109 protein-coding genes, 1 tRNA gene and 1 other RNA gene (2 of these 111 running past the window's edge) are annotated in these 113,847 nt (G+C 65.8%); 69 read left to right on the forward strand and 42 right to left on the reverse strand.

What is annotated here, in order from left to right; genetic code table 11:
* Both A6A04_RS22515 and A6A04_RS21965 read right to left on the reverse strand, forming a co-directional pair.
* On the reverse strand, positions 1-5,395 hold the start of the coding sequence (locus tag A6A04_RS22515) for a LamG-like jellyroll fold domain-containing protein (protein WP_068495258.1). 31,952 nt of this gene lie to the left of the window's left edge; the window shows 5,395 of its 37,347 coding nt (coding positions 1-5,395); the start codon lies at positions 5,393-5,395; the stop codon falls past the left edge of the window.
* A gap of 468 nt (positions 5,396-5,863) precedes the next feature.
* A complete protein-coding gene (locus A6A04_RS21965; protein WP_082915028.1) occupies positions 5,864-8,308 on the reverse strand; it encodes a PAS domain S-box protein in 2,445 nt (814 codons plus the stop codon).
* A gap of 165 nt (positions 8,309-8,473) precedes the next feature.
* On the opposite strand from A6A04_RS21965, the gene A6A04_RS17595 reads away from it, so the two are divergent.
* Positions 8,474-9,652 (forward strand): efflux RND transporter periplasmic adaptor subunit, encoded by a 1,179-nt coding sequence (locus tag A6A04_RS17595; protein ID WP_068495260.1) that lies wholly within the window; start codon positions 8,474-8,476, stop codon positions 9,650-9,652.
* Positions 9,653-9,664: 12 nt separating this feature from the next.
* Complete coding sequence (locus A6A04_RS17600) at positions 9,665-12,844, forward strand: efflux RND transporter permease subunit (protein WP_068495262.1); 3,180 nt, start codon at positions 9,665-9,667, stop codon at positions 12,842-12,844.
* 264 nt (positions 12,845-13,108) lie between these two features.
* Here the strand turns inward: A6A04_RS17600 and sugE are convergent, their stop codons facing one another.
* The 6 genes from sugE to efp form a co-directional block, all read right to left on the reverse strand.
* Positions 13,109-13,432 (reverse strand): quaternary ammonium compound efflux SMR transporter SugE, encoded by a 324-nt coding sequence (gene sugE / locus A6A04_RS17605; protein ID WP_068495263.1) that lies wholly within the window; start codon positions 13,430-13,432, stop codon positions 13,109-13,111.
* 12 nt (positions 13,433-13,444) lie between these two features.
* A complete protein-coding gene (locus A6A04_RS17610) occupies positions 13,445-14,488 on the reverse strand; it encodes a peptidoglycan -binding protein (protein WP_068495265.1) in 1,044 nt (347 codons plus the stop codon).
* A gap of 7 nt (positions 14,489-14,495) precedes the next feature.
* Positions 14,496-15,638, reverse strand: a complete 1,143-nt coding sequence (locus A6A04_RS17615) for a flagellar motor protein MotA (RefSeq protein WP_068495266.1) — start codon at positions 15,636-15,638, stop codon at positions 14,496-14,498.
* A 69-nt stretch (positions 15,639-15,707) separates the two neighbouring features.
* Positions 15,708-16,871 carry an OmpA family protein gene (locus A6A04_RS17620; RefSeq protein ID WP_245651274.1) on the reverse strand — a complete coding sequence of 388 codons (1,164 nt, stop codon included), beginning with the start codon at positions 16,869-16,871 and terminating at the stop codon, positions 15,708-15,710.
* Between the two features lie 116 nt (positions 16,872-16,987).
* A complete protein-coding gene (locus A6A04_RS17625; RefSeq protein ID WP_068495274.1) occupies positions 16,988-17,785 on the reverse strand; it encodes an inositol monophosphatase family protein in 798 nt (265 codons plus the stop codon).
* Positions 17,786-17,816: 31 nt separating this feature from the next.
* Positions 17,817-18,383 carry an elongation factor P gene (efp, locus tag A6A04_RS17630; protein ID WP_068495276.1) on the reverse strand — a complete coding sequence of 189 codons (567 nt, stop codon included), beginning with the start codon at positions 18,381-18,383 and terminating at the stop codon, positions 17,817-17,819.
* A 202-nt stretch (positions 18,384-18,585) separates the two neighbouring features.
* On the opposite strand from efp, the gene A6A04_RS17635 reads away from it, so the two are divergent.
* The gene (locus tag A6A04_RS17635) at positions 18,586-21,492 is read left to right on the forward strand and encodes a PAS domain-containing protein (RefSeq protein ID WP_068495277.1); all 2,907 of its coding nucleotides are present in this window, start codon (positions 18,586-18,588) and stop codon (positions 21,490-21,492) included.
* On the opposite strand, the gene A6A04_RS17640 is transcribed toward A6A04_RS17635, so the two are convergent.
* A complete protein-coding gene (locus A6A04_RS17640; protein ID WP_068495279.1) occupies positions 21,480-22,532 on the reverse strand; it encodes a lysine-2,3-aminomutase-like protein in 1,053 nt (350 codons plus the stop codon). The two genes, A6A04_RS17635 and A6A04_RS17640, sit on opposite strands and share 13 nt — an antisense overlap.
* 122 nt (positions 22,533-22,654) lie before the next feature.
* Between A6A04_RS17640 and A6A04_RS17645 the strand changes: the two genes are divergently transcribed.
* From A6A04_RS17645 to A6A04_RS17675, 7 genes are all read left to right on the forward strand, one after another.
* Positions 22,655-22,894, forward strand: coding sequence for a hypothetical protein (locus A6A04_RS17645; protein WP_068495281.1), 240 nt, complete (start codon positions 22,655-22,657; stop codon positions 22,892-22,894).
* A gap of 8 nt (positions 22,895-22,902) precedes the next feature.
* Entirely contained in the window at positions 22,903-24,132 is a 1,230-nt protein-coding gene (locus A6A04_RS17650; protein ID WP_068495283.1) for an anion transporter, read from the forward strand.
* Between the two features lie 4 nt (positions 24,133-24,136).
* Positions 24,137-24,562: a DUF420 domain-containing protein gene (locus tag A6A04_RS17655; protein ID WP_245651275.1), complete on the forward strand. Its 426-nt coding sequence runs from the start codon at positions 24,137-24,139 to the stop codon at positions 24,560-24,562.
* Positions 24,563-24,598: 36 nt separating this feature from the next.
* Positions 24,599-25,450 (forward strand): heme o synthase, encoded by an 852-nt coding sequence (cyoE, locus tag A6A04_RS17660; protein ID WP_082915030.1) that lies wholly within the window; start codon positions 24,599-24,601, stop codon positions 25,448-25,450.
* 72 nt (positions 25,451-25,522) lie between these two features.
* Complete coding sequence (locus tag A6A04_RS17665) at positions 25,523-27,199, forward strand: sensor domain-containing phosphodiesterase (protein ID WP_245651276.1); 1,677 nt, start codon at positions 25,523-25,525, stop codon at positions 27,197-27,199.
* A gap of 40 nt (positions 27,200-27,239) precedes the next feature.
* Positions 27,240-28,157: a 4-hydroxybenzoate octaprenyltransferase gene (gene ubiA, locus A6A04_RS17670; RefSeq protein WP_068495288.1), complete on the forward strand. Its 918-nt coding sequence runs from the start codon at positions 27,240-27,242 to the stop codon at positions 28,155-28,157.
* Positions 28,154-28,819: a class I SAM-dependent methyltransferase gene (locus A6A04_RS17675; RefSeq protein WP_068495289.1), complete on the forward strand. Its 666-nt coding sequence runs from the start codon at positions 28,154-28,156 to the stop codon at positions 28,817-28,819. The genes ubiA and A6A04_RS17675 overlap by 4 nt, the downstream gene beginning before the upstream one ends.
* A 5-nt stretch (positions 28,820-28,824) precedes the next feature.
* Here A6A04_RS17675 and pyk read toward each other — a convergent pair whose 3' ends face one another.
* From pyk to A6A04_RS17695, 4 genes are read right to left on the reverse strand one after another with little or no spacing between them, the layout of a single operon-like run.
* Positions 28,825-30,243 carry a pyruvate kinase gene (gene pyk / locus A6A04_RS17680; RefSeq protein ID WP_068495292.1) on the reverse strand — a complete coding sequence of 473 codons (1,419 nt, stop codon included), beginning with the start codon at positions 30,241-30,243 and terminating at the stop codon, positions 28,825-28,827.
* 1 nt (position 30,244) lies between these two features.
* The gene (sat, locus tag A6A04_RS17685; RefSeq protein ID WP_068495294.1) at positions 30,245-31,318 is read right to left on the reverse strand and encodes a sulfate adenylyltransferase; all 1,074 of its coding nucleotides are present in this window, start codon (positions 31,316-31,318) and stop codon (positions 30,245-30,247) included.
* Between the two features lies 1 nt (position 31,319).
* The gene (locus A6A04_RS17690) at positions 31,320-31,835 is read right to left on the reverse strand and encodes an adenylyl-sulfate kinase (RefSeq protein ID WP_068495296.1); all 516 of its coding nucleotides are present in this window, start codon (positions 31,833-31,835) and stop codon (positions 31,320-31,322) included.
* Positions 31,829-33,115 carry a CDP-glycerol glycerophosphotransferase family protein gene (locus A6A04_RS17695; protein ID WP_082915031.1) on the reverse strand — a complete coding sequence of 429 codons (1,287 nt, stop codon included), beginning with the start codon at positions 33,113-33,115 and terminating at the stop codon, positions 31,829-31,831. The genes A6A04_RS17690 and A6A04_RS17695 overlap by 7 nt, the downstream gene beginning before the upstream one ends.
* Before the next feature lie 141 nt (positions 33,116-33,256).
* Between A6A04_RS17695 and arfB the strand changes: the two genes are divergently transcribed.
* Entirely contained in the window at positions 33,257-33,682 is a 426-nt protein-coding gene (arfB, locus tag A6A04_RS17700) for an alternative ribosome rescue aminoacyl-tRNA hydrolase ArfB (protein ID WP_068495300.1), read from the forward strand.
* Here the strand turns inward: arfB and A6A04_RS17705 are convergent.
* A complete protein-coding gene (locus tag A6A04_RS17705) occupies positions 33,679-33,942 on the reverse strand; it encodes a hypothetical protein (RefSeq protein ID WP_068495302.1) in 264 nt (87 codons plus the stop codon). The genes arfB and A6A04_RS17705 overlap by 4 nt on opposite strands.
* 44 nt (positions 33,943-33,986) lie before the next feature.
* Positions 33,987-35,423 (reverse strand): cryptochrome/photolyase family protein, encoded by a 1,437-nt coding sequence (locus A6A04_RS17710; protein WP_082915032.1) that lies wholly within the window; start codon positions 35,421-35,423, stop codon positions 33,987-33,989.
* A gap of 144 nt (positions 35,424-35,567) precedes the next feature.
* Between A6A04_RS17710 and A6A04_RS17715 the strand changes: the two genes are divergently transcribed.
* On the forward strand, positions 35,568-35,954 hold the full coding sequence (locus tag A6A04_RS17715; protein ID WP_156612678.1) for a hemerythrin domain-containing protein: 387 nt from the start codon (positions 35,568-35,570) through the stop codon (positions 35,952-35,954).
* On the opposite strand, the gene A6A04_RS17720 is transcribed toward A6A04_RS17715, so the two are convergent.
* Positions 35,951-36,364: a response regulator gene (locus A6A04_RS17720; RefSeq protein ID WP_068495308.1), complete on the reverse strand. Its 414-nt coding sequence runs from the start codon at positions 36,362-36,364 to the stop codon at positions 35,951-35,953. The genes A6A04_RS17715 and A6A04_RS17720 overlap by 4 nt on opposite strands.
* 206 nt (positions 36,365-36,570) lie before the next feature.
* Between A6A04_RS17720 and nadA the strand changes: the two genes are divergently transcribed.
* From nadA to A6A04_RS17745, 5 genes are read left to right on the forward strand one after another with little or no spacing between them, the layout of a single operon-like run.
* Complete coding sequence (nadA, locus tag A6A04_RS17725; RefSeq protein WP_216636130.1) at positions 36,571-37,593, forward strand: quinolinate synthase NadA; 1,023 nt, start codon at positions 36,571-36,573, stop codon at positions 37,591-37,593.
* The gene (gene nadC, locus A6A04_RS17730) at positions 37,583-38,437 is read left to right on the forward strand and encodes a carboxylating nicotinate-nucleotide diphosphorylase (protein WP_068495310.1); all 855 of its coding nucleotides are present in this window, start codon (positions 37,583-37,585) and stop codon (positions 38,435-38,437) included. Before nadA ends, nadC begins: the two co-directional genes overlap by 11 nt.
* 1 nt (position 38,438) lies before the next feature.
* The gene (gene nadB / locus A6A04_RS17735) at positions 38,439-40,058 is read left to right on the forward strand and encodes an L-aspartate oxidase (protein WP_068495312.1); all 1,620 of its coding nucleotides are present in this window, start codon (positions 38,439-38,441) and stop codon (positions 40,056-40,058) included.
* A 9-nt stretch (positions 40,059-40,067) separates the two neighbouring features.
* Positions 40,068-40,454, forward strand: coding sequence for a cyclic nucleotide-binding domain-containing protein (locus A6A04_RS17740; protein WP_068495314.1), 387 nt, complete (start codon positions 40,068-40,070; stop codon positions 40,452-40,454).
* Positions 40,455-40,456: 2 nt separating this feature from the next.
* The gene (locus A6A04_RS17745; RefSeq protein WP_082915033.1) at positions 40,457-40,885 is read left to right on the forward strand and encodes a hypothetical protein; all 429 of its coding nucleotides are present in this window, start codon (positions 40,457-40,459) and stop codon (positions 40,883-40,885) included.
* Between the two features lie 182 nt (positions 40,886-41,067).
* Here the strand turns inward: A6A04_RS17745 and A6A04_RS17750 are convergent, their stop codons facing one another.
* Positions 41,068-41,514, reverse strand: a complete 447-nt coding sequence (locus A6A04_RS17750; protein WP_068495317.1) for a bacteriohemerythrin — start codon at positions 41,512-41,514, stop codon at positions 41,068-41,070.
* A gap of 4 nt (positions 41,515-41,518) precedes the next feature.
* Positions 41,519-42,457, reverse strand: coding sequence for a histone deacetylase family protein (locus A6A04_RS17755; RefSeq protein ID WP_068495319.1), 939 nt, complete (start codon positions 42,455-42,457; stop codon positions 41,519-41,521).
* A gap of 280 nt (positions 42,458-42,737) precedes the next feature.
* On the opposite strand from A6A04_RS17755, the gene glgC reads away from it, so the two are divergent.
* Positions 42,738-44,024, forward strand: coding sequence for a glucose-1-phosphate adenylyltransferase (glgC, locus tag A6A04_RS17760; RefSeq protein WP_068495321.1), 1,287 nt, complete (start codon positions 42,738-42,740; stop codon positions 44,022-44,024).
* Positions 44,025-44,035: 11 nt separating this feature from the next.
* Here glgC and mltG read toward each other — a convergent pair whose 3' ends face one another.
* The 5 genes from mltG to fabD form a co-directional block, all read right to left on the reverse strand.
* Positions 44,036-45,019 carry an endolytic transglycosylase MltG gene (gene mltG, locus A6A04_RS17765; RefSeq protein ID WP_068495323.1) on the reverse strand — a complete coding sequence of 328 codons (984 nt, stop codon included), beginning with the start codon at positions 45,017-45,019 and terminating at the stop codon, positions 44,036-44,038.
* Between the two features lie 195 nt (positions 45,020-45,214).
* The gene (gene fabF / locus A6A04_RS17770; protein WP_068495325.1) at positions 45,215-46,471 is read right to left on the reverse strand and encodes a beta-ketoacyl-ACP synthase II; all 1,257 of its coding nucleotides are present in this window, start codon (positions 46,469-46,471) and stop codon (positions 45,215-45,217) included.
* Positions 46,472-46,549: 78 nt separating this feature from the next.
* On the reverse strand, positions 46,550-46,783 hold the full coding sequence (locus A6A04_RS17775; protein WP_068495327.1) for an acyl carrier protein: 234 nt from the start codon (positions 46,781-46,783) through the stop codon (positions 46,550-46,552).
* Between the two features lie 161 nt (positions 46,784-46,944).
* The gene (gene fabG, locus A6A04_RS17780; protein WP_068495329.1) at positions 46,945-47,682 is read right to left on the reverse strand and encodes a 3-oxoacyl-[acyl-carrier-protein] reductase; all 738 of its coding nucleotides are present in this window, start codon (positions 47,680-47,682) and stop codon (positions 46,945-46,947) included.
* Positions 47,683-47,789: 107 nt separating this feature from the next.
* Positions 47,790-48,737: an ACP S-malonyltransferase gene (gene fabD / locus A6A04_RS17785; RefSeq protein WP_068495331.1), complete on the reverse strand. Its 948-nt coding sequence runs from the start codon at positions 48,735-48,737 to the stop codon at positions 47,790-47,792.
* A gap of 235 nt (positions 48,738-48,972) precedes the next feature.
* On the opposite strand from fabD, the gene rpsF reads away from it, so the two are divergent.
* The 18 genes from rpsF to A6A04_RS17875 all read left to right on the forward strand — a co-directional run bounded on the left by rpsF (position 48,973) and on the right by A6A04_RS17875 (position 64,963).
* Positions 48,973-49,413 carry a 30S ribosomal protein S6 gene (rpsF, locus tag A6A04_RS17790; protein WP_068495332.1) on the forward strand — a complete coding sequence of 147 codons (441 nt, stop codon included), beginning with the start codon at positions 48,973-48,975 and terminating at the stop codon, positions 49,411-49,413.
* Positions 49,413-49,685 carry a 30S ribosomal protein S18 gene (gene rpsR, locus A6A04_RS17795; protein ID WP_068495334.1) on the forward strand — a complete coding sequence of 91 codons (273 nt, stop codon included), beginning with the start codon at positions 49,413-49,415 and terminating at the stop codon, positions 49,683-49,685. The genes rpsF and rpsR overlap by 1 nt, the downstream gene beginning before the upstream one ends.
* Before the next feature lie 22 nt (positions 49,686-49,707).
* Positions 49,708-50,661, forward strand: a complete 954-nt coding sequence (locus tag A6A04_RS17800) for a DUF2232 domain-containing protein (protein ID WP_245651277.1) — start codon at positions 49,708-49,710, stop codon at positions 50,659-50,661.
* A 1-nt stretch (position 50,662) separates the two neighbouring features.
* Positions 50,663-51,226 carry a 50S ribosomal protein L9 gene (rplI, locus tag A6A04_RS17805; protein WP_068495336.1) on the forward strand — a complete coding sequence of 188 codons (564 nt, stop codon included), beginning with the start codon at positions 50,663-50,665 and terminating at the stop codon, positions 51,224-51,226.
* Positions 51,227-51,507: 281 nt separating this feature from the next.
* Positions 51,508-53,025: a replicative DNA helicase gene (locus tag A6A04_RS17810; protein ID WP_068495338.1), complete on the forward strand. Its 1,518-nt coding sequence runs from the start codon at positions 51,508-51,510 to the stop codon at positions 53,023-53,025.
* 133 nt (positions 53,026-53,158) lie between these two features.
* Positions 53,159-53,452, forward strand: coding sequence for a GIY-YIG nuclease family protein (locus tag A6A04_RS17815; RefSeq protein ID WP_245651278.1), 294 nt, complete (start codon positions 53,159-53,161; stop codon positions 53,450-53,452).
* A 51-nt stretch (positions 53,453-53,503) separates the two neighbouring features.
* Positions 53,504-54,625 (forward strand): alanine racemase, encoded by a 1,122-nt coding sequence (gene alr, locus A6A04_RS17820; protein WP_068495342.1) that lies wholly within the window; start codon positions 53,504-53,506, stop codon positions 54,623-54,625.
* A complete protein-coding gene (locus A6A04_RS17825) occupies positions 54,622-55,398 on the forward strand; it encodes an MlaE family ABC transporter permease (RefSeq protein WP_068495344.1) in 777 nt (258 codons plus the stop codon). The genes alr and A6A04_RS17825 overlap by 4 nt, the downstream gene beginning before the upstream one ends.
* Before the next feature lie 8 nt (positions 55,399-55,406).
* On the forward strand, positions 55,407-56,180 hold the full coding sequence (locus A6A04_RS17830; RefSeq protein WP_068495345.1) for an ABC transporter ATP-binding protein: 774 nt from the start codon (positions 55,407-55,409) through the stop codon (positions 56,178-56,180).
* A 62-nt stretch (positions 56,181-56,242) separates the two neighbouring features.
* Positions 56,243-56,869: a hypothetical protein gene (locus A6A04_RS17835; protein WP_156612679.1), complete on the forward strand. Its 627-nt coding sequence runs from the start codon at positions 56,243-56,245 to the stop codon at positions 56,867-56,869.
* 29 nt (positions 56,870-56,898) lie between these two features.
* Positions 56,899-58,278 (forward strand): DNA repair protein RadA, encoded by a 1,380-nt coding sequence (radA, locus tag A6A04_RS17840; RefSeq protein WP_068495347.1) that lies wholly within the window; start codon positions 56,899-56,901, stop codon positions 58,276-58,278.
* Between the two features lie 12 nt (positions 58,279-58,290).
* Positions 58,291-58,995 (forward strand): CvpA family protein, encoded by a 705-nt coding sequence (locus A6A04_RS17845; RefSeq protein ID WP_068495352.1) that lies wholly within the window; start codon positions 58,291-58,293, stop codon positions 58,993-58,995.
* Between the two features lie 12 nt (positions 58,996-59,007).
* Positions 59,008-60,468: an amidophosphoribosyltransferase gene (purF, locus tag A6A04_RS17850; RefSeq protein ID WP_068495353.1), complete on the forward strand. Its 1,461-nt coding sequence runs from the start codon at positions 59,008-59,010 to the stop codon at positions 60,466-60,468.
* The gene (locus A6A04_RS17855) at positions 60,468-61,187 is read left to right on the forward strand and encodes an SDR family NAD(P)-dependent oxidoreductase (RefSeq protein WP_068495354.1); all 720 of its coding nucleotides are present in this window, start codon (positions 60,468-60,470) and stop codon (positions 61,185-61,187) included. Before purF ends, A6A04_RS17855 begins: the two co-directional genes overlap by 1 nt.
* Positions 61,188-61,383: 196 nt before the next feature.
* Positions 61,384-62,649: a hypothetical protein gene (locus A6A04_RS17860; protein ID WP_245651279.1), complete on the forward strand. Its 1,266-nt coding sequence runs from the start codon at positions 61,384-61,386 to the stop codon at positions 62,647-62,649.
* Positions 62,650-62,656: 7 nt separating this feature from the next.
* Complete coding sequence (locus tag A6A04_RS17865) at positions 62,657-63,118, forward strand: VOC family protein (RefSeq protein ID WP_068495358.1); 462 nt, start codon at positions 62,657-62,659, stop codon at positions 63,116-63,118.
* 13 nt (positions 63,119-63,131) lie between these two features.
* Positions 63,132-63,662, forward strand: coding sequence for an O-acetyl-ADP-ribose deacetylase (locus A6A04_RS17870; protein ID WP_068495360.1), 531 nt, complete (start codon positions 63,132-63,134; stop codon positions 63,660-63,662).
* A complete protein-coding gene (locus A6A04_RS17875; RefSeq protein WP_082915034.1) occupies positions 63,659-64,963 on the forward strand; it encodes a hemolysin family protein in 1,305 nt (434 codons plus the stop codon). The genes A6A04_RS17870 and A6A04_RS17875 overlap by 4 nt, the downstream gene beginning before the upstream one ends.
* Positions 64,964-64,966: 3 nt before the next feature.
* On the opposite strand, the gene A6A04_RS17880 is transcribed toward A6A04_RS17875, so the two are convergent.
* The 6 genes from A6A04_RS17880 to A6A04_RS17905 form a co-directional block, all read right to left on the reverse strand.
* Complete coding sequence (locus tag A6A04_RS17880) at positions 64,967-65,584, reverse strand: MlaC/ttg2D family ABC transporter substrate-binding protein (RefSeq protein WP_068495362.1); 618 nt, start codon at positions 65,582-65,584, stop codon at positions 64,967-64,969.
* Complete coding sequence (locus tag A6A04_RS17885) at positions 65,584-66,417, reverse strand: TIGR00282 family metallophosphoesterase (protein WP_068495367.1); 834 nt, start codon at positions 66,415-66,417, stop codon at positions 65,584-65,586. Before A6A04_RS17885 ends, A6A04_RS17880 begins: the two co-directional genes overlap by 1 nt.
* On the reverse strand, positions 66,414-66,998 hold the full coding sequence (locus A6A04_RS17890; RefSeq protein ID WP_068495368.1) for a 5-formyltetrahydrofolate cyclo-ligase: 585 nt from the start codon (positions 66,996-66,998) through the stop codon (positions 66,414-66,416). The genes A6A04_RS17885 and A6A04_RS17890 overlap by 4 nt, the downstream gene beginning before the upstream one ends.
* Positions 66,999-67,010: 12 nt before the next feature.
* Positions 67,011-67,167, reverse strand: a non-coding RNA gene (gene ssrS, locus A6A04_RS17895) — 6S RNA.
* Between the two features lie 16 nt (positions 67,168-67,183).
* The gene (locus A6A04_RS17900) at positions 67,184-67,510 is read right to left on the reverse strand and encodes a cell division protein ZapA (protein WP_068495373.1); all 327 of its coding nucleotides are present in this window, start codon (positions 67,508-67,510) and stop codon (positions 67,184-67,186) included.
* Between the two features lie 3 nt (positions 67,511-67,513).
* Positions 67,514-67,750: a hypothetical protein gene (locus tag A6A04_RS17905; RefSeq protein WP_245651280.1), complete on the reverse strand. Its 237-nt coding sequence runs from the start codon at positions 67,748-67,750 to the stop codon at positions 67,514-67,516.
* A gap of 179 nt (positions 67,751-67,929) precedes the next feature.
* Here A6A04_RS17905 and A6A04_RS17910 point away from each other — a divergent pair, with 179 nt between their 5' ends.
* Positions 67,930-68,418 (forward strand): DUF3124 domain-containing protein, encoded by a 489-nt coding sequence (locus A6A04_RS17910; RefSeq protein WP_068495374.1) that lies wholly within the window; start codon positions 67,930-67,932, stop codon positions 68,416-68,418.
* Positions 68,415-68,771 carry a hypothetical protein gene (locus tag A6A04_RS17915; RefSeq protein WP_082915035.1) on the forward strand — a complete coding sequence of 119 codons (357 nt, stop codon included), beginning with the start codon at positions 68,415-68,417 and terminating at the stop codon, positions 68,769-68,771. Before A6A04_RS17910 ends, A6A04_RS17915 begins: the two co-directional genes overlap by 4 nt.
* Before the next feature lie 26 nt (positions 68,772-68,797).
* Here A6A04_RS17915 and A6A04_RS17920 read toward each other — a convergent pair whose 3' ends face one another.
* Entirely contained in the window at positions 68,798-69,109 is a 312-nt protein-coding gene (locus A6A04_RS17920) for a hypothetical protein (RefSeq protein ID WP_068495375.1), read from the reverse strand.
* Between the two features lie 155 nt (positions 69,110-69,264).
* On the opposite strand from A6A04_RS17920, the gene thiE reads away from it, so the two are divergent.
* The 3 genes from thiE to A6A04_RS17935 all read left to right on the forward strand — a co-directional run bounded on the left by thiE (position 69,265) and on the right by A6A04_RS17935 (position 70,644).
* Positions 69,265-69,927 carry a thiamine phosphate synthase gene (gene thiE / locus A6A04_RS17925; RefSeq protein WP_245651281.1) on the forward strand — a complete coding sequence of 221 codons (663 nt, stop codon included), beginning with the start codon at positions 69,265-69,267 and terminating at the stop codon, positions 69,925-69,927.
* Position 69,928: 1 nt separating this feature from the next.
* Entirely contained in the window at positions 69,929-70,510 is a 582-nt protein-coding gene (locus tag A6A04_RS17930) for an LOG family protein (protein ID WP_068495378.1), read from the forward strand.
* A gap of 59 nt (positions 70,511-70,569) precedes the next feature.
* Positions 70,570-70,644: transfer RNA gene (locus A6A04_RS17935), tRNA-Val, on the forward strand.
* Positions 70,645-70,779: 135 nt separating this feature from the next.
* Here A6A04_RS17935 and A6A04_RS17940 read toward each other — a convergent pair.
* Positions 70,780-71,592, reverse strand: a complete 813-nt coding sequence (locus A6A04_RS17940) for a hypothetical protein (RefSeq protein WP_068495379.1) — start codon at positions 71,590-71,592, stop codon at positions 70,780-70,782.
* A 76-nt stretch (positions 71,593-71,668) separates the two neighbouring features.
* Entirely contained in the window at positions 71,669-72,823 is a 1,155-nt protein-coding gene (locus A6A04_RS17945) for an OmpA family protein (protein WP_245651282.1), read from the reverse strand.
* A gap of 468 nt (positions 72,824-73,291) precedes the next feature.
* On the opposite strand from A6A04_RS17945, the gene urtA (A6A04_RS17950) reads away from it, so the two are divergent.
* Together urtA (A6A04_RS17950) and A6A04_RS17955 are read left to right on the forward strand one after the other, a co-directional pair.
* Complete coding sequence (urtA, locus tag A6A04_RS17950; RefSeq protein WP_082915037.1) at positions 73,292-74,584, forward strand: urea ABC transporter substrate-binding protein; 1,293 nt, start codon at positions 73,292-73,294, stop codon at positions 74,582-74,584.
* Positions 74,581-77,313: a hybrid sensor histidine kinase/response regulator gene (locus tag A6A04_RS17955; protein ID WP_156612680.1), complete on the forward strand. Its 2,733-nt coding sequence runs from the start codon at positions 74,581-74,583 to the stop codon at positions 77,311-77,313. The genes urtA (A6A04_RS17950) and A6A04_RS17955 overlap by 4 nt, the downstream gene beginning before the upstream one ends.
* Here A6A04_RS17955 and A6A04_RS17960 read toward each other — a convergent pair.
* Positions 77,297-77,995 carry a response regulator transcription factor gene (locus tag A6A04_RS17960; protein ID WP_068495382.1) on the reverse strand — a complete coding sequence of 233 codons (699 nt, stop codon included), beginning with the start codon at positions 77,993-77,995 and terminating at the stop codon, positions 77,297-77,299. The genes A6A04_RS17955 and A6A04_RS17960 overlap by 17 nt on opposite strands.
* Before the next feature lie 462 nt (positions 77,996-78,457).
* On the opposite strand from A6A04_RS17960, the gene urtA (A6A04_RS17965) reads away from it, so the two are divergent.
* The 14 genes from urtA (A6A04_RS17965) (at position 78,458) to A6A04_RS18030 (ending at position 92,039) form a co-directional block, all read left to right on the forward strand.
* The gene (gene urtA, locus A6A04_RS17965) at positions 78,458-79,738 is read left to right on the forward strand and encodes an urea ABC transporter substrate-binding protein (RefSeq protein WP_068495384.1); all 1,281 of its coding nucleotides are present in this window, start codon (positions 78,458-78,460) and stop codon (positions 79,736-79,738) included.
* Positions 79,739-79,925: 187 nt separating this feature from the next.
* The gene (gene urtB, locus A6A04_RS17970; protein ID WP_068495386.1) at positions 79,926-81,503 is read left to right on the forward strand and encodes an urea ABC transporter permease subunit UrtB; all 1,578 of its coding nucleotides are present in this window, start codon (positions 79,926-79,928) and stop codon (positions 81,501-81,503) included.
* Positions 81,500-82,621, forward strand: a complete 1,122-nt coding sequence (gene urtC, locus A6A04_RS17975) for an urea ABC transporter permease subunit UrtC (RefSeq protein ID WP_082915038.1) — start codon at positions 81,500-81,502, stop codon at positions 82,619-82,621. Before urtB ends, urtC begins: the two co-directional genes overlap by 4 nt.
* Complete coding sequence (urtD, locus tag A6A04_RS17980; RefSeq protein WP_068495388.1) at positions 82,614-83,417, forward strand: urea ABC transporter ATP-binding protein UrtD; 804 nt, start codon at positions 82,614-82,616, stop codon at positions 83,415-83,417. Before urtC ends, urtD begins: the two co-directional genes overlap by 8 nt.
* A 4-nt stretch (positions 83,418-83,421) precedes the next feature.
* Positions 83,422-84,132, forward strand: coding sequence for an urea ABC transporter ATP-binding subunit UrtE (gene urtE / locus A6A04_RS17985; protein ID WP_068495390.1), 711 nt, complete (start codon positions 83,422-83,424; stop codon positions 84,130-84,132).
* A gap of 16 nt (positions 84,133-84,148) precedes the next feature.
* Entirely contained in the window at positions 84,149-84,946 is a 798-nt protein-coding gene (locus A6A04_RS17990) for an urease accessory protein UreD (RefSeq protein WP_082915039.1), read from the forward strand.
* A gap of 3 nt (positions 84,947-84,949) precedes the next feature.
* Positions 84,950-85,252: an urease subunit gamma gene (locus tag A6A04_RS17995; RefSeq protein ID WP_068495394.1), complete on the forward strand. Its 303-nt coding sequence runs from the start codon at positions 84,950-84,952 to the stop codon at positions 85,250-85,252.
* 13 nt (positions 85,253-85,265) lie between these two features.
* Positions 85,266-85,580, forward strand: coding sequence for an urease subunit beta (locus tag A6A04_RS18000; protein ID WP_068495396.1), 315 nt, complete (start codon positions 85,266-85,268; stop codon positions 85,578-85,580).
* A gap of 14 nt (positions 85,581-85,594) precedes the next feature.
* The gene (locus A6A04_RS18005) at positions 85,595-85,999 is read left to right on the forward strand and encodes a GxxExxY protein (protein ID WP_068495398.1); all 405 of its coding nucleotides are present in this window, start codon (positions 85,595-85,597) and stop codon (positions 85,997-85,999) included.
* Positions 86,000-86,052: 53 nt separating this feature from the next.
* Complete coding sequence (gene ureC, locus A6A04_RS18010; RefSeq protein ID WP_068495400.1) at positions 86,053-87,759, forward strand: urease subunit alpha; 1,707 nt, start codon at positions 86,053-86,055, stop codon at positions 87,757-87,759.
* A 140-nt stretch (positions 87,760-87,899) separates the two neighbouring features.
* Complete coding sequence (locus A6A04_RS18015) at positions 87,900-88,373, forward strand: urease accessory protein UreE (protein ID WP_068495402.1); 474 nt, start codon at positions 87,900-87,902, stop codon at positions 88,371-88,373.
* The gene (locus A6A04_RS18020; RefSeq protein WP_068495403.1) at positions 88,370-89,044 is read left to right on the forward strand and encodes an urease accessory protein UreF; all 675 of its coding nucleotides are present in this window, start codon (positions 88,370-88,372) and stop codon (positions 89,042-89,044) included. Before A6A04_RS18015 ends, A6A04_RS18020 begins: the two co-directional genes overlap by 4 nt.
* Positions 89,041-89,649, forward strand: a complete 609-nt coding sequence (gene ureG, locus A6A04_RS18025; RefSeq protein ID WP_068495405.1) for an urease accessory protein UreG — start codon at positions 89,041-89,043, stop codon at positions 89,647-89,649. Before A6A04_RS18020 ends, ureG begins: the two co-directional genes overlap by 4 nt.
* Before the next feature lie 131 nt (positions 89,650-89,780).
* A complete protein-coding gene (locus A6A04_RS18030; protein ID WP_082915040.1) occupies positions 89,781-92,039 on the forward strand; it encodes a sensor histidine kinase in 2,259 nt (752 codons plus the stop codon).
* Here A6A04_RS18030 and A6A04_RS18035 read toward each other — a convergent pair.
* From A6A04_RS18035 to modA, 3 genes are all read right to left on the reverse strand, one after another.
* Positions 92,022-92,510 (reverse strand): GNAT family N-acetyltransferase, encoded by a 489-nt coding sequence (locus A6A04_RS18035; RefSeq protein ID WP_172822813.1) that lies wholly within the window; start codon positions 92,508-92,510, stop codon positions 92,022-92,024. The two genes, A6A04_RS18030 and A6A04_RS18035, sit on opposite strands and share 18 nt — an antisense overlap.
* A complete protein-coding gene (locus tag A6A04_RS18040) occupies positions 92,507-93,088 on the reverse strand; it encodes a nitrogen fixation protein NifQ (protein ID WP_068495411.1) in 582 nt (193 codons plus the stop codon). The genes A6A04_RS18035 and A6A04_RS18040 overlap by 4 nt, the downstream gene beginning before the upstream one ends.
* 108 nt (positions 93,089-93,196) lie before the next feature.
* On the reverse strand, positions 93,197-93,964 hold the full coding sequence (modA, locus tag A6A04_RS18045; protein WP_068495413.1) for a molybdate ABC transporter substrate-binding protein: 768 nt from the start codon (positions 93,962-93,964) through the stop codon (positions 93,197-93,199).
* Between the two features lie 358 nt (positions 93,965-94,322).
* On the opposite strand from modA, the gene A6A04_RS18050 reads away from it, so the two are divergent.
* Complete coding sequence (locus A6A04_RS18050) at positions 94,323-94,526, forward strand: TOBE domain-containing protein (protein WP_068495415.1); 204 nt, start codon at positions 94,323-94,325, stop codon at positions 94,524-94,526.
* 86 nt (positions 94,527-94,612) lie between these two features.
* Here A6A04_RS18050 and A6A04_RS18055 read toward each other — a convergent pair whose 3' ends face one another.
* From A6A04_RS18055 to A6A04_RS18070, 4 genes are all read right to left on the reverse strand, one after another.
* The gene (locus tag A6A04_RS18055; RefSeq protein ID WP_068495416.1) at positions 94,613-96,145 is read right to left on the reverse strand and encodes a SpoVR family protein; all 1,533 of its coding nucleotides are present in this window, start codon (positions 96,143-96,145) and stop codon (positions 94,613-94,615) included.
* Entirely contained in the window at positions 96,142-97,458 is a 1,317-nt protein-coding gene (locus A6A04_RS18060; protein ID WP_068495418.1) for a YeaH/YhbH family protein, read from the reverse strand. Before A6A04_RS18060 ends, A6A04_RS18055 begins: the two co-directional genes overlap by 4 nt.
* Positions 97,459-97,624: 166 nt before the next feature.
* Positions 97,625-99,571, reverse strand: a complete 1,947-nt coding sequence (locus A6A04_RS18065; protein ID WP_068495421.1) for a PrkA family serine protein kinase — start codon at positions 99,569-99,571, stop codon at positions 97,625-97,627.
* 548 nt (positions 99,572-100,119) lie between these two features.
* Positions 100,120-100,827, reverse strand: coding sequence for an SDR family oxidoreductase (locus A6A04_RS18070; protein WP_068495422.1), 708 nt, complete (start codon positions 100,825-100,827; stop codon positions 100,120-100,122).
* Between the two features lie 152 nt (positions 100,828-100,979).
* Here A6A04_RS18070 and A6A04_RS21970 point away from each other — a divergent pair, with 152 nt between their 5' ends.
* From A6A04_RS21970 to A6A04_RS18100, 6 genes are all read left to right on the forward strand, one after another.
* Positions 100,980-101,960: a GNAT family N-acetyltransferase gene (locus tag A6A04_RS21970; RefSeq protein ID WP_082915042.1), complete on the forward strand. Its 981-nt coding sequence runs from the start codon at positions 100,980-100,982 to the stop codon at positions 101,958-101,960.
* 194 nt (positions 101,961-102,154) lie between these two features.
* On the forward strand, positions 102,155-102,418 hold the full coding sequence (locus A6A04_RS18080) for a hypothetical protein (RefSeq protein ID WP_068495424.1): 264 nt from the start codon (positions 102,155-102,157) through the stop codon (positions 102,416-102,418).
* Positions 102,419-102,536: 118 nt separating this feature from the next.
* Positions 102,537-103,451, forward strand: coding sequence for a LysR family transcriptional regulator (locus A6A04_RS18085; protein WP_068495426.1), 915 nt, complete (start codon positions 102,537-102,539; stop codon positions 103,449-103,451).
* A 174-nt stretch (positions 103,452-103,625) separates the two neighbouring features.
* Positions 103,626-105,482: a thiamine pyrophosphate-dependent enzyme gene (locus tag A6A04_RS18090; RefSeq protein ID WP_068495428.1), complete on the forward strand. Its 1,857-nt coding sequence runs from the start codon at positions 103,626-103,628 to the stop codon at positions 105,480-105,482.
* A 109-nt stretch (positions 105,483-105,591) separates the two neighbouring features.
* Positions 105,592-106,224, forward strand: coding sequence for an indolepyruvate oxidoreductase subunit beta (locus A6A04_RS18095; RefSeq protein WP_068495430.1), 633 nt, complete (start codon positions 105,592-105,594; stop codon positions 106,222-106,224).
* A gap of 82 nt (positions 106,225-106,306) precedes the next feature.
* Positions 106,307-106,717, forward strand: coding sequence for a response regulator (locus tag A6A04_RS18100; protein ID WP_068495432.1), 411 nt, complete (start codon positions 106,307-106,309; stop codon positions 106,715-106,717).
* Here A6A04_RS18100 and A6A04_RS18105 read toward each other — a convergent pair whose 3' ends face one another.
* Both A6A04_RS18105 and def read right to left on the reverse strand, forming a co-directional pair.
* Positions 106,718-107,350, reverse strand: coding sequence for a COQ9 family protein (locus A6A04_RS18105; RefSeq protein ID WP_068495434.1), 633 nt, complete (start codon positions 107,348-107,350; stop codon positions 106,718-106,720).
* A gap of 2 nt (positions 107,351-107,352) precedes the next feature.
* Positions 107,353-107,892, reverse strand: coding sequence for a peptide deformylase (gene def / locus A6A04_RS18110; protein WP_068495436.1), 540 nt, complete (start codon positions 107,890-107,892; stop codon positions 107,353-107,355).
* Between the two features lie 113 nt (positions 107,893-108,005).
* Here def and rpsU point away from each other — a divergent pair, with 113 nt between their 5' ends.
* The 5 genes from rpsU to A6A04_RS18135 all read left to right on the forward strand — a co-directional run.
* On the forward strand, positions 108,006-108,209 hold the full coding sequence (gene rpsU, locus A6A04_RS18115; protein WP_002726599.1) for a 30S ribosomal protein S21: 204 nt from the start codon (positions 108,006-108,008) through the stop codon (positions 108,207-108,209).
* A 279-nt stretch (positions 108,210-108,488) separates the two neighbouring features.
* A complete protein-coding gene (locus A6A04_RS18120; RefSeq protein ID WP_082915043.1) occupies positions 108,489-111,005 on the forward strand; it encodes a bacteriohemerythrin in 2,517 nt (838 codons plus the stop codon).
* A gap of 344 nt (positions 111,006-111,349) precedes the next feature.
* Positions 111,350-111,529 (forward strand): hypothetical protein, encoded by a 180-nt coding sequence (locus A6A04_RS18125; protein WP_068495440.1) that lies wholly within the window; start codon positions 111,350-111,352, stop codon positions 111,527-111,529.
* 265 nt (positions 111,530-111,794) lie between these two features.
* Positions 111,795-112,313 carry an arsenate reductase/protein-tyrosine-phosphatase family protein gene (locus A6A04_RS18130; protein ID WP_068495441.1) on the forward strand — a complete coding sequence of 173 codons (519 nt, stop codon included), beginning with the start codon at positions 111,795-111,797 and terminating at the stop codon, positions 112,311-112,313.
* A 129-nt stretch (positions 112,314-112,442) separates the two neighbouring features.
* On the forward strand, positions 112,443-113,847 hold the 5' portion of the coding sequence (locus tag A6A04_RS18135; RefSeq protein WP_068495443.1) for a GGDEF domain-containing protein. It continues 356 nt past the right edge of the window; only the first 1,405 of its 1,761 coding nucleotides appear in the window; its start codon is at positions 112,443-112,445; its stop codon lies off the right edge, out of view.

The raw sequence follows: 113,847 nt of genomic DNA on the forward strand, positions 1-113,847 counted from the left end.
ACCAGGCATCCTTGGCCTGGGGAATGGCGTCGGCGAGATTGGCGATGCTGGTGCTCGCCCAGGCCAAAGCCTTGGTGGCCTTCACCAGAGCCGCCTCCGCCGCCGTGACCGCGGCGGCGGCATTGTCGTAATCGGATTCGGCCAGATCGGTCGCGGTGGAAGCCTCGGTCACCTTGGCGGCGACGGTGACGCTATTGCCCAGGGCGGCGGCGGCATCGGCGGCGGCGGTGGCGGCGGTGGCGGCATGGGTCGCGGCATCCGTCGCCTCGTGCGCGGCTCCGACGGTTCCGTCATTCAGGGCGGCGTCGATGGCGGCCAGGGCCTCGGCCAGCAAGGTGGCGGCCTGCTTCTCGGCGGTGGCCTCGCCCAGGACTTCCAGGGTCTCGGCGGCGGCCTGATTGGCGGAAGCCGAAGCCAGATTGGACTGGGCGGCGGTATAGGCGGCGGCGGCGGCATCGGCATCGGCCTGCAGCGACGCGGCCCGCGCCACGGCGGAGGCATAGGCGGAATCGGCCTGGTCCGAGGCGGTCTTGGCATTGTCGTAGGCGTTGTAGGCCCCTTCATAGCCGTCGTGCCAGGCAGCCTTCACCACGTCGGCGGAATCGGCCGGGGTGGCGTTCCATTTGGTGGTGATCGCCGCTCGGATCGCCGCCTCGGTGGAGGAAACGGTCAGCGAGCTTCCCCCCACATAGGCATTGGCGGCGGCGATCAGGTCGGCGGTGGAGGAAGAGGCGGGTGTCTGCCCCACTGATTCCAGGAACTTGGACAGAGCGGTGTGCAGCGAGTCCTGCTGGCTGACCAGGGTAGCATTGGCGGCGGCCTTGGCCACGGCCGGGGCATTGGTGTCGGCCTGGGCCTCGGCGGCCGCCGTGGCGGCGGAGTCATTGGCCGCCTTGGCACTGGTCCAGGCATCGCTGGCGGTGGTATAGGCGGTTTGCGAGGCGATGCGGTCGGAGATCAGGGTGCCCGCCCGCCAGGCATCGGCCGACCCGGCCAGGTTGGAGGCGGTGGTCGCCAGGGCGGCGGCATTGGCGCTGGCGGTCTTGGCGACTTTCAATGCCGTCGAGGCGGCGGCGATATCGGCGGCGGCGGACTGATAGCCCTGCCCCACGGCGGCGGCGGCGTCGAAATCCACCTGGGCGGCGGTGGCATAGGTCTTGGCCAAAGTGGCGTCGGTGGCGACCTTATCCAGATTGCCCGCCCAGAAATCCAGATAGGTCTGGATTTCAGCGGTCACCGCATCGGTCACGGTGACGCTGGTCTGCGCCGCGCCATCGACCCAATAGGTCTTGTTGGCGATGTCCAATCCGTTCTTGCTGGCTCCGGTTCCCGTCACGGACAGCTTGGCACTGTTGCCCGCCTGGACCAGGGCGTCATCGGCATAGGAATCGGCCTGGGTATGGGCCTGGGTTTCCGCCTGCTGGCGGGCCGCCTCCTGGGCGTCGATAGTGGCCTGGGCGGCGGCGGCGGCCTCGCTGGCGGCGGCCTCGGCGGCCTCCTTGGCGGCGGCGGCGCTGACCAGCACGTCATGCTTGACCGAAGCGGCGGTCGCCACCTGCTGCGCCTGATCCGACCAGGTAGCGGCCTGCTCCGCCGATTTCCGCAGCGAAGCCACATGGGCCTCCAACTGCCCGACCTTGTCGGAAATCGCCTTGGACTGGGTGGTCACCCCATCGCCAAGACTGGTGGCGTTATCGGCGGCGGCCTTGATGGCGGCCAACTGCACCAGGGCATCGGCCAGCTTGGCATCGGCGGCGTCCTTGGCCGTCAGGGCGGCGGCGGCGGCGGTGGCCACCGGCGTCGCCGCATTGCTGGCCAGACTCATATTGGTCAGGGCCGTCTTGGCCGTGGTCAACTGGGTCTGGGCGGCGGTCGCCGCCGTGGCGGCATCGATGACATCCTGGGCGGCGGCGGCCAGGGCGGCATTGGCGGCGGTGGTGGCGACCGCAACGGCCGCCGTGGCAGCGGCATCGGCGGCGGTACTGGCGGCGGTGGCCTGAAGCTTGGCCATATAGGCGGCCGAGAACGCATCCAGCGGCGTTCCCGCCAGGGTGGCGTTGAGGTCGCCGCTGGTCTGCACCCCGGCGGCATTGAACACCACCGTGCCGGTGTTGGTCTTCAGATGCTGGGGATCGCCCGCCTTGGCCATGGCCAGGGCCGGATTGGCCGCCGCGTTGGCATCGGCCAGGAATCCATCGGCCAAAGCCGACAGGGCAGTGGCGGCGGCGGCGGCGGTCTGGGCCGCCTGGAACTGGGCATAGGTGGTGGCGTCGCCCGCGCCTCCCCCGTACAGGGTATTGGCATTGGTGGCGGCGGCCAGGGCGGTGGCGGCGCTCTGCTCGGACGACGCCGCCTGGGCGGCGGCGGCGGCGGCCTGCTGCTTGGCATTGGCCTGGGCGACCGCATTGGCCGAGGCATTGGCGGCGTCCACCACATTCTGCGGCGCCGGATCGGTCAGGATCACCAGGTCGCGGGCGGCAGAGACCGAGGCCAGGGCCTTCTGGGCGGCGGCGGCGGATTTCTGCGCCGCCTCCAGCCCCGCATCCATGGCGCTGGTATAGACGTTCCAGGTCTGGGCCTCGTCGATGGCGGCCTGGGCGGCCAGCACCTGGGCGGTCGCCGTCTGATAGGCGGTCTGGGCGGTGGTATAGGCATCCTCCACCGCCTGGAGATAGCCCTTGTAGGTATTGGTCTTGTTGGCATCCGCCGTCAGGGCGGCGCCGGTCAGGCTGTCGTCGATGAAGGAATAGTTGGGGTCCTGATTATAGGCCGCATAGGCGGCATCGGCGGCGGTGGAGGCGGACACGGCGGCATTGGCCGCATCATCGGCGGCATCGGAGGCGGCGGACACGGCGGTCGCCATGTCGGCATTGGCCTCGGTCACCGCGGCGGTATGGGCGATGTCGTAGTACCATTGGGCGGCGGCAAGGTCGGCCTGGGCCTCGCCCAGCGAGGTCATCAGGGTCAGCGAGTCAGCCAGCTTCTGGGATGCCAGATCCTGAGCCGCCGTGATCTGCCCTTCATAATTATTGAAGGCCGTCTCGGCGGCGTCGGTCAGCAATTGCTGGGCGTCGGCATCGGCCGCCGCGTCCACATAGGCGGTATTGTAGACGCTGTAGAGCGAGGAATAATAGGTCTGCAGGCTGACGGCCGCCGCCGAGGCCTGGGACACGATCACCGAGGCGGCCTCGACCGCCGTGTCGTCGGAGGTGGTCAGGCTATCCAGGGCGGCCTGCGCCGCCTGCGCCACCGCCACGGCCACCGTCCAGGAACCGGCGGCATCTCCGGTGGCGGTATCGGCACCGGCCTGGGCCAGACGCTCGGCCAGATAGAGATAGGTGGCGGCATCCTGGGCGGTTCCCACCACCACCGCGTCGTAATTGGTCTGGTTGAGGGCCAGGATATTGCCGTTGGCATCGAGGATGCCGGTCACATGGGCCAGTCCGGCGCCGCTTCCATCCAGGGTCAAGGTGCCGGTCGAGGTCTTGACGTGCAGCAGATCGCCCACCAGGGCGGCGCGCGCATCCGCCGTGGCGCTGACGGCGGCCGACAGCTTGGCCGAGGCGGCGGCCAGATCGGCGCGATAGGTCGCGCCCCAGGCGTCCACTGCGCTCTGGGCATTGACCTTCAGGGCCAGGGCATCGGATTCGGCTGTGTCGTAGGCGGCCTGCTTGGCCACCGCCAGCAGATAGGAGTTGATGACCGAGGTTTCGCCATCACGCAGGGTCTGGATGGCGGCAACGGCGGTATCGGTGGCGGCCTGGGCGGTGTTGACCAGGGCCTGGGCGGCGGTGACGGAATCCCCGGCGGCGTCCAGCGCCGCCTCGGCGGCGCCGCTCTCCCAGGCGGACAGGGCGGTGGCCTTGACGTCGTTGGGATTGGCCAGAATGGCATGGGCCGTGTCCTCGGCACTGTCCACATAGGCGAAGCTGGCGGCGGCGGCCTGCGACTGGGCCAGGGTGGCCAGGGCGGCATTGCCAGCATTGGGATATTGGCTGGCCAGAAGAACGGCAAGGTCGGCGTATTGATCCGCCAGACCGGCCTGGGTGCTGGCGGTGAGCTTGGCGGCGTCAACCTGGGCCGACAGGGCGGCCAGCTTGTCCGCGAGGCTGGCATAACCGGTATGGTCGCCGGTCAGGACCGCGTCCACCATCTGGTTGACCAGAGTGGTGGCCAGGGTCTTGGCGCTAGCGGCGGCGGCGGCGGCGGCGGTCGCCTTGACCAGCAGACCACCCGCCGAATCCACGGCGACGATGACCTGCTGGTTATTGATGATGAAGGTATAGGTCTGGGTCGCGGCTCCCGCCGGAGCATTGATGGCGGCCAGGGCGTTGGCCGCCTCGGCATTGGCCTGGGCGGCGGGATCGATGACATCGCGGATGATCTCATTGAGCCGGGGCGGCAGCTCGTTGGCCTTCTCCTTGAGCTCCGCCAGCAATTGCTGCAGCGGCCGGAAGATGTTCAAATCCTGGAGCCGCTGCTCCAGCTTGGCCTCGACCTCCTTGACCACCTCCTTGGCCTCGGCGACCTTTTCGTCGGCGGTCCGCTCCACCTGGGCACCGATCTTGCTGAGATCGGTCAGCGGAATCTCGTTCTTGAGGCCCAGCGCGATGGCGATCTTATCGGCGACCCTGGCCACGGCAGTGCTCAGCGCCACCGCCTTTTCCTGGGCGGTCTTCTCCTGCGGCGTCACATTGCTGGAGGGCGGCGGCGGCGGAGGCGGCGGCGGAGGCGGGGTGGTCTGCTGCGGCGCGGGTTGGTTCTGCTGCTGCACCTGCTGCGCGGCGCTGTTGTAGGTGTTGGACAGCAGATTATTGGCGTTGGGCAGGGTATAGGACGCGGTGCCGCCGATCTGCATCACCTGGGTCGGCGTCAGGGTCACGCTGGTCAGGGAACCGGTGGACGACAGGGTGGCGCCCTGCCCCGCCCGATTCAGAGTCATGGCGGCGCCGGAAGACGTGCGGATGAAGACTTCGCCCGCCTGGCCGCCCTTTTCCTGCATCATGGCGACGGTGGTGGAATTGCCGGTAAGGCCGGTACCGCGAATGCCCACCGTCATGGTGGGAGTCTTGATGGACAGCGCGTCGGGAGTGGTCTTGGAAATCTGGCCGCTGACCAGGGCGAAGGAACCGGACTGCAGGCTGAGATGGGCTTCGCCGGTCTTGGTGGCGGGGTCATAGGCGAGGTCGTCCAGGGTCATCTTGCCCTTTTCGCCCAGCGACAGCGAGGTTCCGTCCGCCAGCATCATGCCGACGGCGCCACCCTGGCCGGTCTTGACCACATCGCCCTGGAACAGGCTGTCGCCCATATGGAGCTCGGCCTTGCTCCCATCGGCGTGAACGACCTCCGCCTGGCCGTTCAGCGTCTGGACCTTGCCGATGGCGTTATCTGCCATTCCACCCTCATCAAACAGTGTGCACCACCTCGCACCCGCCAAACCCAGAGAGGGGGCGGGTACACTTCACCACTGTGCATACTACATGTAGCGGGGACACGCCGTCAATATACAGCGTTCACCTGACAAGGTTTCGTCAAAGCAAAAATGAAGCAAAACCAGAAATAGCCCGAGATTATTTTAAAATACAATTGAATACTTAGCCAAACACGCACAACTAATTTTTCAAACAATATTTATACAACAGACATCATCACTGCAGTATGCGCACATCGATTTGCGGCGTTTTAACGCAGGCATACATCAACACAGCCATCGAACGTGAGCCGCGACAGAAAACCGGAAAGTATTTTGAAAAAGGCTGGCGTTCGACCTGCCATACCTGTCGGCGTAAGAAATGTTGTTCCAGGATGGGATCCCTCGCTGCCGCTCGGGATGACAGGATGAGTCGGATCAGGCGCCGACCTGTCAGGCTGGCGTTGCCGCCGTCGATACGCACGGCATCGTGAAATAGAAGGTGCTGCCCTGGCCCGGCACCGATTCCACCCAAAGCCGCCCACCGTGCCGCTCGACGATCTTCTTGCAGATGGCCAGGCCGATGCCGGTCCCCTCGAACTGGTCGCGGGTGTGCAGGCGCTGGAAGATCAGGAAGATGCGCTCGAAATATTCCGCATCGATGCCAATGCCGTTATCGGCCACCGAGAACACCCAGTCGTCTCCCGAACGCACCGCGCCGACCACGATTTCGGGAGGACGCTCGGGATGGCGGTATTTCAGGGCATTGCCGATCAGGTTCTGGAACAGGCGGACAAGTTGGGAGCGATCGGCCCGCACCTCGGGCAAGGGAGCGACCTTCAACAGGGCGCCGCTGTCCTGGAGGGCGGCCAGCAGATTGCGCCGCGCATCCTCCAACGCCTCGGCGGCATCGAAGACCACGAAGGCGCCGCCAAGCCGATCGACGCGCGAGTATTCCAGCAGATCGCGAATCATCACCTGCATTCGCTTCGCGCCGTCCACCAGGAACTCGATGAATTCGTCGGCGTCACTATCCAGGCGACCTCGATAGCGGCGCTCCAGCAATTGGGCATAGCCCGCGATCATCCGCAGGGGCTCTTGCAGATCGTGGGAGGCCACATAGGCGAACTGCTCCAGCTCCTTGTTGGAGGCGTTGAGCTTTGCCACCAGGCTGCGCGCCTTCTCCTCCATGGCTCGCCGTTCGCTGATGTCTCGGCAGATGAACAGCAGACAACGATCATCCGCGACGACAATACGCTGGACCGAGATCAGCACCACCATGGTGCTGCCGTCCTTACGCCGCAGGATGGTTTCGAAATCGTCGACCTGCCCCTGCTCACCCACCATTTTCACCAGACGCGCGCGATCCCGGGCATCGGCCCAGATGCCCAGGCTCAGGGAGTCGGCAACCAGCAACTCGTCGCGGCCATAACCGAGCAGACGGCAAAAGGCGTCATTGACCTCCACATAGCGCCCGTTGGCCTCGGTGGAGATCACCAGGGCGTCGGGACTGCCGAGAAACGCCTTGGCGAATTTCTCCTCGGACAGCCGCAGGCTTTGCTCCGCCATCCGAGCCAGGCTGGTGTCCTCGAACGAGACGGAATAGCCCCCGCCGCCCGGCACCATGTCCAGCGGCGATGCCAAGGCCCGAACCCAGCGCAGACTGCCATCCGGAGTCTTGAGACGCATATCGGCGGCGAAAGCGTCGCCGTCCCGGACCATGCCCCGCCAGCGCTCCCCCACCTCGGGCCGGTCTCTCTCGTCTACAAGCTCGCACCATTTGCGGCCAAGGACCTGATCACGCTGCCGCCCGGCCAGCGTCAGCCAGCGCGCATTGACATAAAGGGTTTCGCCATCGGCGGCGGCGTGGACGATGCCCAGGGGGGAATGGTCGATCAGCAGGCGATAGCGGGCCTCGCTGGCTTCAAGCGCCAGTTGGACTTGCTCGCGCTCGGCGTGGCTGCGATCCGAGCGGATGGCCATGGCCGCCATCAGGACGATCATGACGCCGGCAACCATCCCATGAATAAGGGCGTCGTTGCGCCAATCGGCCAGGATGCCGTCCACGCGCATGCCCACGACCACCACCAGCCCCGTGTCGCCGACGCGGCGAAAGGCCAGAATGCGGCGCGCCCCGTCCACCGCCCCGGCACCGTACAAGACTCCACTGGGCCGCTGGCGGGCGGCGCTGGTGGCCGGGCCATCGCCAACCACCTTTCCCACATGCTTCTCCCCATCGGGAACCCGACTGAGAATGGTCCCATCCAGGCGGAGCAAGGTGGCGAATCCCCCCTGGGGCGGGCGAACGGTGCGCAGTTCCTCCTCGAACAGGTCTGGATTGACCGACACTACCGCCACCCCGGCAAACTGCCCGGCGGCATCGCGGATACGGGCGGCAATGTAGATGGTGGTCTCGCGCCGGACCCGACTGATCAGGGGCGACGATACGAAGATCGCAGGCGCGTCGGGCCGGGCCAGGACCTTGAAATATTCGCGGTCGCCGATATCGATGCCCGCGATTCCGGTCTGGGTGCCGCCCACCGCCAATCCGTTCGCTCCGGCAAAGAAGGCGCTTCGGATGAACGGCAAATGCTGCATCCGCCCGGCGATCAGGGCGGAGAATGCATCGACGTCGATCCGCCCGCCCGCATCCGCCAGGGCGGTCGCCTCCTCCAGCACCTGCGTGATGGTCCGCAGATTGCCGCCGAAATGTTCCTCCGCCACCCGCGCCAGTGCCGTGGCCAAGGCCTCGGAATCGGCCAGGGAATCGCGGTAGCTGGCATAGAGCTGCCAGCCGGTGAGCCCCAGAATGCAGGGAATGGCGATCAAGGCGATCAGGCGGGCCCGCCAGGTGGCCCGGGGCGGCGCAGAACCGACCGTGCCGGAAGTCGATGTCATCGCAGTCCCTTGAGTCGTGCCGGATCAGCGTCTCGGCTGAAAGGTATAATGGATTTAAGGGGCTGCAACAATGGGGCGAAGTCTCCACCTATGCTATTGGTCTTCATTGACCCTGGGGCTGCCCCCCCTGTAAAACCGAACGGTTCAGTTCAGCCGGATGAAACCATGTCCAGCAAGCCCAGCGGCCGTTCCCTGTCCCTTCCCGTGATCCTGATCGGTGCCGTGGCTTTGGCGGGCGTGGCGGCGGGGGTGGTTTCATTCTCGTCCTCATCCCAGGCACCGAAGCCGGCACCGGGAGCCGGGGCGCCGCCGGTCACGGTGGCCACCCCCGCCGCACGGCAGGTCACCGACTGGAAGGAATATACCGGCCAGTTCACCGCCGTGGATTCCGTCGAGATCCGGGCCAGGGTCGGCGGCTATCTGACCGAAATCAATTTCACTGACGGCCAGATGGTCAACAAGGGCGATCTGCTGTTCGTCATCGACCCCCGCCCCTATGAGGTGGCGGTGGCGGCGGCACGGGCCAAGCTGGACCAGGCCCTGGGCGGTCGGGAATACGCCAAGCGCCAGTTGACCCGCGCCGACGAGCTGCGCCGCAAGGATTTCGTCGCTGAAAGCACCTTGGACCTGCGCACCGAGGAATCCCGTGGCGCCAACGCCTCGGCCGACGCCGCCCGCGCCGCCCTGCGCGAGGCCGAGCTGAACCTGCAGTTCACCCGCATCACCGCTCCCATCGCGGGCCGCATCAGCGCCCACCAGGTCAGCATCGGCAATCTGGTGATCGGCGGCGCCACCGTCACCGCGCCCACCCTGCTGACCACCATCGTTTCCCAATCCCCCATCCAGTTCACCTTCGACATCCCGGAAGCGGACTTCCTGGCCCAGTCGCGCCGTGCCGCCGCCGACCCCGCCCAGGGGCTTCTGGGAAGCGCGGTCTCCTTGCGCCTGATGGACGAAACCGGCTGGCCGCGAGAAGGCAAGGTGGACTTCATCGATAATCAATTGGACAAGGGGTCGGGCACCATCCGGATCCGCGCCGTGCTGCCCAATGCCGACAACGCCCTGACGCCCGGCGCCTTCGGGAAGGTGCGGCTGGCCGCCTCGGCGCCCTACGAGGCGCTGCTGATCCCGGATTCGGCCATCGTCACCGACCAGTCGCGCAAGCTGGCCATGACCGTCAAGGACGGCACCGTCACCCCCAAGGTGGTCAGCCCCGGCCCGTTGCAGGACGGCTTGCGGGTGATCCGCTCGGGTCTGGCCCCCGACGACCAGGTCATCATCAACGGCCTGATGCGGGCGCGTCCCGGAGCCAAGGTCACCGGCCAACCCGGCAAGATCGAATAAGGGACGCCGATCATGCGCCTGTCCCACTTCTTCATCGACCGGCCGATCTTCGCGACGGTGGTGTCGGTCCTGATCACCATCATCGGCGGCATCACCTTCTTCGCCCTGCCGGTGGCCCAGTATCCCGAGATCGCGCCGCCCACCATCGTGGTCAGCGCCTCCTATCCCGGCGCCGCGGCCCAGGTGGTGGCGGACACCGTCGCCGCGCCGCTGGAAGAAAAGATCAATGGTGTGGAGAACATGCTCTACATCAACAGCCAGGCCACCGGCGACGGCAATCTGCGCATGACCGTGACCTTCGCGCTGGGCACCAATCTGGATACCGCCCAGGTGCTGGTGCAGAACCGGGTCGCCATCGCCACCGCCCGCCTGCCCGACGACGTCAAGCGCATCGGCGTCACCGTGGCCAAGAACTCGCCCGACATGCTGCTGGTGGTGCATCTGAGTTCGCCGGACGGATCGCGCGACCAGCTCTACATGTCCAATTTCGCCACCCTGCAGATGATCGACGTGCTGGCGCGGCTTGATGGTGTCGGCGAGGTGCGGATTTTCGGCGCGCGGGATTATTCCATGCGCGTCTGGATCGATCCCGACAAGGCCGCCGCCCGCAATCTGACCGGGGGCGAAGTGGTCAAGGCGCTGCAGGCCCAGAACATCCAGGTGGCGGCGGGCGTGCTGGGGCAGCCCCCCATGCCCGACCAGGGGGCCTTCCAGTTGTCGGTGCAGACCCAGGGGCGCCTGAAGGACCCCAGCCAGTTCGGCGAGGTCATCATCAAGGGCGACCCGGCGGGCCGGGTGGTGCGCCTGAAGGATATCGCCCGCATCGAGCTGGGCGCCCAGGACTACAGCGTCAGCGGTTATCTCAACGGCAACAACGCCGTGCCGGTGGCCCTGTTCCAGCGGCCCGGCTCCAACGCCCTGGCCACCGCCGAGCGGATCCTGGCCAAGGTTGAGGAACTGTCCAAGACCTTCCCCAGCGGCATCACCTATACCATCGCCTATAACCCCACCAAATTCATCGCCCAGTCGGTGCACGAGGTCATCAAGACCATCTTCGAGGCCGTGGTCCTGGTGGTGGTGGTGGTGATCCTGTTCCTGCAGACCTGGCGCGCCTCGCTGATCCCGGTGGCGGCGATCCCGGTGTCGCTGGTGGGCACCTTCGCGGTGCTGGGCGCCATGGGCTATTCCCTCAACAACCTGTCGCTGTTCGGCCTGGTGCTGGCGGTGGGCATCGTGGTCGACGACGCCATCGTGGTGGTGGAAAATGTCGAGCGCAACATGCGCGAAGGCATGAATTCGCGCTCAGCGGCGCACCAGACCATGGACGAAGTGGGCAGCGCCCTGATTTCCATCGCCCTGGTGCTGTGCGCCGTGTTCATCCCGGCCGCCTTCATTCCCGGTATCTCGGGCCAGTTCTTCCGCCAGTTCGCCGTCACCATCGCCGCCTCGACCGTGATCTCGCTGATCGTGTCGCTGACACTGTCGCCCGCCCTGTGCGCCCTGCTGTTCCGCGGCCACGGTCCCAACGACCATCACGACAACACCACCTGGACGCGTCCCTTCACCCTGTTCTTCCGAGGCTTCAACAGGGGCTTCGACCGTATGGCCGGGGGCTATGGCGCCCTGACCCGGGGCGTCATCCGCCGTTCCGCCATCATGCTGCTGGTCTATGCCGGCCTGATCGGAGCGGCGGGCTGGGAGTTCTACAAGACCCCCAAGGGCTTCATCCCCGAGATGGACCAGGGATACCTGATCACCGTCATCCAGCTTCCCCCCGGATCGAGCCTGTCCCGCACCGAGGCCGTGGTCCGGCAAGCCGCCAAGATCATGGCCGAGACCCCTGGCGTCGCCCATACCGTCGCCTTCGCCGGACTGGACGGCGCCACCTTTACCAATGCCTCCAACGGCGCCGCCATCTTCACGCCGTTGAAGCCGTTCGAGGAACGCTACCAGCAGGGGCTGACCGCCAATGTGGTCACCGCCGAGCTGAGAAAGCGCCTGGGCGCCATCCAGGAGGCCTTCATCATCACCATCGCCCCGCCCTCGGTCCGAGGCATCGGCACGGCGGGCGGCTTCAAGATGATGCTGCAGGACAAGGGCGGACGCGGCCCCAAGGCGCTAGAAGAGGTGGCCCAGGACATGGCCGCCAGCGCCAACAAAGTGCCGGGCCTGTCGGGCATCTTCACCCTGTTCAACACCCGCACCCCCAATATCCAGGCCGATATCGACCTGGTGCGCGCCCAGATGCTGGGCGTGCCCGCCGACAGGGTCAATGAGGCGCTGCATGTCTATCTGGGATCGGCCTTCGTCAACGAGTTCAACTTCCTTGGCCGGACCTTCCGCGTCACCGCCCAGGCCGACGCCCCCTTCCGCAACGACGTGGACGACATCTCGACCCTGAAGGTCAGGAACGACAAGGGCCAGATGGTGCCGCTGGGCTCGGTGGCCTCGTTCCGCACCGATACCGGCCCTTACCGGATTCCGCGCTACAACCTGTTCCCGGCGGCGGAAATCCAGGGATCGGCCGCGCCCGGCTATGCCAGCGGCTATGCCCTGGAGCAGATGCGGATCATCGCCGCCGAACGCATGCCCGACGGCTTCGGCTTCGAATGGACCGAATTGGCGCTGCAGGAACTGCTGGCGGGCAATAACGGTCTGCTGGTCTTCGCCGCCTCGGTGCTGTTCGTCTTCCTGCTGCTGGCGGCCCAGTACGAAAGCTGGTCGCTTCCGGCGGCGGTGGTGATGATCGTGCCCATGTGCCTGCTGGCCGCCGTGTCCGGCCTGATCATCCGGGGCATGTCCATCAACATCCTGGCCCAGATCGGCTTCATCGTCCTGATCGGGCTGGCGGCGAAGAACGCCATCCTGATCGTGGAATTCGCCCGTCAGGCCGAGGCCGAGGGCATGGACCGCATCGAGGCCGCCGTCCATGCCGGGCGCACCCGCCTGCGCCCCATCCTGATGACCTCGCTGGCCTTCGTGCTGGGCGTGCTGCCGCTGGTGATCGCCACCGGCGCCGGCGCGGAAATGCGCCAGAGCCTGGGAACCGCCGTGTTCTACGGCATGCTGGGCGTCACCGGCTTCGGCCTGGTGTTCACCCCCATCTTCTATGTGGTGATCCGCAAGATGGTGGCGGGCTATCACGCCCGGGCGGCGGCGGCCCATGCCGCCGAGCAGGCCCGCGGTCACTGACCCCATCATGCCGGGTAGGCGCACCCCACCCGGCATGGGCGGGACTCCGCCTTTGCATACCCCGTCGCCCCCGTCCGGGATTATCAATGTTGCATTGCAACATCAGCCCAGGAGGGCGCCATGTTTCTTCTGATCGACCTTATCGCCTCGCTGATCGCCAAGTTCAGCCGCGACGCCGGAGCAAAGGCCCCGACCCGCGTGATCGAGCATCCCTACGTCTGACCCCCGCGTCCCACTCGCGGCCTGAGCCCACCCGTTGGGACCTCAGGCCGCCGGAGAGACCAGCTTCAAGCCGATGATCCCCGCCACGATCAGGCTGATGCACAGCAGGCGGAGCGGATCGGCGGATTCCCCGAACAGCCAGATGGCCAGCAGCGCCGTCCCCATTGTGCCGATGCCAGTCCAGACCGCATAGGCGGTGCCCAGTGGCAGGCTTCGCAGCGACAATCCCAGCAACACCACGCTGCCGACCATGGCAGCCAGGGTCAGCACCGTGGGCACCGGTTTGGTGAAGCCCTCGGCATATTTCAGGCCGACCGCCCAGCCGACTTCCAGCAATCCCGCGAAAAACAGGATGATCCAGGCCATTGCGGCACTCTCCTAACGCTGGTCGAATCTGATCTCGATGCGGCGGTTGCGGGCGAAGGCCGCGTCGGTATCGGCGGGGTCGAGGGGCTGGAACTCGCCGAATCCGGCCGCCGCCAGCCGATCCTTGGGCACACCGTTGGCGGCCAGGGTTCGCAGCACGGTGGTGGCCCGCGCCGTGGACAGTTCCCAGTTGGAGGGGAAGCGGGCCGAGGTGATGGGGCGCCGGTCGGTATGGCCGTCGATGCGCAGCACCCAGTTGAGCCCCTTGGGCATGGTCTTGGCGATATCCTTCAGGGTGACGGCGATATTCTTGATCTGCTCCTGGCCATCCGGCCCCAGATCGGCCGAACCGCTGTCGAACAGCAGTTCCGACTGGAACACGAAGCGGTCGCCCTCGATGCGGATGCCGGGACGGTCGCCCAGCACCTTGCGCAGACGGCCGAAGAATTCCGAGCGGTATCGCTGAAGCTCCTCCACCTTGCCCGCCAGGGCGACGTTGAGCCGCTTGCCGAGATCGGCGATCTGGGCCTTCTGCTCCTTGTCGCGGGCCTCCGAAACTTCCAGGGCCGCCGCCACCCGGGCCATTTCCTGCTTCAAGGCCTCCAACTGCCGCGACAGCAGCGCCGCCTGGGCGCGGGCTTCCTCGGACAGCTTGCGCTCGGAAGCCAGTTCCCCCTCCCTGGCGCCCACCACCTTGTCCAGCTCCTTGATGCGGGCTTCCAACTCGTCCTTCAGCGCCATCAGGGCATTGACGTCGTGCCCCAGCCCGGCAGCCCAGGTCTCGATGCGCTCCTTCTCGGCCTTGCTGGCCACCAGTTCGGCCTGCAAGGCCGCATTGGCCGCCTTTTGCATATTGAGGGTATCGGCCAGTTCCGCCATTTCGCGCGACAGCCGGTCCAGCGCCTTCTGCCGCCCGGACAGCGCCTCGCCCAGGAAATACTGGGCCAGCACGAACACCATCAGCACAAAGACGATGACCATGACCAGGGTGGCGAGGGCGTCGACGAATCCCGGCCAGATGTCGATGGAGCGGCGGACGCGGCGGGCGAGCGGCATGGCGCGATCAGCCCATGGGCTCGTCGGCGATGGCGGCGATGGTGCGGGCCAGCAGGCGGATCTCGGCGCGGAACTCGGATACCAGCTCCTCGCGGCTGGCCACGGTCTCGTCCACCAGCCGCTTCAGCGAGCCGTCCATGGCCCGGATATGAGTGCGGGTGGCGTCATCGGCGCCGCCGGCGGCGGAGCTTTCCGCCAGCTTGGCCAGCAGGGCGCGGGTCTCGATCTGGCCCTCGCCCAGCTTCAACAGTAGGGACTGCTCCACCCGCATATGGTCGGTCAGGGTGGAGAGCTTTTCCGTCAACTGGGTCAGGGCGGCATTGACGCCGGTGCGGTTGTCCTCGCCCCGGGTGATGACGCGCTGGAGATTGTCCAGGCTGTCGGCGGTCTGTTCCAGCAGGGCCTGGATATAGGCGGGCACCGACTGCTGCTGGTCGTCGCCCAGGCTTAGCGGCCCGCCGCTGCCGCCGATGCGGGTCTGCCCGGCCAGCCATTCCTCCAGCTCGTTATAGAAGGCGTTCTGGGCCTGGCCGGACTGGAGGTCGAGGAAGCCCAGCGCCAGCGAGCCCGCCAGGCCGAACAGCGAGGTGGAAAAGGCGGTGCCCATGCCGTTGAGCGGCTTGGCCAGACCGGCCTTCAGCCCCTCGAAGGCCGCCGCCGGATCGTTGCTGGAAACCGCCAGCGAACCGATCACCTCGCCCACCGAGCCCACCGTCTGCGACAGGCCCCAGAAGGTGCCCAGCAGGCCGAGGAAGATCATCAGCCCCACCACATAGCGCGACAGGTCGCGCTGCTCCTCCAGCCGGGCGGCGATGGAATCCAGCACCGAGCGCAGCGCCATGGCCGACAGGTTCATGCGGTCGCGCCGTTCGCCCAGCATGCTGGCCATGGGGGCCAGCAGCCGCAGCCGCCCCGACAAAGCGGGCTGGCCGCGCCGCCAGCTTTCCAGCCACTCCACCTCGGGGCGCAGCAGCATGACCTGGCGGAAATTGAGGATGATACCCGACAGGAACACCCCGAACAGCAGGCCGTTCAAGGCTGGATTATGGGAGAACGCCGCCAGCAGGCCGTCGAACAGCAGGGCCGCCACCCCGGCCACCAGGACCAGGAAGACGAACATGCGGAACAGGAAGCGGTTCGGACGGGTCATGGCTGCCGGGTCCCGAGAAAGGGCGGGGCCCACCCTGCCCCGCCATCATGGCGATTTTGGGGCGAGGCCTCAGCGGTTGGTCAAGACCACGTCAACCCGGTCGGCGGGCGATCCCTCGATCTTGTTGCCCAGGGCCCGCACCTCGATGCGGGTCGAGCGAACCCCCATCTCCATCAGATATTTGCGGACCTCCAGGGCACGGGTCAGGGACAGACGCCTGGCCTTGCTGGCATTGGCCTCGTCACCCGAGGCATAGGCCAGCAATTGAAGATTCAGGCCTTCGTCGCGTTCCAGCCGCTGGGCAATGCGGTCAAGCTCGGCGCGCGCCATGTCGGGCACCCGGGCATCCTCGCCGACGAACACCACCGAGGCGTTGTCGCCCTTGCGGATGGGCGCGGCCGGAGGCAGCACCGCCACCTGCGGCGTGGGCGGCGGAGCGACCACAACCGGGGCCGGAGGCGGAACCGGCGCGGGAGGCGCCACTGGCATGGGCGGAGCCACGACCACCGGGACGGGCGGGGCCACGGGCATGGGCGGCGCCACGGGCATGGGCGGCGCCACGGGCATGGGCGGCGGCGCCGGAGCAGCCACCACCGGAGCGGGCGGTGTCGCGGGCTTGACCGGGGCGGGCGGCGGCGGAGCCGTCACCGGCATGGGCGGCGGCGCCGGGGGTTCCGGAGTCTTGACGAATTGCACGGCACTGGCGGCGGCCGGAGGCTTCTCAGCCACGGGCGGCGCAACCGGCACGGGCGGCGGCGGGGCCTTGGCCTCGACCACCGGCTTGGGCGGCAACGGAACCTCGGCGGGAATCTCCGGCTTGGCCGGCTTGGCGGGCACGGCGGCCATCTTGGGCACCACCGGCGCCGGAGCGGGAGCGGCCACAGGCGCCGGAACCGGTGCGGCAACCGGGGCCGGAGCCGGAACGCTTTCGGCGGCGATCTTGGCGGGCTTGGCCGGTTTGGTTGGCCGGGCGGGCTCGACCGCAGCGGCGCGGGGCTGGGCAGGCGCCGTCAACGGATGGAATTTCGGCTCGGTCGTCCGGGTGGTGATGGGCGCGGCCTTGGGCGGCGGCGCCGGACGGCGGGTGATGACCGCCGGAAGGGTGGGTTCGGGGCCAAGGCGGTCGAGCACCGACCAGTTGACCACCACATCGGGGCGCGTCTCGCCGACGATCACCTGGGCTGATACGGACGGCGCCGAAAGGCATGCCGCCGCCCCCAGCGCCAGTACCACGAGCCTGCTCCCCCTCGTCATTACGCACCACTCCCAAAATCTGCCCGCGCGGGAGTCTAGCCGAAGCGGACTCCGACGACAACAGGCGCTTTGACCGCCTTCTACCTTGTGAATCCTCAGCCGCGCGCGGACTTCAGCAATTTGAGCAGGGGCTGATGCAAATGATCATTGGCCGCCACGAGATCGCCGGTCTCCAGCATGCGGCCGCCACCATCGTAATCGGTGACATAGCCCCCCGCCTCGCGCACCAGGACCACGCCCGCCGCGATGTCCCACGGCTTGATCCCGGATTCCCAATAACCGTCACACCGCCCGGCCGCCACATAGGCCAGATCCAAGGCGGCGGAACCGAAGCGGCGCACGCCCGCCACCTGCCCCATCACGGCGGCCAGTTCCTTGAGGAACGGCTCATGCCCGGGGCGGCCATGGAAGGGAATGCCGGTGGTGAACACCGATTCTTCCATCTTGCGCCGGGCCGACACCCGAAGCCTGCGCTCGTTGAGGAAGGCCCCCGCCCCCTTCTCGGCATGGAACATCTCGTCGCCCAGCGGCTGATAGACCACGCCGGCATAAAGCTCGCCGTCCCGTTCCAGCCCGATGGAGATGCAGAAATTGGGAATGCCATGCAGGAAATTGGTGGTGCCGTCGATGGGATCGACGATCCAGCGGTGGCTCTTGTCGTCGCCCGCGATCTCGCCGCCTTCTTCCAGAAGAAAGCCGAAGCCCGGCCGGGCCTTCTTCAACTCGGCACGGAGCGTCTTCTCGGCCCTGATATCCGCCGACGACACGAAGTCCGCCGGCCCCTTCATGGAAACCTGAAGATGCTCCAGCTCGCCATAGTCGCGCACCAGCGAGCGCGCCGCCTTGCGGGCGGCCCCCATCATCACGTTGAGCAGGGCGGAACGAACGATCACGAAGGCAAGGTCCTTATCCTGTCAGGGGCGATCAGCCCTTGAAGCGTTCCACATAGGAACAGTCGGAGGTGGAGACCCAGATGACCTCGCCTTCCTCCAGGAAGGGCGGGACCAGGATCTTCAGGCCGTTTTCCAGCTTGGCGGGCTTGTAGGAGGAAGACGCGGTCTGCCCCTTCACCACCGGGTCGGCCTCGACCACCTTCATCACCACCTTTTCAGGCAGGGCGATGGAAACCGGCGAACCTTCCACGAAATCAACCTCGACCACCATGCCGTCCTGCAGGAAGGCGATGGTATCGCCCAGCGTATCGTTGGGCATAGTGAACTGCTCGAAGCTTTCCGAATCCATGAAGGTCATGATGGAGTCGTCGCGGAACAGGAAGGTGCATTCCTTGGCTTCCACGTTGCACTTCTCGATGGTGTCGGCGGTGCGCCAACGCTCGTTGGTCTTATTGCCGGTACGGATGTCGCGCATCTCGACGGTGATGAAGGCGCCGCCCTTGCCGGGCTGCACGATCTGCGTCTTGAGCACGGCGTATTGGCGGCCGTTGTGTTCGAGAATGTTACCGGGACGAATCAAATTGGCGTTGATCTTCATGGCGCGATCCGGGGGCTGTCGGAAAATCAGGCGCGGAACCTAACAGGTCGCCACCCGGAAGGCAAGCCGGGCCGCCCCCTTGCCCATTTGCATACATAGATATAGGATTCCAGACGTCCAAAGACATAGAACCATCAGCATGGCAAATTCAATTCAGCAGCGATCACCCCAGCCGTCCGGCCCACTTCGCCGGGGAACGGGCGTGTTCGTTCTGTTGAACCTGTTCGTGATATCGCTGGTCGGGTTGGTGCTGTTCTGGCATCTGGAGCATGAACGCACCAAGGCGACCCAGACCGCCGCCAGCCTGAGCCATGTGCTGGAACAGAATCTGTCGCGGTTCGTCGACAAGATCGACCTGACCTTGATGGCGGTGGCCGACGAGGTGGAGCGCCAGGAGCGGGCCGGGGGCATCCACCGCCCCACCCTGGAGGCCTTCCTGGCGCGGCATGATTCCCGGTTGCCCGAGGCCCTGGGCCTGCGGGTGGTCAGCGCCAAGGGCATGATCGAATACGCTGTCGGCAATACCACCATCGCCAGCCAGGCCAATATTTCGGATCGCGAGCATTTCACCCGCCATCGCGACGACCCGAAGCTCGGGCTGTTCGTCTCACAGCCCATCATCGGTCGCCTCAATCCCCAGCCCATGCTGATCTTCGCCCGCAAACGAACCGCCCCCGATGGATCGTTCGGCGGCATCGTCCATGTGGCGGTGGCGGTGAGTTCCCTGTCCGCCATGTTCTCCTCCGTCGATGTCGGTCCCGCGGGCAGTGTCGGGCTGTGGAACGACATGCCGCTGCTGCTGGCCCGTCACTCGCTGGTTCCCGGTCCAAGTTCGGGCGTCGCCACGCCCTCGGCCGATCTCCGCCGCCTGGTCGAGACCAGGGCGCCGCCGCAACCCTATACCACCCTATCCGGCGTCGACGGGTTGGAGCGCATCTTCTTCTACCGTCAGGTCGAGCACCACCCGCTGTTCCTGGTGGTCGGCATGGCGTCCTCGGACTATCTGGCGGCATGGCGCCGCGAAGCCACCTATCTTGGAGGCCTGGCCACCCTGTTCCTGCTGGGCTCCATCGCCGCCGCCCTGACCATCCGCCGCTCCGTGGCCGCGTTGATCGCCGCCCGCGCCGACGCGGACTCAGCCCGGCGGCGCAGCGATCTGGTGCTGGCCTCGGTGGGCGACGGCATCTGCGGCGTCGATTCCCATGGCCGCGTCACCTTCGTCAATCAGGCGGCCCGGCGCATGCTGGGCTGGGGCGAGGACGAGGGGCTGGGCCAGGACCTCCACGACGTCACCCACCACCACCATGCCGATGGCACGCCCTATCCCTCGGAACACTGTCCGGTGCGCGAGGTTCTGTCGGGATCGCCCTTGGCACCGCTGGTGCGGCATGTGGGTGACGAGATGTTCTGGCGCAAGGATGGCAGCGGCTTCCCGGTGGAATACACCGCCGCCGCCGTGGTCGAGGATGACCGGGTCATCGGTGCCGTCAACGTCTTCCGCGACATCACCGAGCGCAAGCGCGCCGAGGCCGAGGCGGCCAGGACCCTGGCCACCACCCAGGTGCTGGGCAACTGCCTGCGGCTGTCGCTGGAGGACATCTCGCTGGATCAGGTGCTGGACCTGGCCCTGAAGGAACTGCTGTGGCTGCCCTGGCTGACCCTGGAGAATCGCGGCTGCATCTTTGTCCTGGAGTCCGGCCGCTTGCGCATGGCGGCCCGCCGGAACCTTCCCCAGGAAATCGTGGCGAGCTGCGCCAGCATCGATATCGGCCACTGCCTGTGCGGCAAGGCCGCCGCCTTGCGTGACACCATCCATGCCGCCTGTGTCGACTCCGGGCATCATGTCCGCTACGAGGGCATGCCGGACCACGGCCATTATTGCATCCCCATCATGGCCGGGGGCGAGTTGCTGGGCGTGCTCAACACCTATGTCACTCCGGGCCATCGCCGCGATGAGGAGGAGGAGCGGTTCCTGCGGCTTTACGCCCATACCCTGGCCGGAATCATCAAGCGCAAGCGGGCAGAGGAAAAATTGCGCGCCAGCGAGGAATTGGCCAAGACCCTGGTCAACGCCCCGGCCGACGCCGCCTTGCTCATGGATACGGGGGGAACCATCCTGGCCGCCAACCAGGCACTGGCCAACCGGTTCGGCACCGAGGCCGGTTCCCTGGTCGGCAAGACGCTGTTCGATCTGCTGTCGCCGGAACAGGCCGAGGCACAGCGCCAGTTGCTCCAGAAGATGACAGCCGAGAAGACGCCGCTGCATACCCATGAGGAACTCGACGGCATTTATCTGGATAACCGGATCTATCCCGTCCTTGATCCCGGCGGCAAGGTGGTCCAGGTGGCGGTGTTCTCGCGCGACGTCACCGAACAGCGCGAGGCCGCCCGCGCCATCCAGAAGGGCCTGGAGGATCTGGAACGCTCCAATGCCGAATTGGAACAGTTCGCCTATGTCACCTCCCACGACCTGCGCCAGCCGCTCCGCATGGTCAGCGGCTATCTCGCCCTGATCCAACGCAGGATGGGCGACACCCTGGACCCTGATATCAAGGATTTCATCGGTTTCGCCGTTGGCGGCGCCAAGCGCATGGATGCCCTGATCGTCGACCTGCTGGACTATGCGCGCATCGGCCGCGGCGATATCCCGTTCGAGCCCCTGCCCCTGGCCGATGTCCTGGCCGATGTCCGCGCCAACCTGGACATGGCGGTGCAGGATGCCGGCGGCGAATTGGTGGTCTCTGGCTCACCCTTGGTGGTTGCCGGAGACCGCAGCGAATTGTCGCGACTGTTCCAGAACCTGATCGGCAACGCCCTGAAATACCGCTCGCCCGAGCGGGCACCCCGGGTGGAGGTCTCCTGGACGCAGGAGGGAGATCGGGCGGAGGTGGCGGTGGCCGACAACGGCATGGGCATCGCCGCCGAGGATTACGATCGCGCCTTCGGCATCTTCAAGCGTCTGGTGACCGGGGATCAGGTGGAAGGCACCGGCATCGGCCTCGCCATCTGCAAGAAGATCGTCGAACGCCATGGCGGCCGCATCTGGATCGAGTCGGAACCCGGCGTCGGAACCACCTTCCGCTTCACCCTGCCGCTTCATTCGGAATAGGAATGGCCGGTGCCCCAGGGGTCGACGACCGTCGCCTCGGCACCGTTCCAGTAGACCGGCCCCACCGGCACCTTGCCCGCGCCGCCGGGAATGTCGAGCACATAGGTGGGCTGGGCGATCCCCGACAGCCGCCCGCGCAAGGCCCGAACCAGCGCCTGGCCCTCGGCGATGGTCGGTCGGAAATGGCGGGTGCCCGGCGCCAGATCGGGATGATGCAGGTAATAGGGCCGCACCCGGTGGCGCACCAGGGCCCGCATCAGCGCCTCCAGCACCTCGACCCGGTCATTGACGCCTTTCAGCAGCACCGTCTGTGACAGTAGCGGCACCCCGGCATCGGCCAGCCGGGCCAGGGCGGCCCGCGCCTCGTCCCCCAACTCGCGCGGATGGTTGACATGAACCGCCAGCCATACCGCAGGCCCGCCGGGCACTGATCGCAGCGCCCCCACCAGGGACTCGCCCACCCGGCCGGGATCGGCCACCGGAATCCGCGAATGAAAGCGGATGGTGTCGAGATGGGGAATGGCGGCCAGCCGACCGACCAACGCGGCGATGCGCCCAGGCGGCAGCATCAGAGGATCGCCGCCGGTGACGATGACCTCGCGCAGTTCGGTGTGCTCCGCCACATAGGCAAGGGCGGCTTCCATCTCATCAGGCCCCAGCGTGCCGTCGGCATCGCCGACCCGGGCCCGGCGGAAGCAGAACCGGCAATAGACCGGACACACCAAGAGCGGCGTCAGCAGCACCCGATCGGGATAGCGATGCACCACGCCGGGAACCGGAGAGTGGGGCGCGTCACCGATGGGATCGGGCCGCTCTTCCGGCGTCGTTTCCAACTCGGCTCCCGAGGGAAGAAACTGGCGGGCGATGGGATCATCGGCGTCGGCGGGGTCCATCAGCGCCGCCAGGGTGGGCGTTATCGCCACCGCATAGGCCTGTCCCACCCGCTCGGCCATGGCGGCGGCGGCAGGGGGCAACAAACCCGCCGCCACCAGATCGGCGGCGGAGCGCAGGGTGCCGGACTTGCGAGGATGTATCGCCATGGCTGCTGCCCATACCATTCCTTCCAGCCCGGCGCGAAGGGAAAGTTGCGTTCCTTACCGCGAAGTCACTTGCGGCCCGGGGCCGGGCGAGCTATCTCCTCCGCGCTTGGGAGGACCATACGATGACCTGGGAAACAGGCAACGTCACGCGAACCGAAATCAACCGTCTGGCGGCGCAGATCGCCGCCGGGATGGAGGGGGGCATACCAGACGACGAGTTGATGCGTCGTTGCGTCGGCATGGCGCTGTCCCAGGACCTGAGCGACGACGAACTGGCCCAGTTGGTCCGCGAGGTCGACGCCCACACCCGGCGCCACTCACCCAACAACTCCCCTTGCCGAGGATCGGTCCAGGCGCCATAACGGAAGGCATGGACAGTTTCGTCATCGCCGTCTTCCTGCTGACCTATCTTGGCATGGCCTTTGGCAGTGTCAGGGGCCTGAAACTCGACCGCACCGGCATCGCCTTGCTGGGCGTGGTGGTGCTGCTCGCCTCGGGCAAGGTGAGCGTCAAGGCCATGGGCAGTTCGGTGGACATTCCCACCCTGCTGCTGCTGTTCGCCCTGATGATCATCTCGGCCCAGTTCCAGCTGGCGGGGGTCTATGGCACCTTGGCCGCGAGGGTATCGGCGGCGCCGGGATCGTCGCGACGCCTGCTGGCCCAGGTGATCCTGGCTGCCGGGGGATTGTCGGCGGTGCTGGCCAATGACGTGGTCTGCTTCGCCATGACGCCCATCGTGGTCGAGGGCATCCGCCGCCGGGGCCTCGACCCCCGCCCCTATCTGCTGGGTCTGGTGGGCGCCGCCAATGCCGGCAGCGCCGCCACCCTGATCGGCAATCCCCAGAACATCCTGATCGGCCAGGTGGGTGGCCTCGATTTCTGGAATTTCCTGGCCGCCTGTGCCGTTCCCGCCATCCTGTCGCTGGGGATCGTCCATGTCACCCTGTGCCTGATCTGGCGCAAGGAGCTGGATGCCGAGCCCGGCCCGCTCGTCGACGAGAATCCCCCCCATCTCAACCAGTGGCAGGCGCTGAAGGGTATCGGGGCCCTGGCCATGCTGGCCCTGCTGTTCACCGCGCCGCTGCCCCGCGAGGTTGGCGCCATGGTCATCGCCGGACTGCTGCTGGCCAGCCGCAAGATGTCGTCGCGCGAGATGATCAGCATGGTGGACTGGCACCTGCTGCTGCTGTTCGCCTGCCTGTTCATGATCACCGGCGCCTTCGCCGATACCGATCTGGCGCGGCGCTGGATGGAAGCCCTGTCCGAGCGCGGCCTGTTCCCCGAGACATTGGGGGTGATGGTGCCACTGGCGCTCGCCGCCTCCAACACCATCGGCAATGTTCCCGCCGTGATGCTGATCCTGGCGGTATGGCATACCCCGGATCCCGGCGCCCTGACCGGGCTGGCCCTGCTGTCCACCCTGGCCGGAAACTTCCTGCTGGTGGGCAGCATGGCCAATATCATCGTCGCGGAACGGGCCCAGGCGGTCGGCACCCGCTTGTCGTTCGGCGACTTCGCCCGCGCGGGCATCCCCATGACCCTGGCCAGCATGGCCGTGGCGGTTCTGTGGCTGCGCCTGGGCGGCTGGATGGGGTGGTAGCGCCATGATGACCACCGCCAATACCCTGCCCCATGTCAACGCCGCCCTCAACGCCGTGGCGCTGGTGTTCCTGCTGGCCGCCTATGCCTTCATCCGCAAGGGCCGCCGCGACCTGCACATGCGGGCCATGCTGGCGGCGGTGGCGACCTCGGCCCTGTTCCTGGTTTTTTACCTTTGGTACCACTTCACCGCGCCGATCTTCGTCTTTCGAGGATCGGGGATTGTCAGGCCCATCTATTACGCACTGCTGATCAGCCATGTTCTTCTGGCGGCCGTGGTCACCCCCATGATCGGGATGACCATGATCAAGGCGGCCCGGCAAAACTTCACCGAACATAAGCGGCTGGCACGATGGACTTGGCCGGTGTGGGTTTACGTATCTGTGACCGGCATCGTCGTGTATCTTATGCTATATGTAATTTACATATAATCCCCGGCCGCACCGGGGACGGTTGCGGAGGCGGACGTGACATTCAAGCAATTCATCGAACTGTTGAAGCCGCGCATCGCACTGATGATCGCGCTGACCGCCGTCACCGGCTATGGCGCGGTGGTGGACAAGGTCGACCTGGGCGCCTTGCTGCTGCTGACCCTGGCCATGGTGCTGGGTTCGGCCGCCTCGGCCGTCTTCAACCATGTCTGGGACCGCGATATCGACCGTCTGATGCGCCGGACCTCCAAGCGCCCCATGGCCACCGGTGCCGGAACTCCGGCGCTGGGCTTCGCCCTGGCCGCCATCTTGATGGTCGCTGGCCTGACCGTCGCCCACAGCGCCTTCAACTGGGTCGTGGCGCTGCACCTGTTCCTGGGCGGCTTCGTCTATGTGGCGGTCTATACCGTCTGGCTGAAGCGCCGCCACTGGACCAACATCATCCTGGGCGGCGCGGCGGGCAGCTTCGCCATCCTGGCGGGGGCGGCGGTGGTCAACCAGACCGACTGGCTGCTGCCCATGGTTCTGGCCCTGGTGCTGTTCCTGTGGACCCCCAGCCATTTCTGGGCGCTGGCCATCCTGCTGAAGGAAGACTATCGCCAGGCGGGTGTGCCCATGCTGCCGGTGGTGGTGGGAGACCAGCGCACCGCCTGGTGGATCCTGGCCAACAGCCTGGCCCTGGTGGGGTCGTCGCTGCTACCCTGGTCCCTGGGTCTGCTGGGGCCGGTCTATGGCTTCACCGCCGCCGCCACGGGACTGGTGCTGCTGGGTTTCAACATCCGGCTGGTGATGACCCCCACCCGATTCTGGGCGGGATGGAACTTCGCCGCCTCCATGCCCTATCTGCTGGTGTTGTTCATCGGTGTCTTCCTGGATAAGCACTGGTAATGCCATTGGCCCACTTGCGGCCATCCTGCCTATCACCTAGGCTGTAAGTCTGGCTGCATCTTGGGAATGGGCATGGCCGCTGAAAAGGACGATCTGGGACGGTCCAGCGATGTCTACGTGGCGTTCGCCTTCGCCGCTGCCGATGTGTTGCTGGAAACCGATGCCGAGGGCAACACGGCTTTCGCCGTGGGCGCCGCCATGGCGCTGCTGGGCCGAGGCGCCAAGGCGCTGACTGGCCAACCGCTCAGGAAGATCATCCACCCCTCCGACCAGGACCTTCTCGCCCAGTCCCTTATCCAAATGGGTAAGGGAGAACGCGTCCGCAACGTCATGATCCGGGTGCTGCTGCCCGCCGAGGGCAAGGCGGCGGCCGTCGCCCTGTCGGGCTATCGCCATCCCGGCAATACCGAACGGCTGCTGGTGGCGCTGAGCCATCCCGGCGGGCTGCCGCCCATGATCAGCAAGCGGGCCGAGGGCAAGTCCGGAGTGCTGGACAAGGACAGCTTCCAGGCCATGGCCGCCTCGCTGCTGGAAGCCGCGCCGCCGGACGAGCCCTACCAGTTGACCTTGGTCGAGTTGCCGGACGCCCAGGCCGACGCCGAAACCCAGGCCGCCCTGGCCGCTGAACTGGGCTCCCGGCTGAAATCATTGTCAGTAGGCGGCGACGCGGTCGGCCAGTTGGACGACGGCAAGTTCGGCGTCCTGCATGCCGCCTCGGTGTCGCCCGACAAGATCAGCCAGTCGGTCACCCAGGCCGCCAAGGTGGTGATGCCCGACGCGCCGCCCATGGAGGCCAAGCTGGCCACCCTGGTGCTGGACGTTGCCGACATCCCGCCCGAGGAAGCCGCCCGGGCCCTGACCTATACCCTGAACGCCTTCGCCCGCGAATCCAACAATGGCGGCAATCTGGCCGACCTGATGAAGGATTTGCAGCCGCGCCTGTCGGCCACGGTCAAGCAGATGAACGATGTGCGCCAGACCGTGGCGTCGGGCGACTTCAACCTGATGTACCAGCCCATCGTCGATCTGTGGACCAATGTGGTCCACCATTTCGAATGCCTGGTGCGCTTCAAGGGCAACGACAACAAGTCGCCCTACGAGACCGTTGCCTTCGCCGAGGATGTGGGCATGGCGGGCATGCTGGACATGGCCCTGCTGGAACGCGCCATCGGCACAATGCGCTCATCCGTCGCCAATACCGAGTCCCTGCGCTTCGCCGTCAACCTGTCGGGGCGCACCTTGTCGGACCCGGCGGTGGTCAAGAAACTGCAGGCCATCCTGGCCACCACCAAGGACCTGCGGAAGCGTCTGGTATTCGAGATGACGGAATCCGCCGATGTGGGCGATCTCGCCGCCGTCAACGATGTGATCCAGGCTATCCGCAAGCAAGGCCACGAGGTCTGTCTCGACGATTTCGGCGCCGGTCACGCCGCCTTCCATTATCTGCGCGCCCTCAAGGTGGACAACGTCAAGATCGACGGCAGCTACATCAAGGACGCCATGAAGAACAACGAGAACGTCTCGTTCATCAAGGCCATCGTCCAGTTGTGCACCGAACTCGGCGTCACCACCACCGCCGAATACGTGGAAGATGCCGAGACCGCCAATCTGCTGAAGCTGCTGAAGGTGCGCTTTGGCCAGGGCTGGTATTTCGGCAAACCGCAGCACCCGGCCACCAACGACATCGTCACCGCCTGGAAGACTCCCACCCTGGAATGGCGCAAGGGACTCTTGTATTTCAAGGGATAGGCCCCTTTCCTCGGGCCGACCTTTCGGCTAAGCATAGTCCATGTCCACCGCCCAGACCCTGAAGGGCGACATCCCGGTCGGCAACTGGATCGACCGCCTTGTCCCCGCCCCCTTGCGCCCCTATCTGCGGTTGATGCGGCTTGACCGGCCCATCGGCACATGGCTGCTGCTGTTCCCCTGCTGGTGGAGCGCCGCCCTGGCCGCCCCCGGCCTGCCCGACCCCTGGCTGCTGGCCCTGTTCGGCCTCGGCGCGGTGGTGATGCGCGGCGCCGGATGCACCTTCAACGACTGGGCCGACCGCGATTTCGACGGCCGCGTCGCCCGCACCGCGTCGCGGCCGATCCCATCGGGCGCCGTCAGCCCGCGCCAGGCCCTGGCCTTTCTCGGCCTGCAATTGCTGATCGGGCTGGGGGTGCTGCTCCAGTTGAACCCCTTCGCCATCGCGGTGGGGGTGGCCTCGCTGCTGCTGGTCTTCCCCTATCCCTTCATGAAGCGCATCACCCACTGGCCCCAGGCCTGGCTGGGCCTGACCTTCAATTGGGGCGCCTTGCTGGGCTGGGCGGCGGTGCGGGGTGATCTCGACCTGCCCGCCTTGCTGCTTTACGCCGCCGGGCCGTTCTGGACGCTGGGCTACGACACCATCTACGCCCATCAGGACAAGGAGGACGACGCCCTGATCGGGGTCAAGTCCACCGCCCTGGCCCTGGGCGACGCCACGCCGAAATGGCTGTGGCTGTTCTATGGCGCCGCCCTGGCGCTGATGGCCTCGGCAGGGGCGAGCGCCGGGCTGGGCTGGGCCTTCTGGCCCGGCATGGCCCTGGCCGGGGCGCATCTGGTCTGGCAGATCGTCCGGGTCGACATCCACGATGCCGCCGACTGCCTCGCCAAGTTCAAGTCCAACCGTCATTTCGGCTGGCTGGTGCTGGCCGCCATCATCGCTGGAAGGCTGAGCGCATGACCCCGGTTTCCGCCTGTTTCGAGACCGCGCGGGCCTTCATCGAGGCCAATACCGAGATCGACAGCCCGCCCGCCTGTCCCGAGATCAAGCTGTGGACCGCCACCGAGGTCACCCCCCTGTGGGAAGCCACCGAGGAGGCGCTGCTCCGCGTCAACCTGCCGCCGCCCTATTGGGCGTTCTGTTGGGCGGGCGGCCAGGCCCTGACCCGCTGGCTGCTGGACAATCCCGAACTGGTGGCGGGCAAGACGGTGCTGGATTTCGCCGCCGGATCAGGGGTCAGCGCCATCGGCGCCGCCCTCAGGGGCGCCGCCAAGGTGGAAGCCGCCGAAATCGACCACATGGCCTGTCATGCCATCCGCCTGAATGCCGAACTGAACGGTGTCGCGGTCGAGGTGCTGGCCGACGACGTGGTCGGCGCGCCCTGCCGCTGGGACGTGGTGGTGGCGGGTGATGTCTGCTACGAGGCGCCCATGACCGCCCATATCTGGCCCTGGCTGGTGCGCCTGGCCGCCGAGGGCGCCACGGTGGTGATGGCCGATCCCGGCCGCGCCTATCTGCCCAGGACCGGCCTGCTGCGGATCGCGAGCTATACCGTCTGCACCAGCCTGGACCTGGAGGACCGGACCCGGCGCCATGTGGACGTCTTCAAGATCGTGGGATAGCTCCCCTACTCCCAACCCAACGATTCCCGCAAATCGCTCATCAGGTGGGTCTGGATCAGGTTCATGCGATTGCCCGAGCGGGGATAGGTGACGGCGGTCACCACCACCAGATCCTCGTCCACCAGTCGGCCCTGGCGCCACAACGCCTCCAGGCACTTGGCCACATGGTCGGTGCCGGTCTTCTGGAACGGGATGTCCAGGTATACCCCCTCCACCCCCGCATACAGGGCGAAGCAGCGCGCTGCCCGGGCATCGTCGCTGACCGCGATGATGGGCTGGTCGAGACCCTGCATGCTGAGCTGGCGGGCGGCGAAGCCCGAGCGGGTCACCGCGACGATCTTGGTCACCGGCAGCGAGCGGCAGATCAGGGCGATGGCCTGCTGGATGGCTTGGGGCACCCGCTCGGCCTTGGCCCTGGGTGGAACATGGCCGTCCACCAGAAAGCCCTCGGCGGCGGAGCAGACCCGGCGCATGGTACGCACCGCCTCGTCGGGATAGCGGCCGATGGCGGTCTCGCCCGACAGCATAACGGCGGCCGCCCCATCCAGCACCGCATTGGTGATGTCGGCGATCTCGGCCTTCACCGGCATGGGATTCTCGGCCATGGAATGCATCATCTCGGTGGCGACGATGGTGGGCTTGCCCATGCGCTTGCCCGCTGCGATGATCTTCTTTTGCAGCAGGGCGATCTCTTCCAGGTTGACCTCGATGGACAGATCGCCGCGATCGATCATCAAGCCGTCGGCCACAATGGCGATATCGTCCAGATCGGCCAGGGCGGCACGGGTTTCCACCTTGGCCACCAGCCGGGGGAAGACGCTGCCGACCTTGGCGCGGACCTGGGCCACGTCGCCCGCCGATTCCACGAAGGACAAGCCCAGGAAATCCACGCCGGTTTCCGCCGCCAGCGCCACCAGATCAAGGTCGTGGGCGCGCAGCGGCGCCGCCCCCAGGGTGACGCCGGGAATGTTGATGCCCTTGCGGTCCCCCATGATTCCGGCGGTTTCCGCCCGGCAGACGATGTCCGATCCCTCGATCGCCTCGACCTTGAAGCGGAACAGGCCGTCATTGCCCATGATCATGCCGCCGACCTGGACCTGTTCGGTCAGCTTGGGATGATCCACCGGGATGCGGCCCTCGGCGGGCTTGGCCCGGTCGGTGGTGAACACCACCCGATCGCCAACCGCGAAGGTCAGCGGCGTCTTGACGTCCACGGTGCGCACCTTGCGTCCGGGCAGGTCCAGCAGGATCGCCACCTGGGGCACCGCCTTGCGGATCAGGGCGATGGTGGCCCGGTGCCAGTCCAGCGTCGCCTGGGCGCCATTGAGCCGGGCGATGGTCATGCCCGCCTCGGCCAGACGCTTCAGCGCCTCTTCCGAGCAGGTGGCGGGGCCGATGGTGGCGACGATGCGGGTACGGTTCATGCTATTCGCTCTTCTCGAACAAAGGGACATCGGCCAGCGCCTTCAGGATGGCGGGGCGGACGAAATGGGCATCGGGGGTTTCGCCCCCCAGCAACATGGCGCGGAAGCGGGTGCCCGACAGGTCGCTGATGGCATCGGGATGGCTGTCCACATGGGCGCAACTGCGCTCGGTGACGATACCGTCGCAGATGGCGCAGTGGAAGGGACCGGCCAGCCGCAGCACGGTGATGCCCAGTTCGCCATCGAAGCGGGCCACCATCTCGTGGGCCTCGTACTTGCCGTAATAGCTGCCCACCCCGGCATGGTCGCGCCCGACGATGAAATGGGTGCAGCCGTAATTGCGGCGGATGATGGCGTGGAACACCGCTTCGCGCGGGCCGGCATAGCGCATGGAGGTGGACAGCACGCCCAGCACCACCCGCTCGGGCGGCAGGAAGCCGCCGATCAGGGTACGATATCCGGCGATGATGGCGGCCGGGGTGTAGTCGCCCGCCTTCTTGCGGCCGATCAGCGGCTGGACGAACAAGCCATCGGTGACCTCGAGCCCCAGGCGCAGCAGGTATTCGTGCGCGCGATGGGGAACATTGCGGGTCTGGAACCCCACCACCGTGGTCCAGCCGCGCCGGGCGAATTCCGCCCGCGACTGTTCCGGCGTCAGCTCGTAGTCGGAAATATCCAGCCGCGCCCGCTTCAGCAGCCGCACCGGCCCGCCCACGAACACCTCGCCATCGGACAGGAACTGGGCCACGCCGGGATGATCGGCATCGGTGGTGCCGAACAGTTTGGCCGCGTCGCGAGGCCGGTCGCGACGGAACCAGCTTTCCGGCACAAGTTCGCCCACCGGCTCGCCCTGATAGGTCAAGGCGACGCGGGGCAGCCCCCGGATCGCCTCGGCCCGGTCGGCATCCAGCGACAGGAACACCGGCAGCGGAAAGGGCTGGCCATCTGGCAGCCGCATGCGGTTCACCACCGATTCGAACTGATCCTCGGTCATGAAGCCGGTCAGCGGTGCGAAAGCGCCCAGGCCCAGCTTCTCCATCTCGAGATACTGGTCGCGGTTAAGGGCGATCTCCATCTCAGGCGGCCCCCGCCAGACGGGGAACGAAGGCGATCAGCCGGTCGGCCAGGCTGTCCGGCGTGCCCGAGGCGGCATCCAGCACCAGATCGGGCGAAACCGGCGCCCGCCAGGGAATATCGAGGCCGACCACATCGCGGGTCTGGCCCGCATCATAGCGGCTATACAGGCCACGAGGATCGCGGCTGCGGGCGGTGTCCACCGATGCCTCCAGATAGACTTCCACATAATCACTGAAATTGGCCCGGTTCCAGGCCAACAGATCGGGATGGGCGTAAAGCGCCGCCACCAGCACCACTAGGCCCTGGGCGTCGAGCATGGCGGCCAGGGACTGGATGCGCTTGATCTGCACCACCCGGTCGGCCTCGCCATGGCCGAGATCGCCGCCGAACAGGGCGCGGACCTGATCGCCGTCCACGCTCACCAGTTCCGGCAATCGCGGCTTCAGCCGCCCGAATACGGTCTGGCACAAGGTGGTCTTGCCCACCGCCGACAGGCCGGTCACCCAGATCACCATGTGGGGCCGCCTTGGTTGGGGTCGAACAGGAACGCCCCCGGCAGGATTTCCTTGCGCAGCACCGTCGGCAGCAGATCGAGGAAGCGATCCTCGGAAGCCCCCAGATTGTAGATGGTCTGGCGGCATAATTCGGCGGCATGGGCCTGGAATGCCGGGTCCATCGCGGCCCGGACCCTGGTCGGCAGGTCCTCGAGGCATTCCGCCACCAGGCCGACCCGATCCCGGAGTTGGAAATAGGTCACGTCCGGATTGGCGGCCCGTGCGGCGGCATCGTTGGGGGAGAAGAACACCACCGGGCGACCGGTGGTGAAGGCGAAGGTGAAGGCGGTTCCCGACATATCGGTCACCAGCATTCGGGCGCGACCATAGGTGGTCATATAGTCGGAGGTAATGGCATCGACCTCGCAGCCGGGTAAGTCGGCCACCTCTTGCATCAAGGCAGCCACGGCGGGATTGGTGTGGGAATTAGGATGCGGCCGGAAGATGACGGTGTGATCGGGAAATGACTGCCGCAGAGTGTCGATGATTCCACGCCCCCACCGCGCGACAGAAGCATATTCCTGCCACGATTCCAGGGTCATGGTGGGAGCGTAGACCAGGGTCTTCTCCTCGCGGGCAACGGCGGCGAAAGCCCGGCGGTTGGCATCCAGCCGGGGATAGCCCATAGGAACCAGCTGAACCGGCTTCAGCGGCGCCACGCCAGCCTGATCGAACATGGTGAACACCCGCTTGGTGGCCGCCATGGAAGGCTCCGAAGGAACGAACACGTAGTCCATGGTCCGGACCAGTTCCAGGAAGTCCCTGGGATCGCCCAACGGGGAATCGAACACATCGTGCAGCATGATCACACGGGGTATCGGCCTGTCCGGCAGATCGGCGCACAGGGTGGTAATCACCACCGCATCAAGAAAATCAAGCTGGTGCATCATGCCCAGCCCCGCGAAATAGGCGTTGTCGGCCTGCTCGAAAGCATCGTCGGCAATCTGACCGTAAAGCCGGAAGACAGTGTACCCCGCCGCTTCGAGCCGCTCGGACAGTGTGCCGAAATGCTTGCGGAACGCCTTGAGCGGCGCATAGAGGCCGATGGTCGGCCGGGCGGGATCGACACGGGCCCGCATAGTGTCGATCTGGGCCTGGAACAGCGCGCGACCAAAATGGGCCGCGAGTTGCTCATCATCGAATCCGCTGTACCACGGGGTCTTTTCGATGAAGGCGATCAAGCTCTCCTCATCCGGCACCACCCGGCACATGATCGCCATATGGTCCGGAGAAGAATCCATCAAGAGGGTCAAGGCGCGGGCTACGCGCTCCAAGTCCTGCAAAGTCTTCTCCACTCACCGCCCTGAGATCGCTCCGAGTGTGTCTTACCATGGTTAAGGAACGCTTACGCCGTCCCATGGCCTCCATGCTATATAGCCCGCATGATCGAGATCACCCACCATATCAGCATCGACGAGAAGGAAATCGAGGAAAGCTTCATCCGCGCCTCGGGTCCCGGCGGGCAGAACGTCAACAAGCTGTCCACCGCCGTGCAGCTCCGCTTTGACGCGCGGCGCTCACCATCGCTGCCCAATGAGGTGAGCATCCGCCTGCAAAAGCTGGCGGGGAGCCGCCTGACCCTGGACGGGATCATCGTCATCACCGCCCAGACCCACCGCAGCCAGGAGCGCAACCGCGCCGAGGCCCTGGCCAAGCTGGTGGAGATGATCCGGGAAGCCGCTAAGCCGCCTCCCCCTAAGCGCAAGCCGACCAAGCCCACCAAGGGCTCGCAACAGCGTCGGCTGGAGAGCAAGGGCAAGCGCTCGGAAATCAAGAGCGGCCGATCGGGGCGAATCGAGAGGGATTAGCCTTTCTTCGCCCGGCCACGGGTGAAGCCGTCGATCATGACGATCACCACCCCCAGCAGCGCCAGCATGGGCACCAACAGGCTGAAGAAGCTCATGACCGAGGTGGCGATGACCATAGCGGCGGGAAGGGCCAGGGCGGGATCGTCGCCCACCTGTGCCAGACGGCCCGAGACGATGGAATAAGCCCCTATCGCCGAGGCGACGCAGCTGATCACGGTGCCGATGGCGAACCAGGTCCAGGCCGGTGACAGGGTCTTCATGCTGTTCCTCACTCCAGGGCTGGGCGGAGTTTGGCCCAGGCGGTTCATTGCCGCAACCGCGAAAAGGCGTCAAGCGCCCGCTTGCGCGCCAGATCATGATCCACCACCGGCCGGGGATAGTCGCGGCCCAGGGCAATTCCGGCCATGGCCAGTGCCTGGGAGGGTGCCCGCCACGGCTGGTGCAGCCAGCGGTCGGGCAAGCGGGCCAGTTCGGGGCACCAGCGGCGGACATAGCCGCCATCGGAATCGAACTTCTCGCCCTGAAGAGCGGGATTGAACACCCGGAAGAACGGCGCGGCGTCGGCGCCGCAGCCCGCCACCCATTGCCAGCTGGCCGAATTGCTGGCCAGATCGGCATCCACCAGGGTGTCCCAGAACCATGCCGCCCCGTCCGTCCAGGGCAGCAGCAGGTCCTTGACCAGGAACGACGCCACCACCATGCGCACCCGGTTATGCATCCAGCCGGTTTGCCAAAGCTGGCGCATGCCCGCATCCACCAGTGGATAACCGGTGCGGCCCCGCCGCCAGGCCTCCAGCCCCTCGGGATCGCTTCGCCAGTCCATGCGGGCGAAATCGGTATTGAGTGGCGCCCGGTCCATGTCGGGGGAACGCATCAGCAGATGGGCCGAGAACTCGCGCCAGCCCAGTTCGGCCAGGAAACGGTCGTGACCGGCCGAGGGCGGCGCGTCGAAGGCGGCATGGAACACCCGGCGCGGGCTGATCTCGCCGAAATGCAGATGCGGCGACAGACCCGAGGTTCCGTCCACCGCCGGGCGGTCGCGATCCCCGGCATAGGAGTCCAGACGCTCGGCCAGGAAGCGCGACAAGCGCCGGGCGGCATCGGCTTCGCCGGGGCGCCAGGTGTCGCGCAGCCCCCCGGCCCAGTCGGGAGTCTTGGGCAGCAGCCGCCAGTGTTCCAGCGCATCCCCCGCCGGAGCCGTGGCGCAAGGGATAAGACGTTCGGGCGCCGGGATGGGCCGCGTCGGCGGCGGCGCGGCCAGGCAGGCCCGCCAGAACGGAGTGAAGACCTTGAGCGGCGTCCCCAGCTTGCTGGTGACCCTGTCGGGCTCGAACAGCAGCGGGCTGCCCACCGCCCGCGCCACAAGCCCCGCCCCGGCGGCCCGGGCCGCCACCGCCGCCTCCTGCCGCGCCGCCCAGGGTTCGATCCGGCGGTTCCATACCACCGTGTCCGCCCCCACCATGCGGGCCGTCTCCGCAAGCATCTCGGCGGCCGGACCGCGCCGCAGCAGCAGCGGAACCCCCAACCGCTTCAGCCCCTCCCCCAGCCGGGCCAGGGAATGATGCAGCCACCAGCGCGATGCCCCGCCCTCGGCCCACGCTCCCGCAGAGTCCTCGTCATGGACATAGACCGGCAACACCGGCCGCCCGGTGGCGGCGGCCTCGGCCAGGGCGGGATTGTCGTCCAGGCGCAGGTCGCGACGGAACCAGACCAGGATCGGAGCGTCGGAAGGAGGCATCATGGATTCCGTCATAATTGGTCGTGGTTGGCGACAGTTCGAAGGTATATTTCACAACCAGCGCATACTACCATCCCTGGCAGTGGGATGGGCGACGATGGAGGGGGCTTCGGCCTGGTCGCCATGCGAATATTCTGGCAAGAGTCCATGGGATTCGGCCTTTCCGGCATGGATGCCGAACATCGCCGGTTGGTCACGGGCCTCGACAATGTATGTCTGGCCCTGCACGGGCGCAACCTTGGCGCCGCCGGTCATGCCCTGGCCGACTTCATCGACATCATGACCGGGCATTTCTCCACCGAGGAGGATTTGCTGCGCCGCATGGGCGGCGACGCAGCCGAGCATCACCTGGCCGTCCACCGCATGACCGCGGAATTGACGGAGAATCTGCGGATCGCCATCGAAGTCGACCGCAGCCTGGAACGGGCGGAATTTCTCGCCGCCGAACTGGTGACCCAGTGGATCAGACGCCTGTTCCACGAGGATGCCGCCCTGGCCGAGCGGATCAAGGCCCTGGGAGAGATTCCCGCCTAGGCCTTGCCTGCGCCGAGGGTCCGGTTCAGCAATTCGCGCAGTTGCGGTGCGTTGACGGGCTTGTGCAGCACCGGCATGCCGGCTTCCACCGCTTCGCGAAGCCCGACCACGGTGACCGTGGTATCACCGGTCACCAGCACGCCGGGAATGTCGCGGCCATAGGCTTTACGCAAGGCCTCGATGGCGTCCAGGCCGGTATGGCCGTTCCCCAGGCGAAAATCCGCCAGGATGAAGCCTGGAACCGAGGTTTCCTCTTCGAGGACCGCCATGGCCTCATCCACCGATTGAGCGGCGACTACGGGATAATCCCAGCTTTCGAACAGCATCTGATACCCGGCCAACACCACGGCTTCGTCCTCGATGACCACGATCACCGGGGAAGCACTGCCCGAGGGGGCACGCGATGACATGTCCTGACTCGCCAAAATAGCCATTCCATTTGTCCGGGAATTCCACCTACCGCAGATTATGCTCGAACTCCCTCAATGGTGAAACAGGTCCGTCGTCATACGATCTTATGCATTAGGCTGGTGGAGCCCGGGGTTGCGTTGCCGGGGGAATTTGTCCTTTACTCAGTTCCGCCAAGTTTCCTGGGGCGATAGAGAGCCAGACCTCCATGACCGAAACCATCATCATGCCATCCGCCAACGCCTTGACCGAGGCCGATATCGATCCGACTCTGGATCTTCACGCCGAGATCGACCGGCTGCGCAAGGAGCGCAACGCGGTGATCCTGGCCCATTACTACCAGGAAGGCGAAATCCAGGACCTTGCCGATTTCGTCGGCGATTCCCTGGATCTGTCCCGCAAGGCCGCCGCCACCGACGCCGATATGATCGTCTTTTGCGGTGTGCGCTTCATGGGGGAGGTCGCCAAGATCCTGTCGCCGACCAAGCTGGTGGTGATCCCCGACGCGGATGCCGGATGCTCGCTCGAGGAAGGCTGCCGCCCCGAGGCCTTCAAGGCCTTCCGCGAGAAGCACCCCGACCACATCGCCGTCACCTACATCAACTGCTCGGCCGAGGTCAAAGCCCTGTCGGATGTGATCGTGACCTCGTCCAACGCCGAGACCATCATCCGCCAGTTGCCCACCGACCGGCCGATCCTGTTCGCCCCCGACCGCCATCTGGGCGCCTATATGCAAAAGAAGACCGGCCGCCAGATGACCCTGTGGCCGGGTAGCTGCATCATCCACGAGCAGTTCTCCGAGAAGGAACTGGTCAAGCTGACGGTGCGCCATCCCCATGCCCTGGTCGCCGCCCATCCCGAATGCCCCGAGGGCATCCTGGCCCATGCCCATCATGTGGGCTCGACCCGCGCCATCCTGGACTTCGTCCTGGCCTCGGAGGCCAAGGAGTTCATCATCGCCACCGAGCAGCACATCATCCACCAGATGAGCAAGGCGGCACCGCACAAGACCTTCATCCCGGCCCCCGGCGCCGATGGCGGCTGTTCGTGTTCCAACTGCCCATTCATGGCGCTGAACACCCTTGAGAAGATCTATCTCTGCCTCAGGAACGACGCCCCCGCCATCACGGTGCCCGAGGAGTTGCGCTTGGCCGCCCTGAAGCCGCTGGAGCGCATGCTGGAGATGAGCAAGTCGGTGCCCATGTCGGGAGCGGGTTCCAATGCGGCCTGACCTGGATATGGACGACGCCCGCCGGGTGATCGCGGCGGCGCTGGCCGAGGATACCGGCGCCGACAAGGGCGGGCCGGGGGAAGACATCACCTCGGCCTCGGTCATCCCCGCCGATCTGCGCTTCACCGGTGTCATGGCGGCGCGCCATTCCATGGTTGTGGCGGGCATGCCGGTGGCGGCCGAGGTCTTCCGCATGGTGGTACCCGACGCCCGCTTCACCCCCAGGGTCGAAGACGGCCAGCGGGTCGAGACCGGATGCGTCCTGGCCGAGATGGAAGGCCCGGCGCGCGGCCTGCTGACCGCCGAGCGCACCGCGCTGAACCTGCTGCAACTGCTGTCCGGCATCGCCACCCTGACGCGGTCCTATGTGGAGCGGATCGAGGGCACCGGCTGCACCCTGCTCGATACCAGGAAGACCATTCCCGGCCTGCGGCGGCTGTCCAAATACGCCACCCGCTGCGGCGGCGCCAGCAATCACCGCATGGGGCTCTATGACGGCGTGCTGATCAAGGACAACCACATCGCCGTCTGCGGCGGCGTCGGCGCCGCCGTGCGCATGGCCAAGGCGGCCGGGCGCCCCAATATCGAGGCCGAGTGCGATACCCTGGATCAGGTGGCCGAGGCGGTGGCGGCCGGAGCCGACATCGTGCTGCTGGACAACATGCCCCCCGATACCCTGCGCCAGGCGGTGGCCATGGTGGCCGGGCGCTGCAAGACCGAGGCCTCGGGCGGCGTCACCCTGGACACCATCCGGGCCATCGCCGAAACCGGCGTCGACTTCGTTTCGGTGGGACGCATCACCCAATCGGCCCCGGCGGTCGATATCGGCCTGGATTGGAACTGACATGAGCAAGACGGCCAATCCCTATGACCTGCTGGTGATCGGTTCCGGCGCGGCCGGGCTTTCGGTGGCGCTGGGCGTGTTGGCCCAAAAACCCAAGGCCCGCGTCGCGGTTCTGTCCAAGAACGACCTGTCGGAAGGCAGCACCAAATATGCCCAGGGCGGCATCGCCGCCGTGCTGGATGCCGCCGATTCCACCGAATCCCACATCGCCGACACCTTGAACGCCGGGGCGGGCATCTGTGTCGAACCGGCGGTGCGCTCGGTGGTGGAAGGCGCGCGCGAGGCCATCGACTGGCTGATAGCCAATGGCGTCATTTTCGACCAGGAGGACGGCGGGCTGCACCTGACCCGCGAGGGCGGTCATTCCCACCGCCGCATCGTCCATTCCGCCGACGCCACCGGCCGCGCCGTCCAGACCACGCTGGAGGCCCGCATCCGCGAAAGCGGCGCCGAACTGTTTGAATTCCACAACGCCGTCGACCTGATCCGCGAGAAGTTGCCCCAGGGCCGCCGCGGCCGCTGCATCGGCGCCTATGCCCTGGACCGCCGCGACGGCCGCGTCCACCGCTTCGCCGCCAAGACGGTGGTGCTGGCCACCGGCGGCGCAAGCCGCGTCTATCTCTATTCCTCCAATCCCGATGGCTCCACCGGCGACGGCATCGCCATGGCCTGGCGGGCGGGCTGCCGCGTCGCCAACATGGAATTCAGCCAGTTCCACCCCACCTGCCTCTATCACCCCAAGGCCAAGTCCTTCCTGGTGACCGAGGCGGTGCGCGGCGAGGGCGGCCTGCTGCTGCGGCCCGACGGCACCCGCTTCATGGATGACTACGACCCCCGCGCCGAACTGGCGCCGCGCGACATCGTGGCGCGGGCCATCGACGACGTGATGAAGCGCATGGGCTGCGAATGCGTCTATCTCGACATCAGCCACAAGCCCGCCGAGTTCATCACCTCGCATTTCCCCACCGTCCATGCCGAGGCGCTGAAATTCGGCATCGACATGACCAGGGAGCCGCTGCCGGTGGTGCCCGCCGCCCATTACACCTGCGGCGGGGTGCTGACCGATCTGGCCGGGCGCACCGATGTGGATAATCTCTACGCGGTGGGTGAGGTTTCCTTCACCGGCCTGCACGGCGCCAACCGCATGGCCTCCAACTCGCTGCTGGAATGCCTGGTGCTGGGCGCGGCGGCCGCCCGCGACATCATCGCCAAGACCGGTGCCATCGCCGAGATTCCCGAACTGGCGCCGTGGGACGAGACCTGGGTCACCGATTCCGACGAGGAAGTGGTAGTGGCCCATAACTGGGACGAGTTGCGCCGCTTCATGTGGGACTTCGTCGGCATCGTGCGCTCCAACAAGCGCCTGGAGCGGGCCAAGCACCGGGTGCGGCTGCTGCTGGACGAAATCGCCGAATATTACGGCAGCTTCCGCGTCACCAACGACCTGCTGGAGTTGCGCAACCTGGCCATGGTGGCCGACCTGATCATCAAGTCGGCCCTGGCGCGACGCGAAAGCCGGGGATTGCACTACACCATCGACTTCCCCACCCCCGATACGGTGGCGCCACCCCAGAACACCATCCTGGTGCCCAAGACCTTCTCCAACCGCCGCGTCACCTGAGGCTCTCCCATGGACAACGTCGCCCGCAGAGTGGTCTTTCCCGCCGGTACCGTGATCTTCAGCGAAGGTGAACCCGGTACCACCGCCTATGTGGTGGAGTCCGGCAAGGTCGAGGTCTACAAGACCGTCGCCGACAAGACCATCCCCATCGGCCGGATTGACCAGGGCGGCATCTTCGGCGAGATGGCGCTGATCGACGACCATCCCCGCATGGCCTCGGCCAAGGCACTGGAAGAGACCGCCTGCGTCATCATCGGCAAGGAACGCCTGTTCCAGCAGATGGACAAGGCCCCCCGGGGGGTCCGGGTCATCGTCAACGCCCTGCTGGGCAATATCCGCGCCATGGGCACCGAACTGGCCGAGGCCTCCGTCATCCTCGCCCGAGACAAGGACTGATCATGCAGCGTCGAACCGTCGTTCTCGGCCTTTGCGGCCTCGCCTTCGCCCGTCCCGCCCTCGCCTCCGGCGGCGGAGACAAGAAGGACGAAAAGAAGAAGGACGACAAGAAGCCGGGGCAGCTTCCCATTCCCGGCAAGGGCCAGCGCTATGTCCGTCTGCCCACCATCGTGCTGGAACTGTGGGACAGGGACGGCAATTTCCGCATGTCGTCGGTGGACCTGCTGCTGCTGGTGCACGAAGACGCCAAGCTGGCGGAAAAGCAACTGTCGGAAAAAATGAAACGCCAGTTGAACGCCACCCCCTACGAGGAATACATGGCGTCCAACCCGGCCCCCATGATCAAGGCCACCATGCTGGACCTGGCGCGCAAGGAGCCCGGCGGCGACAAGATCATCGATCTGCTGATCAACAAGATGATCTTCCGCTGATCAGGGCTTGGCCTTCTCCGTCATGCGCGGGATTAACCCACGGCTGTCCGGTATAAATTTGAGATCGCCGCCTTATCCCCTCGCCCGCAGGCGGGCGAGGGATACTTAAGTCCGGACAGCCGCGGGACAAGGCCCGGCCATGACGAACGAGTGAAGAGGGGCTCAACCCGACTCGGCCCACCTCAGCAGTCGCGGCCGTTGGAGCGCTTCCACTGCCCCACCGGCTTCGCCGCCGGATCGGTCAGATAGGGGACGTATTTGCGGTCCTCGCCCAGGATATGGGTCACCAGCCAGTCCTGGATCAGCTCGAACAGCCGCCTGGCGTCCACCTTCTCGCCCTTCTCGATGTCGGATTTCAGCGAGAACACCACATCATACATGCGGTCGTGGAGTTCCTTGTGGGCGCGCCAGTCGGGATAGCCCGCCCGCTTCATTTCCTGCTCTTCCTCGCTGAAGTGAACCAGGACGAAGTCTTCCAGCTTGCTCATGACCGCCAGGACCTTGTCCTCCGGCGCGTCGGTCTCCAGCAGCGGATGCAGTCCGTTCAGGCAGTCGATGATCATCTGGTGATGGCCGTCGAGGACGCCCGAGCCCACCGACATCTCGGCGGTCCATTCGATGAAGTTCATGACATCAACCTTCCATCAGCACACGGACATGGGCGGCGACGCAGGCCGCCAGCGCGCGGGTCTCATACCCCCCTTCCAGCAGGGACACAACCCTCCGCCCGGCATGGGTGCGAGCAATCTTGAGCAATTCGCGGGTGAGCCAGTCGAAATCCCCAACCTGAAGGCGAAGATGGGCCATGGGATCGGCGGCATGGGCGTCGAACCCGGCGGAGATGATCAGGAAGTCAGGGGCAAAGGCATCCAGGCGGGGCAGGATGGTCTCGGTATAGGCGGCCCGGAACACATCGGAGGCGGTTCCGGCGGGCAAGGGCACGTTGACCACCACGCAGCCGCCCTCGGGGCCGGTTTCCTCGGCCTTGCCGGTATAGGGGAAGGCGTCCTCCTGATGGGAGGAGGCGTAGAAAGTCCCCGGCTGGGCCCACAGGCAATCCTGGGTGCCATTGCCGTGATGGACATCGAAATCCACCACCGCCACCCGCTTATAGCCGTGGGCGTCGCGGGCGTGCAGGGCGGCGATGGCGGCGTTGGAGAACAGGCAGAAGCCCATCACCGCTTCCCGCTCGGCATGGTGGCCCGGCGGCCTTGTGGCACAGAAGGCATTGCGCGAGCGCCCCGTCGCCACCTCGTCAACGGCGGCGCAAGCCGCACCGGCCGAGCGCAAGGCCGCCTCGCCGGACTTGGGGGAAACCATGGTATCGCCGTCCAGCTCGACGCTTCCCTCATCGGGAATGGCCGCCATCACCCGGTCGTAATGGGCCTGGGTATGGGCACGCAGGATCTGCTCGACACTGGCGGGAGGAGCCTCCTCGCGGGGCACGTACATGAACTCTTCGCGGTCGAAGATGTGAGCGATGGCCCGCAGCCGATCAGCGCATTCGGGGTGAAATTCCCCGGTGTCGTGTTCCAGGCAGACGGGATGACTATAGATCACCGTGGATGACAATGTCGGCTTCCCCCATGCTTGTCCGGCAGCTTGGCGCCGGACGGCAGACCGATTCCTGAGCGACGGGCCTTCACCCATCGTTTGGAATTCTTCAAGGAACAGGATGTCTGCCTTTTCGGCGAATCGCAAGGATTCAGGGCATGCGCGCCGGGGATGGCTCGGGCGCGGCGAAATCAGCCCAGCGCATGGGAAAACCACATGGCCGCCTCAACCCTGGCGCGGTTGTGCCGGGTCCAGGTTTGTGGCACCAATGATACCCCGACGTTTCATGAGGTGATTGATGTTTGATCCCACGGACAGGACCAACGGCATCGACCTTGAAGTTACGGAGCGGTTGCGTCGCACCCTTGCCCTGGTGCTGGCGGGCGGCCGTGGCTCGCGGCTGATGGACCTCACCGACTGGCACGCCAAGCCAGCCATTCCCTTCGCCGGCAAGTTCCGCATCATCGACTTCACCTTGTCCAACTGCATCAATTCCGGCATCCGCCGCATCGGGGTGCTGACCCAGTACAAGGCGCATTCCCTGCTGCAGCATATCCAGCGCGGCTGGGGCTTCCTGCGCGGCGAGTTCAACGAGTTCATCGAACTGCTGCCCGCCCAGCAGCGCACCGTGGGCGAGAACTGGTACAAGGGCACCGCCGACGCGGTGTTCCAGAACCTGGACATCTTCCGCGCCCACAAGCCCGAGCACGTCCTGGTGCTGGCGGGCGACCATGTCTACAAGATGAATTACGGCAAGATGCTGGCCCAGCACCTGGCCTCCCACGCCGATGTCTCGGTGGCCTGCATCGAGGTGCCGCTGGAGATGGCCAAGGGCTTCGGCGTCATGGCGGTGGACGACGACGACCGCATCATCCGCTTCAACGAGAAGCCCGCCAATCCGCAGCCCATGCCGGGCCGTCCCGATCTGGCCCTGGCCAGCATGGGCATCTATATCTTCAATGCCCAGCTGCTGTTCGACCAGTTGGTCAAAGATTCCACCACCGAGGGCACCAGCCACGATTTCGGCAAGGACCTGATTCCCGCCCTGGTGAAGAGCCACAAGGTGGTGGCGCACCACTTCCAGCATTCCTGCGTCATGCACGAGGGCGCCCGCGAGCATTACTGGCGCGATGTCGGCACCATCGATGCCTATTGGGAAGCCAATATCGACCTCACCACCGTGACGCCCTCTCTCAACGTCTATGACGAGAACTGGCCCATCTGGACCGACCAGGCCCAGTCACCCCCGGCCAAATTCGTGTTCGACTCCGACCATCGTCGCGGTATGGCGGTGGACTCCCTGGTGGCGGGCGGCTGCATCATCTCGGGCGCCACCGTGCGCCGGGCCATGCTGTTCTCCAATGTGCGGGTCAACAGCTATTGCGTGGTGGAGGATTCGGTCATCCTGCCCGGCGTCGATATCGGCCGCCATGCCCGCCTGCGCAAATGCATCGTCGACCAGGGCTGCGTGGTGCCGCCCGGCTTGGTGGTGGGCGAGGATGCCGCCCTGGACGCGGCCCGCTTCCACCGCACCGAGAAGGGCATCACCCTGGTCACCCAGGCCAAGCTGAACCAGCTTAAATAGAAAGGGGGGCCTCAGCCCCCCTTCCCCGCCTTCTCGATCTTGCGCCATTTGGCGACATTGGCGTTGTGCTCATCCAGCGTCCGGGCGAAGGCATGCCCCCCGGTGCCATCGGCGACGAAATACAGTTCCTCGCTTCGGGCGGGATGCAGCACCGCCTCGATGGAGGCCCGACCCGGATTGGCGATGGGAGTGGCAGGCAGCGCATCGATCACATAGGTGTTCCAGGGATGCCGGGTCATCAGGTCGTCGCGGGTGAGCGAGCGGTCAAGCTCGCCCAGCCCGTCCGACACGCCATAGATCACCGTGGGGTCCGATTGCAGCCGCATGCGCTTGGCCAGCCGGTTGTAGAACACGGCGGCCACCCGGGGACGCTCGACCTCCACCGCCGTCTCGCGCTCGACCATGGAGGCCAGGATAAGGGCCTCCTCGCGGGTCTTCAGCGGCAGGCCGGGAGCACGGGCCACCCACAGCACATCCACGGTCTGGCGCATGGCCTTTTCCATGCGGGCCAGCACCTCGTCGCGGGCCTCGTCGCGGGTCATGTGCCAGGTCTCGGGCAGCAGCCAGCCCTCGGCAACCTTGCGGGTGACGGGACCGGCCAGGAAGTCGGCCTCCTTCACCAGATCCACCACCTGGCGCACGGTCAGGCCCTCGGCCACCGTCAGCTTGTGGATGACCACCTTGCCCTCGGCGATGATGCGCATGGCCTCCTCGGCCGAGACCCCGGCGGGAAAAGCGTATTCCCCCGCCTTCAGGGTGGCGTGGCGCAGCTTGACCCCGATGGAGAAGATGAAGCCGCTGGAGACCACCCCCGCCGCTTCCAGCGACTGGCCGATCAGTTCGGTGCCCGATCCCTTGGGAATCACCACGGTGATGGGCTGGGTCGACGGCCCCGGCCGGGTGAAGCGGCGATGGCCCTCCCAGGCCAGCCCGCCACCCGCCAGGACGGCGAGGACCAGGATGGCCACCAAGGCAATGATGACGGTCCGCTTCATACCCGCACCCTTAAGTAAGCTGTCATCCCGAGCCCCTGCGAGGGATCCCGGTCTGGCATAGCGGTGCCAGTCCGGCCCCGCGCCGTCAAGCGGAGATCCCTCCGCCTCAGGGCGTCGGGATGACAGGTTGCAGACACGCGGAAGGCCCCCATGCAGGACATGGGAGCCTTCCTAGAAACATCAACGGCACGTCCGTTACGGACCGGCCTTGAAGATCAGCGAGGCATTGGTGCCGCCAAACCCGAACGAGTTGGACAGCGCCACCTTGATGGGGCGCTGCTTGGCCACCAGCGGCACCAGATCGATGTCGCAGCCCTCGTCCGGATTGTGCAGGTTCAGCGTCGGCGGCGCCACCTGGTCACGGATGGCCAGCAGCGAGTAGATGGCCTCGACCGCACCCGCCGCCCCCAGCAGATGGCCGACGGCCGACTTGGTGGACGACATGGACAGCTTGTAGGCGTGGTCGCCGAACACCTTCTTGACCGCGCCCAGTTCGATGGTATCGCCCATGGTGGCGGTGCCGTGGGCGTTGATGTAGTCGATTTGGTCGGGATTGAGGCCGGCCCGCTTCAGCGCCGCCCGCATGGCGCGCTGGGCGCCGTTGCCGTCCTCGGCCGGGGCGGTGATGTGATAGGCGTCACCCGACATGCCGTAGCCGATGACCTCGCCATAGATCTTGGCGCCGCGCTTCTTGGCGTGCTCCAGCTCTTCCAGGACGACGATACCGGCGCCCTCGCCCATGACGAAGCCGTCGCGGTCCTTGTCCCAGGGGCGCGAGGCCTCGGTCGGACGATCGTTATAGGAGGTGCACAGTGCCTTGGCGGCGGCAAAACCGGCCACGCCCAGGCGATGCACCGCCGCTTCGGCGCCACCGGCGACCATGACATCGGCGTCGTCGAACTGGATCAGGCGGGCGGCGTCGCCGATGGCGTGCGCGCCAGTGGCGCAGGCCGTCACCACCGCGTGGTTGGGTCCCTTGAACCCATAGCGGATGGAGACATGGCCCGAGACCAGATTGATCAGGGCGGCGGGAATGAAGAAGGGGCTGATGCGGCGCGGCCCGGACTTTTCCAGGGTCATGGCGCCGTCGGCGATATTGGGAAGCCCGCCGATGCCCGAGCCGATCATGACGCCGGTGCGCTCGCGGGATTCATCATCCTCGGGCAGCCAGCCGGAATCCTGCACCGCTTCCATGGCCGCGGCCAGACCATAGACGATGAAATCGTCCATGCGGCGGCGATCCTTGGCCGGGCAAACGGCGTCAAGGTCCAGTTCCCCCTCGCCGGTGCCGCGCGGAATGATACCGGCGATCTGGGCGGCAAGGTCGGAAACCTCGAAATGTTCGATGCGGCGAATGCCGGATTGGGAGGCGATCAGACGCTCCCAATTGATATTGACCCCGTTACCAAGCGGCGTGGTGAGGCCGAGGCCGGTGACGACGACACGTCTCATGAAACCCTGGCTTTCGGAAGTGTCTGGGAAATGAAGATCCGCCGGGCAGCCATAAGGCTACCCGGCGTCTCGATCTTATCAGGAATTCTTCGTGATGAAGTCGATGGCGTCCTTCACCGTCAGGATCTTTTCCGCCGCATCGTCGGGGATCTCGACAGAGAATTCTTCCTCGAAGGCCATCACCAGCTCGACGGTGTCGAGGCTGTCGGCGCCCAGGTCGTCGATGAAGCTGGCGTTCTCGGTCACCTTGGACTCTTCGACGCCCAGATGCTCGACGACGATCTTCTTAACCCGTTCAGCCACGTCACTCATTTGCGATTCCTCGGAAGTCTCGGCTATGGAATATGTGTCCCGCGCCCGAATGGCTTTGCCCAATGCTTCGGCATTGCCCCCTGACAGGCGGAAAGTGCCGTTACCTAGCATACTTTTTCAGCCTTGACCAGACTCGCTGCCGGTCCAGGTTCGGCACCCGCTCAGATCATGGCCATGCCGCCATTGACGTGCAGGGTCTGCCCCGTCACATAGGCGGCCTCGGCCGAGGCAAGATAAACCACGGCGGCCGCGATCTCCTCGACGGTGCCCATGCGGCCCGCCGGAATACCCGCGTTCAGCTTGGCCTTCTGGTCGTCGGACAGCACGTCGGTCATGGCCGAGGCAATGAAGCCCGGCGCCACGCAATTGACGGTGATGTTGCGGCTGGCCACTTCCTGGGCCAGGGCCTTGCTCATGCCGATCATGCCCGCCTTGGAGGCGGCGTAGTTGACCTGCCCCGGATTGCCGGTGACGCCGACGATGGAGGTGATGTTGACGATGCGGCCCCAGCGGCGCTTCATCTGGCCCTTCACCGCGGCGCGGCACAGCCGGAAGGCGGCGGTCAGGTTGACGTCGAGCACCGTGGCCCAGTCCTCGTCCTTCATGCGGAGCACCAGACCGTCCTTGGTCAGCCCGGCATTGTTGACCAGGATGTCGATGCTGCCCAGGGCCGCCTCGGCGTCCTTGGCCAGTTGCTCGACGGCGCTCGCGTCGGACAGATTGGCGGGCAGGACATGGACACGCCCACCCAACTCGGCGGCCAGGGCGTCCAGTGCCTCCTTGCGGGTGCCGTGCAGGCCGACGGTGGCGCCCTGGGCGTGCAGGGCCTTGGCGATGGCGCCGCCGATGCCGCCCGAGGCACCGGTCACCAGCGCGGTCTTGCCGGTCAGATCGAACATGAAAACGCTCTCCCTCGAAATGTCATTCTCTTCATTTCGTCATGCCCGGACGTGATCCGGGCATCCATGGATCGCCGGGTCAAGCCCGGCGATGACGACAAGACGGTCTACAGACTCTTCAGGAACGCCTCGATATCGGCGGGGGCGCCGATGGACGAGCCGGTCAGCTCCTTGTCGATGCGCTTGGCCAGACCGCCCAGCACCTTGCCCGCGCCCAGCTCCACCAAGGTGGTGACGCCCTGCTCCTTCATATAGAGCACGCTTTCGCGCCAGCGCACGGTGCCGGTGACCTGACGCACCAGCAGATCGCGGATCTCGGCCGGATCGGTGACCTTGGACGCGATGACATTGGCCACCAGCGGCAAAGCGGGCGCCTTCATCTCGACCTTGGCCAGGGCCTCGGCCATGGCGTCGGCGGCGGGCTGCATCAGGGCGCAATGGAAGGGGGCGGACACCGGCAGCAGGATGGCGCGCTTGATGCCGCGCTCGGCGGCGATCTTGATGGCGCGGTCGACGGCGCTCTTGTGGCCCGACAGCACCACCTGGGAGCCGCCATTGTCATTGGCCGCCTCGCAGACATCACCGGGGCCATTGATGGCGGCGGCGGCGATCTCCTTGGCCTGCTCCAGCTCGGCGCCCAGCAGGGCCGCCATGGCGCCGACGCCAACGGGAACGGCCTTCTGCATGGCCTGGCCGCGAATCTTCAGCAACCGGGCGGTATCGGCCACCGAAAAGGTTCCGGCGGCGGCCAGGGCGGAATATTCGCCCAGGGAGTGACCGGCGACGAAGGCGGCGGAGGTGGCCAGGTTCAGCTTGCCCTCGGTCTCCAACACGCGGACGACCGCCAGCGACATGGCCATCAGGGCGGGCTGGGCGTTCTCGGTCAGGGTCAGCTGGTCCTCGGGCCCCTCGAACATCAGGGCGGACAGCTTCTGCGACAGGGCGTCGTCCACTTCCTGGAACAACTGGCGGGCCACCGGAAAGGCCGCGGCCAGATCCTTGCCCATGCCGACGGCCTGGGACCCCTGGCCGGGAAAGACGAAAGCGCGGGTCATGGGTGAAGCTCCGTTCTGATCATTGGCTGGGCGAGAGGAAAGGCAAACCTCGGGGCGGAGTCAAGCCAGGAGTGATGCCTCCGCGGCAACAGGCGGCGTGTTCCGCTTGAATCGACGGGCGACTTGTGTATAGTGCGCCGCTTCCAACCCTTGCCGCTCCTCCATGAGGTGTCGGCTATGCCCGTTCGTCCATAGGGGATGAAGGGGAAGAGAAAAGCCAAAAGGGGTTTTTCATATGTCGTTGTACGAATGCGTGTTCATCGCGCGCCAGGATATTTCCACCCCGCAGGTGGAAGCCCTGACCGCCGAAATGACCAATATCATCACCCAGGGTGGCGGCACCGTCTCCAAGACCGAGTATTGGGGCCTGCGCAACATCGCCTATCGGGTGAAGAAGAATCGCAAGGGCCACTACGTCCTGCTGAACATCGATGCGCCGTCCTCCGCCGTCAAGGAGATGGAACGCCAGATGTCCATCAATGAAGACGTGCTCCGCACCCTGACGCTGCGCGTCGAGGAGCTGGAGGAAGGCCCCTCCGCCATGATGCAGTCCAAGAACAGCCGTGACGAGCGTCCGCGCCGTGGCGATGGCGACGACCGTCCCCGCCGCGAGGACCGTGGCGACCGTCCGCGTCGCGACGACCGGGAACCCCGTCGCATGGAAGGAGGCGAATAATGTCCGACGACAAGACCAACGAGCGTCCGCGTCCCGCCGCTGGCGGCCAGCGCCGCCCCTTCTTCCGCCGCCGCAAGACTTGCCCGTTCACGGGCGAGGGCGCGCCGAAGATCGACTACAAGGACACCAAGCTGCTGAGCCGGTTCATTTCCGAGCGCGGCAAGATCGTGCCGTCGCGCATCACCGCGGTGTCGGCCAAGAAGCAGCGCGAACTGGCCCAGGCCATCAAGCGCGCCCGCTTCCTGGGCCTGCTGCCCTACGTGGTGAAGTGATTCGGAAGACGGCCCAGTCACCATGACCGGGTCGATCGGTATCGCGCTGGCGGCGGGACTGCTTTCTTCGGTTCTGTTCCTGTCGTTGGCGAAAGGCTTTGCCGCCGGAGTGCTGCTGTCCTACCTCGCTCCCCTGCCATTGATGATGGTGGGACTGAGCCGGGGAACGGGAGCGGCGCTGGTGGCGGGTCTGGCCGCAACGGCCGCGGTGGCCCTGGCGGCGGGGGGGATATCCCCCCTGCCCTATGTGGTGACGGCGGTGTTGCCCAGTCTGGTGGTGGTCCGCCAGGCGCTCTTGTGGCGTTCCAACGCCGATGGAAGCGTCGAATGGTATCCACCGGGGCTGGTGCTGGGCTGGCTGACGGGCTTGAGCGTGCTGCTGATCATGGTCGGCGCGCTGCTGGTTCCCGATCGGTCGGACAGCGGGGAGGCGATGGGGCTGGAAGCCTGGGTCGGCGACGTGATCGCCCGCACCCTGGGTGTCCTGGCCCCGAACCTGAAGGGGGAGGAACGCCAGACGTTCCTCGGCTGGTGGGTTCCGCTGTTCCCGGCAATGGTGGCCGGATCGTGGCTGATGATGACGGTGATCAACGCCGTGGTCGCCCAGGGGCTCCTGACGCGGCTGGGGCACAACCGTCGGCCAAGGCCGACCTATCGGGAGCTGGAGCTTCCGACGGTTCTGGCCCTGATGCTGGCGGCGTCGCTGGGGGTGGGTTTCGTGGCGGAGGGAGACCTTCGCTATCTCGCCCGCAACGTGGCGGTGGTCACCCTGATACCGTTCGTCCTGCTGGGACTGGCGGGGATGCATGGATGGGTCGCCCGGCGGCCCAACGCGAGGATGCTCCTCGTCGTGACGTATGGAGTTCTGTTCCTGGCCTCGGCATGGGCGATCATCCCCATGGCGGGCCTGGGAGTGGCAAGGTTCTTGACGCGATTCCGCCGACCCACGGACAGTGGCGGCGGAAAGGAGGAATAAGATGGAAGTCATCCTGCTCGAGAGGATCGAGAATCTGGGCCAGATGGGCGACACGGTCACCGTGAAGCCCGGTTTCGCCCGTAATTTCCTGCTGCCGCAGAAGAAGGCCCTGCGCGCCTCCAAGGCGAACATGGCGTTCTTCGAGAAGCAGCGGGCCCAGCTGGAAGCCGCCAACCTGAAGCGCCGCGACGAGGCCCAGGCCGTCGCCGCCAAGATGGACGGCCTGTCCGTCCTGATGGTGCGTCAGGCGGGTGAGAGCGGCCAGCTCTACGGCTCGGTGTCCGGCAAGGACGTCGCCGACGCCATCAAGGCGTCCGGCTACACCGTCGAGCGCCGCCAGGTCTACCTGGACAGCCCGATCAAGACCCTGGGCACCTACGCCGTGCGCGTCGGCCTGCACCCCGAGGTGAGCGTGACCGTCGCGGTCAACGTCGCCCGGTCGCAGGAAGAAGCCGAGCGCGCCGCCGCTGCCGCTGCCGCCGCCAACGCCGCTCCGGCCGAGGAAGAGGTGGTCGAGGACGCGGTCGACGAGGCCGAAGAGGCTCCGGAAGCCACCGAGGAATAGACGTCTCTAAGGTTTAGGCAGAATTCACCGTCACCCCCGGCCCCCGGATCAAGTCCGGGGGTCCATGGATGGCCGGATCAAGTCCGGCCATGACGATGAATGGAAATGGTTCCGCCTAGCTTGAACGGACTCCAATCCCCGGCATCCATCGACAAGCGGCGGTCGGCCCCCAGGGTCCGGCCGCCGTTTTCGCTGTCCGGACTCCATCCCCGCGTTCCACAGGCTGTGGATAAGATTGGCGCTGCCGCCGCGACGCGGCCTCTGCTAGTCTCCCAGCCGCCATGACCTCCCAGTTCCCCACCGTCCCCGCCGCGCCCCCCGAGGGCCTCGGCTTTCGCGTGCCGCCCCACAATTTCGAGGCGGAACAGGCGCTGCTGGGCGCCGTCCTGCTGTCCAACCGCGCCTTCGAGAAGGTCTCGGAATTCCTGCGGCCCGAGCATTTCGCCGATCCGGTGCACGGCCGCATCTTCGCCGCCTGCGGCAAGCTGATCGAGCGCGGCCAGATGGCCAATCCGGTGACGCTGAAGACCTATTTCGAGGCCGATGGCGGCCTGACCGAAATCGGCGGCACCAGCTATCTGGCGCAACTGGCCAATTCCGTGGTCTCGGTGATCAATGCCGAGGACTATGGCAAGCTGATCTTCGACCTGCATCTGCGCCGTGAGTTGATCGGGCTGGGCGAAGATCTGGTCAACACCGCCTTCGCCCCCGATCTCGACTCCACCGCCATGGACCAGATCGGCACCGCCGAGGCCCGGCTTTACGATCTGGCCACCACCGGCCAGACCGAGGGCGGCTTCGAGGACTTCAAGTCGGTGCTGATCGGCGCCATCGGCGCCGCCGAGGCCGCCCATAAGCGGGAAGGCAAGCTGTCGGGCGTGCCCACCGGCCTGATCGACATGGATGCCAAGCTGGGCGGCCTGCACGAATCAGACCTGCTGATCCTGGCGGGCCGCCCGTCCATGGGCAAGACCTCGCTGGCCACCAACATCGCCTTCAACGCCGCCTATGCCTATAAGGAGGAGGTGGACGCCCTGGGCCGCAAGAAATGCGTGGACGGCGCCATCACCGCCTTCTTCTCCCTGGAAATGAGTTCGGAACAGCTGGCCACCCGTATCCTGGCCGAGCAGGCGGAAATCGCCAGCCACAAGATCCGCCAGGGCGAATTGTCCAACGAGGAGTTCGAGCGCCTGGTGGTGGCGGCCCAGAACCTGCACCGGCTGCCGCTGTTCATTGACGACACCCCGGCGCTGTCCATCTCGGCGGTACGCACCCGCTCGCGCCGCCTGCAACGCCAGCACGGCCTGAACCTGATCGTCATCGATTACCTGCAATTGCTGCGGGGCTCGTCGGCCAACTCGGAAAACCGGGTGCAGGAGGTCTCGGAGATCACCCGCGGCCTCAAGGCCCTGGCCAAGGAATTGTCGGTGCCAGTGATCGCCTTGTCGCAGTTGTCGCGCGCGGTGGAACAGCGCGAGGACAAGCGGCCGCAATTGTCCGACCTGCGCGAATCCGGTTCCATCGAGCAGGACGCCGACGTGGTGATGTTCGTGTTCCGCGAACAGTACTACCTGGAGCGCGCCGAGCCCGGCCGCCGCCCCGAGGAATCCGAGGAAAAATTCAACGAGCGCCATTCCAAATGGCAGGAACGCTGCGAGGAGGTGTGGAACACCGCCGAAGTGATCATCGCCAAGCAGCGCCATGGCCCGGTCGGCACCGTCCGCCTCGCCTTCCAGGGCGAATACACCAAATTCGGCAATCTGGCCCAATCCGGCCACTACGAGGAGCCGGGGTTCTAAACAGGGCTCGCAACATCGCGTCACCCCGGACGAGCGGAGCGATGATCCGGGGTCCATCTACGGTGCACGGCCATGGATTCCGGGTTCTCGCGATACTCGCCCCGGAATGACGAGAAAATGGGGGAAGAGGCCCGTGACCAAACACCCCGCCGTCACCATCCTTGCCAGCCAACCGAATGGCATCCTTTACATCGGGGTTGCCAGCGACTTGGCCAAACGCAGCGGGGATCACAAGACTGGTGCCATTGACGGCTTCACCAAGCGCTACGGCATTCACACACTGGTCTGGTTTGAAATCGACGAAACCATGCCGCTGACCATCGAGCGGGAAAAGCAGATGAAGAAGTGGCGCCGAGCCTGGAAAATCTCTCTCATCGAGCAAACGAACCCCTGTTGGGATGATCTGTATGCGGCTATCTTGCGGTAACCATGGATTCCCGCTTGCGCGGGAATAACGATGATTACCCCAGGACCCGCCATGACCGACACCGCCCGCGCCTTGTCCTTCCTCACCATCGACGTGGATGCCGTGGTCGCCAACTGGCGCAGGCTGGCGGCGCTGATCGCCCCCGCCGAGGCCGCCGCCGTGGTCAAGGCCGACTGTTACGGCCTGGGGGTGGAACACATCGCCCCCGCCCTGGCCGCCGCCGGGTGCAACAGCTTCTTCGTCGCCACGGTGGACGAGGGCATTCAACTCCGCCATCTGGTGCCTGGCGCCGTGATCTACGTGTTGGGCGGCCCCTTGCCGGGCTCTGAGCCTGATTTCGCCGCCCATCGCCTGGTCCCGGTGCTCAACAGCCTGGCCCAGATCACCGGCTGGTCCTCCTTCGCCAAGGTCGGCAGCGCCGCGCCCGCCGCCGCGCTGCACCTGGATACAGGGATGAACCGGCTGGGACTGGAGGAAAAGGAGTTGGAGCGGCTGGTGGCCAAGCCCGATGTGCTGACCTCCATCCGTCCCATCCTCGCCATGTCGCATCTGGCCTGTGCCGACGATGCCGAATCACCCAAGAATGCCGAGCAGTTGGCACTGTTCCGACGTCTTTCCGCCATGCTGCCCGCCATGCCGCTCAGCCTGTCGGCCTCGGGCGGCATGTTCCTGGGTCGCTCCTATCGCTTCGACATGGCCCGGCCGGGAGCCGCGCTCTATGGCCTCAATCCCATTCCAGACCAGCCCAACCCCATGAGCCAAGTGGTTCGTCTGCAAGGAAAAATCCTGCAGGTCCGCGACGTTGACAGCCCTATGACCGTTGGCTATGGTGCGTCGCATCGCATCGCCCGGCGGGGAAGGATCGCCACCGTCGCCACCGGCTACGCCGATGGTTGGTTTCGGTCCCTGGGCAAACGAGGCTTTGGCTTCATCGAGGGGATCAAGGTGCCGGTCGTCGGGCGGATTTCCATGGACTTGACCACCTTCGACGTCTCCGAAATCCCGGAGACGCTGGCTCGTCCCGGCGCCCTGGTGGAACTGATCGGCCCCCATCAATCCGCCGACGACGTCGCGCTCGCCGCCGGAACCATCGGCTACGAGGTGCTGACCGCGCTGGGCCGCCGCCATCATCGGCGCTGGCTGCTCGGCGCGCGGGGAGGGGTGGCGGAGTGAGTGATTTCCTAGCCACCATCGGCCGCGTCTTCCTGAATTTCCTGGCTCGCACCGGCCGCCTGTCGGCCTTCACCGGCATGGCGGTGTCCCATGTGGTGCGGCCGCCCTTCTATCCCCGCCTGATCATGCGCGCCATGATCGAGATCGGCTATTACTCGCTGCCGGTGGTGGGGCTGACCGCCGTATTCACCGGCATGGTGCTGGCGCTGCAATCCTATTCCGGCTTCTCGCGCTTCGCCGCCGAGGGCGCGGTGGCCACCGTGGTGGTCCTCTCGGTCACCCGCGAACTGGCGCCGGTACTGGCGGGCCTGATGGTGGCGGGCCGCATCGGCGCCTCCATGGCCGCCGAGATCGGCACAATGCGGGTCACCGAGCAGATCGACGCCCTGACCACCCTGTCGACCAATCCGTTCAAGTATCTCGTGGCGCCACGCATCCTGGCCGGAACCGTGATGCTGCCCTTCCTGGTGCTGATCGCCGACATCATCGGTGTGTTCGGCGGTTATATCGTCGGCGTCTACAAGCTGGGCTTCAACTCATCGACCTATATCTCGCGCACCTGGGAGTTCCTGGAACCGCTGGACGTCATCTCGGGTCTGGTCAAGGCCGCCGTGTTCGGCTTCCTGATCACCCTGATGGGCTGCTACAACGGCTATTATTCCAAGGGCGGCGCCCAGGGCGTCGGCGCGGCCACCACCAATGCGGTGGTGTCGGCCGCCATCCTGATCCTGGTGTTCAACTACATCATCACCGCCATGTTCTTCGGGAAATGAGGGAGACCATGGCCGATACGCCGAAGATTCAACTGAGCAATGTCCACAAGGGTTTCGGCCGCAAGGTGGTGCTGGACGGCATCGACCTGTCGGTGGCCCGGGGCGAATCGGTGGTGGTCATTGGCGGCTCGGGCACCGGCAAGTCGGTGATGCTGAAATGCATCCTGGGCCTGCTGCGGCCCGAGTCCGGCTCCATCAAGGTGGACGGCGAGGAAGTGGTGGGCATGAAGGCCCGTGACCGTGAACGCGTCATGCGCAAGTTCGGCATGCTGTTCCAGGGCGGCGCCCTGTTCGACTCGCTGAAGGTGTGGGAGAACGTCGCCTTCGGGCTGATCCAGGGCCACAAGATGGCGCGCGGCCCCGCCCGCGACATCGCCATCGAGAAGCTGGCCCAGGTGGGTCTGGCGGCCTCGGCGGGCGATCTGTTTCCCTCGGAACTGTCCGGCGGCATGCAAAAGCGCGTCTCCCTGGCCCGCGCCATCGCCACCAGCCCGGAAATCATCTTCTTCGACGAGCCCACTACCGGCCTCGACCCCATCATGGCCGACGTGATCAACGACCTAATCGTCAAGTGCTGCAAGGAAGTGGGCGCCACCGCGCTCTCCATCACCCACGACATGGCCAGCGCCCGCAAGATCGCCGACCGTATCGCCATGCTCTACAAGGGCCGCCTGATCTGGGTCGGCCCGGCCAAGGATGTCGACCATTCCGGCAACGAATACGTGGACCAGTTCATCCATGGCCGCGCCCAGGGGCCGATCACCATGGAGTTGAGGGCATGAGACGATTTTTTCTTTTTCCCGCGATTGCGATCGTCACATTGGTCGGCGGCATGCATGCTGCCATGGCCCAGACCAACTTCAAGAAAGCCGACAACGTGGAGGCCTTGCGCGACAAGGGTGTGGCGGTTCAGGCCGTCACTCCGGTCTACGGCCAGTTGATCATGTACACCATTCCCAAGGGCTTTTCCCCTGCCCGCCAGAATGTGATCGGTCCAAGCTATATTCAGGAACTTCTGCCCAAGGGCCAGAAACTCACGGCGTGGACCGAGATGATCACCCTGAGCGGCGCGGCCGGAGCCGCCCAGCGCCCCAACGCCTCGGCCGAGGGCCTGGTGACGCTTCTCGCTGGTGGCTTCCAGGGTGCTTGCCCCGACAGCTTTGCGGGTGAGGGGCTGACTGAATTTAAGATCAACGGCCACGATGTTTACGTCGCCGTTACCGGTTGCGGCACCCTCGGCACCGCCCCGAATGCCTTCAGCGAGATGGCCCTGATCGTCGCCATCAAGGGCAAGACCGATATGTACACCCTTCAGTGGGCGGAACGGGGCAAGCCCTCGGCCAAACCCATCGCCATCCAGAAGGACAAATGGGCCGAGCGCTTCAAGAAGCTGATGCCTGTCAAGCTCTGCCCCATCGTGCCCAACGAAAAAGCCCCCTATCCCAGCTGCATCGCGCAGAAGGTCGAATAGTCGGCATCTTCCTTCCCGGAGGCTCTCCCTTGGCCAAGCCTTCCTCCGTCTTCGTCTGCCAGGACTGCGGCGCCATCACCCATAAATGGGCGGGCAAGTGCGAAGCCTGCGGCGCCTGGAACTCCATCACCGAGGAGGCCGCGCGCGACGAAGTGCCCAAGGGCCTGTCGGGGGGCAAGGGCAAGAAGATCGAATTCGTCAGCCTGGAGGGCAGTTCGGCTCCCCTGCCCCGCCTCGCCACCGGCATCGCGGAACTGGACCGGGTGGCGGGCGGCGGGCTGGTGCCCGGGTCCTGCCTGCTGGTGGGCGGCGATCCCGGCATCGGCAAGTCCACCTTGTTGTTGCAGGCTACCGCCGGGCTATCGCGCCAAGTTCCGGTCGCCTATATCTCGGGCGAGGAGGCGGTGGATCAGGTGCGCATGCGCGCCGTCCGCCTGGGCCACGCCAAGGCCAAGGTGGCGCTGGCCTCGGCCACCAGCTTGCGCGATATCATGGCCTCGCTGGACGGCCCCGATACACCGCAGGTGGTGGTGATCGATTCCATCCAGACCGTCTATGCCGACAACATCGAATCCGCCCCCGGTACGGTCAGCCAGGTGCGCGCCTGCGCCGCCGAACTGATCCGGCTGGCCAAGCGCCGGGGCTTCGTCCTGTTCCTGGTGGGCCACGTCACCAAGGAAGGCACCATCGCCGGTCCCCGGGTGCTGGAGCACATGGTGGACACGGTGCTGTATTTCGAGGGCGATCGCGGCCACCAGTTCCGCATCCTGCGCGCCACCAAGAACCGCTTCGGCGCCACCGACGAGATCGGGGTGTTCGAGATGACCGAGACCGGCCTGTCCGAGGTCGCCAATCCGTCGGCGCTGTTCCTGGCCGAGCGCCGGGGCAATGTCTCGGGCAGTTGCGTCTTCGCCGGCATGGAGGGCACAAGGCCCATGCTGGTGGAAATCCAGGCCCTGGTGGCGCCCAGTACCCTGTCGTCGCCGCGCCGCGCCGTGGTGGGATGGGACACCAACCGCCTGTCCATGGTGATGGCGGTGCTCGATGCCCGCTGTGGACTTGCTTTGTCGGGCAATGACGTTTATTTGAACGTCGCTGGTGGTTTGCGGATCAATGAGCCTGCCGCCGACCTCGCGGTCGCGGCGGCGCTGGTGTCGTCCGCCTCCGACGTGCCCGTTCCCGCCGACATGGTCGTGTTCGGCGAGATCGGGCTTTCCGGCGAGGTCCGGGCGGTGGCCCAGGCCGACACCCGCCTGAAGGAAGCCGCCAAGCTGGGCTTCGCTCAGGCCCTGGTGCCGGCCCGGCCGCGCAAGGACAAGGGCAACGCCGGAGGAGGCGTCGGGTCTGCACTGTCGATCCGCTCCATCGGTCATTTGCAGGACGTGCTGGGACTGTTCCGGTCGGAGTGAGAAGTCGAACCCATGGGAAACCTCAACATCACCGCCGTTGACGTCGTCGTGGCCGTGGTGCTGCTCGGCTCGGCGGGCTTCGCCTTCCTGCGCGGCTTCGTGCACGAGGTGCTGTCCATCACCTCGTGGGTCGGGGCCGTCTTCGTCACCTTGTACGGTTTCTCCTATGCCCAGCCTTTCTTCCGCAGCCATATCGGCGCCGCCTGGGCCGCCGACGCCGCCGCGGGCGCCACTCTGTTCCTGGTCACGCTGCTGGTGCTGTCCATCGTCACCAAGCGGGTGGCCGACAGTGTGCGGAAAAGCGCGCTGAACAGCGTCGATTCCTCGTTGGGCTTCGTTTTCGGTCTGGCGCGGGGTGCAATCCTGATGTCGCTGGCCTATATGTCGGTGGCTTTCCTGTTCGATACTCCCGAGCAGCAACCCGACTGGCTGGCGCAGTCACGAACGCGCCCCTGGCTGGAGCGTGGCGCCGCCTTGTTACAGGGATTGGCGCCCAGCAGCTTCGGCAAGGCCGAGGCCAGGGCACGCGAGGCGTCGGGCGAGGCCCGCCAGTTGATGGAAGCGGAGAAAACCTTCCAGAAGTTCATTTCGCCGCAACCGGCCCAGCCGCAAGCCCAGGCCCAGCCCGGCGGCAAGACTGACAAGCCCCCGGCCCAGGGCGGCTATGACGGCGAAAGCCGAACCCAGATGGAGCGGTTGATCCGCAGCAACCAATAGGACGCGCCCGGCATGCTCACCACCAATCCCTATGATGACGACCATCTCCGCGAGGAGTGCGGCGTGTTCGGCATCTTCGGCCACCCGGAAGCGGCGGCCCATGTGGCCCTGGGCCTGCACGCCCTGCAGCATCGCGGCCAGGAGGCGGCGGGCATCGTCACCTTCGATGGCGGCCAGTTCCATAACCATCGCGGCCTCGGCCATGTGGAGGACAATTTCGGCAGTGAAGCCGTCATCCGCAAGCTGAAGGGACCCATGGCGGTGGGGCATGTGCGCTATTCCACCACCGGCGAGACCTTGTTGCGCAACGTGCAGCCGCTGTTCGCCGAGATGGAGTTCGGCGGACTGGCGCTCGGGCATAACGGCAATCTCACCAATGCCATGGCGCTGCGGCGCCAGTTGGTGCGGCGCGGCTGTCTGTTCCAGTCCACCACCGATACCGAGGTGATCATCCACCTGATCGCCATCAGCCTGTATTCCACGGTGGAGGACCGCCTGATCGACGCGTTGCGCCAGATCGAGGGCGCCTATTCCCTGGTGGCGGCGACCAAGGATTCGGTGATCGGCGTGCGCGACCCGCTCGGCATCCGGCCGCTCTGCCTGGGCAAGCTGGACAAAAGCTGGATTCTGGCGTCGGAAAGCTGCGCGCTGGACATCATCGGCGCCGAATTCGTCCGCGACGTCGAGCCGGGCGAGATCGTCATCTTGTCGGCCGACGGCATCCGCTCGGTCAAGCCCTTCGTCAAGCGGTCGTCGCGGTTCTGCATCTTCGAATATATCTACTTCGCCCGACCTGATTCGGTGGTCGAAGGCACCAGCGTCTACGAGGCCAGGAAGCGGATCGGCTCGGAACTGGCGCGCGAAAGTCTGGTTCCCGCCGATGTGGTGGTGCCGGTTCCCGATTCCGGCGTGCCCGCCGCCATCGGCTTTGCCGCCGAGGCCAAGATTCCGTTCGAGCTGGGCATCATCCGCAACCACTATGTGGGCCGGACCTTCATCCAGCCCACCGACAATATCCGCCATACCGGCGTCAAGATGAAGCACAACGCCAACCGCCCCATGCTGGCGGGCAAGCGCGTCATCCTGGTGGACGATTCCATCGTGCGCGGCACCACCAGCCGCAAGATCGTGGAAATGGTGCGCCAAGCCGGGGCCACCGAGGTGCACATGCGCATCTCCAGCCCGCCCACCACCCATTCCTGCTATTTCGGCATCGACACGCCCGAGCGGGAAAAGCTGCTGGCGGCGCGCTATGACGTGGAGGGCATGGCCAAACTGATTGGTGTCGATTCGCTGGCCTTCATCTCCATCGACGGCTTGTACCGCGCCGTGGGCGAGCCCGGCCGCGACAGCGCCGAGCCGCAGTTCTGCGACGCCTGTTTCACCGGCGACTACCCCATCGCCCCCACCGACTACATGGGCAAGACCGGCGATTCCAAGCAGCTGTCGCTGCTGACCGAGGACAGCCACTGATGACAGCCCGGCTGGAAGGACGCGTGGCGCTGGTCACCGGCGCCTCGCGCGGCATCGGCGCCGCCGTGGCCCGGGTCCTGGCCGCCGAGGGGGCCGAGGTGGTGGCCATCGCCCGCACGCAAGGAGCACTGGAGGAGCTGGATGACCAGGTCCGGGCGGCGGGGGGCAAGCAACTGGTGCTGGTGCCCGAGGATCTGCGCAAGCCCGACATGATCGAGCAGGTGGCGGCGGCCATCTATCAGCGCTGGGGACGACTCGACATCCTGATCGGTAATGCGGGCGCCATCGGTGGCGGCCTCACCCCCGTGGCGCAGCACGCCCCCGACGACTGGGCCGAGGCCTTCGATGTCAACGTCACCGCCAATTGGCGCCTGATCCGGGCCTGCGACCCGCTGTTGCGCATGGCCGAGGCCGGACGGGCGGTATTCGTCACGGCGGGCGCCGCCCAGGGCATCCATCCCTATTGGGGTGCCTATGCCGCCAGCAAGGCGGCGCTGGAGACCATGGTCAGGACCTGGGCGGCGGAAGTGGCCACCACCACCAAGCTGCGGGTCAATCTGGTCAATCCCGGCATCGTGGCCAGCCGCATGCGAAGCATCGCCTTCCCGGGCGAGGACCCCTCGACCCTGGCCCAGCCCGACGACGTGGCGCCGCGCTTCCTGCCTTTGTGCCTGCCCGATTGTCCCCATCACGGCCAGATCATTTCCCTGGCCGGATAGGGTCAATCCCCGAAAGCAATTTCGCCGATCATCCGGTATCATGGCATCACCTTCGGAAGGTGCTTGCACCCCCCGGGGTCATGAGCTATCCCCATTGCATGGGGTGGGAACTGGGAAGGGACGGCCCTGAAGGGTCGGCGGAGAACGTATGAGCGTGTCTGATCCGCGTGAGGGAGCACGAACCTTCGAAGCGAAGGTGGCGAGCCTCATCGCGGCTACACGCCATCTTGAAGTTCCGCATATTCTGGTGCTGCGCCGCCTGACTCTTCGCGACCCCGAGGCCCGTAAATGGGCCAACGAAAAGCAGCTCAACATCGTCTTCCAGGTGATCCTGTCCAAGGCCATCGAACGTTATGGCCTGCCCAAGCTGAAAGCCGCCCGCGACAGAGGCTTCGAGCCCTTGCTTCCGGCGGGCGGCGATTCCCGCGACGAGGATCTGCGCGTGCTGGGCGACATCGCCACCCAGTTGATCGGACCGCCCCAGATGTCCGAGGCGGAAAGCACCCAGGCCAGTTTCCATGCCTTGCTGGCGCGCGGTGCCGCCGTGCCGCCGCCCCGGACCATGCGGACCCAGCCCCCCACCCGCGAACCGCCGCCCTTGTTCGCCGCCCAGCTGGGGCCGGCGGGCGACAAGCAGTTGCGCCGCATGATCCAGGTCCAGCAATCGGAGGACGAAGGCGGCGGCGAACGGACCCCGTTCACCGACTTCACCACCCTGTTCGATGACACCATTTGCGGCTATACCGAAAAGACCCTGGCCATGTTCCGCATTTCCGGACCATCGCGGGGGTTGCGGCTGCCCTTCCTGCTGGCGCCGGAATTCGGCCCGGTCTATCGCGAGGTGCTGAAGAAGCACATCCTGCCGCAGATGCGGGCCACCCGCGCCATCCAGGCCCTGGGCGGCACCTATAACTGGGCCGAGGTCGGCGGCGAGAGACTGATCGAGATCATCCAGGGCAGCGAGGTCAACAACCCGATCCTGCACAACTGGGACGGTCGCTGGGCCTCGTTCCGCGCCCCCAAGGCGCCCAAGGGCAAGAAGGCGCCGCCGCCGAAGCCCGAGGACAATCCCTGGCCGCTGTTCCGCGATGATGCCACCCGCTGCAACTACGAGCCGCCATCCGAAGCGCATGTGATCCTGCTGCAGGATATCATCCGGTTCGAGGCCGATGTCATGGCCAAGTGCTGGCGTGAACTGAGCCAGCTCTACACCCAGGAATTCGCCCCATCCGGCCGCATGGACCAGGCGCGCGAGGGCGCCTTCCGCGATGGCATCATGAAGTGGTCGGCCAAGCTGCCCGACTATATCGGCGAGCACCTGGCCATGAAGGCCCATTTTGAATTCGAACGCCTGGACGCCGACTGGATGCGCAAATTGCTGAACAACTTCGGCAAGAACGATTCCGAGCGGCGCCGCAACGCGCCCTTCCTGTCCGATTTCGTCCTGCAACTGGGATACTGAGTCGCCCATGCCCGGCCTCGACCACGTCAATGTGGTGGTGTCCGACATGGCCCGCTCGCTCGACTTCTATACCACCCTGCTCGACCTGACGGTGGTGATGGACCGCCGCCTGTCGGGTGACTGGTTCGAACAGGTGACCGGCCAACCCGGCGCCGTGGCCCGGTGCGTCATCCTGGATGCCCCCGGCGGCGGCTGCCGCATCGAGTTGCTTCAATTCCAGCCCGGCGGCGCCCGGCCCGACCATCGCCAGCCTCCGACAGCCATGGGCCTGCGCCATCTGGCCCTTCGGGTCGACGACCTGGACCATCGGCTGAAGCTCCTGGCCCAAAGATTTAACCAGGAGGTCTCGCCAGTCCAGGTCCCGCAAGACATCGTCAAGAGTGGCAAGCGGATGTGCTATATTCGCGATCCGGACGGTATCCTGGTCGAGTTATGCGAATACGGCGCGCACAGACCAGAATTCTGCTGAACAGAGGTTGGTCATGCCAGATCCCAGGATCAGCATCTTCGAAGGCGACATCACCCGCATCAAGGTCGACGCCATCGTCAATGCCGCCAACTCGTCATTGCTGGGCGGCGGCGGCGTCGACGGCGCCATCCATCGTGCCGCCGGCCCCCAATTGCTGGAGGAATGCCGCGGCCTGGGCGGCTGCCCCACCGGCGAGGCACGCATCACCCACGGCTATCGCCTTCCCGCCAAATGGGTCATCCACGCGGTGGGACCGGTCTGGCGGGGCGGTTCCCATGGCGAGGAGGCCCTGCTCGCCTCCTGCTATCGCCGCTCGCTGGAACTGGCGGATCAGGCCCATGCCCAAAGCGTCGCCTTTCCATCCATTTCCACCGGCATCTTCGGCTTTCCCAAGGAGCGAGCGGCCGTCATCGCCCTGGAAACCTGCGCCGCCTTCCTGGCGAACAACCACAGCCTTGAAAAAGTGGTGTTTTGCTGCTTCGATCCCGACAGCGTCGAGGCACACCGAAGGGCGCTCGATCACTTAGGCAATCCACCACCGTGACCATCCTTTACGAACTTGCCATTATCGCCCTGCTGGTCCTGATCAACGGCTGGTTCGCCATGTCGGAACTGGCCATCGTCTCGGCCCGTCGCACTCGCCTTGCCGCCCGGGCCGCCGATGGCGACAAGGGCGCCCAGGCGGCCCTGGTCCTGGCGGATAACCCATCGCGTTTCCTGTCCTCGGTCCAGATCGGCATCACCCTGGTCGGCGTCCTGGCTGGCGCCTATTCCGGCGCCACCCTGGCGTCACAACTGGCGGCCTGGATTGCCGCGACCCTGCCATCGCTGGCCGCGGCGGCCGAGGCATTGGGCATCGCCGTGGTGGTGGGAGGCATCACCTATGCCTCGCTGATCATCGGTGAACTGGTGCCAAAGCAGATCGCCCTGGCCGATCCCGAACGTATCGCCGTCTTTGCCGCCCGTCCCATGACCCTGGTCGCCCGCTTCGCGTCGCCCCTGGTCTGGCTGTTGGAGTCATCGTCGCGGCTGCTGCTCGGGCTGCTGCGAATCCGAAAATCCGACGACCAAGCCATCACCCAGGACGAAATCAAGGCCATGATCGCCGAGGGCACGGAAAGCGGCGTCTTTGAACCCCAGGAACGCGACATGATCGCCGGGGTCATCCGCTTCGGCGATCGGCGGGTCCGCGCCATCATGACGCCGCGCGGCGCCGTGGACTGGGTTGACCTGACCTGGGACCCCACCGAGGTCCTGCGGGTCCTGCGGAACAGCCGTCACTCCCGATTGCCGGTTTGCCGGGGCAATAGCGACGAGATGGTGGGAGTGGTGCAGTCCAAGGATCTGCTGAACCGCCTGCTGGACGGCCAGCCGCTTTCCCCCGAGACCGCCGTGCGTCCCTTGCCGGTGGTGCACGACAATTCTCCGGCGCTGCAGGTGCTCGATGTGTTGCGGCAGTCGGATATCCACATGGCATTGGTGGTGGATGAATATGGCGGCGTCCAGGGCATCGTCACCGCCGCGGACATCCTGTCGGCGATCCTGGGCGGACTGGCGGACCTGGGCGAGGACGAGGAGGCCACCATGATCCAGCGTCAGGACGGGTCCTGGCTGCTGGACGGGGACCTGGCGGCGGACGTGGTCCGCGAGCGTTTGGGATGCCGCGCCATGGCCGGGGACCGGGCCGACTACTCCACCGTCGCCGGTTTCATCCTGTGGCGCTCGCGGGTCATTCCCGCCGCCGGAGACTGCTTCCAGTGGGACGGCTGGCGCTTCGAGGTGATGGACATGGACGGTCGGCGCATCGACAAGGTGCTGGCCTCGCGCATCGAGGACGAGGCCTGACCCTCAGCCGCCGATCTTCTTGCGCATGGCGTCCAGCAGCACATCCAGATTGCCACCGCCCATCCGCACCACCGAGGTGAAATCGGACTTCAAGGTGGTGATGATGCTGACCCCATCGGCGACGATATCGGCCACCACCACCTTGCCCGATGGCGCCTGCGCCACCAGCCATTTCACATCCACCGGGTTCTGGCCCTGGGTCACCAGCTGGGTGCGCACCTGGACAGCGTCGCCACTGGGATCGGCTCCAAGAAAAACCACGTCGGGCTTGACGTCGGCGGCATCCACCATCTCGCCATAGGTGGCGACGAAGAAGGGCACCAGCAATCCGGTGAAGGCTTCCTGCTGGGCGGACGAGGCCTTGCGCCAATAGCGCCCCAGCAGAAGCTCGGACTCGTAGGAGATATCGGCGTATTTCTCCACCAGCGCCGACAGGCGCGCCCGCTTCTCCACCACGCTGTGGGGGCCGCCGCCCAAGGTGGCATTGGCATCGGCCACCACGGCCCGCACCAGGGTCTCGGCGACCGGCACCTCGACGGCCATGGCAGGGCGAACCGCAACCGGCGCCATCAGGCCAATCACCGCCAGAACAACCAGCAGAACGCCGCGAATAGTCGCCATCACTTATTAGCTCCCTCGAATGTCGGCCAGGTCTCGGCCAGACGCCCCCCCAGGCGCAGCGGCGCCACTTTCAGCGCAGCTCCACCGCGATCATCGGTTTCCACCAGGACGCCGCACAGGGTCCCAGGCCCCTCGGCGGGAGACAACCGCTCGCCGGGAGTTTTTCGCACGAATTTGTGAATTGCGGCATCCTTCTTCATGCCTATCACCGAATCATAGTCGCCGCACATGCCGGCATCGGTCTGATAGGCGGTGCCGCCCGACAGGATCTGGGCATCGGCGGTGGGAATATGGGAATGACTGCCCACCACCATGCTGACCCGCCCCGCCACCGCATGGGCCAGGGCCATCTTCTCGCTGGAGGCTTCGGCATGGACATCGAGGATGATGGCGTCGACGCCGCCCGGCCCCAAGCGGGTCCGGGCCAATTCCCGCTCCACCACCGCGAAGGGACAGTCCAGCGGATCCATGAACAGACGCCCCATCACCTGGATCACCATCACCTTGCGCCCGCGCGGCGCGCCATAGATGGCGGCGCCACGGCCGGGAGTGCCCACCGGATAGTTGGCTGGGCGCAGCAGGCGGGGCTCACCATCCATATAGGGCATGATCTCGCGCTGGTCCCAGCTGTGATTGCCCAGCGTCACCACGTCGATGCCCGCGCCCAGGAAATCGTCACAGATCTTCGGGGTAATGCCGAACCCATGGGCCGCATTCTCGCAATTGGCGACGATGAAATCGGGGGCAAGGCGAGCCTTGATCTCGGGAAGCCGCTCCATCACCACATCCCGGCCCGAGCGGCCGACCACGTCGCCCATGTACAAAAGTCTCATGCCTGCTCCACCGTGACCACGCCCTGTTCGGTCGCGATCTTGTCCAACCCCTGGTCCCAGGCCTCGGCCGGAACCGCCTCGACCCGCTGGGCGGCGAAGGCGAGTCCCACCGCCAGCACTGGCCTCGCCCGGCGCAGCGCCGCCAGGGTGCGATCATAGTAGCCACCACCATAGCCCAGCCGGAACCCCTTTGCATCGAAGCAAAGCAGCGGCACCAGCACCACGTCCGGCGTCACCCGTTCCGCCGAGGTCGGGGGATGGCGGGTTCCGTGCGGTCCGGCGTCCAGGGGATCGTCGGGCGACCAGGAGCGGAACTCCAGGGGCGTCTCGCGCCCCACCACCACCGGCAGGGCCAGGGGATGGCCGCGCGCCGCCAAGGCCCGCATCAGCGGCCGGGGATCTATCTCGTCGGCCAGGGGCCAATAGCCCGCCACCACCGCGCCGGGCGCCAGTTCCAGACCATCGGCCTGGTCGGCCAGGGCCTCTCCCGCCGAGACGCCCAATCGCGACGCCGCATCGGCCCGAACGACGCGGGCGTGGCGGCGAAGCTCCATTTTCGGGTCCGGGGATGTCTGGATCATGGCAAATGCCGGAGCGGCGCCACATCGGCCGTTGGCGTGCGAGTCCTCCGCGGCCTGCTTGTGCAGGTGGGAGCCATGTAACGAAACCAGGGTTCCGACAGGGACAGCCCCCAAGAGGAAGATATTGGCCCCAGGGACATGTGCTTCCTGACGCACCGCGCAGCAAACCGCTCCGACCGAGGACTCTAGGCTCTTTCCAGCCGGGTCGCAATGGCCTCGATACGCAGGGCCAGCGACTCGATCAGCTTTGCCAACTGGGCGTCACCATCGGCGGCGCATTTGACATCGTCGCCCAGGCGCCCCAACTGCTCGCGCGCTTCCGACAATTCGTCGGCCAGCAGCAGCCCCACCATCACCAGCAGGCGGGCGTCCGAGACATTGCCGACGGTGGACAGCAGATGCTGGGCATGGGCATCGACCTCGCGCCCCAGGGCCTGGACCCGGGTGACCTGGGAATCATCGCAGGCGATGTCGTAGACCCGGCCATTGATGGTGATGTTGACGACAGCCACCGCCTAGTCCTCCAGCAGGTCGTGTAGGCGGAGGATGGCATGGTCGAGCCGCTCGGCCACCAGCCGGGTGGTCTCCTCCAGCCGGGCGTAATCGTCATGGGCGCCCCGCAGTTCGCCCGCAAGCAGCAGGTCACCGGCCCCCACCCGGGCGGCGGCGCTTTCCAGACGGTCGATGGCGCTGCCCAGGCGGCGCATGGCCTCCTCGGTCCGCTGCAAACTGACACTCTGACGCTGGTCCACGCCCACTCCCCCGGAAGCCTTTGACGAAACTGCCCAAAAATATTTGATGAAACCGAAGGTATGGCCGAAGGCGAAGGGAGTCAACGGAGCTGCGTCATGGCACCGCATTGGCGTTTGATCCGCCGCCCGGCTGAGGCTACCCTTGATGCCACTTGGTCCTCACCTTTCGGGAGCGACAGATGCGCCTTGTCCCCATGACCGCAGCCTTGCTGCTGTCCATTCTTCTCGCCCATCCGGCGGTGGCCGAGGATGTCGTGACGCTGTCCAAGGGCCAAAGCGTCTATGTTCCGGTCTATTCCCACATCTCCCACGGCAACCTGGACAGCCAGGGCCAGCCCATGACCCTGCTGCTGTCGGCCATGCTCAGCATCCGCAATACCGACCTCCACCATCCCATCACCGTCAAGTCGGCCCGTTACTACGACACCGACGGCAAGGTCCTGAAGGAATTCGTCGCCAAGCCGGTGGCCCTGGGGGCCATGGCCTCCATGGAACAGTTCATCGAGCATCGCGACAAGAGCGGCGGCAGCGGTGCCAATTTCGTGGTGGAATGGGTCGCGGACAAGCCAGTCAACCCGCCCATCATCGAGACGGTCAACGCCTATTTCTTCGGCACCCAGTCGGTGGCCTTCACCAGCCCTGGGCGGGTGATCCAGACCAAGCCGTGATCCGGGTCGCCACCCTTGATCAGGCCCGGGCCGCCCTGACAGAGGCTCCGCCCGGCGCCGCCGTCTTGCTGTTCAGCCCGCCCGCCGCCGCCCTGTCCCTCGGCGTCGGCTGGTGGCGGGCGCTGGAGCGGGCCTTGCGCCATGACTATCCCGACAGAAATTTCGAGGCGGTGCTGGATTGCGGCCCCGCCCCCGGCCATGCCCTGGAAGCCATCCGCGCCGGGGTCACGGCGGTGATGCTGGACGCCCCCCCGAACGTGCTCGAGGCCGTCGCGGATATCGCGACGGCCTCGGGAGCCCGGGTCTTGGGGGTCGGGCCCGCCCTGCCCCTTCCTTCCGGCGAGAGGAAATAACCGGAAGGAGGGACGGCGGCCATTGGCTACTTGGAAGCCGCCGGGGCGGGGGTCGCCGGAGTGGCCGGGGTAGCGGGCGAAGCCGGGGTCGCCGGGGCGGCGGCCACATGCTTGGCCTTCTTCACCTTGGCCACCTTGTCGGTCTTGGCCTTTTCCACCTTGTCAGCCTTGGCTTCGACCTTGGCGGCGGGAGCCGAACCGCTGGCCTGGGTCATCGCACCCACCGCGGCCGGGGCGGCGACGGTGCCGGCGGTCGGGGTGTTGCCCTGCGCCAGCGCCGCGAAGGGCAGCAGCGAGGCGGCGACAAGGGCGGTGGCGAAGAAGCGGGAAGTACGCATGACTTAGGTCCTTTCTGTGTCTCGGTCCGAAGGGCATCGCGCCGTTCGGTAAGGCTAATGTCGCCCTTGCGCGTGGCGGGAATAAGGACCAATTGTGATGCTTTCGTGGCACGAGGTTGCGCCGCCGCCGCCGCCGTGCTTCAACTCTCCCGTCATTGTCACCCGCCCCATGGAGGCCCGCCATTTCCGCCGCTCCCTGCCGCCTGTACCTGATCACGCCCCCCCGGATCGAAACCCCCTTCCAGTGGGTCGAGACCCTGAAATCCGCCCTGGACGGCGGCGATGTCGCCTGCCTGCAGATCCGCCTGAAGGATCTCGACGACGACGCCTTGGCCCGGGTGGTGGACGTGCTGCGTCCGGTGGCGCAGCGCCAGGGCGTGGCGGTGCTGCTCAACGACCGGCCCGACCTGGCCTTCGAAACCGGCTGCGACGGCGTCCATATCGGCCAGGAGGACGCCAGCTTCGCCGAGGCGCGCAAGGCCCTGGGTCCCGATGGCATCATCGGCGTCACCTGCCATGACTCCCGCCACCTGGCCATGGAAGCGGGCGAGAATGGCGCCGATTACGTCGCCTTTGGCGCCTTCTTCCCCACCGAGACGAAGCAGGCCCGCCATCACGCCGATCTCGACCTGCTGGACTGGTGGAGCGAGCTGTTCACCGTGCCCTGTGTCGCCATCGGCGGCATCACCCCCGAAAACGCCAGACCCCTGGTGGAAGCGGGCGCCGATTTCCTGGCGGTGTCGGGCGGGGTCTGGAACCACCCCGAGGGTCCGGCGGCGGCGGTGGCCGCCTTCAACCGCATCATGAAGGGCGGCTGAGATGAAACGGGTCTGCGTCTTCTGCGGCTCATCCATGGGCAACCGGCCCGACTATGCCGAGTCCGCCCGCGAGTTGGGGCGCCAGATCGCCCGGCGCGGCCTGGGGCTGGTCTATGGTGGCGGTAATGTGGGACTGATGGGCGTGGTGGCCGACGCCGCCCTGGAAGCCGGGGCCGAGGTCATCGGCGTCATCCCGGAAACCCTGATGCGGTGGGAAGTCGGGCACCAGTCTCTCACCGAACTGCGCGTGGTGGGCTCCATGCACGAGCGCAAGGCCATGATGGCCGACCTGGCCGATGGTTTCATCGCCATGGCGGGCGGCATCGGCACCCTGGAGGAATTGTTCGAGATCTGGACCTGGGGCCAGTTGGGCCTGCACGCCAAGCCGCTGGGCTTCCTCGACGTCGCTGGCTATTTCTCCCATCTGCATGCCTTTCTCGACCATACTGCGGCGGAAGGATTCGTCCGCCCCCGCCATCGCGACATGGTGGCGGTGGACGCTGATCCGGCCAGCCTGCTCGACAGGTTGGTGGCCTATGCCGCGCCTGCCGCCATCCAGGTGATCGACAGCCAGGCAACGTGATTTCCAAGGCTTGACACGTCGTTCCGGTCGCCATATAAAGCGGCCTCTTCGCGAGGCATGGGCGATTAGCTCAGCGGGAGAGCACTCCCTTCACACGGGAGGGGTCGCAAGTTCAATCCTTGCATCGCCCACCATCCTCCGAATCGTGAAAGCCCCGGGTCTCCCGGGGCTTTTCGCGTTTTTGGGCCCCGCCGCCCTGATCCTCCCCGGACAAAAGAAAAGGGCGGGTAGTGACCTACCCGCCCCGGCCTTCTGACTGCGACACCAAATTACTTGGTGTTGTAGTAGCCGTAACCGCGCCAGCCTTGATGGCGCCAATCATCCATATGCCAAGTATAGGCATAGGGATTGGCCATCTGCGGCTTAATGGAGGTGATAGCCGACACCGGCAACGCTTCCATGGTCAGGTTGGCCAGCCCGGCCGTCGCCTTGGAGAAGGGAACGACGGTCACCGTCAGGTAACGGCCATCCTTGAAGGCCTCGGTGCGGGCATAGGTCTTGTTGTTATAGACCACGACGCCGGTATTGGCGCTCCAGTAGCTGTGCTCCTGGGCGGTCAGCAGGGCGGCGTTGAAGTGACGCTGCCAGGCCTCGACCACATAGACGATCTCTTCCTGGGCATTGGTCGGCCGATAGCGGCTGCCCAGATGGTTCAGGATATCGACCGAATAACGCGGCACCATGGCATGGGCCTCGTCGGTGATGGTCACCTCCAGATTCTCGCCGGCGGCGTCCTTCAGGGCGGCTTTGATCAGCGGCACGTCGGTCTGAATGGTCTGATCGACCACCGACTTGTACAGGGTCTGGCTGACGGCCTCGACCACCGGACGGGTCCGGGGATCATAGGGATTGGCCACCGGCTCGATCACCTGCAGCGTCTGGTCGGCCTTGTTGTAGACGGCGATGGTGCCGACCAGCGAGACCAGGTCATTCTGGTAGGAACCAGCCGGAACCACATAGCGCATTTCCGCCGGAGGAACCAGATTGGTCGGCTTGGCTTCGCTGGCATAGTGAATGCCGGTGCATCCGCCCAGGGCGGGCAGGATGCATGCGACCAAAGCGGTGATACGGGACTTAATCATCGTGTGTGCTCCCACATCTCATGTTCTGTGGCGCGACCACCCGGAACCTGGTTCCGGGCGGCGCCACCAGGCGGAATCAATAGTCGAACAGGATCTCGACGCGACGCGCACGACCATCCTGCGGCCCGGCCCAAGCCTCGCCGGGACGCGAGTCGACCGAGGTGGTGGTTCCACCCAGCTTGGCGATCTCGGCGGCCACCGCCTGGGCGCGTTCACGCGACAGACGGGAATTGGTGGCGGCCGAACCGGTGCGGTCGGTGAAGCCGACCACCCGAACCGACTTCGGCTTCAGGTTCTTCTGGGCGGCGACCACGTATTTCAGCTTCTCGATGTCCTGCGAGCTCAGCTTGCTGGAGCCGGGCGTGAAGAACACGGCGAAGTGATTGGCGCCATAGCCGTAGCCATAGCCATAGGAATGGCCACGATCACCATAGGCATAGCCACCATAGGTGCCACGGCCCCAGGCCGTGCCAGCCAGGGTGATCTCGACACGACGGTTGCGAGCCTCTTTGACACCGTCATTGGTAGCAACCGCCAGGCTGGACTCACCCAGGGCGTCTTCGCTGATCAATGCGGGATTGATGCCCAGCTTGGTCAGTTCCGCCGCGACCACGTCGGCACGGTGACGCGCCAGCCGCAGATTGGTCTCTCGCGAGCCCAGGGTGTCGGTGAAACCAGACACCGAAACCACCGGGGCGCGAAGCTGCGCCTGGACCGAGGCCACTTCCTTCAGGGTCGACTGCGCCTGGGCCGACAACTGCGACGATCCGAGCGCGAAAGTGACCACGAAGCTGCGACGCACATCGGCGGCAACCTCGGTCACCGGAGCCGGCTTCTTCAAGATGGGTTCGTGCGCCAGGAACACCTTGCGGCAGCTCTGGGTCACGTTGGTCTGGGCAGCCTGCTCCAGCCAGCAGTCGAAGGCCACCTGGGCCTTGGCGGCAGCGGCAGGAACCCGCTCGGTGGCGCCGGAGGCGAGATAGCCCATCAGGCGCGCCCGGGCGGCCGTCAGCTCGGGAACCGCCGGAGCCGGAAGCGGACGAATGGTCAGCTCATCGGGCTTCACCACTTCGCCATCGAGAATCCGCAGAGCCTTGCGGGCGGTCTGGGTCGCATCAACCCACTCGACCTCGCTCTGGACTTCCTGGCGGGTATAGGCCTGGTATTCCTGGAACAGGGCCTGGGCGAAAGGCGAACCAGCCGGAGCCTGGGCGCCCAGAACCTTCTGCACGTCGGTAACATCCGCGGGCAAAGCGCAGGCAGCCAGGGCAGCAGTTGCGGCCACCCCTATCCATCGTGTGAATCTTTTCATTTGTCACTCCTCGTTTGGAGAACGGAGTCAGAGAAATCAGACTCGCCCGTGGCCCCGCCATGCGCGGCTGCACGATACGAGCTTCGAAATGTCAAAGTGCCGTTATTGATCTATTGTTAATTCCCACAGCACAGCCGAAAGGCATGCGCTTCCCTCTAGGCAGCCATAGAACTGCGGCAGGAAGAGTAGTTCAAAATCTCCTCCGCAACCAGAGGGGAAGTTGACGACCATGACTCTGTGCCCATGAACATGAACATTATCCCAACTTATGGACGGATAGGCAAAATCCGACGCCCCAAAGTTGCGGCGCCGCCGCAATGTAAAATCACGGGAAATCGCCAAAAAACGCTACCATAGTGCCCCCAGCGAGGTCCCGGAGCCCCATTCGTGACGGATACAGGCAAGCGCAAGCGCAATTTCGTGGCCGCCGTGCTGCTGGCCCTGATCAGTTGGGCGGCCATCTACGCCGCCATTACCGCCTGGCCCAGCCAGGCCAAGAACCGCCCGATCAAGGTCGGCGTGCTGCACTCTCTGTCCGGCACCATGGCGGTGTCGGAACGTACCGTCGCCGACGCCACCCTGTTCGCCATCGAGGAATTGAATCGCCGGGGCGGTGTGCTGGGGCGCAAGGTCGAACCGGTGGTGGTGGACGGCAAATCCGACTGGGCGGTCTTCGCCGCCGCCGCCGACCGCCTGATCGCCACTGACAAGGTCTCGGCGGTGTTCGGCTGCTGGACCTCGGCCTGCCGCAAGACGGTCAAGCCGGTGTTCGAGCGCCGCGACGCCGTGCTGTTCTATCCGGTGCAGTACGAGGGGCTGGAGCAGTCGCCCAACATCGTCTATACCGGCGCCGCCCCCAACCAGCAGATCATCCCCGCCATCAAATGGAGCCTGGACCATCTCGGTCGCAAGCTGTTCCTGGTGGGGTCCGACTATGTCTTCCCCCGCACCGCCAACAAGATCATCGCCGCCCAGGCCGCCGCCTTGCAGGGCCTGGTGGTGGGCGAGTCTTACGCGCCCCTGGGCGACCAGGACTTCGCCGCCATCGTCGCCGAGATCAAGCGCGCCCGCCCCGACGTGATCTTCAACACCATCAACGGCGATTCCAATCTGGGCTTCTTCAAGGCGCTGCGGGCGGCGGGGATCACCCCCGACCGCATCCCGGTCATGAGCTTTTCCATCGCCGAGGCCGAGGTAAAGGCCATGGGACCAGCCATGCTGGCGGGCGACTATGCCGCCCGCAACTACTTCCAAAGCGTCGATACCGAGGAGAACGCCGCCTTCGTCTCCGGCTTCAAGGCGCGCTACGGCACCGGCTATGTCACCACCGCCCCCATGGAGGCGGCCTATTTCGGTGTCATGCTGTGGGCCAAGGCGGTGGAAGAGGCGGGATCGCCTGATTTCCGCGACTATCGCGCCGCCATCCGGGGCCAGAGCATGGCGGCGCCAGGCGGCACCGTCACCATCGACCCGGTCAGCCAGCATACCTGGAAGACCGTGCGTATCGGGCGCATCCAGGCCGACGGCAATTTCGAGATCTTATGGGATTCCCAGCGCCCGGTGCGCCCCGTTCCCTATCCCTCGTTCCTGCCGCGCAGCGACTGGGTGCGCTTCCTCGACCAGCTTTACGGCGGCTGGGACGGTAATTGGGCGGCCCCCGCCCGCCGGAGCCCGTCATGAGCCGCCGCCGCTTCTCGCGCATCAGCCTGGCGGTCGAGATCGGCGCGGGCTATCTGCTGTTGGGGGTGCTGCCGCTGCTGATGGTGGTCTGGGCCTATTTCAGCGTGTCCGAGGGCACGCTGGAGGAAGAAATCCGCCACAACGTCGCCTCGCTGGCCGACCAGAAGGCAGCGCGCATCGAGGCCCTGGCCCAGGAACGCCTGCGTGAGATTTCCCTGCTGGCCTATGTCCCCACCGTGGTCGAGGCCATGACCGCCCTGTCGCCGCCCATGGCCCGGGCCGGGGCCCAGGACCGTTTCCGCCCGCTGCTGACCCGCTTCGCCGACACCTATGGCGCCCGCAACCTGCTGCTGGTCACCGCCGATGGCGATGTGGCCTTCGCCTCCACCCCCGGCCCGGCCAGCGGCTCGAACCTGCTGGCTGGACCGCTGAAAGGCTCGCTACTGGCCTCGGTGTTCGACCGCGCCCGCACCTTGCTGGAAAGCGAGATTTCCGATTTCGCCCCCTCGGCCCCCTATGGCGACCCCGCCGCCTTCGTCGCCGCCCCCATCCTGGACCGGGGCAGCTTGGTGGGGGTGGCGGTGATGGAAATCGACCCCGCCCCCATCACCGATATCCTGGGCGATTACGCCGGGCTGGGCCGTACCGGCGAGACCCTGGCGGCCGGGCGGCTGGCCTCGGGCCGCATGGCGCTGTACGGCCCGGTCCGTCACCCCCATGCCTTGGCCGATGACCGCCAGCTGGGCGCCGCCGATCCCCTGGGCGCCCTGTTTGAACGGGTGTTGCGCGGCGAGCGCGGCGTCGGCTTCGTCCAGGACTATCGCGGCGAGCGGGTGCTGGCCGCTTGGCGCTACCTGCCCTCGTTCCGCTGGGCGGTGGTGGTCAAGATGGACGTGTCGGAAACCCTGGCCAGCGTCACCCGCCTCCGGGTCACCGGGTTGTGGATCGCCGGCATCGTCGCCGTCTGCGGACTGGTGATGGCCACCTTCATGGCCCGCGCCATCACCGGGCCGCTGCACGAGTTGGGACTGGCGACACGACTGCTGTCACGGGGCGAGTTCGACGAGCCGGTGATGGTGGAGGGCAGCCAGGAAATCGCCGAACTGGCCCATGCCTTCAACGACATGGCGCTGGAGTTGCACGCCTATCACCGGGGCCTGGAGCGCAAGGTGGCGGAACGCACCCAGGAACTGCGCGAGGCCAAGGACCACGCCGAGGCCGCCACAAGGGCCAAGACCGAGTTCCTGGCCATGATGAGCCACGAGCTGCGCACCCCCATGAACGGCATCATCGGCATGGCGGAACTGTTGAAGGACCGGGTCGCCGCCGACCCCCAGGCGGCCCAGTGGCTGGGCACCATCCGCCAGTCGGGCGAGACCCTGACCGTGTTGCTGTCCGACATCCTGGACATGAGCCGGGTGGACGCGGGCGAGGTGGCCTTCGACCAGCGCCCCTTCCGCCCCGCCGAACTGGTGGACAGCCTGGTCTCGCTGATGCGGGTGTCGGCCCAGGGCAAGGGGCTCCATATTTCCGCCCGGGTGGCCGAGGACATCCCCGGCGAAGTGCTGGGCGATCCCGCCCGCCTGCGCCAGATTTTGCTGAACCTGCTGGGCAACGCCATCAAGTTCACCGACACCGGCGCGGTGGCCATCGCCGTCGATCTGGTGGCTCGCGAGCCCCAGCGGGTGCGGCTGCGCTTCCAGGTCAGCGACAGCGGCATCGGCATCGCCCCCGAAGCCGCAGAAAGTCTGTTCGAGCCCTTCACCCAGGTGGACGCCACCATCTCGCGCCGCTATGGCGGGGCGGGCCTCGGCCTGTCCATCAGCAAGCGGCTGGTGGATGGCATGGGCGGCAGCCTGTCGCTGGACAGCCAGGTGGGCGTGGGCAGCACTTTCACCGTGCTGCTGGATTTCCTGCCCTCGGACGGCGCCGCCAGCGTCGGCGCCCACGGCGAGGACGACACGCCTATCCCGCCCATGACGGTGCTGATGGTGGAGGACGAGGAGGTCAACCGGCAGGTGCTGTCCGGCCTGCTGGCCCGCGCCGGACACCGGGTCCATGCCGCCCGCAACGGCGTCGAGGCCCTGGCGGCGGTAGCGGAACACGATTTCGATCTGGCGCTGGTGGATATCCGCCTGCCCGGCATGGACGGATTCGAAGCGGCGCGGCGCATGCGCGACGTGGTAGCCAGCCGGGGAAGGACCCTGCCCATGGTGGCGGTCACCGCCAATCTGATGAGCGAGGACCTGGAGGCCTGCGCCGAGGCGGGCATGCGCGACGTGGTGGCCAAGCCCATCGACCCCCGCCGCCTGACCCAGGTGCTGGCGGCGGTGTGCTCGGGGCGCTGGCCCGACTCGCTGCGCGCCGCCGAACCCGAGCCCGAGGGGCCGCTGAACGCCCGCCTGCTCGACGAAATCGCCGACGCCCTGGGCCTGGAGGAGCTGGAGCGTCTCAGCCTGGTGGCGGAAGCGGCGGTGGAGGCCAGCCTGCAGCGGCTTCGCCGTGCCGCCGAGGCGAGCGACCTCGCCGAACTGGCCGATGCCGCCCATCGCCTGGCGGGCAGCGCCGGGTCCAACGGCATGGCGCGGCTGCGCGCCCTGGCGAAATCCCTGGAGGCCGAGGCCCGCGCCGGGCAGATCGGCCGGGCACGCGACCTGGAAGCCGGGCTGGAGGATGCCGCCCGCGCTGGTCTCGATGCGTTGAAGAGCTGGATCAGGCGCCGCGCGTGACCTTGGCGGTGAAGCGGTAGCCGTGGCCGCGACAGGTCTCGATCATGTCGGGATCGTCGAGCTTCTTGCGCAATCGGCTGATCAGGATGTCGACGCTGCGCGGCCCGGCCTCGGTCTCGGCCGAGCCCAGGGCGTCCATCAACTGGTCGCGGCTCTGGATGCGTCCGGCCCGGTTCACCAGCACCGCCAGCAGGTCGAATTCCGCCGGGGTCAGGTCGAGGCCTCGCCCCAGCCGGTCCGAGACCGTGCGCTCGGCCCGGTCCAACAGCCAGGGACCGAAGGCGAGCTTGCCCCCTGATCCCGGCGACGGCCCGGCGCGGCGCTCCAGCACGTTCTTGATGCGGGCCAGCAATTCCCGGGGATAGACCGGCTTGGGCAGATAGTCGTCGGCGCCGATCTCGATCCCCAGGGCGCGGTCGTCGGGCGCTCCCTTCTCGGTGACCATGATGATGCCGATATCGCCCCTGGCCCGAACCTCGCGCGCCAGGGCGAAGCCGTTGCCATCGGGCAGAGTCACGTCCAGCAGGATCAGATCGATGCCGCCATGGCTCAGCCAGGCCCGCAGACCCGCCGCGTCCTCGGCCTGATCGACGCGATAGCCCGCCTTGGCGGCGCAGGCGGCGATGATGCCCCTGACCGCCTCGTCATCGTCGACCACCAGGATATGCGCGACGTCCGACATGGGTCCCCCTTCCCCGGAAAAACACCAGAAACAATGGCCACGTATAGTCCAGCTGTCACGACAGAGCTTTTCCGCAGCCCGACCGCCCAACCAGCGACGTCGGATATAGTTATTTTATAGTATTCAGAAATATTTTAGAAATATAGTTTATGCGGTGCAGCACATTTTTTGAACACATACACAGCTATACCGCAGGCTCCAGAAATACCATGAAATTTGGCTCGACCGCTGTACCTTACGGTTAATTCGCTCATTTCCGATATGGCGCAATTTTTTGCCACAATCGCCGTATGAATATTTTTTAGGCATCTGAAATCGGCGCTTGCTTATTTCATGGTCGACAACAGCAACAAGATCACGGTCGGACCAGCCAAATTCCAGCAAATTCAACGCCATGGCCAAGCTGGCCCGCTTCTTGCCCTTTCTCCCGGCATCGTCAACGTCTCGCACGGGAGACATCACATGAAATTCGTTCGGGCTTTCGGCGCCGGTCTGCTGGCCGCCGCTTCGCTGCTGCCCTTCTCGTCCGCCCAGGCCGCGGAAGACACCATCAAGGTCGGCGTGCTGCATTCGCTGTCGGGCACCATGGCCATCTCCGAGACCACCTTGAAGGACACCGTCCTGATGATGGTCGACGACATCAACAAGAAGGGCGGCCTGCTGGGCAAGAAAGTGGAGGCCGTGGTGGTCGACCCCGCGTCCAACTGGCCGCTATTCGCCGAGAAGGCGCGCGAGCTGCTGGAAAAGGAAAAGGTCGCCGCCGTGTTCGGCTGCTGGACCTCGGTGTCGCGCAAGTCGGTGCTGCCGGTGTTCGAGCAGCTGAACGGCATGCTGTTCTACCCGGTCCAGTACGAGGGCGAGGAAAGCTCGCGCAACGTGTTCTATACCGGCGCCGCCCCCAACCAGCAGGCCATCCCGGCGGTGGACTACCTGATGAGCAAGGATGGCGGCGAGGTGAAACGCTGGGTGCTGGCGGGCACCGACTACGTCTATCCCCGCACCACCAACAAGATCCTGGAAGCCTATCTGAAGTCCAAGGGCGTCAAGGCCGAGGACATCATGATCAACTACACCCCGTTCGGTCATAACGACTGGCAGACCATCGTCGCCGACATCAAGAAGTTCGGCGCCGCTGGCAAGAAGACCGCCGTGGTCTCCACCATCAACGGCGACGCCAATGTGCCGTTCTACAAGGAACTGGCCAATCAGGGCATCAAGGCTGATCAGATCCCGGTGGTCGCCTTCTCGGTGGGCGAGGAGGAACTGGCCGGTATCGACACCAAGAACCTGGTGGGCCATCTGGCCGCCTGGAACTACTTCATGTCGGTCAAGGCGCCCGAGAATGACGCCTTCATCGCCCAGTGGAAGGGCTTCATCAAGAATCCGAAGCGGGTGACCAACGACCCCATGGAAGCCACCTATATCGGCTTCAAGATGTGGACCCAGGCGGTCCAGCAGGCGGGCACCACCAATGTGGACGCGGTGCGCCAGGCCATGTACGGCCAGAAGGTCAAGAACCTGACCGGCGGCACCGCCGTGATGAACACCAACCATCACCTGTCCAAGCCGGTGCTGATCGGCGAGATCCAGGCCAATGGCCAGTTGCAGACCGTCTGGAAGACCAAGGACGTGATCAAGGCCGACGCCTGGAGCCCCTATATCCCGGAAAGCGCCAAGCTGAAGGCCGATTGGACCTTCCCCTGGGTCTGCGGCAACTGTGCCGAGCCCAAGTTCAAGATGTAGGACAGGTGCCCCCACCCCGACCCTCCCCCGCTATCACGGGGGAGGGAGAAGGAAGGGAAAATGCCCTCCCCCGCGACAGCGGATCAGGGAGGGAAGCAAAAGCCCCCTCCCCCGTGATAGCGGGGGAGGGTCGGGGTGGGGGCGGTTCCGCCGGAACCACTTTCGGACTGCAAAGGGAGTTCACCCCTTGAAGATTTTGATCCTTGCCTTGCTGGCGTTCCTGGCCTGCGCCCCCGCCCGCGCCGACGAGTTCTCGGATGCGGTTCGCGCGCTGAACGCCGACAATTTCGCCGACAAGATCGCGGCGGTGGAAACCCTGGCCGGATTGGGCGACGGCCGCGCCGCCACCATCCTGGAAGCCATGTCCGACGGCAATCTGCTGGCCACCAAGGACGGCGCCATCCTGATCCAGCGCGCTAGCGGCTTCACCGATGCCCTGACCCAGGCCCCCGCCTCGGGCGAGGGCGCCGAGCCCATCACCGTCAACAACCGCCTGCGCGGCGCCTTGCGCGGCGCGGTGGGCCGCCTCGGCCTGTTCAGCCCCGATGCAGAGCTGCGCAAGCGCGCCGCCGAGTCGGTGCTGACCTCGCCCACCCCGGAATCGGCGGGCATGATGCGCCGCGCCCTGGCCAACGAGACCGTGCCCGAGGTCAGAACCCTGCTGGCCCTGGCGCTAGCCAATCTGGACCTGGCCGACGAGGACCCGGCCCGGCGCCGGGCCGCCGTGGCCGCGCTGAGGGACTCCTCTGATCCCTTGTCGCGCGGCCGCCTACAAGCCATGCTGGAAAACGAGACCGACTCCGAGGTCAGGGCCGCCGCCGAGAAGGCGGTGTCCGAGATCAATTTCCGCCTGTCGCTGGTCTCCATCGGCGCCAATATCTTCCAGGGCCTCAGCTTGGGCAGCGTAATGCTGCTGGCCGCCATCGGCCTTGCCGTCACCTTCGGCGTCATGGGGGTCATCAACATGGCCCATGGCGAGATGATCATGCTGGGCGCCTATACCGCCTTCGTGGTCCAGGAGCTGTTCCGCGCCTTCCTGCCCCCCGGCCTGATCGGCTGGTACCTGCCGGTGGCGGTGCCGGTCGCCTTCGTGGTCACCTTCCTGGTGGGGGTGGCGCTGGAACGCAGCGTCATCCGCTTCCTCTACGGCCGCCCGCTGGAGACCATGCTGGCCACCTGGGGCATCTCCCTGATGCTGCAGCAACTGGTGCGGTCCATCTTCGGCGCCTCCAACCGCGAGGTGGCCAATCCCGATTGGATGACCGGCGGCGTCGACCTGATCGGCGGTTTCACCCTGACCTATAACCGCGTCGTGATCATCATCTTCTGCATGGCGGTGCTGGGCGCCCTGGCAGCCCTGCTACGCTGGTCCAGTTTCGGCCTGCACATGCGCGCCGTGACCCAGAACCGCCCCATGGCCTCAGCCATGGGCATCCCCACTGGACGCATCGACGCCGCCACCTTCGGCCTGGGCTCCGGCATCGCCGGAATGGCGGGAGTGGCGCTGTCGCAGATCGGCAATGTCAGCCCCAATCTGGGCCAGGGCTATATCGTCGATTCCTTCATGGTGGTGGTGTTCGGCGGCGTGGGGTCCCTGTGGGGCACCCTGGTGGGAGCCCTGTCGCTGGGCCTGGTCAACAAGATCCTGGAACCCTATGCCGGAGCCATGCTGGGCAAGATCCTGGTCCTGGTGGTCATCATCCTGTTCATCCAGAAACGCCCAAGGGGCCTGTTCGCCCTCAAGGGCCGGTCGGTGGAATCATGACCCTGCATCCCTCGCTCTCCGCCCGCCTGTTCGCCACCGACGACCGCCGCCTGTGGTGGGGATTGGGCGCCGCCGCCCTGGTGCTGCTGGTGGTGATCCCGGCATTGAACCTGTTGCCCACCCCCGGCTCGGCCCTGCATGTGCCCAATTACGTGGTGACCTTGCTGGGCAAATATCTGTGCTACGCCACCCTGGCCCTGGCCATGGATCTGGTCTGGGGCTATTGCGGCGTGCTGTCGCTGGGCCATGGCGCCTTCTTCGCGCTCGGCGGCTATGCCATGGGCATGTTCATGATGCGCTCCATCGGCGCGCGCGGCGTCTATGGCAATGCCGAGCTGCCCGACTTCATGGTGTTCCTGAACTGGAAAGAACTGCCGTGGTACTGGATGGGCTTCGACCAGTTCTGGTTCGCCGCCCTGATGGCACTGCTGGTGCCCGGCGCCCTGGCCTTCGTGTTCGGCTGGCTGGCCTTCCGCTCGCGCATCACCGGGGTCTATCTCTCAATCATCACCCAGGCCATGACCTATGCCCTGATGCTGGCCTTCTTCAGGAACGAGATGGGCTTCGGCGGCAATAACGGCCTGACCGACTTCAAGGACATCCTGGGCTTCCCCCTGGCCCAACCCTCCACCAAGCTGGCGCTTTACCTGTTGTCGGCGCTGGTACTGGGCTTGGCCTTCCTGCTGGTGCGCTTCGTGATCACCTCCAAGCTGGGCCGCATCATGATGGCGGTGAGGGATGCCGAAAGCCGGGTGCGCTTCCTGGGCTATTCCCCCACCCATGTGAAGCTGTTCGCCTTCACCTTGTCGGCCATGCTGGCCGGGCTGGCGGGGGCGCTATATGTGCCGCAGGTGGGCATCATCAATCCCTCCGAGTTCTCGCCCGCCAATTCCATCGAGATCGCCATCTGGGTGGCGGTGGGCGGCCGGGGAACCCTGGTGGGCGCGGTGCTGGGCGCCTTTGCCGTCAACGGCGCCAAGACCTGGCTGACCGGGGCGGCGCCGGAACTGTGGCTGTTCCTGCTGGGCGCCCTGTTCATCGCCGTCACCCTGGGCCTGCCCAAGGGACTGTTGGGGCTGTGGGGCCAAATCCGCCGCAAGGAGGTGCGCGATGCTTGACGACAGCTTCGAGGTCCAGGTGGACGAGCCCGCCGGTCCCGGGGTTCCGGCGGCAGGCTCCATCCTCTATCTGGACGGCGTCTCGGTCAGCTTCGACGGCTTCAAGGCGCTCAACTCGCTGTCGCTGATCCTGGCGCCCGGCGAGTTGCGCACCATCGTCGGCCCCAATGGCGCGGGCAAGACCACCATGATGGACGTGATCACCGGCAAGACCCGCCCCGACGAGGGCGACGTGCTGTTCGACCAGAAGATCGACCTGACCCAGTTGGACGAATCCGAGATCGCCAATCTGGGCATCGGCCGCAAGTTCCAGAAGCCGACGGTGTTCGAGCATCTGTCGGTGTTCGAGAATCTGGAACTGGCGCTGAAGGCCGACCGGGGCACCTTCGCCACCTTGATGTTCCTGCTGAAATCCGAACACCGCGACCGCATCGACGCCACCTTGGCCCGCATCGGCCTGGCCGACAAGGCGGTCCAGCGGGCCGGATCGCTGTCCCACGGCCAGAAGCAGTGGCTGGAGATCGGCATGCTGCTGATGCAGGACCAGCGCCTGCTGCTGCTGGACGAGCCGGTGGCGGGCATGACCGATTCCGAGACCGAGGCCACCGCCCAGTTGATGCTGGACCTGGCCAAGGACGGCACCCGGTCCCTGGTGGTGGTGGAGCACGACATGGAATTCGTGCGCGCGCTGGGGGCCAAGGTCACGGTGCTGCACGAGGGCTCGGTGCTGGCCGAAGGCAGCCTGGAGACCATCCAGGCCGATGCCAAGGTCGTCGAAGTCTATCTGGGGCGCTGAAGACATGCTCAAGGTCGAGAACATCAACCTCTATTACGGCGCCAGCCATGCGTTGCGCGGCGTCTCGCTCTCCGCCGCACCCGGCCGCGTCACCTGCGTGCTGGGCCGCAACGGCGTCGGCAAGACCAGCCTGATGCGCGCCATCATGGGGCTGCAGCCGGTCAGGGAGGGCGCCATCACCTGGGAAGGGCAGAACATCACCGCCATGAGTGCCCATCAGCGGGCGCGGGCCGGGATCGGCTTCGTGCCCCAGGGCCGCGAAATCTTCGCCCGCCTGACGGTCCGTGAGAACCTGGAAACCGGCTTCGCCCCCCTGCCCCGGGCCTGGCGCAGCCTCCCCGACGAGATTTTCGAGCTGTTCCCGGTGCTGAAAACCATGCTGGGCCGTCGCGGCGGCGACCTGTCGGGCGGGCAACAGCAACAGCTGGCCATCGCCCGCGCCCTGGTGACCCGGCCGCGCCTGCTGATCCTGGACGAGCCCACCGAGGGCATCCAGCCCTCCATCATCAAGGATATCGGCCGGGTGATCCGCCTGCTGGCCGACGCCAAGCTCACGGAATGGGGCGACATGGCGGTGCTGCTGGTGGAGCAATATTTTGACTTCGCCAAGGAACTGGCCGACGATTTCGCCGTCATGGACCGCGGCGAAGTGGTCCTGTCCGGTCAAGCCGCCAGCATGGTCGAGGATGATGTTAGACGCTACCTCACCGTCTGAACCCAGCCTTGCCCGCATGCGGGGAAAAGCCGAGATCACCTTCGGCCGCGACCGGCTGGCCCATCTGTTCCAGCAGGCGCCGCTGCGCGCGCTGTTCCCCACCCCGCCCGATGGCGAGCCGCCCCAGGCCGCCCTGGTCACCACCTCGGGCGGGTTGGCGGGCGGCGACCGCCTCGACCTGAGCGTGACGGTGGACGATGGCGGCGCCGGGCTGGTGGTGGCCTCGGCCGCCGAGAAGATCTACCGCTCCACCGGCCCCGATACCGAGGTGGAGATCGCCCTGGCCGCCGGATCGGGGTCGTGGCTGGAATTCCTGCCCCAGGAGACCATCGCCTTCGACGGCTCGCGGCTGCGGCGGACCACCCGCCTCGACCTTGCCGCCGATGCCCGCGCCCTGGCGGGCGAAATGCTGGTGTTCGGCCGCACCGCCCGGGGCGAGCGCCTGAGCCACGGCCTGCTGCGCGATGCCTGGGACGTCCGGCGCGACGGCCGCCTGATCTGGGCCGACGCCCTGCACCTGGATGGCGACATCGCCGCCAAGCTGGATGCCCCAGCCGGGTTCGACGGCGCCAATGCCTGCGCCACCCTGGTGTTGGCCGCGCCCGCGCCCGAGCGGCTGCGCGACCTGATCCGCGACGGCCTCGCCGACTATGACGGCCGGGCGGGCGCCACCGTGGTGGCCGGTCTGGTGATCGCCCGCTGGCTCGACAGGGACGCCGCCCGCCTGCGCAAGAGCTTCGGAGCCGCCTGGGCGATGCTGCGCCATGAGGCGGCGGGACTGCCGAGAAGACTGCCGCGACTTTGGGAGATATAGCTCATGAATCTCAGCCCTCGGGAAAAGGACAAGCTGCTGGTGGCCATGGCCGCCATGGTGGCGCGCCGCAGGCTGGAGCGCGGCGTCAAGCTGAACTACCCCGAGGCGGTGGCGTTGATCACCGATGTCGTGGTGGAAGGCGCGCGCGACGGCCGCTCGGTCGCCCAGTTGATGAGCGAGGGCGCCCATGTCCTGCGCCGTGAACAGGTCATGGAGGGCATCGCCGAGATGATCCACGACATCCAGGTGGAAGCCACCTTTCCCGACGGCACCAAGCTGGTGACCGTCCACAACCCGATCCGCTGAAGGAGCCCAGGCCATGATTCCAGGCGAGATCATCACCGCGCCGGGCGAGATCGTGCTGAACGAGGGCCGCCCCACCGTGAGCTTGAGCGTCGCCAATACCGGCGACCGGCCCATCCAGGTGGGCAGCCACTACCATTTCTTCGAGACCAACGCGGCCTTGTCCTTCGACCGCGACAAGGCCCGGGGCCATCGCCTGGACATCCCGGCGGGCACGGCGGTGCGCTTCGAGCCCGGCCAGACCCGCGAGGTCACCCTGGTGGCCTATGCCGGGTCCGGCGAGGTCTGGGGCTTCAACGGCCGGGTCAACGGCAAGCTGGTCGAGGAATAGGATTGGCGACACGAATGAACACGAATGAACACGGATATGGCATCCCGCCGCTTCCTCCCGCCATCGAGGATGCGACCAGCCGGATTATCGGCGCGGCCATTGAAGTGTCAAACGTGTTGGGATCAGGCTTTCTTGAAGCCGTTTACCGCAGAGCCTTGCTGAAGGAACTTCATCTCAGGGGCTTGAAGGCCGAAGAGGAGGTTCGCTTCGTCATACACTACAAGGGCGACGAGATCGGAACCTATGTGGCGGATTTGGTCGTCGAGGACACGGTGATCGTAGAGTTGAAAGCCATCGAGTCCTTGGATCGCAGCCATACCGGACAAGTTCTCAACTACTTGCGGGCAAGCGGCCTCCTAGTGGGGATGTTGTTCAATTTTGGAAAGCCGAAATTGGAAATGAAGCGGGTGCGCCGATGACGTCCATTCGTGTTTATTCGTGTTCATTCGTGTCTCATAAAGGAAGCTGAGCCATGGCATTTCGCATCGACCGCAAAGCCTATGCCGCCATGTTCGGCCCCACCACCGGCGACAAACTCCGGCTGGGCGACACCAATCTGGTCATCGAGGTGGAGAAGGACTTCACCACCTATGGCGAGGAGGTCAAGTTCGGCGGCGGCAAGGTCATCCGCGACGGCCAGGGCCAGTCGCAGCGCTCCCGCGCCCAAGGGGCGGTGGACACGGTGATCACCAATGCGGTGATCCTGGACCATTGGGGGGTGGTCAAGGCCGATATCGGGCTGAAGGACGGGCGCATCAGCGCCATCGGCAAGGCCGGTAATCCCGACATCCAGTCAGGCATCGACATCGTCATCGGCCCCGGTACCGAGGTCATCGCGGGCGAGGGCCGCATCGTCACCGCGGGCGGCATCGACTCCCACATCCATTTCATCTGCCCGCAACAGGCCGAGGATGCGCTGTCTTCCGGCGTCACCACCTTGCTGGGCGGCGGTACCGGCCCGGCCGAGGGCACCAACGCCACCACCTGCACCCCGGGGCCGTGGCATCTGGGCCGCATGCTGCAGGCCGCCGAGGGCATCCCGGTCAATCTCGGCTTCTTCGGCAAGGGCAACGCGGCCCGGCCCGAGGCGCTGGAGGAGATGATCCGGGGCGGCGCCTGCGGCCTGAAGCTGCACGAGGATTGGGGCACCACCCCCGCCGCCATCGATACTTGCCTGAGCGTGGCCGAGCGCTTCGACGTCCAGGTGGCCATCCATACCGACACCTTGAACGAATCCGGCTTCGTCGAGAACACCATCGCCGCCTTCAAGCATCGCACCATCCACGCCTTCCACACCGAGGGCGCGGGCGGCGGCCATGCCCCCGACATCATCAAGCTGTGCGGCATCGCCCATGTGCTGCCGTCATCGACCAATCCCACCATGCCGTTCACGGTGAACACCGCCGACGAGCATCTGGACATGCTGATGGTCTGCCATCACCTGGACAGCCGCATTCCCGAGGACGTGGCCTTCGCCGAAAGCCGTATCCGGCGCGAAACCATCGCGGCCGAGGACGTGCTGCACGATCTCGGCGCCATGAGCATGATGAGTTCGGATTCCCAGGCCATGGGCCGCATCGGCGAGGTCATCACCCGGACCTGGCAAACCGCCCACAAGATGAAGGCGCAGCGCGGCGCCCTGCCCGGCGAGGGGGCCAACGACAATCTTCGCGCCAAGCGCTATATCGCCAAATACACCATCAACCCCGCCATTACCCATGGCATCTCGGCCCATGTGGGCTCGGTGGAGGTGGGCAAGCTGGCCGATCTGGTGATCTGGAAACCCGCCTTCTTCGGGGTCAAGCCCGACCTGGTGCTGAAATGCGGCAGTATCGCTTGCGCCTTGATGGGCGATCCCAATGCGTCCATCCCGACGCCGCAGCCGGTGCATTACCGTCCCATGTTCGGCGCCTTCGGCCGGGCCTTGCAGGCAAGCTCCGTCACCTTCGTCTCCCAGGCGGGGCTGGAGGCCGATCTGGGCCGCAGGCTGGGCCTGTCGCGGCAATTGCTGGCGGTCACCGGCACCCGGGGACTGACCAAGGCTTCCATGGTCCATAACGGTGCCTGCCCGGAGATCGAGGTGGATGCCGAAACCTACGAGGTCCGCGCCGACGGCCAGTTGCTCACCTCGGACCCGGCGGCGGAACTGCCGCTGGCCCAGCGATACTTTCTGTTCTAGGAGGGGTGAATGCAAGGAAGGCCCCCTCCCTCCCGCTGCGCGGGTCCCTCCCTCCCCCGGCAAAGCCGGGAGAGGGCATGCGACGTGTCTTCCTCCCTCCCCCGCCTTGGGTGGGGGAGGGTTAGGGTGGGGGCATAGCCATGCGCCGCGCCACCCAGGTCCTGCCCGCCGGAGGCTTCGCCGATACCCTCGCCACGGTGACGCTCACCGCCCATGACCGCCACCGGCGGCGCATCCGCATGACCGACGACCGGGGCGGCGAATTCCTGCTAGACCTCGTCAGCGCCGTGCATCTGAAGGACGGCGACGGCCTGGCGCTGGAGGGCGGCGGCGTCATCTTGGTGGTGGCGGCTTTCGAGGGCGTCGCCGACATCCATGCCGCCACCCCGGAACTGGCGGCGCGCATCGCCTGGCATGTGGGCAATCGCCATGTGCCGGTGCAGATCCTGCCGGGCGGCGGCTTGCGGGTGGAAGCCGATCCGGTGCTGCTGGCCATGGTCGAGGGGCTGGGCGCCGAGGTCAGGCGCCTGCGCGCCCCCTTCCAGCCCGAACCCGGCGCCTATGATCCCCATGGACTGCTGGCGGCGCCCGAACCGACATTGAGGTGGGGATGAAATCCCTGCTGCGCCTGATGGCTTGGCTGTCGCCCTCCTTCCCGGTGGGCTCCTTCGCCTATTCCCATGGCTTGGAATACGCGGTGGAGGCCGGGCTGATCCGCGACCTGCCCCAGGCGCTGGACTGGGTCTCGACCGTGCTGCGCGACGGCGGCGCCCGGCTGGATGCCGACCTGTTCCTGGCTGCTTACGATGCGCAGTCCGACCAGGAGTTGGACGCCGTGGTCGATCTGGCCGATGCCTGGCGCGGAACCAGTGAACTGGCCCAGGAATCCGCCGCCCAGGGTGCGGCCTTCCTGCTGGCGGTCGCTGCGGCCTGGCCCGATCCCTGGCTGGAGCTGTGGAAGGCCCGGCTGAAGACCACCGACCGCCGTCCGGCTTACTGCGTGGCGGTGGCGGTGGCGGCGAAGCGGGCCGGAATCGCGGCCGAGGACGCGCTGGCCGCCTTCCTGCACGCCAGTTGCGCCAATCTGGTCTCGGCCCTGGTGCGGCTGGTGCCGTTGGGCCAGACCGACGGCCAGCGCGCCATGGCCGCCATGGAACCCCTGGTGGAACAGGCGGTGGCCGCCGCCCTCGCCCGCCCGCCCGCCGATCGCGGCGCCTGCGTGCCGGTGCTCGACTGGTGCTCCATGTCCCACGAAACCCAATATACGAGGCTGTTCCGATCATGACCGCGTTTCGAGTTGGCATTGGCGGGCCGGTGGGCTCGGGCAAGACGGCGCTGATGGATGCCCTGTGCAAGCGCCTGCGCGATCATTACGACATCGCCGCTATAACCAACGACATCTACACCCGCGAGGATGCCGAATTCCTGACCCGCTCCGGGGCGCTTGCGCCCGAGCGCATCATGGGAGTGGAAACCGGCGGCTGCCCCCATACCGCCATCCGCGAGGACGCCTCGGCCAATCTGGCGGCGGTGGACGAGATGCTGGCCCGCTTCCCCAGCCTTGAGATCATCCTGGTGGAATCCGGCGGCGACAACCTGTCGGCCACCTTCAGCCCCGAACTGGTGGACATCACCGTCTATGTCATCGACGTGGCGGCGGGCGAGAAGATCCCCAGGAAGGGCGGCCCCGGCATCACCCGCTCCGACCTGCTGGTCATCAACAAGATCGATCTGGCACCGCTGGTGGGCGCCAGCCTGGAGGTCATGGAACGGGATGCCGCCCGCATGCGGGGGATGCGGCCGTTCCTGTTCTCTAACCTCAAGACCGGCAAGGGGCTGGATGAGATCACCGCCTTCATCCTGTCCACGGGGGGATTGTCCCGCCGCTGAGCCGCTGACGAAAATCTCCGCTTTACCCTGTCACGACATTGTCAAATAATGTGGACACTTTCTAATCTCTGACGAGATGCTGCTTCTTTGGGCCAGAGCGCGCCCCCAACCCGTCACCCTGGGACGAGACCATGAGAGCGATTCGCTTCTGGGCGACATCGATCGTTGCGGCCCTGTTGCTGGTTGTCATGGGGATGCTGTCCTCTGATTTCGTCGAGACCTGGCGAAATTATCAGGCAGCTCGCCAGGTCCTGGCAGCCAACAGCGCCATCGACAGCCTGCTGCAAGCGGCACAGAATTTCGCCTTCGAGCGGGGGCGAACCAATGTGGTGCTCAATGGCCCCGGCCCCATCAGCGATGACAACCGCGCCTTCCTGACCGAAAGGCGAAAGGCGGCCGATGACGCGCTGTCCGAGGGAATACGCCATTTTGACATGTCCCCCAATCCCGAACTGGAGCGGATTCGCGTGGACTACGCGGCGGTCACGGCCTTGCGGATCGAGGCGGACCAGGCTTTCGCGCTTCCCCGTGGCCAGCGACCAACCGACTTGCCGGATCGCTGGGTCAGGGCGCAGACCACTCTGCTGGATTCCATCACCGACCTCATTGCCAACGAAACACTGAAGGTCGACCGCTTCACCGCCGTGTTTCGCCTTTTCACCCGGATCAAGCTGCAGGCCTTCAATGTCCGGGATGCCTTCGGGCTGGAATCGTCGCGCTATGCCACCAGTTTGAGCGGCAAGCCACTGGATTCCCAAGCCCTGTCCTCGGCCATGTTGCTGCGGGGGCGGGGCGAGACCTCGTGGCGGGAGTTGCAACGGGAAGTCAGCCGGGCCGACAGCCCCAATCTGACAGAGGCGCTGGACACCGTTCGACACGAATTCTTCGTCCGGTTCCGACCGCTGGAGGATCAGGTGATCCAGGCCAGCCTGACCGGCCAGCCCCAACCCTGGAGCGTCGCCGAATTCACCAAGGCCTCGGTCCCCGCCCTGGATTCCATCGCCGCATTCCTGAAGGTGGCCACCAAGGAAACCGCCGCCTTCGGCATCGCCAATGCCAGCCGTGCCCGCGAACGGCTGCTGGTTCAGGCGGCGGTCGCCATCGGCGTGACCTTGCTGTCCGTGGCCACGCTATACGTGATCCTTGGCCGCCTGCTGCGGCCGCTGCAGCGCATCCAGTCCAGCCTGGCCGCCCTGGCCGATGGCAACACCACCATTCCGGTTCCCACCGCCCCACCACGGGATGAGATCGGCGCCATGTGGGCCGCCGTGGAGTCTTTCCGTCGCAGTCTGCTGGAACGCAAGCGGGCCGAGGCCCTGTTGCGCGACAGCGAAGCCCAGTTGCGCGCCGTGGTCAGCAACGAGCCCGAATGCATCAAACTGGTGGATGGCGATGGGGCGCTGATCCAGATGAACCCCGCGGGCTTGCAAATGGTGGAGGCGGTGTCACAAGAGCAACTGGTCGGCCGCCACATTATCGAAGTGGTCGCGCCAGAGTATCGGCAGGCCTTCAGCGAGATGCACCAGGCCGTCATGGCGGGTGAAACCAGGGAACTTCAATTCGAGGTCATCGGCTTGCGCGGCACCCGCTGCTGGCTGGAAACCCATGCCGTCCCCATGGATTTTGACGGACGCCGGGTGCATCTGGCGGTGACCCGCGATATCTCGAGCCGCAAGGCCCTGGAACTCGACCTGAAGCGATCCAATGCCGAGCTTGAACGCTTCGCCTATGTGGCGTCCCACGATCTGCGCCAGCCCCTGCGCATGGTCAGTTCCTACCTGACCCTGCTGGAGCGCCATCTGGCAGGGCGGCTGAACGAAGACGAGCAGGCCTTCATCGACTTTGCCGTCAATGGCGCCAAGCGCATGGACCGGATGATCATCGACCTGCTGGATTATTCGCGTATCGGCCGCGACACGGTCGAGATGACGGCGGTGGCCTTGGATGAGGTTGTCGGACACGCCATCGCCAATCTGCAGGGCGCCATCGACGATAGCGCCGCCATGATCGAGATCCCCACCAACCTGCCCACGGTCATGGGCAGCGACACCGAGCTGGAACGTCTGTTCCGCAACCTGATCGGTAACGCGCTGAAATTCCAGGCCGAGGGGCGGTCGCCCCATATCCGCATCCAATGCCGCGAGGCGGAGGCCGACTGGGAAATCTCGGTATCCGACAACGGCATCGGCATCGCCCCCGAGGATCACCAGCGTCTGTTCCAGATCTTCCAGCGTCTGGTCAGTCAGGACCAGTATCCCGGCAGCGGCATCGGCCTCGCCTCGTGCCGCAAGATCATCGAGCATCACCACGGCCGGATCTGGGTGGAGTCCCTGCCCGATGAAGGGACGACCTTCCGCTTCACCCTGCCCAAGTCATCGGTTGTCGGCTAAGGCCGTCAGCCCCTCGGCATCCAGGCGATAAGGCAGCCAGTCCGCCAGCGACGCGAATCCCACCGAGGAATAGAACCGCCGCGCCGACTCGTTCCAGGCCAGGACGTTGACGTCCAGCCGCGCGCACCCCTCGGCCAGGGCCAGCCGCGCCGCTTCGGCCAGCAGGCGTCGGGCCAGTCCCTGGCCGCGCGCCGCCTCCATCACGAACAGGTCGTGCACGGTCATGGCAGGAGCCCCGGCCCAGCTGGAATAGGTATCCAGCAATGTGACGATGCCGCAGGCCGCGCCGTCGGCCTCGGCCAGCAGCACCCGAAAGCGGCGATGGGGTCCAAAAGCGTCGCGCCGCACCGCCGCTTCGGACAGGGTCACGGCGGTGGGGGCACGCTCGAAGGCCGCCAGGCGGGTGATCAGGCCGACGATGACGGCGGCATCATCGGGAATCGCCGGTCGGATCACGGCGGGCGGCGTCACTCCTCCGCCCCGAAGCAATGGCTGACATCGGGGCAGACGTCGCAGACCGGCGACTTGCAGACATAGACCCCCTCGGCCTGGCACATCTCGCGGTAAAAGAATTTCTTCCACCGCATGCCCTGGGTGTTGCGGGCCGCCACCGTGGGAAAATGGCGGTGGAGCATGTCCGAAAGCTCCTTGCGGCTCCGCAGCCCCAGGCTGATCCACAGATGCTCGGGCCGCAGGGAGCGTCGGGCGACGATTCGGGCCAGCCAGTCCTCGATCTCGGCGCCATTGGCGCGTCCGTCCAGCAGCAATTGCCGATAATCCGGTTCCTCGATGGCGTCCTCGCCACAGGACGCCTCGGGGTCCAGCAACTCGCCGGGAGCATAGGCGCCGGAAAAGGCATGGTCGAGAATGCGCTGGAGCATGGGACCGGGCAGCCCCACCGCCTCGGCCAGCGGATGCCCGGCTTCCGCAACGGCAAGGGCGATCACCGAGGCCAGGACATGGCGGTCGGGCTCGTCCATGGCGCCATCGCCCGCCATCAGGCGGTCATAGACCATTCGGTCCAAGGGAGGAGCAAGTGCCGGACTCATGAACTGGCATCATCCTCGGCCAGGGGGAAAGCTGGTATAGACATAAGCGTCCGCGCCGCCATCGCCAAGCACCTGCTTTCGCCCCCTCCCCCCTCTCCCGCAACGGGGTCAGTTGATCTTGAAGCCATAGCGGACGAAGACGGCCTTGGATTCGGGACTGCGGATATGGTCCAGCAGCGCCTTGGCCGCCGGGGTTTCCTTGCCCTTGATCAGGGCGAAGGGATAGACGATGGGTTCGTGCATGCTTTCGGGAAAGACGCCGATCACCTTGACCTTCTTGGACACGGCGGCATCGGTGGCATAGACCACGCCCAGCGGCGCCTCGCCACGCTCGACGAAGGCCAGGGCGGCCCGCACCGAATCGGCGCCCGCCACCTTGGCGGACACCGCCTGCCACTGCCCGGCCTTCTCCATGGCCTGCTTGAAGTAGAGCCCCACCGGAACGGAATCCGGATTGCCGGTGGCGATGCGCCCCGGCCCCGCCAGGGTGGCGATATCGGTCTTGGGGGTCAGTTCCTGCCTGTCCAGCTTGGAATCCAGCGGCGCGATCAGCACCAGGGTATTTCCCAGCAGGTTGAAGCGGGTATCGGGATTGATCAGCTTCTTCTCGGCCAGATAATCCATCCATTTCAGGTCGGCGGAAGCGAAGACCTGGCCCGGCCCCCCTTGTTCCACCTGCTTGGCCAGGGCCGACGAGGCGGCATAGGACGGCACCATCTTGTTGCCTGTCCGGGCGGTGTAAGCCTCGCCGATCTCGTTCAGCGCATTGGTCAATGAGGCGGCGGCGAACACCACCACGGTTTCGGCCCGAGCCTCGGCGGCCAACAAGGTCAGCACGAGGCCGACAACAAACCCACGGACACGCACTGAAAACATCGGGATCCTCCTGCCACTCACCTGATATGTAGTTAGTGTATATAACGCAACGGGGCAGAAGGCAACCTCATCCCGGCCGGGATCGTGCGGATCACGACTCCACGGGAACCGCAGACATTCCGCCTACCCAAACAAGACAAGAAGGATATGACGATAAAAATACATGGTTCAAAAGCAGGGATATAACCGCAGAAGACATAACGATAAAATCAATGAAGGCGTATTGGTCGACAATATAACGACAAAATGCACATCACATATCCGCATCATGCATATCGATTACATTTGACCACAAGTCCATTGCAAAGATAATCAACATCTCTGGCGGACTTCCCGCCTGGCTTCATTGGAGACTTCCATGAAACTTAGTGCCCGCAATGCCCTGAAGGGCAAGGTCGTCGACATTTCCAAGGGCCAAGTGATGGCCAAGGTCAAGATGGATGTGGGCGGCCAGTTCATCACATCGCTGGTCTCGGTCGAGGCGATCGAGGATCTGGACCTGAAGATTGGCGACTCCGTGTCCGCCATCATCAAGTCTTCCGAAGTGATCATCGGCAAATAGGCCGTCAGCGCCCTGGCCTCGATCCTCGATATAGAGCGGCGAGCCCCCTATGAAGCCACCGACCTGCAAGCCTGAAAAACAGCTCATCACAACGCGGTGATGGGCGCCACGTCGTCATAGGTCTTGAGAACCCGGTCGGTGGCGGGGTCGATTTCCAGCAGCCGCACCTCGTAGCCCCACAGATTGGCGATGTGGCGCAGCACACGGACCGCCTCGACCTCGTTCAGCAGCATGCCGCTTTCCACCAGATGGTGGACGATCAGGCGACGGTCGCCCGCCAGGTCCACATCGACGATCTGGATGTCGGGCTCCAGATGGGCCACGTCATAGCTGCGCGCCAGGGCCTTCCTGACCTCGCGATAGCCACGCTCGTTGTGGATGGCGGTCACCGCCATATCGGGCGCCTCGGCCTCGTCGTGGATCTTGAACAGCTTCATCTTGCGGATCAGGGCGGGCGACAGGTATTGCAGGATGAAGCTTTCGTCGCGGTAGTCGGCCCAGGCTTGGCGGAGCGTGCCATAGGGGTCGTTGTTGCCCGCGAAATGGGGGAACCACTCCCGATCCTCGTCGGTGGGACTTTCGCACATGCGGCGGATGTCGCTCATCATGTTGAAGCCCAGCGCATAGGGATTGAGCCCGGAATAGCGGCGGTCATCGAAATCGGGCTGGAACACCACCGATGAATGGGAATGCAGGATTTCCAGCATGGCGCCGTCGGTCAGCAGCCCCATCTCGTGCAGGCGGGTCAAGATGGTGTAGTGAACGAAGGTGGCGCAGCCCTCGTTCATCATCTTGGTCTGCTTCTGGGGATAGAAGTACTGGGCGATCTTGCGCACGATGCGGATCAGCTCGCGCTGCCACGGCGCCAGCTTTGGGGCCATTTTCTCCAGGAAATACAGGATATTCTCTTCCGGCAGGCCCAACTGGCGCTTGCGGTCGGCCAGTTCCTTCGAGCCCTGCTGGGTCGAGGCGGGCTTGGGTACCGTCCGCCACAGGTCGTTGAACATCTTTTCCTGATAGGCATAGCGCTCGGCGGCGCGTTTTTCCTCCTCGCGCAGGTCGGGAGTCCGCTTCCTGGGATATTTGTGGACGCCGTGGCTCATCAGGGCATGGGCGGCGTCCAGAACCTTTTCCACCGCCTGATGGCCGTAGCGCTCCTCGCAATGGGCGACATAGCCCTTGGCGAATTCCATGTAGTCCAGGATGCCCTTGGCGTCGGTCCACTGCTTGAACAGCCCGTTGTTCTTGAAGAAGTGGTTGTGGCCGAAGGCGGCGTGGGCGATCACCAGCGTCTGCATGGCCATGGAGTTCTCCTCCATGATGTAGCTGATGCAGGGGCTGGAATTGATGACGATCTCGTAGGCGAGGCCCCGCATGCCCTTGCGGTACAGGGTCTCGTCGCGGGCGAAATGCTTGCCGAACGACCAATGCTTGTACATCAGCGGCATGCCGATGGAGGAATAGGCGTCCAGCATCTGCTCCGCCGTGATCACCTCGATCTGGTTGGGATAGGTCACCAGCCCCAGCTCGGCCTTGGCGATCTGCTCGACGGCGTCATAGACCCGCTGGATCTTCTCGAAGTCCCAATCGGCGCCGGTGAACAGGGGAGTCTCGGTCATGGCGCCTCTCCCCCCGCTTCCCAGGCGGCGTTGTCTTTACGCTCCTTCGAGAACAGGTCCCTGAAAACCGGGAAGATCTGGCTGCGCACCCGAACCCGGCGCATGGCGAAATTGCCGCCCGCCCGGGCGAATTCCTTATAGGTGCGCCACAGGTCGGAATCGCGGCCCAGCCAGTCCTTGTACTCGGCCCCCACCTCCACATAGGCGAAATACTGGCACAGCGGCAGGATACTGGTTTCCAGCAGCGAGGCGGTCTTGGCGTTGTCGGCCGAGGTATTGTCGCCGTCCGAGGCCTGGGCGCAATAAATGTTCCAGTCGGCGGGGGGATAGCGTTCGTCGATCACCTTCCTCATCTCCACCAGGGCGGTGGAGACCACCGTGCCGCCGCTTTCGGTGGAATAGAAGAAGGTCTCCTCGTCCACCTCCTCGGCCTCGTGGGTATGGCGGATGAACACCACGTCCACATGGCGGTAGCGCCGAGACAGGAACAGATAGAGCAGCATGAAGAAGCGCTTGGACAGGTCCTTCATATGCTCGGTCATGGAGCCCGACACGTCCATCAGGCAGAACATCACCGCCTGGGTCACCGGCTTGGGCACGTGCTCGAAACGGGAATAGCGCACGTCCAGCGGGTCGATATAGGGCACCCGCCTGATCTTCGAGGCGAGATGGTCGAACTCCACCCGCAGCAGCGACAGCCGTTCCGGGTCCTCGCCGGTTTCCTCCAGCCGCTTGATCTCGGCCTCCAGCGCGGCCAGTTCCTCGGGCTTGGGCCGCTTCAGGGCGATGCGCCGCGATAGCGAGTTGCGCATGGTGCGCACGATGTTGAGATTGGCGGGCGAGCCGGTGACCGAATACCCCGCCCGCATGGGGGTGGTGGATTCGGTCTGCTTCATCTTCTTCTTGACCAGATCGGGCAGTTCCAGGTCGTCGAGGAAGATGTCCAGGAACTCATCCCGCGACAGCACGAAGGCGAAATCGTCCTGGCCCTCGCCGTCGGGGCTGCCTTCCGAGCCACCGCCCTCGCCGCCGTCCTCGTCCGGCTTCTTGATGCGGTCGCCCACAACGAAGTCCTTGTTGCCGGGCACCACATAGTCGCGGATACCGCCCTTGGCGGCGCGGTGGAAGCTGGGCTCGCGCAGCCCATCCATGGGAATGGAAATCTTCTCGCCGTTGGCGATGTCCTGGATGGAGCGGGACCCCGAGGCGTCGCGCACCGCCTTGACAATCTGGGCGCGGGCGCGGCGCAGGAACCTCTGCCGGTTGGCGAGGCTTTTTCCCTTGGGATTGAGGCGTCTGTCGATGACGTTCATGGCTGTTATAGTCCCTCAATCGCCGGGCGGGGCCTCCGGCCCCTTGGCTCCCGCGCCACAAGGCGCGCCGGGCCTTGCCCGCAACTCCTCACTTCGTTCGCCGGCCTCCCGCTCCTCCCTCCCCCCTCGTGGGGGAGGGCCGGGGTGGGGGGGCCACATCAATGCATCACCCCGCCTGCTTGACCCGCATATACCATTCCACCAGTCGGCGGACCTGGCGTTCGGTGTAGCCGCGGCTCATCATGCGCTCGACGAATTCCGAGTGCTTCTTCTCCGAGTCGGAATCCTTCTTCGAGCCGAAGCTGATGACGGGCAGCAATTCCTCCACCTGGCTGAACATGCGGCGCTCGATCACTTCCCTGATCTTCTCGTAGGAGGTCCAGGACGGTGACTTGCCGCCTTGCGCCGCGCGAGACCGCAGGGCGAACTTGACCACCTCGTTGCGGAAGTCCTTGGGATTGGCGATGCCGGCCGGCTTTTCGATCTTCGACAGTTCCTGGTTCAGCAGGTCGCGGTCCAGCATCTGGCCGGTATCGGGGTCCTTGAAGTCCTGGTCCTCGATCCAGGCGTCGGCATAGTCCACATAGCGGTCGAACAGGTTCTGGCCGTAGTCGTGATAGCTTTCCAGATAGGCCTTCTGGATCTCGTTGCCGATGAATTCGGCATAACGGGGCGCCAGCTCGCCCTTGATGAACTCCATGTATTTCTTCTCGGTGTCCTCGGGGAACTGCTCGCGCCGGATGGCCTGTTCCAGCACATACATCAGGTGGACCGGATCGGCCGAGACCTCGAACGTGTCGTAGTTGTAGGTCGACGACAGCACCTTGAAGGCGAAGCGGGTGGAAATGCCGTCCATGCCCTCGTCGACGCCCGCCGCGTCCTTGTATTCCTGCATGGGCTTGGCCTTGGGGTCGGTCTCCTTGACGTTCTCGCCGTCATAGACCCGCATCTTGGAATAGAGGTTGGAGTTCTCGTGCTCGCGCAGGCGCGACAGCACGGCGAAGCGCGACAGCATTTCCAGGGTGCCCGGGGCGCAGGGCGCGCTCTCCAGTTCCGAGGTGTCGATCAGCTTGTCATAGATCTTCTGTTCCTCGGCGACCCGCAGGCAATAGGGCACCTTGATGACGCAGATGCGGTCGATGAAGGCCTCGTTGTTGCGGTTGTTCTTGAAGGTCTGCCATTCCGCCTCGTTGGAATGGGCCAGCACGGTCCCCAGGAAGGGCATGGCGCCGATATTTTCCGAGCCGATATAGTTGCTTTCCTGGGTGGCGGTCAGCAGCGGATGCAGCATCTTGATGGGGGCCTTGAACATCTCGACGAATTCCAGCAGGCCCTGGGTGCAGCGGTTCAACCCGCCCGAATAGGAATAGGCGTCGGGATCGTTCTGGCTGAACATTTCCAGCTTGCGGATGTCGACCTTGCCCACCAGGGTCGAGATGTCCTGGTTGTTCTCGTCGCCGGGTTCGGCCTTGGATACCGCGATCTGCTTCAGGCGCGACGGGAACAGCTTCACCACCTTGAACTTGGCGATGTCGCCGCCGAACTCCTCCAGGCGCTTGACCGCCCAGGGGCTCATCAGGCCGGGGATGCGGCGCCTGGGAATGCCGTACTTGTCTTCCAGCATCGGCCCCATGGTCTCGGCGTCGAACAGGCCCAGCGGGCTTTCGAACAGCGGGCTGATTTCCTTTCCCGCCTTCAGCACATAGATGGGATGGACCTCCATCAGCGCCTTCAGCTTCTCGGCCAGCGACGACTTGCCGCCGCCCACCGGCCCCAGCAGGTAGAGGATCTGCTTGCGTTCCTCCAACCCCTGCGCCGCGTGGCGGAAATAGCCGACGATGCGCTCGATGGTCTCCTCCATGCCGTAGAAGTCGGAAAAGGCGGGATAGACCTTGATGGTGCGGTTCATGAACACCCGGGACAGCCTTGCGTCCTTGGCGGTGTCGATGATCTCGGGCTCGCCGATGGCGGCAATCATGCGCTCGGCCGCCGAGGCGTACATCATGGGATCAATGCGGCAGCCTTCCAGATAGTCCAGCAGGGAAAGATCGACTTCCTTGCGGGTTTCGTAGGCTCGCGAGTATCGGGTGAAGATATCTTCGGTGGCAGCCATATCATCACTCCATGCAGAGATGCGATCCAAGGGCGGCGGATCGCGCCCTATTGCTTATGTTTGGATTGGGACGGCCAAAGTCACGGGGGGGCCGCGAAGATTTCCGCAGGCGAGCCATGCGCGGCCCGCAAGGGACAGCCAAGGGGCCAGACGAACCGCCCGAGACGGCGATGGAAGAAGCGAAAGACCACATTGTGTCGTCCCTCTCGCCAACATCTGCGCAGGCCTATGTTAAGCCAGGAGGGCTTAACAAATTGCTTTGCCCAGACCATCAGCGTGGCGGGAGATTGTGGCGAAATAAGCGACGATCGAAGATTTTGGGCGCTGGGTCGCACCGCCTTGGACAGGACGGTGGCGGCGGCCGCCACATCGGCCACGTCCACGGTCAGGCTGTCGAACACCTTGGCGGCCCGGCGATGACGGCAAGGGCGGAACGGCGCATTCTCCCGCCCCCAGGAGCAACCTTTCGGCAACACTGCCCCTGGTGGCTTCGCAAGAAAAGCACCCACCTCCGTCATAGAAGATGAGGGGACGCCATAGGCGGGGGGTCAGATATACTGGCCCGAATCCACCTTGATCACCTCGCCGGTGATGCAGCGCGCCGCGTCCGACAGCAGGAACAGCACGGCGTTGGCGATGTCCGAGGTATCGGGCAGGATGGCGAGCGCCGCCTCGGCCAGGGCACGATCGCGGAACTGCTGGTCCAGCTTCAGAGTCATCTCGGTCAGCACCATGCCCGGCGCCACCGCGTTGCAGGTCACGCCCTTCGGCCCCAGTTCCTTGGCCGCCGTCTTGGTCAGCCCCACCATGCCCGCCTTGGAGGCGGCGTAGTTGCCCTGGCCCATCTTGCCGCGCAACCCGTTGATGGAAATCATGTTGACGATCCGCCCCACCCCGGCCTGGACCATGCCGGGACCGGCGGCGCGGATGGTGTTGAAGGCGCTGGTGAGATTGACGGTCAGGACCGAGGCCCACTCGTCGTCGCTCATCTTGAGCAAGGTGCGGTCCCGGGTGATGCCCGCATTGTTGACCAGCAGATGCACCGGCTTGCCGATGGCGGCGAAGGCGGCGTTGACGCTGGCGGACTCCGACACATCCACCGCATGGGCGGTCATGCCCGCGGGAAGGTCGCCGGTCTCGCGGTCAAAGACGTGAACCTCGGCCCCACCGGCGGCCAGCCCCTCGGCGATGGTGCGCCCGATGCCGCGCATGCCGCCGGTGACCACCGCGACCCGACCCGGAAATTCCCACTTCATTCCAACCCCCTCTTGACCGGCGTTTGTATTTCGGTATTATCGTACCGAATTATTCATTTAACAAGGTACCGCCCGCCCAGGGGAGTCGTCAAGTGTCGGCGCCCCCTACACCTTCGGAACGGCACCTAGAGATCGGGAGGTTCGCGAGTTCCATGAGCACCACTATCCGCGATATCACGAGTGCCGACATCGAGCGGGTGATCGAGCTTGATCGTCGCCTGACGGGGGCACCCCGCCGCAATTACCACGAGAAGCGTATGGCCGCCGCCACGGCGGAGCCCACCAGCTTCGTTTCCATCGCCGCCGCCGACGGCCCGGTGCTGAAGGGCTATGTCCTGGCCCATATCCTGGACGGCGAATTCGGCGGCACCGGCCCGGTGGGCGTGGTCGAGACCATTGGTGTCGACCCCGACCAGCGCGGCAACGGCCTGGGGCGCAAGCTGATGGCGGCGGTCGAGGCCGCCATGAAGCAGCGCGGCATCCGCGAACTGGTCACCCAGGCCGACTGGACCGAACACGGCATCACCCGCTTCTTCCAGTCCGCCGGGTTCGAACTGGCCCCCCGTATCGTCCTGGAGCGCGGCACGGACGACGTCTCGGATTTCGAGGCCCCGCTGGCCCAGCAGGTGCGCGACAGCGACGAGGTCGACCTGTCCGACCCCTCGGGCGACGACTTCTCCGCATTGTCGCGTGACCGGGTGCCGGTGCGCTCGCTGACCGAGGCCGACTATCCCTATATCGTGTCCATCGACCGCAAGGTCATGCGCCGCGACCGCTCGGGCTACTACAAGCGCAAGATTTCCGAGGTCACCAAGGAATCCGGCGTCCGCGTCTCCCTGGTGGCCGAGCTGGACGGCATGTTCGCGGGCTTCGTCATGGCCCGGACCGAATACGGCGAATTCGGCCGCGCCCAGGCCACCGCCATCCTGGACACCATCGGCGTCGACCCGGCCTATTCCGGCCATAATGTCGGCCGCGCCCTGTTGAGCCAATTGCTGACCAACCTGTCGTCCCTGGGCGTCGAGAAGGTCCAGACGCAGGTCAGCTGGAACAGCTTCGACCTGCTGCGCTTCATGGCGCGGTGTGGCTTCGTCCCCTCGCAGCGCCTGTCGTTCTGGCGCCGCCTGGACTAAGGGCCCCTCCGCAGGTCGTCTCCCCCCCCCTTTCACCGACCCGCGCCAAGGGGCCGGAAGCCGACATGGCTTCCGGCCCCTCTTTCATGATTAATGCATCTTTTCGATCTAGCCCTTGAGGCCTACATTGAGTTCATGGCCTGGGGTTCATCCGCCAGTCACCTGACTGGCGCCCCACCATGGAGGGGTATACCATGAAGATGTTCGCTGCCGTTCTTGCCGCCGGAATGCTGGCCCTGGCGTCCACCGCCGCCTTCGCCGGCGCCGACGACACCAAGTGGGTCGCCAAGTGCATCAGCGACAATTCCGATGCCAAGGTGTCGGTCGAGATCGTCGCCAAGTACTGCACCTGCATGAACAACAAGATGGACGACAACGAAACCAAGACCATTACCCAGTGGGAAAAGACCCACCCGGCCGAGATGAAGGCCTGTGAAAAGGAAGCGGGCTGGAAGTAACAGCCTCGCCGTCCGGATTGGACAGCCCGGGGGGACGCGCCACAGGGGGCGGTCCCCCCGCTTCATGTCCGGACCATATGGAACTCCATCCCGCCATATCTTTTTGGTATGATCAGGCATGGATATCCGACAACTGCGCTATTTCCTCGGCATCGTCGAACACGGATCGCTGACCCGGGCCGCCGAGGCGTTGCGGGTGGCGCAACCGGCGTTGAGCCTGCACCTCAAACGCCTGGAAGAGGAAATCGGCTGCCCGCTGGTCCATCGCACCGCCCGGGGCGTGGTCCCCACCGAAAGCGGCCAGCGTCTGGCGCTGCGCGCCGCCATGCTGGTGGATCAGGTCTCGGGCCTGCGCGATGAGATCCGGGGATTGGAGGCCGCGCCCTCCGGCCCAACGGTGATCGGCATTCCCACCTCGCTCGGCCCCATGCTGACGGCCCCCTTGGTGATGGATGTGCGCCGCCGCTATCCGGCCATCCGGCTGCGGGTGGTGGAAGGCTTGTCGGGCCACATGCTGGAATGGGTGTCGTCGGGCAAGGTGGACATGGCGCTGGTGTTCGGGGCCGAGCCGCCCCCCGGACTCGCCACCCGCTTCGTCGCCCGCGAGCGGCTGGGGCTGGTGGCCCCAAAGGGCGACGAAACCGCCGCCGGGCGCGACCGCATCGAGCTGGCGGCCGCCCTGGAACTGCCCCTGATCCTTCCCGGCCATCCCCACGGCCTCCGGGTCGAGGTGGAGCGCGCCGCCGCCTCGATGGGAACCTCTGCGCATGTGGTGGTGGAGGTGGACGCCCTGGAACAGATCAAGGCGCTGGTGGCCAAGGGCGCCGGTTATACCGTGCTGTCAGAACGCTATGCCCGCAGCGGCCCGGAAGCCTCGGGGCTGGTCTGCATCCCCATCGTGGCGCCCGAGATCGAGCGGACCATCTCGCTGGCCCATTCCGCCGACCGGCCGCTGTCCATCGCCGCCAGGGCGGTGCACGCCATCGCCCTGGAACAGTTGGGACGGCTGACCCATGATGGCCGCTGGATGTGATACAGAATTCAACAATCCCGGTATCGCACAGATATGCATTGGTGCGCCGGGAATGCGCATTCCGCTTCCGATTCGGTCCGCACCGATGGTAGGGTCTAGCCCTTCCGCCGAGACCGGGGGCGATACCACCCGGACCGCGGAACTGGTCCAAGGATGAGAGGGTAGGAGCTTTCCATGTCCGCTGCCGTCAAGGCGAAGCCGCAGTCACGTCTTCTGTTGTCCGGTAACGACGCCATCGCCCGGGGTGTCTGGGAGGCTGGCGCCAAGGTCGCCGCCGCCTATCCCGGCACGCCGTCCACCGAAATCCTGGAAAGCCTGTCCCAGTATCCCGATCTCTATGCCGAATGGTCGGTCAACGAGAAGGTGGCCCTGGAAGTGGCCATCGGCGGCTCCATGTCGGGAGCCCGCTCGTTCTGCGCCATGAAGCATGTGGGCCTCAACGTCGCCTCCGACGCCTTCATGACCATCACGGTCGCGGGCGTGGTCGGCGGCCTGGTCATCGCCGTGGCCGACGATGTCGGCATGAGTTCGTCCCAGAATGAACAGGACTCCCGCTTCTGGGGCCGCTTCGGCCATGTGCCGCTGCTGGAGCCCGCCGACTCGCAGGAAGCCTACGAGATGGCCAAATACGCCTTCGAACTGTCGGAGGCCTATAACACCCCCGTCATCCTGCGCCTGACCACCCGCGTCTGCCATGTCAAGGCGGTGGTGCAGGTGGGCGAGCGCGCCGCCCACGACATCACCGGCTTCAAGTCCGACGCCCGGCGCTGGGTCATGACCCCGGCCAATGCCAAGGGTCGCCTGCCCGACCAGATCGCCCGCGAGGGCAAGCTGCAGGCCCTGGCGGAAGTCTCCCCGCTCAACGTGCTGGAGCCCGGCTCCGACCGTCGGGTCGGCTTCGTCACCTCGGGTCCCGCCTATATGCATGTGCGGGAAAGCTTCCCCGACGCGCCGGTGCTGAAGCTGGGCTTTTCCTATCCGGTGCCCATGGCCCTGGTGGAGAAGCTGGCGGCCCAGGTCGACCACCTGGTGGTGGCCGAGGAAACCGAGCCGCTGCTGGAACACGACATCAAGGCCGCCGGGCTGCTGACGATCCACGGCAAGGACCTGCTGCCCCGCCTGGGCGAGCTGACCCCCAACGTGCTGATCCCAGCCATCAAGACCTTCCTGGGCGAGCCCATTCCGCCGACCTCGACCTATCCGAAATTCGACCCCTTCCCCCGGCCGCCGACCATGTGCGCCGCCTGTCCCCATATGGGCGTCTACTACTCGCTGGCCCGCATGCGCAAGAAGGTGCAGATTTCCGGCGATATCGGCTGCTACACCCTGGGCGCCGGGCATCCGTGGAACGCGCTGGACACTACCATTTCCATGGGCGCCTCCATGGGCATCGCGCTCGGCATGGACAAGGCGCGCTCGGAAGAGACCAAGGACAAGGCGGTGGTGGCCGTCATCGGCGATTCCACCTTCCTGCACATGGGCATGCAGGGCATGCTCGACATCGTCTATAACCGCGGCAATGTCACCACCCTGATCCTGGACAACCGCACCACCGGCATGACCGGCGGCCAGAACCACGCCGGAACCGGCAAGGGCCTCAAGGGCGACGACGCGCCGCGCGTCGATTTCGTCAAGCTGGTGGAAGCCCTGGGCGTCGCGCCCGAGCGCATCCGCAAGATCGACCCCTATCAGCTGCCGGTGGTGTTCAAGACCATCAAGCAGGAGATCGAGACCCCCGGCCCGTCGGTGATCATCACCGACCGGCCCTGCGTCCTGTCCGAGTTCTATCACAAGATCGAGCCCTACCGGGTGGTGGACGAGGACTGCACCGGCTGCGGCAACTGCATCAATGTGGGCTGTCCCGCCATCACCGTGAAGCGCTCGGAAAGCAAGCTGCGACCCGACGGCAAGACCAACGAGCTGAAATTCACCACCATCGACACCGCCATGTGCACCGGTTGCCACATGTGCGTCGAATCCTGCGGACCCAAGGCCATCGTACTGGCCAAGCCCGTCGCGGTGGCCGAGTGAAGACTGAATTGAGCGAGCGGAGCGAGCGCGGCGCCATTGCGGCGCCCGGAGCGAAGCGGAGGAGCCAAGGGTGCGCGAGCACCCGCCCGGCGATTGAGGGACAAACGAAATGAACGATGTCATCACCAACATCCTGGTCTGCGGTACCGGTGGCCAAGGCGTCATGACCGCCGCCGAGATCCTGGCCCAGACCGCCATCACCAAGGGCTTCGACTGCAAGAAGTCGGAAGTGGCAGGCATGGCCCAGCGTGGCGGCGTCGTCACCAGCCATGTCCGCTTCGGCAAGCGCGTCTGGTCGCCGGTCATCACGCCGGGCACCGCCGATATCCTGGTGGCGTTCGAGGTGGCGGAAGGCTCGCGCTGGGCCGACATGCTGCGGCCCGGCGGCATCGCCATGGTCAATACCATCCGGCTGGTGCCGCCGGTGGTGTCCATGGGACTGTTCAAGTATCCCGACGATCCGGTGGCCCAGATGCGGGCGGCGGGCGTGACGGTCTACGACTTCGATGCCGGCGCCATCGCCCGCGAATTGGGCGACCTCAAGCTGGTCAACACCATCATGCTGGGCGCCATCGCCGACTTCCTGCCCTTCCCCGCCACCGAGCTGGAGGAACAGATCGTCGGCCGCTTCCGCGAAAGGAAGCCCGCCATGGTCGAGGTCAACCAAAAGGCCTTCGAGGCCGGGCGCGCCGCCGCCCGTGCCCGCGCCAGCGCCGACCAGCAACTGGCGGCCAATTCATAAGGTCTTCACCCCTTTGGCTTTCTCGCCGGTTCTGCTAGATTTCAATGAACCGGCGAGATCGCCAGCCCGTGGGAGAGCCCCAATGCCGTCTACCGCTGCCATCGACCTTGGTGCCCTGAAGATTCTGATCATCGACGATCAGGAATTCGTGCGCACCATCGTCAAGAAGATGCTGCAGCAGGTGGGAGTCGGCCTGATCGTCGAGGCCCATGACGGCAATTCCGGCCTGGAAGCGGCCGAGCGCGACCTTCCCGACGTGGTCATTTGCGACGTGCAGATGCGTCCGGTGGACGGTTTCGGCTTCGTCAAGGCACTGCGGGCCAAGCCGTTCGGCACCGCCATGCCGGTGATCATGCTGACCGCCCATACCGATGCCACCACGGTGGAGCGGGCCAAGGAACTGAACGTCAACGCCTTCCTGGCCAAGCCGGTGCTGCCGCCCGCCCTGAAGGAAAAGATCATCGCCGTGGTCGGCAAGGGCAAGACCGGCTGATCAGCGCTGCGGCACGCCCCAGCGCCGGGCGGGCATCTTCAATCCGGACACCCAGCCTTCCACTTTCTGACGCAGCTTCGGCAAATTGCGCACATCGTTGAGGCGGCGGCGCAGGAAGGCCCAACTGTCCTCGCATCCCTCGGACGGATCGTCCAGCCAGTACAGCAAGGTGGCGGAATAGACCGCCCCCAGGCTCATGCGCTTGGTATACCACGAAAAATCGTGCGAGGAATCCCCCACCGCCCGCCAGATGGCGTCGACGCTGGCCCAGGTCAGCCGCCCCGCCACAGCGATATTGGAGGGCAGAGACAGCAGCGAGGCCGCCCGGCGCATGGCCTCGCGGTGCTCGCTCCAGGGTTCCAGGCGCAGCCGCACCGCCCGATACACCTTCTCACCCAGGCCGAGGCCCTCCAAGCCCGAGGCCGCCATGGCCTCCGCCATGCGGCGATCGGCCAGATCGGTCAGATGAGCCACCGCATCCACGGCGCCACAGGGAAACAGCCGGGCGGGCAGGGTCGGATCGAGGTCAAGGTCCCGCGCCGCCGCCGCCAGCGAGGCCTCCGACCAGCCGTCGAAAGCGGCGTGGGGCAACATGGCCTCGACCATGGCATCCTTCAGGCGCACCATCTCCATTCCTACTCTCCTCCGTCGAAATCCGGATCGCTGAGCGCCTTGCGGGTTTCCTCGACAAAGCCGAAGGTCCCCAGATCGGGCATGCGCATGGGGTAGAGAACCCCATCCAGATGATCGCATTCATGCTGAAGCACCCGGGCATGAAACCCTTCGGCCTCCCTTTCCAACGGCTGCCCCTGCCGGTCGAGGCCCCAATAGCGCAACCGGGTGAAGCGGGGCACCGCCCCGGTCATCCCAGGCAGCGACAAACAGCCTTCGTAGTCGGTTTGCACCGTGTCGTCGAGCGGTTCCAGTTCGGGATTGATCAGAACAGTCAGCGGCACGGCCGCGCCGCCATTGCGAAGGGCGGGCACGAAAAACACCACGATCCGCAGCGATGCGAAAACTTGCGGCGCCGCCAGTCCGACCCCGCCCGCATCGGCCATGGTTTCAATCATGTCGTCGATAAGACGCTGGATTTCCGGTGACAGCGGTTCTTCCACCGGGGCCGCCTTGCCTTGCAGCACCGGGCTGCCCATGCGGGCAATCTTCAAAATGGACATTCGACCTCTTTGCCCTTCCCAACCGCACCGCCCTGTGCTATCAACCCACCTCCCGAACGGCAGGTCTGCCGTGCGAAGGGGGTCTTTTCAGCGTAGAGGAGCGGTGGCGCAACGTGCAAGTTCTCGTTCGTGACAACAATGTCGATCAGGCCCTGAAGGCGCTCAAGAAGAAGATGCAGCGTGAGGGGGTTTTCCGCGAGATGAAGCTTCGCCGTAATTACGAGAAGCCGTCCGAGCGCCGTGCCCGTGAGAAGGCCGAGGCGGTGCGTCGCGCCCGCAAGCTCGAGCGCAAGCGCCTCGAGCGCGAAGGCTTCTAAGCACAGGCTCCTTCGGCCGGCAGCATCGCGTCGGCCGTCCCTGCCCTGCTCGCCCTTACGCCTGGCGTCATGACTTCGGTCATGGCGCTTTTTGGCTTTGCATCTGGACCGCCCCCCTTGTCGGTTGCCAGTCCCGGACTGCAACAAGACTGAGACATCTTATTCACCAAAGCTTCAAGCGGACTCATCCGCCGACCCCGCCATAATCCGCCGCCGATTGGCTTGGCTCATGAACGCCTGTGCCGGACCTCCGGCAGGCGGCAACGGTGGTGCGTGGATATGACGGAATTTGCCGAAGCGGCTTACGCGACACCTCTCTGGCGCAAGGTTGATTGGTCTTCCTGGCGCAATGGAGTCTGGGCGCGCCGGGCCGCCAGCAGATGGCGGGCGCTGGCGGCGGAGCCGCTGGCATGGTGGCAGACCGGTGACGTGCCCTGGTTCCGCGACATCAGCATTCAGGCCCGCTTCTCCCTCTTGATCGGCGTGGTGCTAGCCGCCGGGGTGCTGGTTGGAACCGCCTATGGCCTCGGCGAGCGCAGCATCTCCCGCGCCCTCAATGATCAGATGGAATACCAGTCGCTGCTGGAACTTTCGTCCGGCATCCGGGCGGGCGCGCTGACCATGCAGACCGATGCGAACGGCCTGACCGCCGAGCGCAAGGCCCGTTTCGCCGAGGAATTCGATACCCAGTACTACCTTGTCACCGCCGCCCTGGCCGCCATCAAGGCCTCGCCCGTGGCCGCCGAGCACCACGACGAGATCGCCGCCCTGGACCACGCCCTGGCCGAGGTGAACGCCCAGTTCGGCAAGGTTGTGGCGCTGACCACCACCTTGGGCCTGACGGAGAGCGACGGATTGCGGGGCAAGCTGCGCGCCTCGGTCAAGGCCATCGAGGATGAATTGGCGCTCTGGCCCAATACCGACGACCTCAAGGCCCGCATGCTGCGCCTGCGCGAGGCCGAAAAGAACTTCATGATCTATCAGGATGCCTCGTATCTGGGAAAAAGCCGGGGTCTGGCCAGCCAGTTCGAATTCGCCATCGACGCCGCCGCCATCGCCAACTCCACCAAGGACGACTTCCGCGCCATGGCGACAGCCTATAGCGCGGACATGGCCGCCTATGGCGCCGCCCATCTGGAGCAGGAGACCGAGATCGCCAAATTGCGCAGCCTGTTCGAGGCCCTGCAGCCGCGCATCCAGGATTTCTCCACCATGGCCCATGTGGGCGTGGCCGAGGCCAATGAGCGTCAGGGCCAAACCCGGTCCCAGGTCGGTCTGGTCATCGCCGTGATCGGCAGCCTTGCCCTGCTGGCCGTGATCCTGGTGGGGCTGATTTCGGCCCGATCCATCGGGCGGCCGGTGCTGCTGATGGAAGAAGCCATGAGCCGCCTGGCCGATGGCGACAATCTGGCGGATATTCCCGGGGTCCATCGCGCCGACGAGGTCGGCATCATGGCCAAGGCGGTGCGGGTGTTCCGTGACAACGCCCTGGCCATGGAAGAATTGCGGGTGCGCCAGGAAGCCGAGCAGGCCGCCAAGGAATTGCGGGGGCAAAAGCTCGACGCCCTGATCGCCGCTTTCGATTCCGACGTCTCCGCCGTGATCGGGACCGTGGCGGGCTCGGCCGCCGATGCCGAGACCTCGGCCCGCGAGATGGACAGCTTCGCCAGCCAGACCGTGGAGCAGATGGAGGCTGTGGACCACTCGTCCGGTGCCGCCACCGCCAGTGTCCAGGCCATGGCCGCTGCCGCCGAACAGCTGGCCTATTCCATCGACGAGATTTCCGCCCGGGTCAACGAGGCCTCGAAGGTGGCGGTGGAGGCGTCCAAGACCGCCAGCCGCACCGACGACATCGTCCGATCGCTGTTCGAGGCGTCCAAGCGCATCGGCGCGGTTGTGACCTTCATCCAGACCATCGCCTCGCAGACCCGCCTGCTGGCGCTGAACGCCACCATCGAAGCCGCTCGGGCAGGCGAGCACGGCCATGGTTTCGCCGTGGTGGCGGGCGAAGTCAAGCAACTGGCGGACAAGACCAGCAGCGCCACCAATGAAATCGCCGGCCAGATCGCCGCGGTCCAGGCGGCAGGCGAGTCGGCGGTGGGCGCCATCCGCGAGATCGCCGCCTCGGTGGAAAAAGTCAACGAAATCTCTGGCACCATCGCCGCCGCCGTCGAGGAACAGGGCGCCGCCACCCGCGAGATTTCCCGCGCCGCCCAGGATGCCGCCCAGGGAACCACCATGGTGGCCTCGTCCATCAACTGGGTGGTCAAGGAGGCGGCGCAGATGCGCAGCTCGGCCAGCACCATGCTGGAAGGCTCGGTGCGCATGACGGGGCAGTCGGAAATCCTGCGCGCCATGGTCGATAACTTCCTGCTGGGAGTCCAGGACGGCGCCCCCAGCTTGAAATGGGGCGAAGCCTGGCTGACCGGCCATCCGGTCATCGACGAGGACCACCGGCTGCTGGTCGAGACCGTCAACGAACTGAGCGAGGCCATGATCGCGGGCAAGGGGCGCGATATCCTGGGTGCCATCCTGGACCGGCTCGCCGACTACACCACCCGTCATTTCGCGCGAGAGGAAGCCATCTGGGAGCAGGGCGGTCTCGACTCACTGGAGGAACATCGCCGCTTCCATCGAGACCTCCTGGCCAAGGTCAAAAGCTTTGCCGAGGATTTCCGCCTCGGCAAGGCCACGCTCAGCATGGACATGATGACCTTCCTGCGCGACTGGCTGATGAAGCATGTGTTCAAGACCGACAAGCAGGCCGTCGCCACCATCGCCCCCGCCACCCGTTGAAAATGTAACACTTCTGGGGATTGTCGCCCCCCCGGAGCTGCGGTATATTTCAGTTCAGTGACGCACACGCACGTGCCGATGGCCCATCCGAGGTTATGCAACGACGATCGCGTCCTTTTTGGAGGAGCCGGCCACCGTGGGCCGGTACCCGAAAGGGAGGTGGACATGTTGGTGACCCGTGTTCTGGGCACTTTCCCCGACGCCGCATCCATGACCAGCACTAGGCCGTAAGCCGCGGTCGCGCAGCCGATTCCGGTTGCCTGCTGCCGTATCGCTTACGCGACATCCCCTCCCATGCGAGGGGATGTGGACGGAGGATTCTCCGTGATCATGGGGAGGAAGAAATGGAAAACTGGGCCCGCCTGATGACCGCCGATCGTGAATTGTCCCAAGCCTTCGATCTGCTGGACCGCGCCCGCGAGATCACCTTGCGCACACCCGCCGCCATCGTTACCCGCGAAGGCCTGGTGGCCGCCGCCCGCGATGCCGTGACCCGGGTCAACGGCCTGCTGAAGCACGATTAGCGCGTGATCCGCCTCGTCATGTCATCCCGAGCGGCAGCGAGGTATCTCATCCTGGAACGGCTATTCCGGCTTGGAACCAGCGGTCCAGAGAGAGATCCCTCCGCCCGATGGTCGTCGGGATGACGGATCATCTCATGCGCCGACCGGTATCATCGTCCCCCGCGACGCCAAGACCGCCGTCCGCAGGCTTAGGAAAACCATAACATTCATCCGGCTTTGAACAGCCTATACTCCCCTTGCGTACAGCCTCAGGGGAGCCGAAGCCATGGCCATTCCCAATAAGGTCTTCAACGTCCTCTTCATTTGCGACGACGACACCGTCCGTGCCCCCATCGCCGCCTCGCTGCTCAATGCCCGGCCGTCCGGAGGCTTTCGCGCCTTCAGCGCCGGCATCGCGCCCAGCACGGCGGTTCCCGCCGCCACCCTGGATGCGCTGCGGGCCGCCGGAGCCCCGGCCGAGGGGCTGACCCCGGTCCCGTTGGACGATTTCCGTCCGGCGGGCGCCCCTCACATGGACTTCGTCTTCACCCTGACGGAACCCCACGAGGCCTGCAGCATCGGCGCCCCCCTGCCCGGCGCGCCGGTGGTGGTCCCCTGGCCGATTCCGCGCCCGGACCTGGATACCGGCTCACTGGCCGAGCGCAGTTCCCGCATCGCCGAGGTGGTGCGCATGATCCGCCGCCGGGTCGACCTGTTCTCGGAACTGCCGCTGGACCGGCTCGATGCCCTGACCCTGCGCCTTCAAGCCGAAGGCGTTCATCAGCGGGCTACCGACGAATCGTGACGCCTGGATGATTCTTTTGTTTCAGTCGGCCGTGGCGAGTGCCCCGCGACAGTCGCGGCGGTATAATCCCGCGTCGCGATACCACGCCCGTTCGTTGATCCGTTCCGTCGCACCGAAAAGTCCCTTTCCATGCCCCCGGCCATCGACAGCAGCACCGACTTCTCCGGTATCCGGGTGGCCCTCCAGGCCATCGTCAACGTCCATTCCGGCCTGTGCTTCGGACACGAGGCCCTGCTGCGCGGTTGGGAAGCCTATGGCGCCGAGTCCATCGAGGATTTGCTGGGGGCCTGCCATGCCGCCGGGCGGCTGGCCGATCTGGAAATCACCGTCCGCACCCGCATCGCCGATCTGGCCCGCTGTTATCCCGCGGTGGCTCAATCCGCCCTGTTCGTCAACCTGGATGCCCGCGCCGTCGGGCAACTGGACCAGGTCATGGAGGCGACTCGGCAGTTGCTGCAACCCCTTTTCCCCCATGTGGTGACCGAGATTTCCGCCCTGCCTCAGGGCGAGGCGCCGACGGTCTATTCCGCCAAGACCATGCGGCGCCAGGGCGGCATGCTGGCCATTGACCGCTTCGGAGCCGCCGCCGCCTCGCTCAGCCTGCTGTCGGGCTGCGATCCGGACTTCATCAAGATCGACCGTTCGCTGATCGCCGGTATCGATACCGAGGCCCGCAAGCGGGTGGTGCTGGCCCAGGTGATCGGCATGGCCCACACCCTGGGTATCGAGGTCATCGCCGTGGGGGTCGAAAGCGGCCGCGATCTCACCGTCTGCCGCGAATTGGGCCTGGACCTGATCCAAGGCTATTTCATCAGCCCGCCCCAGGAAGCCCCCGACCGCCTGGGGGGAAGCTATGAGCATGTGGATGCCCTGGCCCGCGAGGACCGCCGCCAACGCCAGATCGACCAGAAATGGGTGATCCAGCAGATGGATCAGGTCCCCGCCATCCTGGTGGACGCGCCGCTGCGCGACATGTTCGACCGCTTCGCCCGTTCGCCGGACAATGCCTATGTGCCGGTGGTGGACGCCACCGGCCGCCCGCTGGGCATCGTGCGCGAAAGCGACATGAAGAATTACGCCTATTCCGCCTATGGCAAGGATCTGATCGCCAACAAGGCCCTGGGCCGCCGCCTGCGCGAATTCGTGGTGCGCTGCCCCATCGCCGACATCACCACGCCGCTCGACCGCATGCTGTCCATTTTCGCCGCCGCCGAGAAGGCCGACGGCATCCTGCTGTCCGAGCACATGGTCTATCGCGGCTTCCTGACCGCCCGCTCGCTGATCCGCGCCATGCACGAAAAGACCCTGGCGCGGGCCCGTGATGAAAACCCCCTGAGCAAACTGCCCGGCAACGTGGTCATCACCGAATACGTCAACGACTGCATCGCCGATGGCGAGGGCGCGGTGTTGGCCTATATCGACTTCGACAACTTCAAGCCATTCAACGACACCTACGGCTTCCGCCAGGGCGACCGCGCCATCTTGCTGTTCGCCGAGTTGTGCCGCAAGGCGGCCGACCCCCAGACCTGGTTCC

The sequence above is a fragment of the Paramagnetospirillum marisnigri genome (genome assembly GCF_001650715.1).
In the GTDB taxonomy this organism is placed as follows: domain Bacteria; phylum Pseudomonadota; class Alphaproteobacteria; order Rhodospirillales; family Magnetospirillaceae; genus Phaeospirillum; species Phaeospirillum marisnigri.

Excerpts from the sequence above, each read along its gene's own strand:
- fabF (WP_068495325.1), bottom strand. The coding sequence starts at position 46,471 with ATGAGACGTGTCGTCGTCACCGGCCTCGGCCTCACCACGCCGCTTGGT.
- A6A04_RS17720 (WP_068495308.1), bottom strand. The coding sequence starts at position 36,364 with ATGTCATCGCGTGCCCCCTCGGGCAGTGCTTCCCCGGTGATCGTGGTC.
- nadA (WP_216636130.1), top strand. The coding sequence starts at position 36,571 with ATGACCGAAACCATCATCATGCCATCCGCCAACGCCTTGACCGAGGCC.
- alr (WP_068495342.1), top strand. The coding sequence starts at position 53,504 with ATGACCGACACCGCCCGCGCCTTGTCCTTCCTCACCATCGACGTGGAT.
- purF (WP_068495353.1), top strand. The coding sequence starts at position 59,008 with ATGCTCACCACCAATCCCTATGATGACGACCATCTCCGCGAGGAGTGC.
- ubiA (WP_068495288.1), top strand. The coding sequence starts at position 27,240 with ATGTCCACCGCCCAGACCCTGAAGGGCGACATCCCGGTCGGCAACTGG.
- A6A04_RS17645 (WP_068495281.1), top strand. The coding sequence starts at position 22,655 with ATGACCTGGGAAACAGGCAACGTCACGCGAACCGAAATCAACCGTCTG.
- A6A04_RS18120 (WP_082915043.1), top strand. The coding sequence starts at position 108,489 with ATGACGGAATTTGCCGAAGCGGCTTACGCGACACCTCTCTGGCGCAAG.
- A6A04_RS17610 (WP_068495265.1), bottom strand. The coding sequence starts at position 14,488 with ATGCCGCTCGCCCGCCGCGTCCGCCGCTCCATCGACATCTGGCCGGGA.
- sugE (WP_068495263.1), bottom strand. The coding sequence starts at position 13,432 with ATGGCCTGGATCATCCTGTTTTTCGCGGGATTGCTGGAAGTCGGCTGG.
- A6A04_RS17995 (WP_068495394.1), top strand. The coding sequence starts at position 84,950 with ATGAATCTCAGCCCTCGGGAAAAGGACAAGCTGCTGGTGGCCATGGCC.
- A6A04_RS18100 (WP_068495432.1), top strand. The coding sequence starts at position 106,307 with ATGCCGTCTACCGCTGCCATCGACCTTGGTGCCCTGAAGATTCTGATC.
- urtC (WP_082915038.1), top strand. The coding sequence starts at position 81,500 with ATGACCCTGCATCCCTCGCTCTCCGCCCGCCTGTTCGCCACCGACGAC.
- A6A04_RS18065 (WP_068495421.1), bottom strand. The coding sequence starts at position 99,571 with ATGGCTGCCACCGAAGATATCTTCACCCGATACTCGCGAGCCTACGAA.
- rplI (WP_068495336.1), top strand. The coding sequence starts at position 50,663 with ATGGAAGTCATCCTGCTCGAGAGGATCGAGAATCTGGGCCAGATGGGC.
- A6A04_RS21970 (WP_082915042.1), top strand. The coding sequence starts at position 100,980 with ATGAGCACCACTATCCGCGATATCACGAGTGCCGACATCGAGCGGGTG.
- A6A04_RS17865 (WP_068495358.1), top strand. The coding sequence starts at position 62,657 with ATGCCCGGCCTCGACCACGTCAATGTGGTGGTGTCCGACATGGCCCGC.
- A6A04_RS17745 (WP_082915033.1), top strand. The coding sequence starts at position 40,457 with ATGCAGCGTCGAACCGTCGTTCTCGGCCTTTGCGGCCTCGCCTTCGCC.
- ureC (WP_068495400.1), top strand. The coding sequence starts at position 86,053 with ATGGCATTTCGCATCGACCGCAAAGCCTATGCCGCCATGTTCGGCCCC.
- A6A04_RS18050 (WP_068495415.1), top strand. The coding sequence starts at position 94,323 with ATGAAACTTAGTGCCCGCAATGCCCTGAAGGGCAAGGTCGTCGACATT.
- glgC (WP_068495321.1), top strand. The coding sequence starts at position 42,738 with ATGTTTGATCCCACGGACAGGACCAACGGCATCGACCTTGAAGTTACG.
- A6A04_RS17650 (WP_068495283.1), top strand. The coding sequence starts at position 22,903 with ATGGACAGTTTCGTCATCGCCGTCTTCCTGCTGACCTATCTTGGCATG.
- A6A04_RS17690 (WP_068495296.1), bottom strand. The coding sequence starts at position 31,835 with ATGGTGATCTGGGTGACCGGCCTGTCGGCGGTGGGCAAGACCACCTTG.
- A6A04_RS18060 (WP_068495418.1), bottom strand. The coding sequence starts at position 97,458 with ATGAACGTCATCGACAGACGCCTCAATCCCAAGGGAAAAAGCCTCGCC.
- sat (WP_068495294.1), bottom strand. The coding sequence starts at position 31,318 with ATGGAGATCGCCCTTAACCGCGACCAGTATCTCGAGATGGAGAAGCTG.
- urtE (WP_068495390.1), top strand. The coding sequence starts at position 83,422 with ATGCTCAAGGTCGAGAACATCAACCTCTATTACGGCGCCAGCCATGCG.
- A6A04_RS18040 (WP_068495411.1), bottom strand. The coding sequence starts at position 93,088 with ATGAGTCCGGCACTTGCTCCTCCCTTGGACCGAATGGTCTATGACCGC.
- A6A04_RS17920 (WP_068495375.1), bottom strand. The coding sequence starts at position 69,109 with ATGCGTACTTCCCGCTTCTTCGCCACCGCCCTTGTCGCCGCCTCGCTG.
- mltG (WP_068495323.1), bottom strand. The coding sequence starts at position 45,019 with ATGAAGCGGACCGTCATCATTGCCTTGGTGGCCATCCTGGTCCTCGCC.
- A6A04_RS17830 (WP_068495345.1), top strand. The coding sequence starts at position 55,407 with ATGGCCGATACGCCGAAGATTCAACTGAGCAATGTCCACAAGGGTTTC.
- A6A04_RS17595 (WP_068495260.1), top strand. The coding sequence starts at position 8,474 with ATGTCCAGCAAGCCCAGCGGCCGTTCCCTGTCCCTTCCCGTGATCCTG.
- A6A04_RS17880 (WP_068495362.1), bottom strand. The coding sequence starts at position 65,584 with ATGGCGACTATTCGCGGCGTTCTGCTGGTTGTTCTGGCGGTGATTGGC.
- A6A04_RS17775 (WP_068495327.1), bottom strand. The coding sequence starts at position 46,783 with ATGAGTGACGTGGCTGAACGGGTTAAGAAGATCGTCGTCGAGCATCTG.
- A6A04_RS18085 (WP_068495426.1), top strand. The coding sequence starts at position 102,537 with ATGGATATCCGACAACTGCGCTATTTCCTCGGCATCGTCGAACACGGA.
- A6A04_RS17810 (WP_068495338.1), top strand. The coding sequence starts at position 51,508 with ATGACCTCCCAGTTCCCCACCGTCCCCGCCGCGCCCCCCGAGGGCCTC.
- A6A04_RS17855 (WP_068495354.1), top strand. The coding sequence starts at position 60,468 with ATGACAGCCCGGCTGGAAGGACGCGTGGCGCTGGTCACCGGCGCCTCG.
- A6A04_RS17710 (WP_082915032.1), bottom strand. The coding sequence starts at position 35,423 with ATGATGCCTCCTTCCGACGCTCCGATCCTGGTCTGGTTCCGTCGCGAC.
- A6A04_RS17665 (WP_245651276.1), top strand. The coding sequence starts at position 25,523 with ATGGCCGCTGAAAAGGACGATCTGGGACGGTCCAGCGATGTCTACGTG.
- A6A04_RS17715 (WP_156612678.1), top strand. The coding sequence starts at position 35,568 with ATGGGATTCGGCCTTTCCGGCATGGATGCCGAACATCGCCGGTTGGTC.
- ureG (WP_068495405.1), top strand. The coding sequence starts at position 89,041 with ATGACCGCGTTTCGAGTTGGCATTGGCGGGCCGGTGGGCTCGGGCAAG.
- urtA (WP_068495384.1), top strand. The coding sequence starts at position 78,458 with ATGAAATTCGTTCGGGCTTTCGGCGCCGGTCTGCTGGCCGCCGCTTCG.
- nadB (WP_068495312.1), top strand. The coding sequence starts at position 38,439 with ATGAGCAAGACGGCCAATCCCTATGACCTGCTGGTGATCGGTTCCGGC.
- A6A04_RS18055 (WP_068495416.1), bottom strand. The coding sequence starts at position 96,145 with ATGACCGAGACTCCCCTGTTCACCGGCGCCGATTGGGACTTCGAGAAG.
- A6A04_RS17705 (WP_068495302.1), bottom strand. The coding sequence starts at position 33,942 with ATGAAGACCCTGTCACCGGCCTGGACCTGGTTCGCCATCGGCACCGTG.
- rpsF (WP_068495332.1), top strand. The coding sequence starts at position 48,973 with ATGTCGTTGTACGAATGCGTGTTCATCGCGCGCCAGGATATTTCCACC.
- A6A04_RS17800 (WP_245651277.1), top strand. The coding sequence starts at position 49,708 with ATGACCGGGTCGATCGGTATCGCGCTGGCGGCGGGACTGCTTTCTTCG.
- A6A04_RS18080 (WP_068495424.1), top strand. The coding sequence starts at position 102,155 with ATGAAGATGTTCGCTGCCGTTCTTGCCGCCGGAATGCTGGCCCTGGCG.
- fabD (WP_068495331.1), bottom strand. The coding sequence starts at position 48,737 with ATGACCCGCGCTTTCGTCTTTCCCGGCCAGGGGTCCCAGGCCGTCGGC.
- A6A04_RS17845 (WP_068495352.1), top strand. The coding sequence starts at position 58,291 with ATGGGAAACCTCAACATCACCGCCGTTGACGTCGTCGTGGCCGTGGTG.
- A6A04_RS17640 (WP_068495279.1), bottom strand. The coding sequence starts at position 22,532 with ATGGCGATACATCCTCGCAAGTCCGGCACCCTGCGCTCCGCCGCCGAT.
- A6A04_RS17835 (WP_156612679.1), top strand. The coding sequence starts at position 56,243 with ATGGCCCAGACCAACTTCAAGAAAGCCGACAACGTGGAGGCCTTGCGC.
- A6A04_RS17675 (WP_068495289.1), top strand. The coding sequence starts at position 28,154 with ATGACCCCGGTTTCCGCCTGTTTCGAGACCGCGCGGGCCTTCATCGAG.
- A6A04_RS17615 (WP_068495266.1), bottom strand. The coding sequence starts at position 15,638 with ATGACCCGTCCGAACCGCTTCCTGTTCCGCATGTTCGTCTTCCTGGTC.
- nadC (WP_068495310.1), top strand. The coding sequence starts at position 37,583 with ATGCGGCCTGACCTGGATATGGACGACGCCCGCCGGGTGATCGCGGCG.
- A6A04_RS18005 (WP_068495398.1), top strand. The coding sequence starts at position 85,595 with ATGAACACGAATGAACACGGATATGGCATCCCGCCGCTTCCTCCCGCC.
- A6A04_RS17910 (WP_068495374.1), top strand. The coding sequence starts at position 67,930 with ATGCGCCTTGTCCCCATGACCGCAGCCTTGCTGCTGTCCATTCTTCTC.
- A6A04_RS17890 (WP_068495368.1), bottom strand. The coding sequence starts at position 66,998 with ATGATCCAGACATCCCCGGACCCGAAAATGGAGCTTCGCCGCCACGCC.
- A6A04_RS18125 (WP_068495440.1), top strand. The coding sequence starts at position 111,350 with ATGGAAAACTGGGCCCGCCTGATGACCGCCGATCGTGAATTGTCCCAA.
- modA (WP_068495413.1), bottom strand. The coding sequence starts at position 93,964 with ATGTTTTCAGTGCGTGTCCGTGGGTTTGTTGTCGGCCTCGTGCTGACC.
- def (WP_068495436.1), bottom strand. The coding sequence starts at position 107,892 with ATGTCCATTTTGAAGATTGCCCGCATGGGCAGCCCGGTGCTGCAAGGC.
- A6A04_RS17990 (WP_082915039.1), top strand. The coding sequence starts at position 84,149 with ATGCGGGGAAAAGCCGAGATCACCTTCGGCCGCGACCGGCTGGCCCAT.
- A6A04_RS17600 (WP_068495262.1), top strand. The coding sequence starts at position 9,665 with ATGCGCCTGTCCCACTTCTTCATCGACCGGCCGATCTTCGCGACGGTG.
- A6A04_RS17740 (WP_068495314.1), top strand. The coding sequence starts at position 40,068 with ATGGACAACGTCGCCCGCAGAGTGGTCTTTCCCGCCGGTACCGTGATC.
- A6A04_RS18000 (WP_068495396.1), top strand. The coding sequence starts at position 85,266 with ATGATTCCAGGCGAGATCATCACCGCGCCGGGCGAGATCGTGCTGAAC.
- fabG (WP_068495329.1), bottom strand. The coding sequence starts at position 47,682 with ATGTTCGATCTGACCGGCAAGACCGCGCTGGTGACCGGTGCCTCGGGC.
- A6A04_RS17885 (WP_068495367.1), bottom strand. The coding sequence starts at position 66,417 with ATGAGACTTTTGTACATGGGCGACGTGGTCGGCCGCTCGGGCCGGGAT.
- efp (WP_068495276.1), bottom strand. The coding sequence starts at position 18,383 with ATGAAGATCAACGCCAATTTGATTCGTCCCGGTAACATTCTCGAACAC.
- A6A04_RS18070 (WP_068495422.1), bottom strand. The coding sequence starts at position 100,827 with ATGAAGTGGGAATTTCCGGGTCGGGTCGCGGTGGTCACCGGCGGCATG.
- A6A04_RS18030 (WP_082915040.1), top strand. The coding sequence starts at position 89,781 with ATGAGAGCGATTCGCTTCTGGGCGACATCGATCGTTGCGGCCCTGTTG.
- A6A04_RS17955 (WP_156612680.1), top strand. The coding sequence starts at position 74,581 with ATGAGCCGCCGCCGCTTCTCGCGCATCAGCCTGGCGGTCGAGATCGGC.
- A6A04_RS18095 (WP_068495430.1), top strand. The coding sequence starts at position 105,592 with ATGAACGATGTCATCACCAACATCCTGGTCTGCGGTACCGGTGGCCAA.
- A6A04_RS17695 (WP_082915031.1), bottom strand. The coding sequence starts at position 33,115 with ATGGATTCTTCTCCGGACCATATGGCGATCATGTGCCGGGTGGTGCCG.
- A6A04_RS18090 (WP_068495428.1), top strand. The coding sequence starts at position 103,626 with ATGTCCGCTGCCGTCAAGGCGAAGCCGCAGTCACGTCTTCTGTTGTCC.
- A6A04_RS17655 (WP_245651275.1), top strand. The coding sequence starts at position 24,137 with ATGATGACCACCGCCAATACCCTGCCCCATGTCAACGCCGCCCTCAAC.
- urtD (WP_068495388.1), top strand. The coding sequence starts at position 82,614 with ATGCTTGACGACAGCTTCGAGGTCCAGGTGGACGAGCCCGCCGGTCCC.
- A6A04_RS18105 (WP_068495434.1), bottom strand. The coding sequence starts at position 107,350 with ATGGAGATGGTGCGCCTGAAGGATGCCATGGTCGAGGCCATGTTGCCC.
- A6A04_RS17940 (WP_068495379.1), bottom strand. The coding sequence starts at position 71,592 with ATGATTAAGTCCCGTATCACCGCTTTGGTCGCATGCATCCTGCCCGCC.
- A6A04_RS17870 (WP_068495360.1), top strand. The coding sequence starts at position 63,132 with ATGCCAGATCCCAGGATCAGCATCTTCGAAGGCGACATCACCCGCATC.
- A6A04_RS18015 (WP_068495402.1), top strand. The coding sequence starts at position 87,900 with ATGCGCCGCGCCACCCAGGTCCTGCCCGCCGGAGGCTTCGCCGATACC.
- arfB (WP_068495300.1), top strand. The coding sequence starts at position 33,257 with ATGATCGAGATCACCCACCATATCAGCATCGACGAGAAGGAAATCGAG.
- pyk (WP_068495292.1), bottom strand. The coding sequence starts at position 30,243 with ATGAACCGTACCCGCATCGTCGCCACCATCGGCCCCGCCACCTGCTCG.
- A6A04_RS17960 (WP_068495382.1), bottom strand. The coding sequence starts at position 77,995 with ATGTCGGACGTCGCGCATATCCTGGTGGTCGACGATGACGAGGCGGTC.
- rpsR (WP_068495334.1), top strand. The coding sequence starts at position 49,413 with ATGTCCGACGACAAGACCAACGAGCGTCCGCGTCCCGCCGCTGGCGGC.
- A6A04_RS17750 (WP_068495317.1), bottom strand. The coding sequence starts at position 41,514 with ATGAACTTCATCGAATGGACCGCCGAGATGTCGGTGGGCTCGGGCGTC.
- A6A04_RS21965 (WP_082915028.1), bottom strand. The coding sequence starts at position 8,308 with ATGACATCGACTTCCGGCACGGTCGGTTCTGCGCCGCCCCGGGCCACC.
- A6A04_RS18020 (WP_068495403.1), top strand. The coding sequence starts at position 88,370 with ATGAAATCCCTGCTGCGCCTGATGGCTTGGCTGTCGCCCTCCTTCCCG.
- A6A04_RS17930 (WP_068495378.1), top strand. The coding sequence starts at position 69,929 with ATGAAACGGGTCTGCGTCTTCTGCGGCTCATCCATGGGCAACCGGCCC.
- A6A04_RS18130 (WP_068495441.1), top strand. The coding sequence starts at position 111,795 with ATGGCCATTCCCAATAAGGTCTTCAACGTCCTCTTCATTTGCGACGAC.